General features: G+C 72.1%; 89 protein-coding genes and 2 pseudogenes. 52 read left to right on the forward strand and 39 right to left on the reverse strand.

What is annotated here, in order from left to right; genetic code table 11:
• Positions 1-338: 338 nt before the first annotated feature.
• From MKL01_RS12720 to MKL01_RS12735, 4 genes and pseudogenes are all read right to left on the reverse strand, one after another.
• Positions 339-1,601 carry a PotD/PotF family extracellular solute-binding protein gene (locus tag MKL01_RS12720; protein WP_243905586.1) on the reverse strand — a complete coding sequence of 421 codons (1,263 nt, stop codon included), beginning with the start codon at positions 1,599-1,601 and terminating at the stop codon, positions 339-341.
• 16 nt (positions 1,602-1,617) lie between these two features.
• Positions 1,618-2,613 (reverse strand): ABC transporter ATP-binding protein, encoded by a 996-nt coding sequence (locus tag MKL01_RS12725; protein WP_243905587.1) that lies wholly within the window; start codon positions 2,611-2,613, stop codon positions 1,618-1,620.
• 383 nt (positions 2,614-2,996) lie between these two features.
• Positions 2,997-4,424: a dihydropyrimidinase gene (gene hydA, locus MKL01_RS12730; protein WP_243905588.1), complete on the reverse strand. Its 1,428-nt coding sequence runs from the start codon at positions 4,422-4,424 to the stop codon at positions 2,997-2,999.
• A gap of 399 nt (positions 4,425-4,823) precedes the next feature.
• Positions 4,824-4,976: pseudogene (locus tag MKL01_RS12735) on the reverse strand (cysteine hydrolase); the annotation flags it as partial.
• A gap of 122 nt (positions 4,977-5,098) precedes the next feature.
• Here MKL01_RS12735 and MKL01_RS12740 point away from each other — a divergent pair.
• Together MKL01_RS12740 and MKL01_RS12745 are read left to right on the forward strand one after the other, a co-directional pair.
• The gene (locus tag MKL01_RS12740) at positions 5,099-5,809 is read left to right on the forward strand and encodes a Sir2 family NAD-dependent protein deacetylase (protein ID WP_243905589.1); all 711 of its coding nucleotides are present in this window, start codon (positions 5,099-5,101) and stop codon (positions 5,807-5,809) included.
• Positions 5,810-6,044: 235 nt separating this feature from the next.
• The gene (locus MKL01_RS12745; RefSeq protein ID WP_243905590.1) at positions 6,045-6,269 is read left to right on the forward strand and encodes a hypothetical protein; all 225 of its coding nucleotides are present in this window, start codon (positions 6,045-6,047) and stop codon (positions 6,267-6,269) included.
• A 68-nt stretch (positions 6,270-6,337) separates the two neighbouring features.
• On the opposite strand, the gene MKL01_RS12750 is transcribed toward MKL01_RS12745, so the two are convergent.
• The 7 genes from MKL01_RS12750 to ispG all read right to left on the reverse strand — a co-directional run bounded on the left by MKL01_RS12750 (position 6,338) and on the right by ispG (position 14,497).
• Positions 6,338-6,718, reverse strand: a complete 381-nt coding sequence (locus tag MKL01_RS12750; protein WP_243905591.1) for a hypothetical protein — start codon at positions 6,716-6,718, stop codon at positions 6,338-6,340.
• Between the two features lie 73 nt (positions 6,719-6,791).
• Positions 6,792-9,122: a xanthine dehydrogenase family protein molybdopterin-binding subunit gene (locus MKL01_RS12755; RefSeq protein WP_243905592.1), complete on the reverse strand. Its 2,331-nt coding sequence runs from the start codon at positions 9,120-9,122 to the stop codon at positions 6,792-6,794.
• A complete protein-coding gene (locus MKL01_RS12760) occupies positions 9,119-9,598 on the reverse strand; it encodes a (2Fe-2S)-binding protein (RefSeq protein WP_243905593.1) in 480 nt (159 codons plus the stop codon). The genes MKL01_RS12755 and MKL01_RS12760 overlap by 4 nt, the downstream gene beginning before the upstream one ends.
• A 422-nt stretch (positions 9,599-10,020) precedes the next feature.
• On the reverse strand, positions 10,021-10,425 hold the full coding sequence (locus MKL01_RS12765) for a type II toxin-antitoxin system VapC family toxin (protein ID WP_243905594.1): 405 nt from the start codon (positions 10,423-10,425) through the stop codon (positions 10,021-10,023).
• A complete protein-coding gene (locus MKL01_RS12770) occupies positions 10,425-10,670 on the reverse strand; it encodes a type II toxin-antitoxin system VapB family antitoxin (protein ID WP_243905595.1) in 246 nt (81 codons plus the stop codon). The genes MKL01_RS12765 and MKL01_RS12770 overlap by 1 nt, the downstream gene beginning before the upstream one ends.
• Positions 10,671-10,734: 64 nt before the next feature.
• The gene (locus MKL01_RS12775; RefSeq protein ID WP_243905596.1) at positions 10,735-12,753 is read right to left on the reverse strand and encodes a potassium transporter Kup; all 2,019 of its coding nucleotides are present in this window, start codon (positions 12,751-12,753) and stop codon (positions 10,735-10,737) included.
• Between the two features lie 409 nt (positions 12,754-13,162).
• Positions 13,163-14,497 carry a flavodoxin-dependent (E)-4-hydroxy-3-methylbut-2-enyl-diphosphate synthase gene (ispG, locus tag MKL01_RS12780; RefSeq protein ID WP_409566247.1) on the reverse strand — a complete coding sequence of 445 codons (1,335 nt, stop codon included), beginning with the start codon at positions 14,495-14,497 and terminating at the stop codon, positions 13,163-13,165.
• A 353-nt stretch (positions 14,498-14,850) separates the two neighbouring features.
• On the opposite strand from ispG, the gene MKL01_RS12785 reads away from it, so the two are divergent.
• The 9 genes from MKL01_RS12785 (at position 14,851) to deoA (ending at position 23,525) form a co-directional block, all read left to right on the forward strand.
• Positions 14,851-15,978, forward strand: coding sequence for a patatin-like phospholipase family protein (locus MKL01_RS12785; protein ID WP_243905598.1), 1,128 nt, complete (start codon positions 14,851-14,853; stop codon positions 15,976-15,978).
• 237 nt (positions 15,979-16,215) lie between these two features.
• Complete coding sequence (locus MKL01_RS12790; RefSeq protein WP_243905599.1) at positions 16,216-17,907, forward strand: methyl-accepting chemotaxis protein; 1,692 nt, start codon at positions 16,216-16,218, stop codon at positions 17,905-17,907.
• 150 nt (positions 17,908-18,057) lie between these two features.
• Positions 18,058-18,612: a glutathione peroxidase gene (locus tag MKL01_RS12795; RefSeq protein WP_243905600.1), complete on the forward strand. Its 555-nt coding sequence runs from the start codon at positions 18,058-18,060 to the stop codon at positions 18,610-18,612.
• Positions 18,613-18,667: 55 nt separating this feature from the next.
• On the forward strand, positions 18,668-19,306 hold the full coding sequence (locus tag MKL01_RS12800) for a sigma-70 family RNA polymerase sigma factor (RefSeq protein ID WP_243905601.1): 639 nt from the start codon (positions 18,668-18,670) through the stop codon (positions 19,304-19,306).
• 90 nt (positions 19,307-19,396) lie between these two features.
• Positions 19,397-20,158, forward strand: a complete 762-nt coding sequence (locus MKL01_RS12805) for an anti-sigma factor (RefSeq protein ID WP_243905602.1) — start codon at positions 19,397-19,399, stop codon at positions 20,156-20,158.
• A 96-nt stretch (positions 20,159-20,254) separates the two neighbouring features.
• Positions 20,255-20,683 (forward strand): cytidine deaminase, encoded by a 429-nt coding sequence (cdd, locus tag MKL01_RS12810; protein ID WP_243905603.1) that lies wholly within the window; start codon positions 20,255-20,257, stop codon positions 20,681-20,683.
• A complete protein-coding gene (locus tag MKL01_RS12815) occupies positions 20,676-21,500 on the forward strand; it encodes a purine-nucleoside phosphorylase (RefSeq protein WP_243905604.1) in 825 nt (274 codons plus the stop codon). The genes cdd and MKL01_RS12815 overlap by 8 nt, the downstream gene beginning before the upstream one ends.
• The gene (gene deoC, locus MKL01_RS12820; protein ID WP_243905605.1) at positions 21,493-22,224 is read left to right on the forward strand and encodes a deoxyribose-phosphate aldolase; all 732 of its coding nucleotides are present in this window, start codon (positions 21,493-21,495) and stop codon (positions 22,222-22,224) included. The genes MKL01_RS12815 and deoC overlap by 8 nt, the downstream gene beginning before the upstream one ends.
• 2 nt (positions 22,225-22,226) lie before the next feature.
• Positions 22,227-23,525 (forward strand): thymidine phosphorylase, encoded by a 1,299-nt coding sequence (gene deoA, locus MKL01_RS12825; protein WP_243905606.1) that lies wholly within the window; start codon positions 22,227-22,229, stop codon positions 23,523-23,525.
• Between the two features lie 26 nt (positions 23,526-23,551).
• On the opposite strand, the gene MKL01_RS12830 is transcribed toward deoA, so the two are convergent.
• The 4 genes from MKL01_RS12830 to dnaK all read right to left on the reverse strand — a co-directional run bounded on the left by MKL01_RS12830 (position 23,552) and on the right by dnaK (position 28,088).
• Positions 23,552-23,890, reverse strand: a complete 339-nt coding sequence (locus MKL01_RS12830) for a hypothetical protein (RefSeq protein ID WP_243905607.1) — start codon at positions 23,888-23,890, stop codon at positions 23,552-23,554.
• Between the two features lie 108 nt (positions 23,891-23,998).
• A complete protein-coding gene (locus tag MKL01_RS12835) occupies positions 23,999-24,637 on the reverse strand; it encodes a class I SAM-dependent methyltransferase (protein WP_243905608.1) in 639 nt (212 codons plus the stop codon).
• A gap of 138 nt (positions 24,638-24,775) precedes the next feature.
• The gene (dnaJ, locus tag MKL01_RS12840; protein ID WP_243905609.1) at positions 24,776-25,921 is read right to left on the reverse strand and encodes a molecular chaperone DnaJ; all 1,146 of its coding nucleotides are present in this window, start codon (positions 25,919-25,921) and stop codon (positions 24,776-24,778) included.
• A 253-nt stretch (positions 25,922-26,174) separates the two neighbouring features.
• Positions 26,175-28,088: a molecular chaperone DnaK gene (gene dnaK / locus MKL01_RS12845; RefSeq protein WP_243905610.1), complete on the reverse strand. Its 1,914-nt coding sequence runs from the start codon at positions 28,086-28,088 to the stop codon at positions 26,175-26,177.
• A gap of 391 nt (positions 28,089-28,479) precedes the next feature.
• Here dnaK and MKL01_RS12850 point away from each other — a divergent pair, with 391 nt between their 5' ends.
• Entirely contained in the window at positions 28,480-29,472 is a 993-nt protein-coding gene (locus tag MKL01_RS12850) for a hypothetical protein (protein WP_243905611.1), read from the forward strand.
• Between the two features lie 16 nt (positions 29,473-29,488).
• Here the strand turns inward: MKL01_RS12850 and MKL01_RS12855 are convergent, their stop codons facing one another.
• Positions 29,489-30,157: a YqgE/AlgH family protein gene (locus tag MKL01_RS12855; RefSeq protein WP_279604585.1), complete on the reverse strand. Its 669-nt coding sequence runs from the start codon at positions 30,155-30,157 to the stop codon at positions 29,489-29,491.
• A 312-nt stretch (positions 30,158-30,469) separates the two neighbouring features.
• Between MKL01_RS12855 and MKL01_RS12860 the strand changes: the two genes are divergently transcribed.
• Positions 30,470-30,949, forward strand: coding sequence for a peroxiredoxin (locus MKL01_RS12860; protein WP_243905612.1), 480 nt, complete (start codon positions 30,470-30,472; stop codon positions 30,947-30,949).
• A gap of 154 nt (positions 30,950-31,103) precedes the next feature.
• A complete protein-coding gene (locus MKL01_RS12865) occupies positions 31,104-31,745 on the forward strand; it encodes a DedA family protein (protein ID WP_243905613.1) in 642 nt (213 codons plus the stop codon).
• 6 nt (positions 31,746-31,751) lie between these two features.
• On the opposite strand, the gene MKL01_RS12870 is transcribed toward MKL01_RS12865, so the two are convergent.
• Both MKL01_RS12870 and MKL01_RS12875 read right to left on the reverse strand, forming a co-directional pair.
• The gene (locus MKL01_RS12870; protein ID WP_243905614.1) at positions 31,752-32,501 is read right to left on the reverse strand and encodes a restriction endonuclease; all 750 of its coding nucleotides are present in this window, start codon (positions 32,499-32,501) and stop codon (positions 31,752-31,754) included.
• A 105-nt stretch (positions 32,502-32,606) separates the two neighbouring features.
• Entirely contained in the window at positions 32,607-33,020 is a 414-nt protein-coding gene (locus tag MKL01_RS12875) for a MucR family transcriptional regulator (RefSeq protein WP_243905615.1), read from the reverse strand.
• Between the two features lie 412 nt (positions 33,021-33,432).
• On the opposite strand from MKL01_RS12875, the gene MKL01_RS12880 reads away from it, so the two are divergent.
• The gene (locus MKL01_RS12880; protein ID WP_243905616.1) at positions 33,433-36,129 is read left to right on the forward strand and encodes a bifunctional acetate--CoA ligase family protein/GNAT family N-acetyltransferase; all 2,697 of its coding nucleotides are present in this window, start codon (positions 33,433-33,435) and stop codon (positions 36,127-36,129) included.
• A gap of 102 nt (positions 36,130-36,231) precedes the next feature.
• On the opposite strand, the gene MKL01_RS12885 is transcribed toward MKL01_RS12880, so the two are convergent.
• A complete protein-coding gene (locus MKL01_RS12885; RefSeq protein WP_243905617.1) occupies positions 36,232-37,890 on the reverse strand; it encodes a murein L,D-transpeptidase in 1,659 nt (552 codons plus the stop codon).
• Positions 37,891-38,113: 223 nt separating this feature from the next.
• Between MKL01_RS12885 and MKL01_RS12890 the strand changes: the two genes are divergently transcribed.
• Complete coding sequence (locus tag MKL01_RS12890; protein ID WP_243905618.1) at positions 38,114-39,232, forward strand: acyltransferase family protein; 1,119 nt, start codon at positions 38,114-38,116, stop codon at positions 39,230-39,232.
• On the opposite strand, the gene MKL01_RS12895 is transcribed toward MKL01_RS12890, so the two are convergent.
• Entirely contained in the window at positions 39,219-40,397 is a 1,179-nt protein-coding gene (locus MKL01_RS12895) for an endo-1,4-beta-xylanase (protein ID WP_243905619.1), read from the reverse strand. The two genes, MKL01_RS12890 and MKL01_RS12895, sit on opposite strands and share 14 nt — an antisense overlap.
• Positions 40,398-40,550: 153 nt before the next feature.
• Here MKL01_RS12895 and MKL01_RS12900 point away from each other — a divergent pair, with 153 nt between their 5' ends.
• Together MKL01_RS12900 and MKL01_RS12905 are read left to right on the forward strand one after the other, a co-directional pair.
• Positions 40,551-41,393, forward strand: coding sequence for an SDR family NAD(P)-dependent oxidoreductase (locus tag MKL01_RS12900; protein ID WP_243905620.1), 843 nt, complete (start codon positions 40,551-40,553; stop codon positions 41,391-41,393).
• A gap of 67 nt (positions 41,394-41,460) precedes the next feature.
• Entirely contained in the window at positions 41,461-41,760 is a 300-nt protein-coding gene (locus MKL01_RS12905) for a hypothetical protein (protein ID WP_243905621.1), read from the forward strand.
• 85 nt (positions 41,761-41,845) lie between these two features.
• On the opposite strand, the gene radA is transcribed toward MKL01_RS12905, so the two are convergent.
• From radA to MKL01_RS12920, 3 genes are all read right to left on the reverse strand, one after another.
• Positions 41,846-43,282, reverse strand: a complete 1,437-nt coding sequence (gene radA, locus MKL01_RS12910; protein ID WP_243905622.1) for a DNA repair protein RadA — start codon at positions 43,280-43,282, stop codon at positions 41,846-41,848.
• Between the two features lie 92 nt (positions 43,283-43,374).
• On the reverse strand, positions 43,375-44,499 hold the full coding sequence (alr, locus tag MKL01_RS12915) for an alanine racemase (protein ID WP_243905623.1): 1,125 nt from the start codon (positions 44,497-44,499) through the stop codon (positions 43,375-43,377).
• 89 nt (positions 44,500-44,588) lie between these two features.
• Positions 44,589-45,344 carry a helix-turn-helix transcriptional regulator gene (locus MKL01_RS12920; protein ID WP_243905624.1) on the reverse strand — a complete coding sequence of 252 codons (756 nt, stop codon included), beginning with the start codon at positions 45,342-45,344 and terminating at the stop codon, positions 44,589-44,591.
• A 267-nt stretch (positions 45,345-45,611) separates the two neighbouring features.
• Between MKL01_RS12920 and MKL01_RS12925 the strand changes: the two genes are divergently transcribed.
• The 9 genes from MKL01_RS12925 (at position 45,612) to MKL01_RS12965 (ending at position 53,443) form a co-directional block, all read left to right on the forward strand.
• Complete coding sequence (locus MKL01_RS12925; protein WP_243905625.1) at positions 45,612-46,547, forward strand: proline racemase family protein; 936 nt, start codon at positions 45,612-45,614, stop codon at positions 46,545-46,547.
• Positions 46,544-47,761 (forward strand): NAD(P)/FAD-dependent oxidoreductase, encoded by a 1,218-nt coding sequence (locus MKL01_RS12930; RefSeq protein ID WP_243905626.1) that lies wholly within the window; start codon positions 46,544-46,546, stop codon positions 47,759-47,761. Before MKL01_RS12925 ends, MKL01_RS12930 begins: the two co-directional genes overlap by 4 nt.
• Positions 47,762-47,956: 195 nt before the next feature.
• On the forward strand, positions 47,957-48,565 hold the full coding sequence (locus tag MKL01_RS12935) for a CvpA family protein (protein WP_243905627.1): 609 nt from the start codon (positions 47,957-47,959) through the stop codon (positions 48,563-48,565).
• 131 nt (positions 48,566-48,696) lie between these two features.
• Complete coding sequence (purF, locus tag MKL01_RS12940) at positions 48,697-50,166, forward strand: amidophosphoribosyltransferase (RefSeq protein WP_243905628.1); 1,470 nt, start codon at positions 48,697-48,699, stop codon at positions 50,164-50,166.
• Between the two features lie 160 nt (positions 50,167-50,326).
• Positions 50,327-51,076 (forward strand): SDR family NAD(P)-dependent oxidoreductase, encoded by a 750-nt coding sequence (locus tag MKL01_RS12945; RefSeq protein WP_243905629.1) that lies wholly within the window; start codon positions 50,327-50,329, stop codon positions 51,074-51,076.
• Positions 51,077-51,140: 64 nt separating this feature from the next.
• The gene (locus MKL01_RS12950) at positions 51,141-51,551 is read left to right on the forward strand and encodes a dihydrofolate reductase (RefSeq protein ID WP_243905630.1); all 411 of its coding nucleotides are present in this window, start codon (positions 51,141-51,143) and stop codon (positions 51,549-51,551) included.
• Between the two features lie 40 nt (positions 51,552-51,591).
• Positions 51,592-51,837, forward strand: a complete 246-nt coding sequence (locus MKL01_RS12955; protein WP_243905631.1) for a type II toxin-antitoxin system Phd/YefM family antitoxin — start codon at positions 51,592-51,594, stop codon at positions 51,835-51,837.
• A gap of 148 nt (positions 51,838-51,985) precedes the next feature.
• A complete protein-coding gene (locus MKL01_RS12960; RefSeq protein WP_243905632.1) occupies positions 51,986-52,255 on the forward strand; it encodes a hypothetical protein in 270 nt (89 codons plus the stop codon).
• Positions 52,256-52,324: 69 nt separating this feature from the next.
• Complete coding sequence (locus MKL01_RS12965; protein ID WP_243905633.1) at positions 52,325-53,443, forward strand: carboxylate-amine ligase; 1,119 nt, start codon at positions 52,325-52,327, stop codon at positions 53,441-53,443.
• 40 nt (positions 53,444-53,483) lie between these two features.
• On the opposite strand, the gene der is transcribed toward MKL01_RS12965, so the two are convergent.
• The 3 genes from der to MKL01_RS12980 form a co-directional block, all read right to left on the reverse strand.
• Positions 53,484-54,833 carry a ribosome biogenesis GTPase Der gene (der, locus tag MKL01_RS12970; protein ID WP_243905634.1) on the reverse strand — a complete coding sequence of 450 codons (1,350 nt, stop codon included), beginning with the start codon at positions 54,831-54,833 and terminating at the stop codon, positions 53,484-53,486.
• Positions 54,834-54,862: 29 nt separating this feature from the next.
• Positions 54,863-55,573 (reverse strand): tetratricopeptide repeat protein, encoded by a 711-nt coding sequence (locus MKL01_RS12975; protein WP_243905635.1) that lies wholly within the window; start codon positions 55,571-55,573, stop codon positions 54,863-54,865.
• 108 nt (positions 55,574-55,681) lie between these two features.
• Positions 55,682-56,290 carry an NnrU family protein gene (locus MKL01_RS12980; RefSeq protein WP_243905636.1) on the reverse strand — a complete coding sequence of 203 codons (609 nt, stop codon included), beginning with the start codon at positions 56,288-56,290 and terminating at the stop codon, positions 55,682-55,684.
• 202 nt (positions 56,291-56,492) lie between these two features.
• Here MKL01_RS12980 and MKL01_RS12985 point away from each other — a divergent pair, with 202 nt between their 5' ends.
• Both MKL01_RS12985 and MKL01_RS12990 read left to right on the forward strand, forming a co-directional pair.
• Positions 56,493-57,647 carry a hypothetical protein gene (locus tag MKL01_RS12985; protein ID WP_409566248.1) on the forward strand — a complete coding sequence of 385 codons (1,155 nt, stop codon included), beginning with the start codon at positions 56,493-56,495 and terminating at the stop codon, positions 57,645-57,647.
• A 58-nt stretch (positions 57,648-57,705) separates the two neighbouring features.
• Complete coding sequence (locus MKL01_RS12990; protein WP_243905638.1) at positions 57,706-58,338, forward strand: pyridoxamine 5'-phosphate oxidase family protein; 633 nt, start codon at positions 57,706-57,708, stop codon at positions 58,336-58,338.
• Here MKL01_RS12990 and MKL01_RS12995 read toward each other — a convergent pair.
• The gene (locus tag MKL01_RS12995; RefSeq protein ID WP_243905639.1) at positions 58,332-58,565 is read right to left on the reverse strand and encodes a hypothetical protein; all 234 of its coding nucleotides are present in this window, start codon (positions 58,563-58,565) and stop codon (positions 58,332-58,334) included. The genes MKL01_RS12990 and MKL01_RS12995 overlap by 7 nt on opposite strands.
• A 218-nt stretch (positions 58,566-58,783) precedes the next feature.
• On the opposite strand from MKL01_RS12995, the gene MKL01_RS13000 reads away from it, so the two are divergent.
• Positions 58,784-59,110, forward strand: a complete 327-nt coding sequence (locus MKL01_RS13000) for a hypothetical protein (protein ID WP_243905640.1) — start codon at positions 58,784-58,786, stop codon at positions 59,108-59,110.
• 74 nt (positions 59,111-59,184) lie between these two features.
• Positions 59,185-59,445: a hypothetical protein gene (locus MKL01_RS13005; RefSeq protein WP_243905641.1), complete on the forward strand. Its 261-nt coding sequence runs from the start codon at positions 59,185-59,187 to the stop codon at positions 59,443-59,445.
• A gap of 72 nt (positions 59,446-59,517) precedes the next feature.
• Here the strand turns inward: MKL01_RS13005 and MKL01_RS13010 are convergent, their stop codons facing one another.
• The 9 genes from MKL01_RS13010 to MKL01_RS13050 form a co-directional block, all read right to left on the reverse strand.
• Positions 59,518-60,186, reverse strand: a complete 669-nt coding sequence (locus tag MKL01_RS13010; protein WP_243905642.1) for an SOS response-associated peptidase — start codon at positions 60,184-60,186, stop codon at positions 59,518-59,520.
• Positions 60,187-60,463: 277 nt separating this feature from the next.
• A complete protein-coding gene (locus MKL01_RS13015; RefSeq protein WP_243905643.1) occupies positions 60,464-61,636 on the reverse strand; it encodes a zinc-dependent alcohol dehydrogenase in 1,173 nt (390 codons plus the stop codon).
• A gap of 306 nt (positions 61,637-61,942) precedes the next feature.
• Positions 61,943-63,202: a cytochrome P450 gene (locus tag MKL01_RS13020; RefSeq protein ID WP_243905644.1), complete on the reverse strand. Its 1,260-nt coding sequence runs from the start codon at positions 63,200-63,202 to the stop codon at positions 61,943-61,945.
• Positions 63,195-64,520: an NAD(P)/FAD-dependent oxidoreductase gene (locus MKL01_RS13025; RefSeq protein WP_243905645.1), complete on the reverse strand. Its 1,326-nt coding sequence runs from the start codon at positions 64,518-64,520 to the stop codon at positions 63,195-63,197. The genes MKL01_RS13020 and MKL01_RS13025 overlap by 8 nt, the downstream gene beginning before the upstream one ends.
• A complete protein-coding gene (locus MKL01_RS13030; RefSeq protein ID WP_243905673.1) occupies positions 64,517-64,729 on the reverse strand; it encodes a ferredoxin in 213 nt (70 codons plus the stop codon). The genes MKL01_RS13025 and MKL01_RS13030 overlap by 4 nt, the downstream gene beginning before the upstream one ends.
• A gap of 23 nt (positions 64,730-64,752) precedes the next feature.
• A complete protein-coding gene (locus tag MKL01_RS13035) occupies positions 64,753-66,078 on the reverse strand; it encodes a nucleotide disphospho-sugar-binding domain-containing protein (RefSeq protein ID WP_243905646.1) in 1,326 nt (441 codons plus the stop codon).
• 307 nt (positions 66,079-66,385) lie between these two features.
• Complete coding sequence (locus MKL01_RS13040) at positions 66,386-67,018, reverse strand: TPM domain-containing protein (protein WP_243905647.1); 633 nt, start codon at positions 67,016-67,018, stop codon at positions 66,386-66,388.
• Positions 67,008-67,811: a TPM domain-containing protein gene (locus MKL01_RS13045; RefSeq protein WP_243905648.1), complete on the reverse strand. Its 804-nt coding sequence runs from the start codon at positions 67,809-67,811 to the stop codon at positions 67,008-67,010. Before MKL01_RS13045 ends, MKL01_RS13040 begins: the two co-directional genes overlap by 11 nt.
• A 9-nt stretch (positions 67,812-67,820) precedes the next feature.
• On the reverse strand, positions 67,821-68,456 hold the full coding sequence (locus MKL01_RS13050; RefSeq protein WP_243905649.1) for a LemA family protein: 636 nt from the start codon (positions 68,454-68,456) through the stop codon (positions 67,821-67,823).
• Positions 68,457-68,672: 216 nt separating this feature from the next.
• On the opposite strand from MKL01_RS13050, the gene MKL01_RS13055 reads away from it, so the two are divergent.
• From MKL01_RS13055 to MKL01_RS13070, 4 genes are all read left to right on the forward strand, one after another.
• Entirely contained in the window at positions 68,673-69,047 is a 375-nt protein-coding gene (locus MKL01_RS13055; protein WP_243905650.1) for a hypothetical protein, read from the forward strand.
• A 168-nt stretch (positions 69,048-69,215) separates the two neighbouring features.
• Entirely contained in the window at positions 69,216-70,409 is a 1,194-nt protein-coding gene (locus MKL01_RS13060; protein ID WP_243905651.1) for a CaiB/BaiF CoA transferase family protein, read from the forward strand.
• Entirely contained in the window at positions 70,406-71,332 is a 927-nt protein-coding gene (locus MKL01_RS13065; RefSeq protein WP_243905652.1) for a hydroxymethylglutaryl-CoA lyase, read from the forward strand. Before MKL01_RS13060 ends, MKL01_RS13065 begins: the two co-directional genes overlap by 4 nt.
• 791 nt (positions 71,333-72,123) lie before the next feature.
• Entirely contained in the window at positions 72,124-72,531 is a 408-nt protein-coding gene (locus tag MKL01_RS13070; protein WP_243905653.1) for a MucR family transcriptional regulator, read from the forward strand.
• 256 nt (positions 72,532-72,787) lie between these two features.
• Here MKL01_RS13070 and MKL01_RS13075 read toward each other — a convergent pair.
• A pseudogene (locus MKL01_RS13075) lies at positions 72,788-73,312 on the reverse strand (inorganic phosphate transporter); the annotation flags it as partial.
• A 410-nt stretch (positions 73,313-73,722) separates the two neighbouring features.
• Here MKL01_RS13075 and MKL01_RS13080 point away from each other — a divergent pair.
• The 8 genes from MKL01_RS13080 (at position 73,723) to phnE (MKL01_RS13115) (ending at position 83,694) form a co-directional block, all read left to right on the forward strand.
• Positions 73,723-76,917: an autotransporter domain-containing protein gene (locus MKL01_RS13080; protein ID WP_243905654.1), complete on the forward strand. Its 3,195-nt coding sequence runs from the start codon at positions 73,723-73,725 to the stop codon at positions 76,915-76,917.
• A 192-nt stretch (positions 76,918-77,109) separates the two neighbouring features.
• Complete coding sequence (locus tag MKL01_RS13085) at positions 77,110-78,258, forward strand: ceramide glucosyltransferase (RefSeq protein ID WP_243905655.1); 1,149 nt, start codon at positions 77,110-77,112, stop codon at positions 78,256-78,258.
• Positions 78,259-78,289: 31 nt separating this feature from the next.
• Positions 78,290-78,976 (forward strand): DUF1045 domain-containing protein, encoded by a 687-nt coding sequence (locus MKL01_RS13090; protein WP_243905656.1) that lies wholly within the window; start codon positions 78,290-78,292, stop codon positions 78,974-78,976.
• Positions 78,969-79,628, forward strand: a complete 660-nt coding sequence (locus MKL01_RS13095) for a DapH/DapD/GlmU-related protein (RefSeq protein ID WP_243905657.1) — start codon at positions 78,969-78,971, stop codon at positions 79,626-79,628. The genes MKL01_RS13090 and MKL01_RS13095 overlap by 8 nt, the downstream gene beginning before the upstream one ends.
• Before the next feature lie 181 nt (positions 79,629-79,809).
• On the forward strand, positions 79,810-80,658 hold the full coding sequence (phnC, locus tag MKL01_RS13100) for a phosphonate ABC transporter ATP-binding protein (protein WP_243905658.1): 849 nt from the start codon (positions 79,810-79,812) through the stop codon (positions 80,656-80,658).
• Positions 80,659-80,960: 302 nt separating this feature from the next.
• Positions 80,961-81,887, forward strand: coding sequence for a phosphonate ABC transporter substrate-binding protein (gene phnD, locus MKL01_RS13105; RefSeq protein WP_243905659.1), 927 nt, complete (start codon positions 80,961-80,963; stop codon positions 81,885-81,887).
• Between the two features lie 35 nt (positions 81,888-81,922).
• The gene (phnE, locus tag MKL01_RS13110; RefSeq protein ID WP_243905660.1) at positions 81,923-82,828 is read left to right on the forward strand and encodes a phosphonate ABC transporter, permease protein PhnE; all 906 of its coding nucleotides are present in this window, start codon (positions 81,923-81,925) and stop codon (positions 82,826-82,828) included.
• A complete protein-coding gene (phnE, locus tag MKL01_RS13115; RefSeq protein WP_243905661.1) occupies positions 82,825-83,694 on the forward strand; it encodes a phosphonate ABC transporter, permease protein PhnE in 870 nt (289 codons plus the stop codon). Before phnE (MKL01_RS13110) ends, phnE (MKL01_RS13115) begins: the two co-directional genes overlap by 4 nt.
• Before the next feature lie 14 nt (positions 83,695-83,708).
• On the opposite strand, the gene phnF is transcribed toward phnE (MKL01_RS13115), so the two are convergent.
• Entirely contained in the window at positions 83,709-84,452 is a 744-nt protein-coding gene (phnF, locus tag MKL01_RS13120; RefSeq protein WP_243905662.1) for a phosphonate metabolism transcriptional regulator PhnF, read from the reverse strand.
• Positions 84,453-84,531: 79 nt separating this feature from the next.
• On the opposite strand from phnF, the gene phnG reads away from it, so the two are divergent.
• The 8 genes from phnG (at position 84,532) to phnN (ending at position 91,018) form a co-directional block, all read left to right on the forward strand.
• Positions 84,532-85,002, forward strand: a complete 471-nt coding sequence (gene phnG, locus MKL01_RS13125; RefSeq protein ID WP_279604587.1) for a phosphonate C-P lyase system protein PhnG — start codon at positions 84,532-84,534, stop codon at positions 85,000-85,002.
• A gap of 2 nt (positions 85,003-85,004) precedes the next feature.
• Positions 85,005-85,592 (forward strand): phosphonate C-P lyase system protein PhnH, encoded by a 588-nt coding sequence (gene phnH, locus MKL01_RS13130; protein ID WP_243905663.1) that lies wholly within the window; start codon positions 85,005-85,007, stop codon positions 85,590-85,592.
• 3 nt (positions 85,593-85,595) lie between these two features.
• Complete coding sequence (locus MKL01_RS13135; RefSeq protein ID WP_243905664.1) at positions 85,596-86,696, forward strand: carbon-phosphorus lyase complex subunit PhnI; 1,101 nt, start codon at positions 85,596-85,598, stop codon at positions 86,694-86,696.
• Between the two features lie 314 nt (positions 86,697-87,010).
• Positions 87,011-87,868, forward strand: coding sequence for an alpha-D-ribose 1-methylphosphonate 5-phosphate C-P-lyase PhnJ (locus tag MKL01_RS13140; RefSeq protein ID WP_279604594.1), 858 nt, complete (start codon positions 87,011-87,013; stop codon positions 87,866-87,868).
• Positions 87,865-88,638, forward strand: a complete 774-nt coding sequence (gene phnK, locus MKL01_RS13145; protein ID WP_243905666.1) for a phosphonate C-P lyase system protein PhnK — start codon at positions 87,865-87,867, stop codon at positions 88,636-88,638. Before MKL01_RS13140 ends, phnK begins: the two co-directional genes overlap by 4 nt.
• Positions 88,635-89,342 carry a phosphonate C-P lyase system protein PhnL gene (gene phnL / locus MKL01_RS13150; protein WP_243905667.1) on the forward strand — a complete coding sequence of 236 codons (708 nt, stop codon included), beginning with the start codon at positions 88,635-88,637 and terminating at the stop codon, positions 89,340-89,342. The genes phnK and phnL overlap by 4 nt, the downstream gene beginning before the upstream one ends.
• A 9-nt stretch (positions 89,343-89,351) precedes the next feature.
• Complete coding sequence (locus MKL01_RS13155) at positions 89,352-90,488, forward strand: alpha-D-ribose 1-methylphosphonate 5-triphosphate diphosphatase (RefSeq protein ID WP_243905668.1); 1,137 nt, start codon at positions 89,352-89,354, stop codon at positions 90,486-90,488.
• Positions 90,488-91,018 (forward strand): phosphonate metabolism protein/1,5-bisphosphokinase (PRPP-forming) PhnN, encoded by a 531-nt coding sequence (gene phnN, locus MKL01_RS13160; protein WP_243905669.1) that lies wholly within the window; start codon positions 90,488-90,490, stop codon positions 91,016-91,018. The genes MKL01_RS13155 and phnN overlap by 1 nt, the downstream gene beginning before the upstream one ends.
• A gap of 273 nt (positions 91,019-91,291) precedes the next feature.
• On the opposite strand, the gene MKL01_RS13165 is transcribed toward phnN, so the two are convergent.
• A complete protein-coding gene (locus MKL01_RS13165; RefSeq protein ID WP_243905670.1) occupies positions 91,292-92,140 on the reverse strand; it encodes an outer membrane protein in 849 nt (282 codons plus the stop codon).
• 306 nt (positions 92,141-92,446) lie between these two features.
• Between MKL01_RS13165 and MKL01_RS13170 the strand changes: the two genes are divergently transcribed.
• Positions 92,447-92,659: GTP-binding protein (locus MKL01_RS13170; RefSeq protein ID WP_243905671.1), on the forward strand; the 213-nt coding region annotated here is incomplete at its 3' end.

Here is a 92,659-nt window from a genome sequence, read left to right on the forward strand (position 1 = left end):
CGGCCTGGAGGTAGGCGAGGCTGCGGCGGCGTGGGGGAGCGGCCGCGACCGGCGATGCGACGGTCTCGGCGGGCCGGGGGAGGGCGAGGTCGTTCACCGGATCGCCCTCGACGGTGCCGCGGTCTGCCTCCCCCCTCTGCGAGGGAGGGTGGCCCGCGAAGCGGGTCGGGAGAGGGGAGCGCCGCTTCCGGAAAGGCTGCGCCGGGCGACACATGCACCACCGTCGCGCTGCCCCTCTCCCGACCCCTGCCGACGCAGGGGCCACCCTCCCCCGCAGAGGGGGGAGGGAGACCGATCTCGGGCTTGCCCGAGATCGGTCGGAGCGGCGCGCATCCCGCTCACGCCGCGATGAACTCGTTCCACTTGCGCACCATGTAGGTGTTCTCGTCCATCACGGCGTTCCAGCAGGCGACCGACCCCATGCGCTGGTCGAAGGAGCCGCCGTCCCGGGTGGCGCCCGCCTTCTCGATCAGGGTGCCGTCGGGGCCCAGGATGTCCTTCTCGGCGGGCTTGCCCTCCATCCAGAAGGCCCACTCGTAGGGCTGCATGTTCGCCTGCGCGGTCTCCAGCACCGCGGAGTAGTAGCCCTGGCGGTTGAGGTAGGCCCCGGCCCAGCCGGACAGGAACCAGTTGATGAAGTCGTAGGCGGCGTCGAGCTTCTTCCCGCTCAGGGTCTTGGGGATGCCGAAGCCCGAGGCCCAGGCCCGGTAGCCCTCCTTCAGGGGCTGGTAGGTGCAGGGCACCCCCTGCGCGCGCACCTTGGTGACGGCGGGCGACCACATCGACTGGATCACCGTCTCGCCGGACGCCATCAGGTTCACGGATTCGTTGAAGTCCTGCCAGAAGGCCCGGAACTGGCCGGCGCGCTTGGCCTCGATCAGCAGCTTGATGGTGCGGTCGATCTCGGGCTTCGTCATGTTGCCCTTGTCGCCGTAGGTGTAGTCGCCGGTGGCCTCCACCACCATGGCGGCATCCATGATGCCGATGGACGGGATGTTGAGGATCGCGGCGCGGCCCTTGAAGGCCGGGTTCAGGAGCTCCTTCCAGCTCGTCACCGGCACCTTCACGAGGTCCGGCCGGATCCCCAGCGTGTCGGCGTTGTAGACGGTGGGGATCAGCGAGATCCAGCCGGTCGGTTCGCCGGCAAACTTTTTGGAGTCCTGGGCTTCGAGGTAGAACACCTTCTTGGGCGCCGTGCCCTGATCGCCGATCGTCCTGCCGGCGACCTGGCCCTTGGTGAACACGGAGGAGATCTTGTCGGCGAGGGTGATCCGCTTGGCGTCCATGCCCTGCAGGTTGCCCGAGGGCAGGATCTTCTTGAGGCTGAAATACTCGGTGTCGACGAGGTCGAAGGAGTTCGGCTGGGTGACGACGCGCTTGGTCACCTCGTCGGTCACCACCGGGATGTACTCGATGACGAGGCCCAGATCCTCCTTCACCTTCCGGGCGATGTCGGCGGACTGGTTCACCGCCGTGCCGAGGTAGCGGAGCGTCACGGGCTCAGCCGCGTGCACCGCCGGGAAGCCGGTCACCGGCGTGGTCGCGAGGGCCGCGGCACCCTTCAGCAGCGTGCGCCGGCTCGGCTTCGAGAACAGGTCCATGATCGTCTCCGTGTCCTTACGCGTCGAGGCGGTGGGCGGCGGCGGCGTCCCAGCCGACCGGAACCGTGTCGCCCGGGCGCAGCGGCCGGGCGGCGAAGGCGGCGTCGCTGAGCACGGCGGTCAGCGCGGCCGGGCTGTCGGGCGCGCGCTCCAGCCCGTCGGCATCGAGGCCGACATGGACGCTGGTGCCCTGGTACTCGACGGCGACCACCCGGGCCGGCCTCGCCTCCGGGCCGGCCTCTTCGCCGAGCCGCATCCGGTCCGCCCGCACGGCGATGAGCCCCTGGGCCAAGCGGATGACGTTGTGGCCGCCGATGAACTGGGCCACGAAGGCGGTGGCCGGCCGCTCGAACACCGTGCGCGGGTCGGCGGCCTGCTCGATCCGGCCGGCATTCATCACCACGACGAGGTCGGAGAGCGCCATCGCCTCCTCCTGGCTGTGGGTGACGTGGATGAAGGTCAGCCCGAGTTCGGTTTGGATCCGCTTCAGCTCCACCCGCATCCGCACCCGCAGGAACGGGTCGAGGGCCGAGAGCGGCTCGTCGAGCAGCAGCACCTTCGGGCCGGTGACGAGGGCGCGCGCCAGGGCCACGCGCTGCTGCTGGCCGCCCGAGAGCTGGGCCGGCAGGCGCCCGGCGAGGTGACCCATCTGCACGAGGTCGAGCATCGCCATCGCCTTGGCCCGGCGCTCGGCCTTGCCGACGCCGCGCATCCTGAGGCTGAAGGCGACGTTGTCGCGCGCGTCGAGATGCGGGAACAGGGCGTAGCTCTGGAACATCATCGCGGTGCCGCGCGCGGCCGGCGCGGCGTCGCCCACCGCCCTCGGGCCGATCACCACGTCGCCCGCGGTGGCGCGCTCGTGGCCGCCGATCATCCGCAGCGTCGTGGTCTTGCCGCAGCCGGAGGGGCCGAGCAGGCAGCAATAGGCGCCCGAGGGCACCTTCAGGTCGATGGCATCGACCGCAATGGCCGCGCCGTAGCGCTTGGTCAGGCCGATCAGCTCGACATCCATGCGGTGCTCTCTCGATTCGGACTGAGCGCGATGCCCCTTCGAGGCCTCGTCATGTCCGGAGACCGGGACGCGCCGCCTTTCCCATGCGCCGCGACGCTCACACGTCTTCTTTCGGAGAGGCGATGAGCGTTTCCGCGCGTCTCCCTCCCCCCTCTGCGGGGGAGGGTGGCCCCCGAAGGGGGTCGGGAGAGGGGTGCGACGGTGCAGGATGGAAAACTGGCCTTCATGAAGCTGGCGCCCCTTCCTGAAGCCGGGTCCCCTCTCCCGACCCCTGCTGACGCAGGGGCCACCCTCCCCCGCAGAGGGGGGAGGGAGGGCGCGTGGGAGGCCCGGACTGCCAATCCGTGAAGCTCATTTCCGGTGAGGCAAGTGGCGGGCCAAGGCTAGGCCTGCCGCCGCTCGGCCGGATCGACCGCCCGGTCGAGCACCCGGCCGCGTCCCGGCTCGGACAGGACCTTCCCGTCCTCGGCGATCACCTGGCCGCCCGCGATGGTCATCACCGGCCAGCCCGTGACGTCGAACCCCTCCCAGGGGGTGTAGTCGGAGCCGTGATGGAGGATCTCCTGGCGGATCGTCTCGCGCCTGTTGGGGTCCCACAGGGTCAGGTCGGCGTCGAAACCCGGGGCGATCGAGCCTTTGCGCGGGTACAGCCCGTACATCCTGGCGTGGTTCGTGGCGGTGAGCGCGGCGAACTGGTTGAGGCTGATCCGCCCCTTCGAGACGCCCTCGGAGAAGAACACCGGCAGCCGGGTCTCGATCCCCGGGATGCCGTTCGGGATCCAGCGGAACGAGGTCTTCCCCCGCGGGTTCAGCTTGCCCTGCGGGTCGTCGTAGCGGAACGGCGAGTGGTCGGAGGACACCACGTCGAAGATCCCCCGCCGGATGCCGGACCAGACCGCCTCCTGGCTCTCGACGTCCCGGGGCGGCGGCGAGCAGACGTACTTCGCCCCGGCCATCGGATCCTCCAGCCCGAGCCCCTTCATGTGCTCGGCCGTGAGGGTGAGGTATTGCGGGCAGGTCTCTGCCCGGATCTTCAGGCCGCGCGCCTGCGCCCAGGCGATCTGCTCGGTGGCCTCGCGGCCCGAGACGTGAACGATGACGATGGGCAGGTCGATCAGCTCGGCGTGACTGATCGCCCGGTGGGCCGCCTCGCGCTCGACCACCTCGGGGCGCGACAGGGCGTGACCGTAGGGCTTGGTCTCGCCGGCCCGCTCCAGCCGGTCGCTGAGATAGCGGATCGCGTCGTAGCCCTCGGCGTGGACCATCACCCGGGCGCCCTCGCGCCGGGCGACGTGGAACACGTCGAGGAGCTGACGGTCGTTCAGCACCAAGTTGTCGTAGGTCATGAAGACCTTGAACGAGGTGTAGCCGTCGGCGACCAGGGCCGGCAGCTCCTGGCCGAGCACCGCCTCGCTCGGGTCCGAGATGATCATGTGGATCGCCACGTCCACGTGGCACTGGCCCTCGGCCTTGGCCCGGTAGGCGTCGACGGCGCTCCGCAGGGAGCTGCCCCGGGGCTGGACCGCGAAGGGCATCACGCAGGTGTTGCCGCCGGCCGCCGCCGCCCGGGTGGCGCTGGCGAAATCGTCCGCCATGACGATGCCGGGGCCGGGATCTTGGGCGATGTGGACGTGGCTGTCGATGCCGCCGGGCAGGACCAGCAGCCCGGAGGCGTCGATCACCCGGGCTGCATCCGCGATGCCCTCGGCCACCGCCACGATCCGCCCGCCGCGGACGCCGACATCCGCCCGCACCGTGTCGCTCGCGGTGATGACCGTGCCGCCGCGGATGGCGAGATCGAATTCGGGCATGCCGCTCACTCCTGCGCGCCCGCGGGCGCCTGTCGGGACGGGCCGATGCATCGTCCGCGCCGATTCGGACGGCGCGAGCAGGGCACAGCCGCCCGGCGGGGTCCAGGGCCGTCAGGGGGGTCCAAAGGGCTCCAGCCCTTTGGCAAGGTCCGGGGGCGGGAATTCGGACCGTGGCCCTAAAGAGTTGCCGGGCTTTGCCCTGCCCCCGCACAAGGTCCCGGACCTTCCGGATCCGTGATTTTGGTCCGGAGGCTCGACGGAGCCGTCGTGTGGAACCGCCCCCACACCCGCCGCATGTGCCGGGCCGAGCCGAAGCCCGCGCGCGCGGCGACCTGCTCCAGGCCGAGATCGGTCCGGGTGACGAGGTCCCGGGCGAGCGCGATCCGGGCGCGGTTGACCGAACACCTGCAGGACCGGAATCCCGCGCGCCGTGGCGCCGTCGATGAGGGCCTGCAGGCGCTCGGTGAAGAGCGGGACGTCGGCCTCGCTCCAGAACGGACGGTGCCGGAAGGAATCCTGGACATCGATGACCAGCAGCGCAACGTCGGACATTTCGTGTCTCCCGCTCGGTGAAGCGAACGGCAGGATCGCTTCCGTAAGAAATGCGCGAAAGAAATCGCGCCGCCAACCAGCGGACATCTTCGGCCATTCGAACGGCAGCGCGAGATTACGGCATGGGCGATCCCGAAAGACTCTTCGTGCTGACCGGGGCCGGTGTCTCGGCCGAGAGCGGGCTCGGCACGTTCCGGGACCGCGGCGGGATCTGGGCCCGGTTCGATCCGATGAAGCTCGCCACCCCGGAGGCCTACGCGGCCGATCCCGACGAGGTGCTCGACTTCTACGATCACCGCCGCCGGGGCGTGGTGGCGGCCGCGCCCAACGCCGCGCACGTCGCGCTGGCCCGGGCTGAGGCCCGGCTCGCCGACCGGGGCGGCCGGCTCTTCCTGTGCACGCAGAACGTCGACGACCTGCACGAGCGGGCCGGGTCGCGGGCCGTCGTCCACATGCACGGCGAACTGCTCAAGGCGCGCTGCACAGCCTGCGATGCGGTCACGCCGTGGCGGAACGACCTGAACCGGGCGTCGTCCTGCCCGGCCTGTGGGGCAGCCGGCCGGATGCGGCCGGACGTGGTCTGGTTCGGCGAGATGCCGATGCACCGCGACGCGATCGAGGCGGCTCTGGCGGAGGCCGACCTGTTCGTGGCCGTGGGCACGTCGGGGGCGGTCTACCCGGCAGCCGGCTACGTGCGGCAGGCCCGACGCCGCGGCATCCCGACCTGCGAGATCAACCTGGAGCCGTCGGACAACGCCGACGCCTTCGATGACGCCCGCTACGGCCCCGCGAGCGCGGCGCTGCCGCGCTACCTCGCGGATCTCGGGTTGTAGCGGCCCCGCGGGAGGGCCCGGACAAAAGGGCGGCAAGGATCTGGCGGCGCTCGGTTTTCCGGCTCGCGCCCGGCCATCCTGCAGCAGGACCGGAATCTCAATTGCAGCGAATCACGTCCGCGCGAGCTGTCAAGAACTGGTCGGGCAGTTGCCCACCGGTTACAACGGCCAAGCTCGGGTTCGGCGTCGCGGCCCGCCCGGGCGTTCGTTGAAGCCACAGGGGAAGCAACCACCCATGCAGCACTTCACCGTAACCGACCGCGAGCGCGATACTGTCTTGGCGGCGTTGCGCTACTACCAGTTCTACCGGATGCAGGGACATCCCTACGACCCGCGCCAGGACCACCTGATCGACACGATCGCCGGCCACACCGGCGAGGCCCTGGACCTCACGGAGATCGACGATCTCTGCGCCGGCCTGAACGGCCATCGCCACGCCCTGGCGGCTGCCGCGGCCTGAGGCAACAGAGCGGAGCGGCCCGGGCCGCTCCGCAGGTCCCGGCGGGTTCGGTCCGGCCGCGAGGCGCCTTAAGGCGCCTTCTTCAGCTGCTGCTCTGCGCGGGACAGGGCGGCTTCGCAGCCCGTGGCGTCGCCCTTCGAATCGGCCGTGCGGGCCTCCTCGACGGCGACCTTGGCCTGCTGGGCGGCATCCGCCCCCTGGCCGGCCTGGGCCGACTTCTCCGGGGGCGCCTGCGGCGACTCGTTCGCCCTCTGGCCCTCCGTGCCGGTCATGCCCTCGCCGCCGCGCTTGGCGGCATTGCCCTGGCCGCTGGTCGACGCGGAGATCGACTGCGTCAGCTCGGACTGGACCCGCTTGGAGACGCCCTCGATCCGGTCGCCGCAGGGCGAGGCCAGGGCGGGGACCGTCAGGATCAGGGTCAGGCAGGCGGTCAGGGCGGGACGCATCATCGGGTCGGGTACTTTCCAAAAAACGGGGCCGCGGGTTTCCCCACGGCCCCAACGCGTCGCGGCTGGTGCCGGTTCAGGCGCTCAGCTGATCGCGGATCGGCAATTGCCGGACCCGCCGGCCCGTGGCCGCGAAGATCGCGTTGGCGATCGCCGGCGCCACCGGCGGCACGCCGGGTTCGCCGACGCCGCCGAGGGGCCCGTCAAAGCTGCCGGTCGGCACGAGGTGCACGCGGATCACCTTCGGGGCGGCGTCGATCCGGATGATCTCGTAGCCGTCGAAGTTGTTCTGCACCGCCCGGCCCTGCTTGAAGGTGATCTCGGAGGTGAGGGCGAGCCCCATCCCCATGACCACGGCGCCCTCCATCTGCGAGCGGATGCGCTCCGGGTTGACCTGCGGCCCGCAATCGACCGCGATGTCGATGGCGTGCACCTTCACCTGACCCTTGTCGTCGACCTCAACCTCGGCCGCCACCGCCGTGTAGGTGACGAAGCTGTAGTGGCCGGCAATGCCGAGGCCGCGGCCCTTCGGCATCTCCCGGCCCCAGCCCGCGCCCTTGGCGGCCGCCTCGATCACGCCGCGCAGGCGGCCGGTCTCGATCGGGTAGCGCTTCGGATCCTCGCCGTAGTTCCAGACGTCGCCGATCTCGGTGGGGTCGATCTTCCGGTCGGGGCCGATCAGCTCCAGCAGGTATTCCTTCGGCTCGCGGCCGGCGGCGTGCGCCAGCTCCGACACGAAGGACTGGATCGCGAAGGCGTGCGGGATGTTCGACACCGAACGGAACCAGCCGACCCGGACATGGGCGGCGGCCTCGGGATTCTCCAGGCGCATGTTCGGGATGTTGAGGGGCGTGTTGACCAGCCCCATCCCGAGCTCGAACGGCAGCTCGTGCTTCGGATCGGGCGCGAAGATCGAGCCGATCGTCGGCGCCACCGAGCGGTGCAGCCACGCCACCGGCAGGCCCTTCTCGTCGAGGCCCGCCTCCAGATGCTCCACCGAGATCGTGTGGTAGAAGCCGTGGTGGATGTCGTCCTCGCGGGTCCAGGCGAGCTTCACCGGCGCGCCGCCGACGGCCTGCGAGCAGAGCGCCGCCTCGACCACGTAGTCGGGCTTGGACTTGCGGCCGAAGCCGCCGCCGAGCAGCGTGACGTTCACCTTGACCTTGTCGTCGGGCAGCTTGAGCGCCTTCATCAGGCGGTCGTTGGCCGCCTGCGGACCCTGCACGCAGGCCCAGGCCTCGCAGAATCCGTCCTTGACCCGGGCCACGGCGGCCGGAGGCTCCATCGGCGCCTGGGCGAGGTGGGGCACGAAGTACTCGGCCTGGACCTTGGTCTTGGCCTTGGCCATGGCACCGTCGACGTCGCCCTGGGTCCGCACGACCTTGCCGGGCTTGCGGGCGGCGGCCTCCAGCTCCTTGCGGAACACGTCGGTGTCGTAGCCGGCGTTCGGGCCGTCGTCCCAGGTGATCTTGAGGGCGTCGCGCGCCTTCAGGGCCGCCCAGGTGTTCTTGGCGACCACGGCGACGCCGCCGAGCGGCATGAACTCAGAGGGGATCTCGCCGCCGTCGATCTTGAAGATATTCACGACGCCCGCGACCTTCTTGGCCTCGCTGTCGTCGAAGGACTTCACCTTGCCGCCGTAGACCGCCGGGCGGGCGACGACCGCGTAGAGCATCCCGTCGAGCTTGGTGTCGAGGCCGTAGACGGCCTTGCCGGTGGTGATGTCGACATTGTCGATCAGCCCGACCTTGCCGGTGCCGATGTAGCGGAAGTCCTTCGGGTCCTTCAGCTTGACGTCGGCGGGCACCGGCAGCTCGGCGGCGGCCTGGGCCACCGCGCCGTAGCCGAGGGTGCGGCCCGACCTGGCGTGGGTCAACGTGTGGTTGACCGCCGTCACCTCGGAGGCCGGCACGCCCCATTGCTTGGCGGCGGCCTGGATCAGCATCATCCGCGCGGCGGCGCCCGCGTGGCGGAAATGCTGGAAGAAGTGGCGGGTCGAGCGCGAGCCGTCCGTATCCTGGTTGCCGAAGCGGGTCTCGTCGCCCCAGGCCTGGACCACCTTCACCTTCGACCAGTCGGCCTCCAGCTCGTCGGCGACCGTGAAGGCCACCGAGGTGCGGATGCCCTGGCCCATGTCGGAGCGGTGGTTGGTCACCGTGACGGTGCCGTCCGGCGCGATGGCGACGAACACCTTCGGATCGTCGCGCCAGCCATGCGGCATGCCGTCGGCGCCGAATTTCTGCTGCTTCTGCTCCTCGGTCTGGGTCTCGTCGGCCCGGGCCGGGCGCAGCGAGAGGGCCAGCACGAGGGCGCCGGCGCCGCCGAGGATGCCGCGGCGGCTGACGTTGTCGAGGGTCGGCTTGGGGCCGGCCGCGAGCTCTGCGCTCAGCTTGGCGTCGTGGATCACAGGCGCTCTCCCTTGCTGGCGGGGGCCGTCTGGCCGGCGGCCTGGTGGATCGCGGCGCGGATGCGCGGATAGGTGCCGCAGCGGCAGATGTTGCCGCTCATCGTGTCGTCGATGTCCTGGTCGGAGGGCTTGGGCGTGTCCTTCAGGAGGGCTGCGGCCTGCATGATCTGGCCGCACTGGCAGAAGCCGCACTGGGCGACGTTCAGGTCGCGCCACGCCGCCTGCACCGGGTGGTTGCCGTCCGGCGACAGCCCCTCGATGGTCACGACCTCCTGATCGGCCGCCGCCGAGACCGGGGTGATGCAGGCGCGGGTCGCCGCGCCGCCGAGATGGATCGTGCAGGCCCCGCAGAGCGAGACGCCGCAGCCGAACTTGGTGCCGGTGAGCCCGAGTTCGTCGCGCAGGTACCACAGCAGCGGCATGTCGGGGTCGCCGTCGAAGCTGCGCGCAGCCCCGTTCACGGTGAGTTTGATCATCGATGCGTCCTGTCTGGCAGCGCCTGAGCGGCGTTCAGTCGGGTGCGGGCCGAGCCGGGCGCCGACCGATTCTCTGGTCCACGCGTCGGTCTGTACGGGCTAACCCGACGAACAGGCCTCTGGGTTCAGAATAGGAAGGATTCTAATCCACCCCGGGAGACTTGCGCAACGCAATGGGGATACGGCTGACCGCCGAAGGCCCGCGCCGGCGACATACCGCGTGCGACGGCGCACATGCGCATCCTTCGGCTGCATCCCTTGTTCGGGGTGGGCGGTCGATAGGCCGGGCCGTCGAGCCGTGGCTCTGACGATCAAGCCGTCGCCGCTGGACTGCGCCTGCGAGGACGGGGCATCACCCGCGTTTCCACCTCGAACACCCGACCAGTGAGGCGCCAAAGGTGGATCGATGCGTCGGCGAACCGTCAGGGAATGGTTTGAAGATCCGTTCTGCGAAACTCGTCGGCCGTGGCGAGGATCGGCACTTGGAAGTAGCGCGCCGCCGCATAGTGGAGACAATCACCGAGGTTGAGGCCGTGACGGCCGGCCCGGTCTCGATGCGCGGCCGACAGGGCCAGTGCCGTCGTCGCGTCGGCGGGCGGGAGATCGCGGATCTCGATGCCTCGGGCTTCGAGGAACTCGAGGACGATCGGCCCGACGGCCTCGACCGTCACGCCGAACTTGTCGGGCCGCGCGAGGGCCAGTACCGTTTCCAGAACCGCGACGGGCGAGGTTATGCACGGGCTTGCCGAAGCGAGCGCGGCAGAAATCCGGTCAGCCTCCGGCTCATCCGCCAGCAGAGCGACGATCGCGGACGCATCCACGAACATCAACGGCTTTCCCACATCGCGTCATAGACGTCCCGCGAGAGGGGCGTCCGAACGGCTTCGCTGAGCCGGATGCCATGTCGCTCGCGCAACCGGGCCGCAGTCTCCTGCGGCGTCTCCCTCTGGTTCCGGCGCTCGATCGCCTCTCGCATGGCGATGACGATCGCCTCGGTGATGCCGACGCCCGCCATGGCGGCGAACCGGCGCGTCAGCGCGTCGGCTTCGGGATTGTTGACGTTGATCGGCATGCGAATTCACCCCCGACGCACGATGTAGATAGACGCTCACGCAGATCTACACCAGCGCGCCCCGTCACACCGTCACCTGCGTCCCGACCTCCACCACCCGCCCCGTCGGGATCTGGAAGAAGTCCGTGGCGTCGTTGGCGTTCTTGGCCAGCGTGATGAAGATCCGGTCCTGCCAGAGCGGCATGCCGGAATGGGTCGCCGGCCGGATCGAGCGGCGGGACAGGAAGAACGACGTTGCCATGATGTCGAACTTGAAGCCCTGGCGGCGCAGCAGCACCAGGGTCTTGGGGATGTTGGGCGTCTCCATGTAGCCGAACTTCATCACCACCCGGAAGAAGTGCGGCCCCACCGGCTCGATCCGGACCTTGTCGGCCTCGTTCGAGCGCGGGGTGTCCACGGTCTCGACGGTGAGGATCACGTTCTTCTCGTGCAGCACCTTGTTGTGCTTGAGGTTGTGCAGCAGCGCCGCCGGGGCGATCTCGGGGTCGCTCGTGAGGAACACCGCGGTGCCGCGCACGTGGTGGGGCGGGCTCTTCTCCAGCATGCCGACGAGCTCGCCGAGGGGCACGTCGGTCTTGCGGGTCTTGTTGAACAGGATCGTGACCCCCCGCACCCAGGTCCACATCAGGATGACGAGGCCCCCCGCCAGGATCAGCGGCACGTAGCCGCCTTCCACCACCTTGATCAGGTTGGAGAGCAGGAACAGGAACTCGACCACGATGAACGGCAGCATCACCAGGGCGGCGGCCACCGGAGACCAGCCCCACATCCGCCAGATCACCAGGAAGGTCATCGAGGCGGTGAGCAGCATCGTGCCGGTCACCGCGATGCCGTAGGCGGAGGCCAGCGACGACGAGGTCTTGAACAGCACCGCCAGCAGGACGACGCCGATCATCAGGAGCCCGTTGATCTGCGGCAGGTAGATCTGGCCGGCATGCGATTCGGAGGTGTGGCGGATCTCCAGCCGCGGCAGCAGGCCGAGCTGGATCGCCTGCCGGGACAGGGAGAACGCCCCGGTGATCACCGCCTGGCTCGCCACCACGGTGGCGAGCGTGGCCAGCACCACCATCGGCAACAGGCCCCAGGCCGGGACGAGCTGGAAGAACGGGTCGGCGGTGTCGGGCTTCTCCAGCACCAGGGCCGCCTGGCCGAGATAGTTGAGCGCCAGCGCCGGGAAGACGAGGCCGATCCACGCCACCTGGATCGGCTTGCGGCCGAAATGCCCGAGATCGGCGAACAGCGCCTCGGCGCCGGTCACCGCCAGGAATACCGCGCCGAGCGCCACCAGCGCCCCGGTGCCGTGGCCCAGCAGGTAATGGACCGCGTGCCAGGGGTTGACCGCGCGGAACACCTCCGGGTGCAGGCCGATATGCGGCAGCGCCGCCAGCGCCATCGCGACGAACCACACGATGGTCATCGGCCCGAAGAAGGCCGCCACCTTGGCGGTGCCGCGGTTCTGCACCAGGAACAGCGCGACGATGATCGCCACCGTGATCGGCAGCACGTAATCGTCGAGCGCCGGGGTGACGAGCTTGAGCCCCTCCACGGCCGACAGCACCGAGATCGCCGGGGTGATCACCGCGTCGCCGTAGAACAGCGAGGCGCCGAGCAGGCCGAGCATGAACACGATGCGCGAGCCGCCGAGTGCCTTCCGGGCCAGCGCCATCAGCGAGAGGATGCCGCCCTCGCCGTTGTTGTCCATGCGCAGCAGGATCGACACGTATTTCACGGTCACGATCAGGAACAGCGCCCAGAGGATCAGCGAGACGGTGCCGATCACCTCCTCGGGCAGCAGGATGCCGTCGGTGCGGGCCGGGACCAGCGCCTCGCGGAAGGCGTAGAGCGGGCTCGTGCCGATGTCGCCGTAGACGACGCCGACGGAGCCCACCAGCAGCGTCCAGAAGCCGGCATGGCCGTGCCGGGTCTCGGCCTTCTCGGGCGCGTCGAGGGTGCCGGAGGTGGCCGGCCCGTGCGCGGGGCCCTGGCCACCGCTCACGTCCGGCGCCGACGCGGAATCGCGCGCGGCATCGGGTTCTGCGGGCGCGGGCTGGGTTGCTACGCCGGGTGCGAAGGTGTGGCTCATGCGGATGTCGGAAGCTCGGGCGTGGCCGGCGCTTTGCGGTTCGGCTCAGGGGCCAGTCGGGGCCGGGCAGAAAACGCGAAGACTCCGCCGAACCGCGCGGGCCGGCCACCGGGCCGACCGCCCACGGGATCGTGCGGCCTTGCTATCACGGGCACGGGCGGGCGGGAACCGTGTTGCAGTGCGAAGGGCGCGGAGCTGGGTCCCAGCTTGGCGAGGTCGATCGACGCGGGATGCGGGGCGGACGGAATCGAAGGTCCGGACCGTGCGGTAGGGTCTGCGGCCGCCGTCACGGGGAGGGGACCGATCGCGACGGGTTTCAAATCCTGAACCGTCGCGCTGCCCCTCTCCCGACCCCTGCGTCAGCAGGGGGCATCCTCCCCCCGCAGAGGCGGGAGGGGATGCGCGGGCGTCACTCCGCCGCGCTGCGCGTGCCGCCGCCCTGCTGGCCGAATCGGCGCTCGATGTAATTGATCACCACCGTCTCGAAATCCTTGGCCAGCGTCGGGCCGCGGAGCGTCATCGCCTTCTTGCCGTCGATGAAGACCGGCGCGGTCGGCGTCTCGCCGGTGCCGGGCAGCGAGATGCCGATATCGGCGTGCTTCGATTCGCCCGGGCCGTTGACGATGCAGCCCATCACGGCGACGTTCAGCCCCTCGACGCCCGGATAGGTCTTCTTCCACTCCGGCATGGAGGTGACGATCCAGTTCTGGATGTCGCGGGCCAGCTCCTGGAAGGTGGTCGAGGTCGTGCGGCCGCAGCCCGGGCAGGCCGCCACCATCGGCACGAAGGTGCGGAACCCCATCGTCTGCAGGAGTTCCTGGCTGGCCTTGACCTCGACGCTGCGGTCGCCGCCCGGCTCGGGGGTGAGCGAGTAGCGGATCGTGTCGCCGATGCCCTCCTGCAGGAGCACGCCGATGGCGGCCGAGGCGGCCACCAGGCCCTTGGAGCCCATGCCGGCCTCGGTGAGGCCGAGATGGATCGCGTAGTCCGAACGGCGCGCGACCTCGCGGTAGACGGCGATCAGGTCCTGCACCGCCGAGACCTTGGCCGACAGGATGATCCGGTTCTGCGGCAGGCCGAGTTCCACCGCCCGGTCGGCCGAGCCGATCGCCGAGCGCACCATCGCCTCGCGCATCACCGCGCGGGCATCGATCGGACGCGGCAGCTTGGCGTTCTCGTCCATCAGGTGGGTGAGCAGCTCGCCGTCGAGCGAGCCCCAGTTGGCGCCGATTCGCACGGTCTTGCCGTGCTTGATCGCCTGCTCGATGATCGACGAGAACTGGGTGTCCTTCTTGTCCTTGAAGCCGACGTTGCCGGGGTTGATCCGGTACTTGGCGAGCGCCTCGGCGCAGGCCGGATGGTCGGCGAGCAGCTTGTGGCCGATATAGTGGAAGTCGCCCACCAGCGGCACGTGGACGCCGATGCGGTCGAGGCGCTCGCGGATCTTCGGCACCGCGGCGGCGGCCTCGTCCCGGTCGACGGTGATGCGCACCAGCTCCGAGCCGACCCGGGCGAGCTGGGCGACCTGGGCCACCGTGGCGTCGATGTCGGCCGTGTCGGTGTTGGTCATCGACTGGACGACGATCGGCGCGCCGCCGCCGACCGTGACCGCGCCTTCGCCCTCGCCGACCGTGACGCCGACCGTGCGGTGGCGCGGGGCGGGGCCGGCGATCTCCGGGCCGCCATAGGCCAGCGGCGCCTCGGCGGCGGGGATCTCGGAACGGGTGGCTTCCATGACTTCCATCGTGGACCTTCGCGTGCGCGCCTCGCGGGGTGCCGGAGCCGAGACGGCTGCCGGGCCGGTTCCGGGGACACGCCTCGCCGGAACTTCGGGGCTGCCGCGGGTTAGCTGCGGACGACCCGGCGCCGCGTCAAGCCGGCGCCGCGCAGGACAGCGTCGCGCAAGGCAGCATCGCGGCTGTCATGTCGTATCCCGGTCCAGATGTCGAGTTCGCCGCCCGCACGGCCGGGGATTCGTCCGCGTCTGTTGCCGATTCGCTCGGTTCCGCGCGGAGGAGCCCCGCGCCGCGCAACCCTGGCAACAGGTTGATGCTGCATTGCAGCATCCCATTTTACGGGCCGAGTCAGGAGGCCGACATGAACGAGCAATCCGGCGGCGCCGCGCCGCACAATCCCGCCACGGCCGTGCCCGAGCTGCCCGTTTCGGACGCGATCGAGGCGCGGTCCGCGCGGTCGGCGGGGCACCTGCTGGCCGGCCCCCGCGCCGACAAGCCGGTGGCCCTGGCGCTCCAGGGCGGCGGCGCGCATGGCGCCTTCACCTGGGGCGTGCTCGACGCGCTGATCGAGGATGGGCGTCTCGGGTTTGAGGCGGTCACGGGGGCGAGCGCCGGGGCGATGAACGCCGTCGTGATGGTCGACGGCTGGCTCAAGGGCGGGCCGGACGGTGCCCGCGAGGGCCTGGAGCGGTTCTGGCGGGAGGTTAGCCTCGACGGCGATCTCGGGCCGGCCCAGCGCAACATGGTCAGCGGCCTGTTCAGCCTGTGGAAGGGCAATCCGGTCGCCGAGTTCTGGGCCAAGATGATCTCGCCGAGCCCCTACGTGTCGAACCCGCTCAACATCAACCCGCTGCGCAAGGCGCTCGCCGAGCAGGTCGATTTCGACCGCCTGCGGGCGGCCGACACCGCGGGCCTGTTCGTCTCGGCCACCAATGTCTGGACCGGCAAGCTCGCGGTGTTCGAGCGCGAGCGCCTGACCGTCGACCACCTGATGGCCTCGGCCTGCCTGCCCACCGTGTTCCAGGCCGTGGAGATCGACGGCGTGCCCTACTGGGACGGCGGCTACCTCGGCAATCCGCCGCTCTACCCGCTGCACCGCGCCGCCCAGACCCGAGACATTGTGCTCGTGCAGATCAATCCCGTGGAGCGGCGCGAGACCCCGCGCACGGAGAGCGAGATCCGCGACCGGCTCAACGAGATCACCTTCAACGCCAACCTGATGCGGGAATTGCGGGCGATCGACTTCCTCGACGGGCTGATCGAGGAGGGCACCCTCGGCCAGGGCGAATACCGCCGGGTCCTGGTCCACCGGATCGACGGCACCGACGCGCTGGAGGATTACAACGCGGCCTCCAAGCTGGACGCCCGCTGGACCGTGTTCAAGCGCCTGCGCGACAAGGGCCGCGCCGCCGCGCAGGCTTGGCTCGCCGAGACCTACGAGTCGATCGGGCGGGACTGCACCATCGACCTGCGGCAGGCCTATCAGTGATCGGCCCGGCGAGATGCCTCATCAAACAGATCGCCTCCGTGTAAGATGACGATGATCGGGCCAAAACATCAATAATTATGTGCCTGATATGGCGATGACGGGCTTATACATACTTCGAATATCGAAAGTAATTGATCGATAATCAATAAATAAGTCCTTCACGTGCTGGATCTATGCGTCGTCGTCTGATGCGGAAGTCGGAATGATCCGCTTCGATTCGCCTTGGAGGGACGTGACATGCCGTTTCGTTTGCTGAAGATGAGCATCAGTCTCAAGATCGCGCTGGTGGTGAGCGCGATGCTGGCCGTGATGCTCGTGGTGTCCGCCATCTCGCTGACGAAGATCGAACGCATCCGAGAAGCTGAGGACTGGAACGAGCACACGCAGACGCTGCTGATCGAGGTCGGGCGCATGAGGGCCGCGATGATCGATCGTGAGACCGGTCTGCGCGGCTACCTGATCTCCGCGGATCCGCGCTTCCTTGAACCCGAGAAGGCCGGTCGAGAGACCTTCGCGAACGCCTGGGCGGCGGTGCGGCGGCTGACCGCCGACAATCCCCGGCAGCAGGCGCGGCTCGCGGAGCTGAAGGACCTGGCCGAAGCCTGGAGCCGTGACGTGGCCGATCGCGAGATCGCGCTCGCGGGCGATGCCGCGACCCGCGAGGAGGCCCGGCGGATCGCCAGCGCCGGCACCGGCAAGGCGATGATGGACGGCATCCGCGCGAAGGCGGCGGAGATCGAGCAGACCGAGCGGTCCTTGATGCAGGAACGGGCCGCCGCCTCGGCGGCGGCTGTGGCCGCCTCGCGCTTGGCCAATCTGGTCGGTCTCGGCCTGATGGCGGCGATCGCCTTGATCGGGCTGGTTCTCCTCCAGCTCGGCATCGCCAAACCGATCCGCGCCATAACGACGACGATGGCCCGGCTCGCCGCGGACGACCTGTTGGCCGAGGTGCCCGGTGTGGGCCGGGGCGACGAGGTCGGCGCCATGGCGGATGCCGTGCAGGTCTTCCGGGATGGCTTGATGCGCACCAAGGCCCTGGAGGGCGAGGCCGCCCAGGCGCGCGCCGCGATGGAGGCGCAGCGCAGGGCCGCGATGTGCGAGATGGCCGACAGCTTCGAGGTGGCGGTCGGGGGCGTGGTGCGCGCCGTCACCGCGGCGGCGGCGGAGCTGCAAGCCACCGCCGCGATCATGAGCAAGGCCGCAGCTGAGACGGCGAGCCAATCGACCACAGTGGCCTCGGCTGCCCAGCAGGCGGCCGCGAATGTCAGCACGGTGGCGGCGGCCGCCGAGGAATTCGGCGCGACGGTCGCGGAGATCGGCCGTCAGGTGCAGGCGTCGAACGGCGTCGCCAGCGCGGCCGTCGCGGAGGCCGGCAGATCCGCGGACCTGATGGACAGCCTGCGGGGGAGCGCGGCGCGGATCGGCGACGTCGTCGGCCTCATCTCGGGCATCGCCGCCCAAACCAACCTGCTGGCGCTCAACGCCACCATCGAGGCGGCCCGGGCCGGCGAGGCCGGCCGCGGCTTCGCCGTGGTGGCGACCGAGGTCAAGGAACTGGCGGGCCAGACCGCCAAGGCCACCGAGGAGGTTGCCCGGCAGATCGCGGAGATCCGGTCCTGGACCGGGGACGCCTCCGAGGCCATCACCGTGGTCGTCGCGCGCATCAACGAGATCAGCGGAGCGGCCGGCGGGATCGCCGTCGCGATCGAGCAGCAGGGATCGGCCACCCAGGAGATCGTCCGGAACGTCGGACAGGCGGCGATCGGCACCGGCGCGGTGACCCAAACCATCGCGGACGTCGCCCACGCTGCCAAGGGGGCGGGGGAGGCCGCCGCGCAGGTACTCGGCTCGGCCTCCGACCTCTCGGAGCAGGCGCAGCGGCTCGACGCGGAGGTGCACCGCTTCCTCGGCACGGTCCGGGCGGCCTGAACGGTCTTCCGGAGCGCCGGGCGGCCCCCGCGCCTGCGACGAAACCGCCGTCCCGGCGGGCGAAACGCGGGACGGCATCGCGCGTTGTGGGGTCGGCGCCCCGCCGCGACAGTGGGCGCGACGGACACCGGCACGAGGGAGGCTGCCGCCATGACGATTCTGCGCCGCGAGGCCCTGATCCTGATCGGCGCCGGCCTCGCCGGCGGTGCCCGCGCCGCCGAGACCCCGCGCGCCACCGATTTCGCCTTCGAGACGCCGGAGGGCGCGCCGATGCCGCTCGCCGCCCACGCGGGCAAGCCCATCCTGGTGGTCAACACCGCCACCGCCTGCGGCTATGCCGGGCAGCTCGCCGGGCTCCAGACGCTCTGGACCCGGTTCGGCGACCGGGGCCTCGCGGTGATCGGCGTGCCCTCGCCCGATTTCGGCAACCAGGAGCCGCTGGACGGGCCGGCCATCGCGGAGGCCGCCCGGAAGAACCACGGCGTCACCTTCCCGCTCACCGCCAAGACCCGGGTGAAGATGCCGGGCGCCCACCCGTTCTACCGCTGGGCCGCGGCGGAGCGTCCCGGCGAGACGCCGCGCTGGAATTTCCACAAGTATCTGATCGCCCGCGACGGGACCCTGGCGGCGGCCTTCGCCACGCAGGTCGAGCCCACGGATCCGCGGATGATCTCGGGCATCGCCGCCGCCCTCGAGGCGGTCTGAACGACGCCGGGCCCCGACGCGGGATTAAACGACGGCGCGCCCGCGTTGACACCCTATGACCTCGGACAAGCAGAAGCGCGCCGACATCGTCGACCTCCTGGTGCCCCTGCGGCGCTACGCGCGGTCGCTCACCCGTGACGCGCTGCGGGCGGACGACCTCGTGCACGACACCCTGGTGCGGGCGCTCGAGATGCAGCACACGCTGCGCCCGAACACCAACCTGCGCACCTGGATGATGACGGTGCTGCACAACGCCTTCATCGACGAGCAGCGCCGCCGTCAGGTCGAGGCGCGCCACGCCGACACGCTGGTGCGGATGGCCGACGACACGGCGCCGCCCGCCCAGGAGGGCCAGGTGCGCCTCGCCCAGATCCGGCAAGCCTTCCTCACCCTGCCCGAGGAGCAGCGGGCCGCGCTCCACCTCGTCACCCTCGAAGGCATGGCCTACGCGGACGCCGCCGCCGTACTCGGCATCCCGATCGGCACGCTGATGTCCCGCCTCGGCCGCGGCCGGGCGGCGCTGCGGGCGTTCGAGGAGGGCGGGCGGGCGGACCGGCCGACGGGGCACGCCGAGCCCGGCGGCAGGCCACCCGAGACCCGGCGCGGGCCGCCCACCGCGTTGAGGCTCGTCGTGTCCGATGCGCCGCCGAGCCGGCGCGGCTGGCCGCTCCGCCGCGCTGCCGGCGAGGCCTGAGGACGGACCGGCGCCGGACGGCGCCGGCAGGGCATGACGAGGGGAGCCGGCGGATCGCCTCCACGGCGCGCTGGATTCGAGGAATTCACCATGATGGATCCGATCACGGACGCCGATCTCATCGCCTTCGTCGACGGGCAGATCGAGCCGATGCGCCGCCTCGACGTCGAGGCCCATCTGGCGAACAACCCCGAGGCTGCGGCCCGGGTGATGGCCGAGATGCACGACCGCGATGCCCTGCGGGCCTGCTTCGACCGGGTCCCGGGTCCCGGGCCCGACCGCAACGTCGTGCTGGCGCGCCGCTTCGACCGGAACCTGCGCTGGCGCCGGGTCGCCTCGCGGCTCAAACGGGCCGCCGCCATCGCGGTGCTCGTGGGGGCGGGCTGGCTCGCCCACGACGAGATCGGCCGCTTCGGCGTTCCCGACACCCTGGCGGCGACACCCGATCCGGCCCTCATCGCCGACGCCCGCCAGGCCCGCGCCGTGGCGCAGCTGCGCAAGTCCATCGTGGCCCAGGGCGACCCCGTCTACGACCGGGCCCGGCTCCAGGCCGTGACCGGCATCGACCTGCCGGCGCTCCCGGAGGGCTGGCGGGTGCGGGACATCCAGATCTTCCCCGCCCGGCACGGCACCGGCATCGAGATCGCCCTGGACGCCGGACGGTTCGGCGAGGCGTCGCTGTTCGCGACCCGCGGCATCCGCGGCGGCCCGGCGACGCTGAGCGGGTCGGAGGACGGCGACGTCCTGTCCTGGAACGCGGGCGACACCGCCTACGCGCTGAGCGGTCCCGCCGACGACGACGCCCTGCGTCAGGCGGCGACGCTCCTCGGCGCCGGTTCCGCGCTGCGCTGACGGCCTTTCGCGCGCCGCCCGATAACCCCCGGCGCCGGGTCGTCGAACCCGCGACGGCCCTCGACAGGGTGGCCCGGCGGGTGCCAATGATCGGCCATGCAGGCCGCGGATTCGGGACAGGCAGATGACGGGCTCACCGCCCTGTTCGAGGCCGCCCGGGCGGTCCGCGAACGGGCGCACGCGCCGTATTCCCGCTTCCGGGTCGGCGCCGCCCTCCGCGACGAGCGCGGCGCGCTCCATGCCGGCTGCAACGTCGAGAACGCCGCCTACCCGGTAGGCACCTGCGCGGAGGCCGGGGCGATCGCCGCGATGATCGCGGCCGGCGGGCGGCGGATCACCGCGGTCCTGGTCTGCGGCGACGGCGCCGGCCTTGTGACGCCCTGCGGCGCCTGCCGCCAGCGCATCCGGGAATTCGCCGGGCCGGACACGCCGATCCACGCCGCCGGGCCGGACGGCCCCGCCAGGACGTTCACGCTGGCCGAGCTGCTGCCGGAATCCTTCGGCCCGGAGACGCTCGGTGAGTGAGGCGGCCGCCCTCGACGCGCTGCGCGCCGCCGGCTTCGCGGGCCCTTACGCCTGCGCCCTCGTCACCGGCACCGGCCTCGGGGGGATCGCCGCCGCCCTCGCCGATCCGGTCTCCCTCGACTACGCGGCGATCCCGGGATTCCCGGGTCCGGGCGTCAGCGGCCATGGCGGCCGGCTGCACCGGGGCCGCCTCGCCGGCCGGCCCGTCCTGGTCTTCGAGGGCCGGGCCCACGCCTACGAGCGGGGCGATCCCGCGGCGATGCGGGTGCCGCTCACCTGCGCCCGGGACCTCGGGGCGCGGCGCCTGCTGCTCACCAACGCCTCCGGCTCGCTGCGGCCCGAAGCGGGTCCCGGCAGCCTCGTGCTGCTGGCCGACCACATCAACCTGTCGGGCCTGAATCCGCTGATCGGCGAGGCCAGCGACGCGCGCTTCGTGCCGATGACCGGGGCCTACGATCCGGCCCTGCGGGCGCGGCTCCGGACCGCCGCCGGCGCCTGTGGCGTGCCGCTCGGGGAGGGCGTCTACGCGTGGTTCTCCGGCCCGAGCTTCGAGACGCCCGCGGAGGTCCGGATGGCCGGAATCCTGGGCGCCGACCTCGTGGGCATGTCCACCGTGCCCGAGGTCATCCTCGCCCGCTTCCTCGGCCTGCCGGTGGCGGCGCTCTCCGTGGTGACCAACCACGCGGCCGGGATCGCGGGCGGCGCGCCCCATCACGCGGAAACCAAGGCGGTGGCGGCCCGGGCCGCGGCGGATCTCGGCCGCTTGGTCGAGGCCTTCCTGGCCGGCCTGCCCGAGCAGGAGGGCCCCGATGACTGATCCCGAAGCCGGTGCCGTCGCCCGTCGGGCGCTCCCGCTCCTCGACCTCACCGATCTCGGCGAGACCTGCACCGAGACCAAGATCGACGCCCTCTGCCGGGATGCCAGGAGCGGCGGCGTCGCGGCGATCTGCGTCTGGCCGCGCTTCGTCACGCAGGGCGCGCGGGCGCTGCGGGGCACCGGCATCCGGATCGCCACGGTGATCAACTTCCCGGACGGTGGCGAGGATTGCGCCCGCGCCACCGACGATACCGCCGAGGCCCTGCGCGACGGGGCGGACGAGATCGACCTCGTCCTGCCCTATCGCGCCCTGCTGCGGGGCGACGCCGCCACCGCGCGCGACATGGTCGAGGCCGTGCGCGACACCTGCGGGGCCGCGATCCTCAAGGTGATCCTGGAGACGGGCGAACTCGCCGACCCCGCCAGGATCCGGGAGGCCGGCCGGCTCGCCCTGGAGGCGGGCGCCGACTTCCTCAAGACGTCCACGGGCAAGAGCCCGGTCTCGGCGACGCCGGAGGCCGCCGAGGCGATGCTGGCCGAGATCCGCGCCTGCCGACGCCCCGCCGGCCTCAAGATCTCCGGGGGGGTGCGCAGCGTCGCCGATGCCGGGACCTACCTGGACCTGGCCGACCGGATCATGGGGGCGGGCTGGGTGGGCCCGAAGACCTTCAGGCTCGGGGCCAGCAGCCTGTTCGGCGCCCTGATGCAGGCGCGGGAGTTCTGACGATGCGGCTGCCCCAGGAGACGATCCGGACCAAGCGCGACGGCCTGCCCCTCGCCCCGGAGGAGATCCGCGCCTTCGTGGCGGGGCTGACCGACGGCACCGTGGGGGAGGGGCACGCGGCGGCCTTCGCCATGGCGGTGTTCTTCCGCGGGCTCGCCCTGCCCGAGCGGGTGGCGCTGACCCGGGCGATGGCGGAATCCGGCCGCGTGCTGACCTGGGACCTCCCCGGCCCGGTGCTGGACAAGCACTCCACGGGGGGCATCGGCGACACGGTCAGCCTGGCGCTCGCCCCGATGGTGGCGGCCTGCGGCGGCTACGTGCCGATGATCTCGGGCCGCGGCCTCGGCCATACCGGCGGCACCCTGGACAAGCTCGGCAGCATCCCGGGCTACGACGCGATGCCGGGGCTCGATGCGTTCCGCAGGACCGTCCGGCACGTCGGCTGCGCCATCATCGGCCAGACCGCGGAGCTCGCCCCCGCCGACCGGCGCCTCTACGCGATCCGGGACGTGACCGGCACGGTGGAATCCCTCGACCTGATCACCGCCTCGATCCTGTCCAAGAAGCTCGCCGCCGGGCTCGACGGGCTGGTGATGGACGTCAAGCATGGCTCCGGCGCCTTCATGGCGACCCTGCCGGAGGCGCAGGCCCTCGCCGAGAGCATCGTCACGGTGGCGGAGGGGGCGGGCCTGCGCACCGCCGCGCTGATCACCGACATGGACGCACCGCTGGCCAGTGCCGCCGGCAACGCCGTCGAGGTCGCCTACGCGATCGACTATCTCAAGGGTGTGACTCGGGAGCCGCGCTTCCATGCGGTCACCCTGGCGCTGGGCGCCGAGATGCTGGTGGCCGGGGGCTTGGCGCGCCACGCCGCCGGCGCCGTGGAGCGGCTGGAGGCGGTCCTGGCCTCGGGACGCGCCGCGGAGGCCTTCGCCCAGATGGTCGCGACGCTCGGCGGACCCGCCGATCTCCTGGACGAACCCGAACGACACCTGCCCGCCGCCCCGGTGCGGCGGCCGGTCCGTCAGACCGGGACGGTCGCCGGCATCGCCACCCGGGAGATCGGGCTGGCGGTCATCGAACTCGGCGGCGGCCGCACCCGGCCCGAGGATGTCATCGACCCGCGGGTCGGCTTTACGCAGCTGGCCGGCCCGGGGGCATGCGACGGGCTGCTGGGGATCGTCCACGCGGCCGACGAGGCCGCCGCCGACCGGGCGGAGGCCGCCCTGCGCGCCGCCTATCGGATGGGCGCGGCGCCCGAGTCGCGGGCGCCGGTCCTGGAGCGGGTCGGAGCCGGATAGGGCCGGCTCCGGCCGCCCCCGTCGGCCTACCAGCGGCCGTGGCCGTGCCGGTGGCCCCAGCCGCCGTGATGGCCGAACCCGCGGTGGCCCCAGCCGTGATGATGGCCGCGCCCCCAGCCCTCATGGTGTCCGCGGCCCCAGCCATGGTGATGAGGGCGCGGGCCGAAGCCGTGGTGGCCCCAGCCGCCGTGGCGATGGCCGTAGCCGTACTGGACGGTGACCACGTCGCCGGTCTCCTGCCGCAGGCCGGCATCCAGGCCGAGGGGGGCCGCCATGGCGGGTGCCGCAAAGGCGAGACCTCCGAAGGCGAGGCCCGCGCAGGCCAGGGCGGCCATCGTGCGGGAGCGTGCGGTCTTGGTGAACATCGGCGTCCTCCTGGTCCGAGCCGGCCGCGGAGCCGCGTCCGGCAAGGTCCCAGGTTGACCGTTGTAAGTTGACGCAAACGTGACTTCGTCGCTCAGGACGTGTTCAGGTCAGGGCCGGCGATAGACCCAGACCCGGGCCGGCGGCAGATTCAGCCAGACCCGGTTCGAGCGGTCGGCGGTGTAGCTGCCGGCCTCGCACCGGGCCGGGATCGGCGGCACCACCGCGTAGGTGAACTGCACGAAGGGCGCGCCCGGCCGCATCAGGTCGTGGGCGGCGTTGAGCAGGTCCAGGCGCAGCTCCAGGGGCTTGGTGAACAGCGGCAGGCTGGAGATCGTCGCGGCGGCCGGCTGCGTCAGCACGCTGCGGAGGGTGCTGCGCATGTCGTAGGCGTCGCCGCGGATCACGGTCACGCCCGGGAAGCGATGGGTCAGGAGGCGGCAGAAATCGGGGTTGAACTCGACCAGGATCAGCCGCTCCGGCGCGATGCCGCGCCGGATCAGCGCCTCGGTCACCGGGCCGGTGCCGGGTCCGAGCTCGACCACCGGTCCCTCCAGCCGCGGGTCCACGTAGGACGCCATGGTGCGGGCGAGCATCTTGCCCGACGGCGTCACCGCCCCCGTGACCAGGGGCCGCTCGAACCAGGAGCGCAGGAAGCGGGCCTCGTCCTCCAGGGGGTCGCGCCGCGGCCCGAAAATCGCGCTCCTGACGGCAGGGGCCTTCGCGTTGGGACGGCGGAGCGGCGGCAAGTCCTGGATTCCTCGAGGCCGGATGAGAATGAAAGGCTAGAGAGGACGCTGTCTTACAGTCAAGCCGAGTCAGCGACTAGGGTACGCAAGCCACGCCGGCCGCATGCATAACGGGCCGCCGGGGTTTCGGATCCGGCCTCACGGACGGACGGCGCCCCCGAAGAAGTCCCGCACCTTCGAGAAGAAGCCCGCCGATTCCGGATGGTTCTCCGGGGAGGCCGACTGATCGAACTCCTGAAGCAGCTCGCGCTGGCGCTTGGTCAGGTTCTGCGGAGTCTCGACGAAGACCTGGATGTAGAGGTCGCCGACCTCCCGCGCGCGCAGCACCGGCATGCCCTTGCCCTTGATGCGGAACTGCTTGGCGGTCTGCGTCCCGGCGGGAATCCGCACCTGCGTCTGCGAGCCGTCGATCACCGGCACGGTGATCTCGCCCGACAGGGCGGCGGTGACCATCGAGATCGGCACCCGGCAGAACAGGTCGGCGCCGTCGCGCTGGAAGAACTCGTGCTGCTTGATCGACAGGAAGACGTAGAGGTCCCCCGCCGGGCCGCCGCGCAGCCCGCTCTCGCCCTCGCCGGCGAGCCGGATGCGCAGGCCGTCGTCGACGCCGGCCGGCACGTTGATCGAGAGGGTGCGCTCGCGGTTGACCCGGCCCGCGCCCTGGCAGGCCGTGCAGGGGTCGTCGACGATCTCGCCGCGGCCGTGACAGTTCGGGCAGGTGCGCTCGATGGCGAAGAAGCCCTGCGCCGCCCGGACCCGGCCGTAGCCCGCGCAGGTCTGGCAGGTGCGCGGCTTGGAACCGGGCTTGGCGCCGGAACCGTCGCAGGCCTCGCAGGTCACCGAGGTCGGGATCTTGATGGTCTCGGCCTTGCCGACGAAGGCCTCCTCCAGCGTGATCTCCAAGTTGTATCGTAGGTCGGATCCGCGCTCGCGCGCCGGCGCGCCGCCCCGTCCGCGCGCCGCGCCGCCGCCGCCGCGGCCGTCACCGAAGAAATTGTCGAAGATGTCCGACATGAAGTCGCCGAACTCGTTGCCGAATCCGGGGCCGCCCCCGCCCTGGCTGAAGGCCGCGTGGCCGAACCGGTCGTAGGCGGCGCGCTTCTGGCCGTCGGAGAGGCACTGATAGGCCTCGTTGATTTCCTTGAACTTGATCTCGGCGTCCTTGTCGCCGGGATTGCGGTCGGGATGATAGGTCATCGCGAGCTTGCGGAAGGCGACCTTCATCTCGCTTTCCGTGGCGGTCTTGGTGACCCCCAGGATCTCGTAATAGTCCCGCTTCGACATCCCCGCCCTCAGGTGCCTTCCCGTCGGCCCGCAATCCGGATCGCGACGCTTCTACCATCGAGTCGCCAGTCCGGGGCCGCGAAGCGGAGACCGGACTCCAGAACCGCCGACAGATCGAGGCGTGCGCCGTCGGAGTTTCTGGAGTCCGGCCTCGCCTGCGGCACCCCGGACTGACGGAGGCGCGCGCCAAGCCGCCCACGCAAAGGCAGGGCCGGATCGCTCCGGCCCTGCGCGGTCGTATCAGAAACGCGCCTCAGGCGCGCTTCTTCTGGTCCTTCTCGTCGACCTCCTGGAAGTCGGCGTCGATGACGTCGTCCTTCTTCTCGGCGGCCGCCTCGGCACCGGCCTCGGGGCCCGCCGCCTGGTTGGCGGCGTACATCGCCTCGCCGAGCTTCATCGAGGCCTGCATCAGGTCCGTGGTGCGGGCCTTGATGGCCTCGACGTCCTCGCCCTCCAGCGCGGTCTTGAGCGCGGTCATCGCGGTCTCGATCGCGCCCTTGTCGGCGGCCGGGACCTTGTCGCCGTACTCGGCCACGGACTTCTCGGTGGCGTGGATCAGGCTCTCACCCTGGTTCTTCACCTCGACGAGCTCGCGCCGCTTCTTGTCCGCCTCGGCGTTGGCCTCGGCGTCCTTGACCATGCGCTCGATATCCGCGTCCGAGAGGCCGCCCGAGGCCTGGATGCGGATCTGGTGCTCCTTGTTGGTCGCCTTGTCCTTGGCGGTCACGTTGACGATGCCGTTGGCGTCGATGTCGAAGGTCACCTCGATCTGCGGCATGCCGCGGGGCGCCGGCGGGATGCCGACGAGGTCGAACTGGCCGAGCAGCTTGTTGTCGGCCGCCATCTCGCGCTCGCCCTGGAAGACCCGGATCGTCACCGCGTTCTGGTTGTCCTCGGCGGTGGAGAAGGTCTGGGACTTCTTGGTCGGGATCGTGGTGTTGCGGTCGATGAGCCGGGTGAACACGCCGCCCAGGGTCTCGATGCCCAGCGACAGCGGGGTCACGTCGAGGAGCAGCACGTCCTTGACGTCGCCCTGGAGCACGCCGGCCTGCACCGCGGCGCCGATGGCCACGACCTCATCCGGGTTGACGCCCTTGTGGGGCTCCTTCCCGAAGAAGGACTTCACCACCTCCTGGATCTTCGGCATGCGGATCATGCCGCCGACCAGCACCACCTCGTCGATCTCGGAGGCCGAGACACCGGCATCCTTGAGCGCCTTGCGGCACGGCTCGATGGTCCGCTGCACCAGGTCGTCCACCAGCGACTCGAACTTCGCCCGGCTGAGCTTCAGCGCGAGGTGCTTCGGGCCGGTCTGGTCGGCGGTGATGTAGGGCAGGTTGATCTCGGTCTGGGTGGCCGAGGACAGCTCGATCTTGGCCTTCTCGGCGGCCTCCTTGAGGCGCTGGAGGGCGAGCTTGTCCTTGGTCAGGTCGATGCCCTGCTCCTTCTTGAACTCGGCCGTCAGGTATTCGACGATCCGGTTGTCGAAGTCCTCGCCGCCCAGGAAGGTGTCGCCGTTCGTCGACTTCACCTCGAACACGCCGTCGCCGATCTCGAGGATCGAGACGTCGAAGGTGCCGCCGCCGAGGTCGTAGACCGCGATCGTGCCGGCCTTCTTCTTGTCGAGGCCGTAGGCCAGCGCCGCCGCCGTCGGCTCGTTGATGATACGCAGCACCTCGAGCCCGGCGATCTTGCCGGCGTCCTTGGTGGCCTGGCGCTGGGCGTCGTTGAAGTAGGCCGGGACCGTGATGACCGCCTGCGTGACCGGCTGGCCGAGATGCGACTCCGCGGTCTCCTTCATCTTCTGCAGCGTGAAGGCGGAGATCTGCGAGGGCGAATACTTCTTGCCGTCGGCCTCGACCCAGGCGTCGCCGTTGTCGCCGCGGACGATCTTGTAGGGGACGAGACCCTTGTCCTTCTGGGTCATCGGGTCGTCGTAGGTCCGGCCCACGAGACGCTTGATGGCGAAGAACGTGCGCTCGGGGTTCGTGACCGCCTGGCGCTTGGCCGGCTGGCCGACGAGCCGCTCGCCGTCGTCCGTGAAGGCGACGATGGACGGCGTGGTGCGGGCGCCTTCCGAATTCTCGATGACCTTGGGCTGCGTGCCTTCCATCACGGCCACGCAGGAATTGGTCGTGCCCAGGTCGATGCCGATAACTTTACCCATGGTGGGATCCCTCTTTTCGTCGCGTTCAAGCAGACCGCCGAGCCCCGAAGCAGCTCGGCCCATGGCGGTGTCGGGGGTGATGTGAGTATGGGACCCGGGCCGGATCAAGGGCCGTGAACGGCTGAAACCCAGCGCGCAATCCCGCGTCGAGGGCGATATAAGAAGCCCGTTCCGGGCCCGCAAGGCGAAGCCTGTCCGCCGGATCCGCGGGGCGCCGTCGCGCTATCCGCCTCTGGGTCCGGCATAATCCCGCCTCCGGGCCTCGCCGCGCCCGATGGCGTGGCTGCATTTTGTTGCTTCGCTGCCACGTCCGCGCCATCGACGGCGTGTTAACGGTTCGACAAGGGGTTGCGCGCGGCCCCGCCACTTCGTCTTCCCGTCGTAGAGCCTGATGCGCCCGACCCGCAGTCTCCTGCTCCCCGTTCTGGCGATCGCCGTCGCGGCTCCCGCGATGCTCGCGGCGCCTCCGGCCCGCGCGCAGAACTTCTTCGAGCGCCTGTTCGGCATCAAGCCCGAGCGGCCCCCGGTGCCGCCCCGCGGCGTGCCCGAAGCGGCGCCGCCGCCGACCGCCCCGGGGGCGCCCGGCGAACCGGGCCAGCCGGCGCCGCCCGAGGCGTCGCGCCCCGCGCCGCAGCCCGCCCGCCCGGTGGTGCTCAAGACCCCCTCGGAGGAGGGCGTCCTCGGGCAAGACCTCCAGTTGAACGGCCTGTCCGGCAGCCTGAAGCTGGAGCGGTCCGGCACCGCCGTCACGGCGCGGGTCAAGCTGCCCGGCACCAAGATCTCGCAGCCGGCCGAGTCCTGCACGGTGCCGCTCGCCGGGGGCAACCCGATCACCCTGAGCACCGAAGGCAAGCCCGAGGGCGTGCCGCGCTTCGAGGCGGCGGGGGCGGAATGCCCGCTGCGGTTCGATGTGGCCGAGGGCGGGGTCCTGGTCTCGACGCTCGGCTCCGGTCCGGTCTGCACGTTCTCCGCCGCGGATTGCGCCACCACCCCTGCGGGCCTCTGGGGACCGGCCGCCGCCACCCTGATCCCGCGGGCCGGCGAGTTCGACGCGGCCCGCGGCGTCGCCGACAAGGCGGTGCGGGACAATTACAAGCTCATGACCCAGCGCGCCCGGCGCGAGGACGTGCGGCCGATCGTGAGCGAGCAGGCGGCCTTCTCGGCGGACCGGGAGCAGCTCTGCCGGACCTATGCGCGCGAAGGCACGCACGGGTTCTGCCATCTCCGGGTCACCGAGAACCGGGCGCTCGCCCTGGCGACCCGTCTCGGCGCCAACACGACGGTGCCCACCGCCGCGGTCGCCCCGCGCCGGCCGCGGCCGAAACCCGCCGTCGAGGGCATGAACCCGGATGCGGCGGGCGGGGGCGACGCCCTTCCGGAGTGAGGCTGCGGCCGAACCCTCAGGCCCGGCCGGCGGTCATCGACAGCATGGCGGGGTCGATGCCGTTGGCGCGCAGGACCAGCTCGTACTTGGCGTCGAGGTCGGCGTTGAAGATCAGCGCCGGGTCGGCGGGACAGTTGAGCCAGCCGTTGGCCATGATCTCGCTCTCGAGCTGGCCCGCCTGCCAGCCGGCATAGCCCAGCGCCAGCACGGCGCTCGCCGGCCCTTCGCCGCTGGCGATGGCGCGGAGGATCTCCACGGTCGCGGTCAGGCAGATGCCGTCGTCGATGATCAGCGTCGATTGCTGGATGTGAAAATCGTCGGTGTGGAGCACGAAGCCCCGCCGCCCCTCGACGGGCCCGCCCATCAGGACCGGCATGTGGCCGACCCGCTCGCGCAGGCGAATCGCGTCCGCCTCGGGCGCCACGTCGAGCTGGACCAGGAGGTCCGGCATGCTGATGTCGGTGGCCGCCTTGTTCACGATGATGCCCATCGCGCCGTCGGCGGAGTGGGCGCAGACGTAGATCAGCGAGCGGGCGAAGCGCTCGTCGGCCATCCCGGGCATGGCCACGAGGAACTGCCCGTCGAGGTAGTCCGGTCCGGAGAGGGATGTCCGCTGCGGCGCAACCCCTTTTCCGGCGGGTGCCGGAGGGGAGGAATCCGGTTTGCGATGCGGAGGAAGCGCCATGGCACTATGCTACGCCCCGTCCTCCGGTTGTCCAGCGGGCAAAAGGGACGCGGCAAGCGCCGCTCAAGCTTGTGCGCGTCACGATTCAGGCGGCCGAGGACAGGACCGGCGCGGGCCCGGGAGACGAACCCAGAGCCGGTGATCGCCACGCGTGACGGGGCCCGGCCGAAGTCGGCTGTGGCGCGGGTCGTCGGCCGACCGTGACTGCGGGATCGTCGAACGGCCGGTTGCTCGACAGGCCCCATCCGCCACGCTAGGTCAGGCGCGCTTCTCCCGCGGGCGATCCCGGCACGCGGCAACGAGGGACACGCAATGATCCAGGTCGGCGACCACCTGCCCCAGGCCACCTTCCGGGTGATCGGCCCGGAGGGCCCGATCGCCCGCACCACCGACGACGTGTTCAAGGGGCGGCGCGTGGTGCTGATCGGCGTGCCCGGCGCCTTCACCCCGAGCTGCCACCGCAACCACCTTCCGGGCTTCGTCACCCACAAGGACGAGATCCTCGGGCGCGGCGTCGACGCCATCGCGGTGACCAGCGTCAACGACGTGTTCGTCCTCGACGCGTGGTCGAAGGCGAGCGGCGCCGAGGGGCTGGAGTTCCTGGCGGACGGCAACGCCGACTTCGCCAAGGCCGTCGGCCTGGAGATGGACGGCACCGGCTTCGGGCTCGGCATCCGGTCGAAGCGCTACTCGATGCTGGTCGAGGACGGGGTGGTGCGGATCCTCAACGTCGAGGAGACCCCCTCGAAGGCGGAGGCCTCGGGGGCCGAGGCCCTGCTGAAGGTCCTCTGATCCGGTCGCCAGCGCGCCCTAACGATGCTTGAGATCCGCCCCCGGTCGCACCGCGATCGGGCACGGATCCGCCGCCGCGGGTCGGCCCTCTAAAGGCCATGTTCCGCCGGCTTCTGTCGCCGCGTTTCGCCCGAAGACCGGCCCCGAGGACCGCATGGCCTTCCTGCACGACCTGCCCATCGCCGACCTGATCGCGAATTACGGCTACATCGCCATCTTCGTGATCATCACCCTGGAGAGCGCCGGGGTGCCGTGCCCGGGCGAGACGGTGCTGATCTCGGCCGCCGTCTATGCCGGCAGCACCGGCAACCTGAACATCGGCCTCGTGATCGCGGCGGCCGCCGCCGCCGCCATCCTGGGCGACAATGTCGGCTACTGGGCCGGGCGGCGCTGGGGCATGCACCTGCTCCTGCGCTACGGCCACATCATCGCCCTCGACCACGGGCGGCTCAAGCTCGGCCAGTACCTGTTCCGCCGGCATGGCGGGAAGATCGTGTTCTTCGGCCGGTTCACCGCGATGCTGCGCGCCTACGCGGCCCTGCTCGCCGGGGTCAACCGCCTGGACGTGCGCCGCTTCTTCGCCTTCAATGCGCTCGGCGGCATCATCTGGGCCGCCAGCATGGGCATCGGCTCGTATTACTGCGGCCGGTCGATCGAGCACATCGTCGGCCCGGTCGGGCTGACGCTGCTGGCGCTGGTGGTGTTCGGCGGCCTGGCCCTGTGGCTGTTCGTGCGCCGGCACGAGGCGCGCCTGCTCAGCGAGGCGGAACTCGCGATCCCGGGCCCCCTGGCCTGAACCCCCTCACGCCGCCGCGAGGTCGATCGCGTCCAGGGCGTCGTGATGGAGGAGGAGCACGCCGGTCGCCGCCGCGAGCCGGCGTGCGGCGGGCGTGAAGCCGGCATTCGACACCACCGCGGCCCGGTCGCCCGACCAGTAGCGCTGGGCGGCGGCCGCCTCCTGCACGGCGGCGTTGCCGACGGGCTTGCTCAACCGCTTGCACTGGACCACGAGGCGCAGGCCGTCGCGCACCGCCACGATGTCGGCGCCCTGATCGCCGCTGGCCGGCGTCCTGTGGGCCCGCCAGCCGGCCTGGACGAGGCGCGCGGCGCAGAAGCGCTCGTAGTCGAGGCCGTCCTCCGGCGCATCCTCCGCCTCGGGCAGCGGGACGGCTTCCGCCTCGGCCTCGACGATCGCCAGCATCCGCGCGCGCTCCGCCAGGGCGAGATCGGCATAGCGGGGGCCGATCTGGGGCAGGACCGTGCGGTCGAGGAAATAGTCCCGCTCGCGCAGCCAGCCGTCCTCGATCCAGTTGCCGTAGGCGTCGCGGAAGCTCTCCTGACGCCGACGCAGCGCCAGCGTCTCGCCATGCGCCCGCGCGATCCGGCGCACTCGCGCCCGGAAGCGGCGCGGGCGCCCGAGGTGGCGCAGGATCACCACGGCGAGGGCGAGCCCGGTCGCCGCCAGGGCGGGCGGACCGTACCAGAGGCCGAACGGGCTGCCGATCACGGCCGTCCAGAACAGGCGGGCGACGGGGTTGGGCTTGCCGGGCATGGGGCGCGGTGCGGTCTCGGGCGCGGACGGTTCCCCGACCCTCGCAAGCGCCGCTTGCCCGATGCCTAACCGTGGCCGGAAAGCTGTGGACGCAGGTGGGGGACCTCAGCCCTTCCGGCGCTGGTGGCCGAGCCCCATGCTCTTGGCGAGGCTGGACCGGGCGGCGGCGTAGTTGGGCGCGACCATCGGATAGTCGGGCGCGAGCCCCCATTTCTGCCGGTACTCGTCGGGGGTCATGTTGTAGTGCGTCCGCAGGTGGCGCTTCAGCGACTTGAACTTCTTTCCGTCCTCCAGGCAGACGATGAAGTCGGGCTGGACCGAGCGCCGGACCGAGACCGCGGGCCGCAGATCCTCCGTCGGCGCAGGCGCAGGCTGGCTGAGCCCGTGCAGGGTCGCGTGAACCGCCGCGATCAATCCCGGCAACTCCGGCGCGGGCACCGGATTGTTGCTCACGAAAGCCGACACGATGTCGACGGACAACGTGAGATAGTCCGGCTGCCCTTCAACCGTGGCGTCCATCCTCGATCCTCCTTGCGACCCCACCCTCGCCGCCGCCGACATGGCGAGGATCTGGAATCTGTTTCTGGTCAGCCCGTTACAGGGCAGTTAATGAGCAGTTACTATGGTCATGTGAATTTGATGGCAAGACCAAATTACATATGCCCACAAGGTCCGTTTTGCCGAGGATAAAGGGCCGCTGGATATTGACCATATTGGGTGCCGCCGGACCGGCGATGGACCCGGGGCCGCGTCGGCGCAGAACCTGGCCGAGCGGCCTTTGCACGCGCGGCGGCGCACGCCATCTGGTACGGCGGTGAGCGTCCGAGGGATCCCGCCGGGTCCCGTTGCGAGCGAGGGGCAGCACATGCGCGCCGGAACCGATGGCCCGCGGGAACCGACCCCGTGACGGCGGCTCCGTGAGCGGCCGGCCGTGAGCACCTACCGGTTCGACAAGCTGCTGGCCCCCCGCTCGATCGCGCTGGTCGGGGCGGTGGCGCGCGAGGGCTCGGCGGCCCGCAGCGTGCTGGACTCCCTGCGCGCGGCGGAGTTTCCCGGCGCGATCATGCCGGTCCAGCCCGACCATGCGTGGGTCGACGGGCTCGCCTGCGTGCCGCAGATCGCGGATCTGCCCGTCGTCCCCGACCTCGTGCTGATCGCGGTGCCGCCGCCCCGCGTCCCCGAGGTCGTCGCGCAGGCCGCCGCGGCCGGCGCCGGCGCGGCCGTCATCCTCACGGCCCGGCTCGGCTCAGGGCCGGACGACCCCGGGCCGACCGCCCATCGCATCGCCCGCGCGCACGGCCTGCGCCTCCTCGGTCCCGACAGCGCCGGCCTGGCGGTGCCGGGGGCGAAACTCAACGCCAGCCTGTTCGCCCACGCCCCCAAGGCGGGCGATCTCGCGCTGGTCTCGCAATCCGGCACGGTGGCGGCGGCGATCGTCGAGTGGGGCGCGCGGCACGGGACCGGCTTCTCCGCCGTCCTGTCGCTCGGCAGCGTGCTCGATATCGGCGTGGCCGATTGCCTGGATCATTTCGCCGCCGATTATCGCACCCGCGCGATCCTGCTCTGCCTCGACCGGGTCTCGGACGCCCGCCGGTTCATGTCGGCCGCCCGGGCGGCCGCCCGCGCCAAGCCCGTGGTGGTCCTGCGGGCCGGCCGCCACCGGCCGGACCTGCGGGCGGCCGCCACGCATACCGGCGCGCTGGCGCGGCCGGACGCGGTCTACGCCGCGGCCTTCCGGCGGGCCGGACTGCTGGCCGTGCAGGATCTCGACGAGATGTTCTCGGCGGTCGAGACCCTGGGTCGGCAGCGCCCGTTTCCGGGCGACCGGCTGGCGATCGTGTCGAACGGCCGCGGCATCGGCCTGCTCGCCGCCGACCGGCTGATCGAGCGGGCCGGCACCCTCGCCGGGAGCGCCGCGGCCGAAGGCCGGCCGGCGGGCAATCCCCTCGACCTCGGCATCGACGCGGCGGGGCCGGCCTTCGCGGCGGCACTGGCGCCCCTGCTGACGGACCGGATCAGCGACGCGGTGCTGGCGATCCACGTCCCCACCGCCCGCTCGGAGGCGGGGGCCGTGGCCGGGGCCATCGCCGAGACGGTCACGTCCGCCCGCGCCGGACAGACCCGCAAGAAGCCGGTCTTCGCGGTCTGCCTCGGCGATGCCGAGGCGGCGCGCGACGCCTTCGCGGGCGCCGGGATCCCGCATTTCACCACCGATTCCGAGGCGATCGAGGGGTTCCTGCACCTCGTGCGCTACCGCGAAGCGCAGGACGACCTGATGCGCACGCCGGATTCGCTGCCGCGGGACTTCTCCCCCGACATGGCGCGCGCCCGGTCGATCATCGCCGGCGCCCTGCGCCAGGGCGCGGCGTGGCTCGACCCGGTCGCGGTGAACGGCCTGCTGGAGGCCTACGGGATCCCGACCGTGCCGATCACCCTCGCCCCCGACAAGGAAGCCGCCGCCGCGGCCGCCTGGCCGATCATCGCGGCGGGCGGCGCGGTGGCGCTCAAGGTCGTCTCCCCCGACGTGGTGCACAAATCCGATATCGGCGGGGTGCACCTCGACCTGACCAGCGAGGCCGACGTCCGGGAGGCCGCGCGGAGCATCCTGGCCCGGGTCCGCCGGGAGCGGCCGGACGCCCGGGTGACCGGCTTCGCGGTGCAGCCCATGGTTCGCCGGGGCCGGCGCCGGGAGCTCATCGCCGGGCTGGCGGAGGATCAGGTCTTCGGCCCCGTGGTGGTGTTCGGCCGCGGCGGCACCGCCGTGGAGGTGATCGACGACCGGGCGCTCGGCCTGCCGCCGCTCGACCCGATCCTCGCCCGCGACCTCATCGGCCGCACCCGGGTCGCCCGGCGCCTCGAAGCCTACCGCGACGTGCCCGCCGCCGACGTCTCGGCGGTCGCGCTGACGCTGGTGAAGCTCGCCCAGCTCGCCGCGGACCTGCCGCAGGTGCGCGAACTCGACATCAACCCGCTGCTGGCCGACGAGACCGGCGTCCTGGCCCTCGACGCCCGGGTGCGGATCGGGCGCTCCGAGAGGGGCCGGCACGGGCGCGGCCATCCGCGCTTCGCCATCAGGCCCTACCCGGCGGAATGGGTGCGGATTCTCAACCTCAAGGACCGGACCATCCGCGTCCGGCCCGTGCGGCCGGAGGACGAGGGGCTGTTCCTGAGCTTCTTCCAGGGGCTCGACCCGGAGGATCTGCGCCTGCGGTTCTTCGGGCCGGTGCGCGCGTTCAGCCACGCCTTCCTGGCCCGCCTGACGCAGCTCGACTACGCCCGCGCCATCGCGTTCGTGGCCACCGAGGTCGAGCCGGAGGGCGGCGAGCGGATGCTCGGGGCGGTGCGGCTCCACGCCGATGCCAACCACGAGAGCGGCGAATACGCCATCGCGGTGGGCCGCGACGTCCGGGGAACCGGTCTGGCCTTCGCCCTCATGCGCCTGATGATCGACTGGGCGCGCTCCGAGGGGATCGGCCGGGTCGAGGGCACGGTGCTGGCCGAGAACCGGCCGATGCTGGCGGTCTGCCGGCGGCTCGGGTTCGCCCAGGAGCGCGACCCGGAGGATCCGGGGCTGGTGAAGGTGCGGCTGGACCTGGCGGCCGGACCGCATGGACCCGATCGGGTCTGATCCGGGCCGCGGGATCGAACGGCGGACGCACGACCGCGACAATGATCTCGCGCCCGGCCGGAAGACCGCTCCGCGCCGAGCGGTCGCCCCGAAGACCGGGCCTCAGCGGATCGTCTCAGCCGATCCCGCGGCGGGGTGCTCGGGCGCCGGCTTGGCCGCGGCGGTCCTGGCCATCGCCTTGGCGGCCGCCGGCCCGGCGGCCGGCTTGACCACGGCGGCCGCCGGCTTGGGGGTCGCCGGCTTGGGGGCCGGCGGGTCGGGCATGGACGCGGCGGGCGGGATCGCGCCCGTCGCGGCGGGCTCGGAGGCCGGGACGTCGAGCTTGTAGACGTCGTCGCGGAAATGCGCCTTCCCGTCCGGCGTCGCGTAGCCGGTGAGATACACGAAGGCCACCGGCACCGGCTTGACCAGCTTGATGTCGCGCCGCTCCCCGTCGGCGATGCCGGTCTCGATCTCGATCGGCCCCCAGGTCGTGCCCGGCCCGTTCGGCCCGTCCGTCCCCTGCAGCAGCCAGCCGACCAGCTCCTTGACCTGGCCGACCCGGACGCAGCCGTGGCTGTGGAAGCGCACGCTCGCGGCGAACAGGGACTTCGCTGGCGTGTCGTGCATGTAGACGGCAAAGCGGTTCGGCATGTCGATCCGCACCTGACCCAGCGAATTGTCGAAGCCGGAATCCTGGCGCAGCATGAAGTTGACCGCCTTGTCGCCGGCCCAGTCGACCCGCGTCGGGTCCACCTCGCCGGTCGGCCCCAGGATGCGGATGTGGTTCCGCGCGAGGTAGCCCGGGTTCCGGCGCATCTGCGGGATGATCTCGTTCTTCACCACCGAGGCCGGGACCGTCCAGGTCGGGTTGAAATTGATGTCGGTGATCCGGGTCTCCACGGTCGGCGTCGCCTTGTCGGGGGATCCGACCACCGCCACGTAGCGGCGCGCCACCGCGCCGTTCTCCACCGCCTCGACGGCGGCCGAGGGGATGTTGACCACGACGTAGCGGGTCCCGAACGGGAACTTCGAGCCCATCAGCCGCGCCGCGGAGGCGGCGAGCTGGCGCTGGCGGATCTCGGCCGGCACGTTGAGCGCGTTGATCGTGAGCCGGCCGAGGATGCCGCTGTCGGGCAGGCCGTGCCGGGCCTGGAAGGCAGAGACGGCCGCCACAAGGGGCGGGTCGAGCCGGTCGCTGGGGGGTGCGTCCGCCGGCAGGTCGCCCGTGAGGGTCAGGTGGTGGCGCAGGGCCGGGATGGCCGGGCTGCGCTCGCCGGGCTTCAGGCGCGCGAGGTCCTCGGGCAGCCGCTCCCAGCCGCCGGCCTCCGCGAAGGCCGCGTAGCGCTCGGCCGCCCGGAGGGTGTCCAGGAAGGTGTGCGGGGTCAGGGTCGGACTGGGATCGGCCGAGACCTTGGCATAGACGAGCGGCGCCGGCTCGCGGGGCTTCCTGGCGGCCTCCTGGGGTCCGCCCTGCGCCGGCTTGGCGTCGGGGGTCGCGCCGTCTGCGGATCTGGGTTCGGCCGGTCTCGCTTCGGGCCGCTTCGTCTCGGGCGCCTTGACCTCCTGGCCCGTCGCGACCGGGGCGTCCGGCACGACCGCGGGCGGTGCGGCAACGCTCGCCGCCACGGGCGCGGCCGGCGCGGGGTTCGGTCCGCCCGCGGGGACGGGGGCGCCCTCCGCCCGCGCGGCCATGGGGGCACCGAGCAGCGCCAGCAGCGACAGGCTCGCACCGAACGCGACGCGCGGGCGGGTGCGACGGCGGGGCTGGACCGGGACCATGCACGACACTCCCGACGGCGCCCGGAGGGGCGCGGTCGGGCGGCATGATGGGCCGGCGCGGTTACCAATCTCCTCCGGTCGCGCGGGCGGATGACGGCGCGGATTCACCATCCTGCGACAGGTTTCGACGCACGAGGATCCGTGCGGATGTCGGCGGGCGCGAAAATGGCGCTTACTGCTCCGCCACGATGGCCCAGGCCGCGACAGGAGGTCGGCTTCCCCCATGCCGGAACCCGGACACCCCGTGCCCCCGGTGATGCCCTACCTGCCGCAGCTCGACGGGGTGCGGGCGCTCGCCATCCTGATCGTGTTCGCGGCCCATTGCGGCTACAGCCACGTCGTCCCCGGGGGCTTCGGCGTCACGGTCTTCTTCTTCCTCAGCGGCTACCTGATCACCACGCTGCTGCGGATCGAGCGGGCGCGCACCGGCGCAATCTCGCTCCCCGCCTTCTACCTGCGGCGCAGCCTGCGCATCCTGCCGCCGATGTACCTGACGCTGCTGGCCGCCGGGGCGCTGTACGCCGTCGGACTGCTCGAGTGGATGCCGGTCGAGCCGGCGGCGGTCATCGGGCAGGCGACGTTCCTGACGAACTATCCCGGCCTGTTCGGCACCGAGGCGGTGCTGCCCGTGCCGCTGTGGAGCCTCGCCATCGAGGAGCATTTCTACCTGGTGTTCCCCCTGGCCTACGTCCTGTGGCTCGGGCGCCTGCGCCCGCGCCGGGCGGCGCTGGCCTGCCTGGCCCTCTGCGGGGCGGTCCTGGCGATCCGGTGCCTCAACGTCTGGCGGCTGCCGGACTACAGCCTGAACTACTCCTGGACCCACACACGGATCGACGCGATCCTGTTCGGATGCTGCCTCGGCCTCTGGAACAACCCCGTGATCCCGGCCGACCGGGCGTGGCGGCCGAAGGCGTGGCACGTGGCCGCGAGCCTCGCGGTGATCCTCGGCACGCTGGCGGTGCGCGAGCCCGCGTTCCGCGAGACCCTGCGCTACAGCCTGCAGAGCGCGGCCCTGTTCGTGCCCTTCGCCTACCTCCTGCACGGGGAGGGGCCGGGGGTGCGGCTGCTCGCCAGCCGGCCGATGCGCCAGCTCGGGCTCTGGTCCTACGGCTTCTACCTCGCCCACATGGCGGTGGTGGCCCTGGTGCTGCACCTGCGGCCCGGCCTGCACGGAATCGGGCTGATGGGCGCGGCCTTCCCGGTGACGCTGCTGTGGTGCTGGGGCCTCTACGGGCTCGTCGAGCGCCCCTGCGCGCGCCTGCGCCGCCGGCTCCTGGCGGACCGGCCGCCCGAGCCGGCCCTGGCGGAGGGGACCCGCCGCGCCGGGATCACCCCCGCCTGAGCCTCTCCCGGGCGGCCGTGTGATCCGGCGCCGCCTGGAAGGCCGCCTTCATCGCGTGCCACAGGGGCTTGCGCCGGTACTGCGCGTCCAGCGGCAGGGCCCGCTGGGCCAACCCGTCCGGCCGCTTGCGGTAGGGGTGGTCGTTCAGCCACGTGTCCGGATCGTAGATGTCCCAGGTGACGACATCCAGCAGGGCGGGCTCGTCCAGCGCGACGTCGAGGTAGCGCCGGGCGAAATCCGCCACCTTCCGGTCGCGGGTCGCCACGTCGGACGGGAAGGCCCGGTCGTCGATGTCGAGTTCGGTGATCGCGATGCCGAGCCCCATCTGGCCGATCTCCCGCAGGAAGCGCCGCAGCTGCCCCTGGTCGATCGGGATCGTGCTGGTAAGGTGCGATTGCAGCCCGAACCGCCGGATCGGCACGCCGCGGGCGCGCATCGCCTCCAGCCGGCGCAGCACCTTGGTGCGCTTCGCCTCCATCCAGGGCACCCCCTGTTCCACCGCGTCCTCGTTCCAGGTGCCGGCGGCGGCGGGGTCGGTCTCGTGCAGGATGCGGAAGGCGAGATCGACGTAGCCGGGGCCGATCGAGGCGAGCCAGGGCGAGTCGCGCAGGCCCCCGCCGCGATCGGGATCGGTCTCGTTGCCCAGGATCTCGTTGACCACGTCCCAGGCGACGATCTGCCCGCGGTAATGGCCGGCCACGGTCTCGATCCAGCGCCGCATGAAGTCCTCGGCCTGGACCGGGCTCGCCCGGCCGAGCAGCGGCGCGACCCAGGGCGGCAGCGCCGCGTGCCAGACGAGCGTATGGCCGCGCATCCGCTGGCCGTTGGCCCTGGCGAAGCGCAGGATCGCGTCGCCCCGGGAAAATTCGGACCGGCCGGGGGCGGGCAGGACCTCCTCCATCTTCATCTCGGTGCCGCAGACCAGGATCCCGCATTCCCGCGCCACCGCCTGCCGGTAGGCGACCGTGCCGTCGAACCGGTGGAACGGCACCTCGCAGCCGTACATCAGGCCCTTGGCCGAGGCGGCGGCCTGGAGGCTGTCGCTCGCCCAGGACGGACGGCCGAGGGGCCCGAATCCCGCCGGACCGGCCGCCCGCGCCGCCGGGGCGAGGCCGAGGGAGGCTGCGCCGGCGAGGATCGACCGGCGGCTCGGGGGAGGGGGCATCCGGGTCCTGGCGTCCTGAGGGCGTGGCTTTACCCTAGCAGACGCGGCCGCGGCGGCGATCCGCTGGTTCTGCCGGGTCGCGGCTCCGGGGCGAACTCGCCTTCCTTCGGGGTTGCCCCATCTGAAGGGCGCCATCCAGCCGAGGACCGCGTCATGAGTCAGCACCCCGCCATCAGCCCCGGCCGCAGCGCGGTCGTCACCGGGGGCGCGAGCGGCATCGGTCTCGCCGCCGCGCAGGCCTTCGCGCGGGCCGGCATGAACGTCTGGCTCGCCGACCGGCCCGGCCCCGCCCTGGAAGGGGCCCGCGCCGCGGTCGCCGAACTCGCCGCCGTCGAGGTCCGCGCGGTGCCCACCGACGTCTCGGACCGGGAGGCCGTTGAGGCTCTGGCAGCCCATGTCGCCAAGGCCGGCCCTCCGGCCGTGGTGATGCTGAATGCCGGGATCGAGGCCGGCGGCAAGCTCTTTTCCGACGCCGACACCTGGGCGCGGATCCTCGGCACCAACCTCGGCGGCGTGGTCAACGGCATCCACGCCTTCGCGCCCGGCATGATCGACGGGGGCAAGCCCGGCGCGATCATCGTGACGGGCTCGAAGCAGGGCATCACCACGCCGCCCGGCAACGCGCCCTACAACGTCTCGAAGGCGGGGGTGAAGGCGGTCACCGAGGCGCTCGCCCACGAGCTGCGCACCCGGGAGGGCTGCCGGACCACCGCCCACCTGCTGATCCCGGGCTTCGTCTATACCGGCCTCACCAAGGCCCGCGGCGTCGCCGAGAAGCCGGCCGGTGCCTGGACGCCGGAGGAGACCGTCGCCTTCATGCTGGAGCGGCTGGCGGCGGGCGACTTCTACATCCTCTGCCCCGACAACGAGACCACCCGGGCGCAGGACGAGAAGCGGATCGCCTGGGCGGCCGGGGACATCATCGAGAACCGCCCGGCCCTGTCGCGCTGGCATCCGGATTATGCCGAGGCGTTCAAGCGGTTCATGGAGGGGTGAGACGGCGCGCCGGGCCGGGCCGCAGGCGAGCCGCAGGCAGTCCGTCTGCGGGCCGCCGGCCGAGACCGTGCGGGCGGCGTTCCTCCGCTTTTGCAACGCACCGCATGAGGAAGCCTCTTTCGCGGACGTCAGCCTCGGGCCGGTCACGGGCCAGGTCGCGGACGACGACAGGGCGCTCCTCGATGCCGCGCTCGCGCGGCTGCCGAAGGCGGAGCATCGCCTCGTGGTCGCGTTCATCGCCGAACCGGCGGGCGGCACCCTGACCTGCTTCCTGCGCGTCCGCCTCATCGTGCGCGACCGGATCGATTCTCACGCGGGGCCGGCCGGCCCGCCGGGATGCCGCCGACCGGACCCCGTCGGGCGATGAGGCTTCACCGCCCTTGCGAGCGGGGCGGTGCAATCCCGGTGGGCCGCGTTCGACGCGGTCGCGCCGTCCGCGAAGTCGGGACAGCTCACACCTCCTCGTCGGCGTAGCGCGCCGGCGCCCGCCCGCGCGACCCGGAGCCCTTCCGCGGCGCCCCCGCGCTGATCCCCGCCACCAGGTCGGCGATGTGGCGCAGGGTCTCCACCGACAGCGCCTTGTCGCCCTCGCCGCGGCCCTGGGGGATCAGCGCCTTGGCGAAGCCGAGCTTCTGGGCCTCCTTGAGCCGGGATCCCGCCTGGGCCACCGGCCGGATCGCCCCCGACAGGCCGATCTCGCCGAAATACACCGTCTCGGGCGGCAGCACCGCCCCCGACAGGGACGACACCAGCGCCGCCGCCACCGCCAGATCCGCCGCCGGCTCGGTGATGCGCAGGCCCCCGGCCACGTTCAGATAGACGTCGTGGGTGCCGAGCCGGATCCCGCCATGGGCCTCCAGCACGGCCAGCACCATCGACAGCCGGTTCGGATCCCAGCCGACCACCGCCCGGCGCGGCATGCCCAGGGAGGACGGCGCCACCAGGGCCTGGATCTCCACCAGAAGGGGCCGCGTCCCCTCCATCCCGGCGAAGACCGCGGTGCCGGCGGCCTGGTGGTCGCGGCCGGCCAGGAACAGGGCCGAGGGGTTGGGCACCTCGGCCAAGCCGGCATCGGTCATCTCGAACACGCCGATCTCGTCGGTGGGGCCGAAGCGGTTCTTCACGGCACGCAGGATGCGGAAATGGTGGCCCTGGTCGCCCTCGAACGACGCGACCGCGTCGACCATGTGCTCCACCACCCGGGGGCCGGCGATCTGCCCGTCCTTGGTGACGTGGCCGACCAGGATCACCGCCGTGCCGGTGGTCTTGGCGAAGCGGATCAGCGCCTGCGCCGAGGAGCGCACCTGCGTGACCGTGCCGGGGGCCGATTCCACCGTCTCGGTCCACATCGTCTGGATCGAGTCGATGATCGCCAGCGCCGGCGGCCGGCCCTGGCTCAGGGTCTCGACGATGTCCTCGACGTTGGTCTCGGCCGCGAGGTCCACCGGGCGGTCGCTCAGGCCCAGCCGGTCGGCCCGCAGGCGCACCTGCCCCACCGCCTCCTCGCCGGAGATGTAGGCGACCCGCTCGCCCGTGCCCGCCATGGCGGCGGAGGCCTGCATCAGAAGGGTCGACTTGCCGATGCCGGGATCACCGCCGAGCAGGATCACCGAGCCGCGCACGAAGCCGCCGCCGGTGACCCGGTCGAGCTCGCCGATCCCCGAGGGGATGCGGGGCGCCTCCTTGGTCTCCCCGGTCAGTCCCTCCAGGGGAAAAACCCGGCCGCGGGCGCGGGACGGCCGGGTCGCCGCCGGACCGGACTGGCCGGGGGCGGAGGGCGCCTCCTCGACGATCGTGTTCCAGCCGTTGCACGCCTCGCAGCGGCCGCGCCAGCGGTTGTAGACCGCCCCGCAGGACTGGCAAACGAAGGTCTGTTGGATCTTGGCCATGGAACGGTCAGGTCCGGGTACGGGCGCCGCGTGCTTTAAGGACAGGCCGTCGCCCCGGACGGCCGGATCGTCCTCCGCGCGCGACAGACGGGTCAGCGGGACTCTACATAGGTTCGAACATAACGCGAACCCAGCCCGGTGAGGATCTCGTAGCCGATCGTGCCGGCGGCGCGGCCGACCGTGTCGATGTCGAGCCCGTCGCCGATCAGCACGGCGGTGGCGCCGCGCCGGGCCGCGGGCGCCGCGGTGACGTCGAGGATGATCAGGTCCATGGAGACGAGGCCCAGGATCGGGCAGGGGACGCCGTCGACGAGCGCCTGACCCCGCCCGCTGATCGCCCGCGGGAACCCGTCGGCGTAGCCGAGCGACAGCGTCGCCAGCCGGCTCGGGGCGGAGGCGGTCCAGCGGCCGTTATAGCCCGCGGTGGCGCCGGCCTCGACCGCGCGCACCTGGGCGATCAGCGCCTCCAGCCGCACCACCGGGCGCATCGGGTTGGCCGATCCCGGCTTCGGGTTGCCGCCGAACAGGGCGTAGCCCGGCCGGAGCAGATCGTGGCCGGCGCCGTCGAGGAACACGCCGGACGAGTTCGCCAGCGAGCCCCGCAGACCCGGATAGGCCGCCCGCACCCGGGCGAAGTCGGCGATCTGCCGGGCGTTGACCGGATCCTCCGGCTTCTCGGCGCTGACGAAGTGGCTGAGGATCAGGTCGATCCCGGCCGCCGCGATCCGCGGGTCGCCCGCGCGGTCCAGCGCCTCCGGCACCGGCAGGCCGAGCCGGTTCATGCCGGTATCGACGTGGAGCGCCGCGGGCAGGCGTCCGCCCGAGAACGCGGCCCAGTCCGCCAGTTCCTCGACGCTGCCGAGCACGGGGCGCAGCCCGTGCGCCGCGAAGGCCTCCCGGGTGCCCGGAAGCAGGCCGTTCAGGACATAGATCGCCGCCTCCGGCAGGGCGGCCCGGGCGGCGACGCCTTCCGACAGGTGGGCGACGAAGAAGGTCCGGCACCCGGCGTCCCACAAAGCCGGCCCGACCCGGCCGATTCCGCAGCCATAGGCGTCCGCCTTCACCACCGCGGCGCATTCGGCCCCCGCCCCGTGTGCGGCCAGCGACCGCCAGTTCGCCGCGATCGCCCCAAGGTCGACCGTCAGCCGGGCGCCGTGGGCGCCGGTCTCCGGCTCGGAACGCGTCGGCGATGGCGGTGCGGGTGCGACAGAGGGCATACGTGGTGGAGTCCGTGCGTGCGCGGCGCGGGGGCGCGCCACCGACCCGTTCTCGCGGGCCCAACTCATGGCCAACCGCTCCGGCGCGATCAAGGCCGCGTCTCCGGCGGGGGCCGGGCATGCAGCCTCCGGTATGCGCCCGGCGACAGGCCGACGCGCTTCCGGAACTGCCGCGCGAACGCCGTCTGATCGCCGTAGCCGCTGTCGAGGGCGATCTGGCTGATCGGTTCGTCGCCGTGCCGGAGACGCGCGCTGGCCCGGTCGATGCGCAGCCGCGTCAGGTACTGGCCGGCCGAGATCCCGAACATCGCGCGGAGGCGCTGGTCCAGGCGGAAGGGGGTCAGCCCGGCCAGCTTCGCCAGGGCGCCCACCGTGGGGCAGACGTCCGGGCGGCTCTGCACGGCTTGCAGGGCCCGCGACAGGCAGGCGGTCTCGTCCGGCGCCGCGTTGGCGGAGCGCAGGTCCCGCGACAGGCCGATCAGGCCCGCGACCTCCCCGTCGCGATCGAACAGCGGCTCCTTCCAGGTGAGGCACCAGCCTTCCCGGCCGTCGGCGTAGATGTGCAGCTCGAGCTCGCCCTTGAGCGCGCGGGCGCTCCCGAGAATCGCCCGGTCCTGCGCGGCGATGCGGCGGCCGAGCTCGCCCGGGAAGACCTCGTCCGCGGTGCGGCCGATCAGGGCCTCCTTGCGGCGCAATCCCGCGCGCTCGGCCAGGACCTGGTTGGCCGCCACGTAGCGGCCGCCGGCATCCTTGACGAAGAACACCGTGTCGGGGACCCCGTCGAACAGGTCTTCGCAGAGGAGCGGCCGATCCAGGCGCGCGAGGAAGTCCGCGAGCGGTCTCACCGCTCGGGCCTCCCCGGGCATGCCGAATGCGCGGTCCCGGGCGCGGGTTCGGCCAAGACGCGCCGCCCGCCCGGGCCGATCATGCCGGCGCGAATCGGCCGACCCGGGCCGGCCGCGACGAGCGGGACATCCATGGGCGCGAACCCCTTCGCCGGAACGGTGCCGGCACTGATGACTCCCCGTCGGCCCGGCGACAAGCCGGCCGGGTCGACGGCGCGGTCGCGGGGGGGCCGGACGCCGGCCCTGGGCCGGGCGGCCTGACCGGCGGTGCGTGTCATCGATTCCCACACCGAGGGCGAGCCGACCCGGCTCATCGTGTCGGGCGGCCCCGACCTCGGATCCGGACCGCTCGACGCGCGGCGGCGCCTCTTCGCCGCGCGACACGACGGCGTCCGCACCTTCGTGCTGAACGAGCCGCGCGGCTACGACGCCATGGTCGGCGCCCTGCTGTGCGAGCCGACGGCGCCCGATTGTGCGGCGGGGCTGATCTTCTTCAACAATGCCGGCTTCCTCGGCATGTGCGGACACGGCACGATCGGGGCCGCCGTGACCCTCGCCCATCTGGGCCGCCTCGCGCCGGGGACGCATCGATTCGAGACGCCGGTCGGAATCGTCGGCGTGGATCTGCGCGACCGCAACACGGCGACGGTCGGCAACGTGCCGAGCTACCGGCACCGTGCGGCTGTGCGCGTGGCCGTCGAGGGCCTCGGCCCGGTGACCGGCGACGTCGCCTGGGGCGGCAACTGGTTCTTCCTGACGGAGTCCGCGCCCTGCGCGATCACGGCCGCCAACATCCCCCGCCTCACGGAGGCGGCGCAGCGGATCCGGGCGGCGCTGGCGCGCGACGGCGTGACCGGCCGCGACGGCGGCGAGATCGACCACGTCGAGATCTGCGGTCCGGCCCCGCCCGGCGCGGACGCGCGCGGCTTCGTGCTCTGCCCCGGAGGCGCCTACGACCGCTCGCCCTGCGGCACCGGCACGAGCGCCAAGCTCGCCTGCCTGGCCGCGGAGGGCGCCCTCGCGCCGGGCGCGCCCTGGGTGCAGGAGAGCGTGATCGGCACGCGCTTCACGGCCCGCTACGCCGCCGGCCCCGACGGGACCATCCTCCCCAGCGTCACCGGCCGCGCCTGGGTGACCGCGGAGGCGCGGCTGCTGCGCGATCCCGCCGACCCGTTCCCGAACGGCATCGGCGGCGCGGCGTGACCGCGCCCGCCCCGCGCAGCGCCGCGGTGATCGGCGGCGGCATCGTCGGCCTGAGCGTCGCCCTGGCGCTGCAGGCCCGCGGCCTGGGGGTGGCCGTATACGATGCGCCGGAGGCGCGGGCGCCGGCCTCGGCCGGCAATGCCGGGCACATCGCCGTGGAGCAGCACGCGCCGCTCGCCTCCCTGGCGAATCTCCGCACCCTCCCGGGCCGGTTGATGCGCCTGGGCGGCCCGGTGAGCTTCCCGCCCGCGGCCATCGGCCACTGGCTGCCGTTCGGTCTGCGCCTGCTGCGCGCCGCCGCCCCGGCCCGGTTCGCCCGCGGGCGGCAGGCGCTCGGGGCGCTGCTGGCCGAGGCGCTCCCGGCCTGGCGCCGTCTCCTCGACGCGGTCGGGGCGCCCGATCTCCTGCGTCCGCAGGGCAACATCGTCGCGTGGGAGAGCCCGGCGGGGGCCCGGCGCGGCCGCGCGGCCCTGCGCGAGGACGCGAGCCCGCTGGCGCAGTGGCGCGACCTCACCGCCGCCGAGGCCGAACTGCTCGACGGGGTCGTCCGCCTGCGCCCGGTCGACGCCGTCTGCATTGCGGGATCGGCCAGCGTCGCCGATCCCGGCGCCGTGCTGGAGGCCCTGCGCGCGGCGCTCCGCGCCGGCGGCGGGACGCTCGACCGCCGCGCCTGCACGGTGGCGCAGGCGCGGCGTTCCGGGGCCGACGTGATCGTGGTGGCGGCCGGGGTCCGCTCGGCGCCGCTCCTGCGCGAACTCGGCCATCGCGCGCCGCTCATCGCGGAGCGCGGCTACCACATCCAGTCGGCCCGCAGCCGCTGGCCCCCGAGCCTGCCCTCGGTCGTCTTCGCGGAGCGCGCCGTGGTGGCGACGCGGTTCCTCTCGGGCCTGCGGGCGACGAGCATCCTCGAATTCACCCATCCCGACGCGCCGCCCGACCCCAGGGCCTGGGCGCGGCTCGCGGCCCATGCCGCGGCCCTCGGCCTGCCGTTCGATGGGCCGCTCGAGACCTGGGTCGGGTCCCGGCCGACCTTGCCCGACTACCTGCCGGCCATCGGCCGCAGCGCCGCCGACCCGCGGGTCCTCTACGCCTTCGGCCATCAGCATCTCGGCCTCACCCTCGGTCCGGTGACCGGAGAGATCGTGGCCGCGCTCGCCTGCCGCGAGGCACCGGCGCCGGACCTCGCCCCGTTCTCGGTGGCCCGCTTCGGCTAAAGCGGTCCCGGATGCTGCGCCGACAGGCCCGTCCGGCCCGGTCTCCACCCGGGGCTGATGCATGGACGGCACAGGCCTGGGTGCAGGCGCGTACGCCAGGGTGACGGCCGAGGTCCGGCTTGGTATAAATCCACCGCGGTCCGGAGGAGCCGCACCGCCATCGCGGGATCCTCTCGGGTATTCAAAAGCTCAACGATGCCGTTTACCGTCCTGGATCTCGTCGTGCTCGGCATCGTCGCGGTCTCCGCGCTGCTCGCGGCCGTGCGTGGCGTCACCCGCGAGGTGCTGGCGATCGTCGCCTGGGTGGCGGCCGCCGCCGTCGCCTGGACGCTCTACCCGATGCTGCTTCCCACGGTGAAGCAGCACGTGAGCAGCGACACGGTGGCGCTCGTCGCCTCCATCGCGGCGATCTTCCTGGGTACCTTGATCGTGGTGTCGATCATCACGGTGAAGATCTCGGACGTCGTCCTCGACTCGCGTATCGGCGCGGTCGACCGTTCGCTCGGCTTCCTGTTCGGGGCGGCCCGCGGCTTCCTGATCTGCGTCATCGGCTGGGTGTTCCTGTCCTGGCTGGTGCAGGGCAAGGTGCCGGACTGGGCCGCGCAGGCGCGCTCGCGCCCGATGCTGGAGAAGTCCGGCGATGCCCTGGTGGCCCAGCTCCCCGAGAACCCGGAAGGCTTCCTGAAGCAGTTCAAGAAGCCCAAGGCCGTCTCGCCGCCCAACGAGGCCGCGGACGCCCCCGCCGAGACCGACCCGGCACCTCAGCGCCGGACCGAGACCGCACCGGCCCCGACGCGACGCTGATCTGCGGTATTCGCCGTAGGCCGGTTCGAGCGGAACGCCTAGATAGCGGTTCCGGTGACGAACGGATTGCATCCGCGACGACCGGCGCGCCGGCCCGTCGCCGCCGGGACCCGTGAGGGATCGACCGCAGTATGTCACACGTCGCCAACCCGCAGGCCGATTTCGATCTCGACGGCGACACGCTCCGGGAGGAATGCGGCGTCTTCGGCATCTTCGGCCATCCGGAGGCCGCCGCCATCGTGGCGCTCGGCCTGCACGCCCTGCAGCACCGGGGCCAGGAGGCGGCCGGAATCGTCTCCTTCGACGGGTCGGTGTTCCATTCCGAGCGTCGCCCCGGCCTCGTCGGCGATTCCTTCTCGGACGGCGAGACCATCGCCCGCCTCAAGGGCCGCGCCGCCATCGGCCACGTGCGCTACTCGACCACGGGCGGGACGATCCTGCGCAACGTCCAGCCCCTCTTCGCCGAGCTCGCCAGCGGCGGCCTGGCGGTCGCCCATAACGGCAACCTGACCAACGCCCTGTCGATCCGCCGCGACCTCGTGCGCGACGGCGCCATCACCCAGTCGACCTCCGACACCGAGGTGATCCTCCACCTCGCGGCCCGCTCCCGGAAGCCGCGGATCATCGAGCGCTTCATCGACGCCCTGCAGGCGATCCAGGGCGCCTACGCGATCGTGGCGCTGACCAACAAGAAGCTGATCGGCGCCCGCGACCCGCTGGGCATCCGCCCGCTCGTGCTCGGCGAACTCGACGGCCGCTACATGCTGGCCTCCGAGACCTGCGCCCTCGACATCATCGGCGCCCGCTTCGTGCGCGACATCGAGAACGGCGAGATCGTGGTGATCTCCGAGGAGGGGATCGAATCGATCCGCTTCGCCGACGCCGTGCCGATGCGGCCCTGCATCTTCGAGTACATCTATTTCGCCCGGCCGGATTCGGTGGTGAACGGCAAGAGCGTCTACGCGGTGCGCAAGGCCATCGGCCGGGAACTCGCCCGGGAGGCCGCCGCCCCCGCCGACATCGTCGTGCCGGTGCCCGACTCCGGCGTCCCCGCGGCCCTCGGCTTCGCCCAGGAGACCGGCATCCCGTTCGAGATGGGGATCATCCGCAACCACTATGTCGGCCGGACCTTCATCCAGCCGACCCAGTCGGTGCGGGAACTCGGCGTGCGGATGAAGCACTCCGCCAACCGCGCGGCGATCGAGGGCAAGAGCATCGTGCTCGTGGACGACAGCCTCGTGCGCGGCACGACCTCGGTGAAGATCGTCCGGATGATGCGCGAGGCCGGCGCCGCCGAGGTGCATTTCCGCATTGCCTCGCCGCCGATCACCTACCCGGACTTCTACGGCATCGACACGCCCGAGCGGGAGAAGCTGCTCGCCGCGACCCATGACCTCGAAGGCATGCGCAAGTATATCGGCGCGGATTCGCTGGCCTTCCTGTCGATCCCCGGCCTGTACCGGGCGATGGGCGAGGAGGCCCGGGACGCCGCCTGTCCGCAATACACCGACCATTGCTTCACGGGCGACTACCCGACCGGCCTGACCGATCTCTCGATCGCCGGCCCGAAGCGCTTCGCCATGCTGGCCGAGGCGGACTGACGCGGCCTGGGTTTCCAAAGGGCTTGTGCCCTTTGGCCGGGTCTTGGGGCGGAGCCCTTCGGTCCGCGCAGGGTTCCACCCTGCACCCGCAAAAGGTCACGGACCTTTTGAAACCGGGATTTCTCGACCCTTCGCGTGAAAATGCGCTAGGTCCCCGTCCATGGCTGAGTCTCAGAGACCCCTGGAAGGCCGCGTCGCGGTCGTCACCGGCGCATCCCGCGGCATCGGGCGCGCCGCCGCCCTGGCGCTCGCCGGGGCCGGCGCCCACGTGATCGCGGTGGCCCGCACGGTCGGGGCCCTGGAGGAGCTGGACGACGCCGTCCGGGCGGCCGGCTCCAGCGCCACCCTGGTGCCCTTCGATCTCGCGGATTACGACGCGATCGACCGGCTCGGCGCCGCGATCAACGCGCGCTGGAAACGCCTCGACATCCTGGTCGGCAATGCCGGCATCCTCGGCGCGCTCATGCCGATCGGCCACATCACCCCGAAGGTCTGGGGGCAGGTGATGGACGTGAACGTCACCGCCAACTGGCGGCTGATCCGCTCGCTGGATCCCCTTCTGCGCATGTCCGATGCCGGCCGGGCGATCTTCGTCTCCTCGGGGGCGGCCTCGAAATGCCGGGCCTATTGGGGACCCTACGCGGTCTCGAAGGCGGCCCTCGAAGCGCTGGTGCGCACCTACGCGGCCGAGAACGAGACCACCGCCATCCGGGCGATGCTGCTCAACCCCGGCCCGCTGCGGACCGGCATGCGCCGCTCGGCCATGCCGGGCGAGGACCCCGAGACCCTCAGGACGCCCGAGGATCTCGCCCCCCACTTCGTGCGGCTCGCCGCCCCGGACTGGACCGAGACCGGCAAGCTCTACGATTTCCCCACCGACCGGGTGCTGAGCTTCCGCACGCCTGAGTGAAGGGGTCCGGGGCCTGCGGCCCCGGCGGGTCGCGGGCGGAGCCCGCAGGGTTTTAGGGTTCACGATGATCGACGTCCGCTGCATCTGCGCGATCGGCCTGCGCGGCCAGCTCGGCCTGAACGGCCATCTGCCCTGGGAGGGCAACACCGACCCGCTGTTCGTCGAGGACGTGACGCGGTTCTTCGCGCTGACCATGGGCCACGTGCTGATCGCCGGGCCGAAGACCGTGGCCTCGGTCCCCGAATTCGCCTTCAAGGACCGCACCATCGACGTGATCCGCAGCCACGAGGATCCGGAAGCGGTGCTCAAGCGCTACCCGGGCCGGCGGATCTTCGTGGGCGGCGGCATCGCGGTGTGGAACGTCTACGCCCGGTACATCCAGAACTGGGACATCACCCGCCTGCCCTACGACGGCGAGGCCGACCGCTGGTTCGACCCGGCGTGGCTGGTGGGCGGGGCGCTGCGGGCGGGCTGAGCGGCTGGACAGAGCGCCGGTGCGCTTCCTATCATCCGGTATGAGCGAGCACAGCGTCCAGGACGCGGAGCGAAACCTCACCGGCCTGATCGACCGCGCGCTCGCGGGCGAGGGTGTCGTGATCACGCGCGACGGGCAACCGGTAGCGACGCTGAACCCGATCCGCAGGTCCGGACGCCCGGTCACGGCCGCGGATCTGGACTGGCTCGCCCTGTGGCGCGTGCCGGTGCGGGCGCCAGCGCAGCATGCCGGGCAACTGGTCAGCACCCTTCGCGACGAGTGGTGAGGACCTACCGCGACGCCAGCGTCCTGGTCGCCCTGTTGACGGACGACCCGTTGACGGCGCGCGCCGACGCGCTCTTCCGGGCTCGGCGCCGATCCCGATCGTCAGCGACTTCGCCCGGGCGGAATTCGCCTCGGCCCTCGGGCGGCGGGTGCGGACCAAGGAGATCGCTGCCGAACGCGCGAAGCAAGCCTTCAGCGATCGCGACCGCCGGACCGAAGCGGTCGCCGAGCGTGTCGATCTCGGATCGTCGGATGTCGCCGACTCTGCCGGCTTCCTGCGTCGGCTCGACATCGCGCTCCGAACGCCCGACGCCATCAATATTGCCCTCTGCCGGCGGGTTTCGGCGACAGTGGCACCCTTCGACGACAAGATGGCGGCTGTCGCGCGCACTCTCGGTGTTCCGGTCCTATCCGGGTAGGTCGAAGCGCCGCCGTCGAAACAGCTCGCGCCACGTCTATCTCTAGGTCTTGCCCCGTCGGAGACGCAGATGAGCGCCCATAGCTACCGCTTCGGCATCGAGGAGGAGTACTTCCTCGCCGATGCCGAGACCCGCGGCACGCCCCGGGGCGACTTGGCCGGCTTCCACGCCCGGGTGAAGGCGGAACTGCCCGAGACCGGGCGCGAGCTGGTGGCCGCGCAGGTCGAAGTCTGCACGCCCCCGCTCGCCGACGCGCAGGCCGCCCGGGACAATCTCGGCGGCCAGAGGGCGAAACTCGCCGGCATCGCGGCCGAGAACGGCCTGAGCCTGCTCGCCTGCGGCACCCACCCGCTCGCCCGCTGGTCGCGCCAGACCGCCACCGACGGCGCGCGCTATCAGGGCATCCTGTCCGATGTCGGCATCGCGGCCCGGCGGGCGCTGATCTGCGGCATGCACGTCCATGTCGAGGTGCCGGAGCCCGACGCGCGGGTCGACCTGATGAACCGGCTGCTGCCGTTCCAGCCGCTGCTGCTGGCGCTCTCCGCCTCCTCGCCGTTCTGGCAGGGCGAGGCGACGGGCTTGCGGGCCTACCGGCTCAGCGTCTTTGGGGAATTGCCCCGGACCGGCCTGCCGGAGCTCTTCGCCGATGCCGCCGCGCACGCGCGGTTCGTCGACATCATGACCCGCTCGGGCGCCATCGCGGATGCGAGCTTCCTGTGGTGGTCCCTGCGCCCGTCGATCAAGTTCCCGACCCTGGAGCTGCGCATCGCCGATGCCTGCACCCGGCTCGACGACACCCTCTGCATCGCCGCCCTGTACCGCTGCCTCGTGCGCCTGTGCGTGCGCCGGCCGGATCTCCATGCCGGGCTCACCAGCGTGTCGCGGGCGCTGGCCTCCGAGAATCTGTGGCGGGCCCAGCACGGCGGCGTGCGCGCGACCCTGATCGACGAGGCCAGGGCCGAGGCGGTTCCGCTGCCCGAGGTGCTGGAGGCGGTGCTCGCCCTGGTGGAGGAGGACGCGGCGGCGCTCGGCTGCACCGTCGAGGTCGCCCGCGCCCGGGCGATCGTCGCGGACGGCACCAGCGCGGACGGGCAGGTCGGGGCCTACGAGGCGGCGCTCACCGAAGGAAAGGACGAGCGCGCCGCCCTGGCGGCGGCCGTGGACTGGATCGCCGCGGCGGCCCGCTGACGGAGAGAGGCCGCCGCGCGGCCTGCGCCGGTGAGCCGCCTCAGCCCTTGTCGAACGGGTTCTGCGAGGTCCGGAGCGACAGGCGGATCGGCGTGCCCGGCAGCTCGAACGCCTCGCGCAGGCCGTTCACGAGGTAGCGGGTGTAGGATTTCGGCAGGGCGTTGAGCTGGTTGCCGAACAGCGCGAAATGCGGCGGCCGGCTCTTCACCTGCGTGGCGTAGCGGATCTTGATCCGCCGGCCCGACACCGCCGGGGGCGGGTTGCGCGAGGTCGCCTCGTTCAGCCAGTCGTTGATGCGCGAGGTCGAGATCCGCGTGTCCCAGACCTCCGCCGCCTGCACCACCGCCTGCATCAGCTTGTCGACGCCGTCGCCGGCCAGTCCCGAGAGCGGCACCACCGCGACGCCGCGCACCTGCGGCAGCAGCCGGGTGCAATCCTCGCGCAGCTGCTTGAGCAGGCCGGGCTGGTCGGCGACCAAGTCCCATTTGTTGAGGCCGATCACCAGGGAACGGCCCTCGCTCTCCACGAGGTCGACGATGGTGAGGTCCTGCTTCTCGAACGGGATCGTCGCATCGAGGAGCACCACCACCACCTCGGCGAAGCGCACGGCGCGCAGGCCGTCCGAGACCGCGAGCTTCTCGAGCTTGTCGTCGATCCGGGCGCGCCGGCGCATCCCGGCGGTGTCGTGCAGCTTGATCCGCCGCCCGCGCCATTCCCAGTCCAGGGAGATCGAATCGCGGGTGATGCCGGCCTCGGGGCCGACGAGCAGCCGATCCTCGCCGAGCATGCGGTTGATCAGGGTCGACTTGCCGGCATTCGGGCGACCCACGATGGCGACCTTCAGGGGGCGGGTGCCGGGGGCGTCCTCGTCCTCCTCCGCGTCGTCGTCGCGCGGGGGCAGGGCGCCCTTGAGCGCCTCGTGCAGCTCGCCCAGGCCCTCGCCGTGCTCGGCCGAGAACGGGATCGGGTCGCCGAGCCCGAGGGTGAAGGCCTCGTAGGCGCCCGCGAGGCCCGTGCCGCCCTCGGCCTTGTTGGCAATCAGGATCACCGGGCAGCCGGACCGGCGCACCAGTTCGGCGAAGGGCTGGTCGGCCGGCAGCACGCCGGCCCGGGCGTCGATCACGAACAGCACCACGTCGGCGGCGAGGATCGCCGCCTCGGTCTGCATCCGCATCCGGCCGGTGAGGGTCGCGGCGTCCGCCTCTTCGAGGCCGGCGGTGTCGATCACCCGGAACTGGAGGCCGCCGAACGCGACGTCGCCCTCGCGCCGGTCGCGGGTGACGCCCGGGCGATCGTCCACGAGCGCGAGCTTCTTGCCCACGAGGCGGTTGAACAGGGTCGACTTGCCGACGTTCGGCCGTCCGACGATCGCGACGGTCGGCATGTCCATGGTCGTTCTCTAAACGGTTCGTACAGGGATCAACGCGTGATCGGCGGAGGTGGAGCCGCGGGCTCCGGCTTGGCCTCGGTCACCGTGACGGGGCCCCCCGCGACGATCGCCGCGTAGACCTCGATGCGCTCGCGCAGGTTCCGCGGGGTGTCGGGATCGGCCACGATCTGGTCGAACCAGCGCCCGGCCTCCTCGTAATCGCCCTTCTTCAGGGCGGCGAGCCCCAGCATCTCGCGGGCGGTGTGACGGAACGGCGTGCCGGCGGCCAGGCCCTGCAGGTTGGCGAGCGCCGGGTCCGGGTTCGGTCCGTCGAGGCGCAGCAGCGCGGCGCGCAGGCGCGCGAGGTCGCGCAGGCCGTCGCCGAGGCTGGTGTCGCCGGCGAGCGTGTCGAACGCCGCCGCACCCGCGGCCGGGTCGCGCTTGCTGGCCTCGGCGGCCGCGCGGAACCGCGCGAGCAGACGGTAGCCCGCCGGGCCCTGGGCCTCCAGGGCATCGAAGGCCTTGTCGGCCTCCGCGACCTTGCCGTCGCGGGCGAGCCGGTTGGCGTCGTCGAACTGCACCGAGGCTGTCTCGGCGGCCACGCGCTGCTGGTTCTGCCAGTAGCGCCAGCCCGCGACGCCCGCCACGAGGAGCACGGCGAGCGCGATGATCATGCCGCTGTAGCGCTTCCAGATCTGGAGGATCCGGTCGCGGCGGTAATCCTCGTCGACCTCGCGGAGGAACTCGTTGTTCTCGGCCATCGTCCCCAGGTCCGCCACTGCCGGCGGACCGCCTCGTACCCCAATCGAGCCCCGCGCCTAACACACGGGCGCGGGGTTGGCGACAGGAGTCGCATCAGCGCATGCCGGTCAGCTCATGCCAGGCCAGACCGGCACGCCGATCACCGGGTAGTGCAGGTAGCGGGCGAACACGAACCAGGCCGCCGTGCCGATCGCCACAGCCAGGATGTCGTTGCGCCAGCCCTGCGGGGCCGCCGCCGGGCCGCCGTGCTGGGCGACCACCGCGCCGGGGGGCAGCGCCCGGCGCTTGGCGCTGATCCGGGCCGCCACCGCCCAGGCGAGGAAGCCGCCGAACAGCAGCATCGAGCCGAGATCGCCGTTGGCCAGGAGATGGGCCGTCGCCCAGATCTTCACGGCAAGCAGCATCGGGTGCTTGGCCTTGGCCCGGATATGGCCCGGCAGATAGGCGGCGGCCAGGCAGATGAAGGCGAGCCAGACCAGGGTCAGGGCGAGGTGGCGCGTCCAGACCGGCGGATCCCAGACCGGGATGTAGCCGGCGAGCCGGTAATCGTGGAAGCCGACCCCGATCAGCACCAGTCCCAGCAGCGACAGGGCGGTGTAGCCGAGCTTGAACCGGCCCTCGCCGATCCGGCCCACGATCGCGGCGCGCCGGGCGCGGGCCATCGAGAAGGCGTGCGTGCCGAGGAACAGCACCAGCCCGAGGATCAGGAGCAGCATGGGGGACTCTTGGAGGGGCTCGCGGGACGCAAGCACTCTGTAACGGTTCTCAAGCGAATCTCGCCCTGTTTGTCCAGGCGCGGCCGGGACGCAGCCGGATGACCACCATGGGTTTGGCGGATCGGGTCGTCGAGGAATGGCGCCACGCTTTCCCTCCCCCGCAAAAGGGGGAGGGAGGGCGTCGCGCTTCACTGCCGCGGTAGTGCTTCCGGTCTTAACCCTGACACCCCTCCCGGCCCGGGCCGCCGCCGAGCCGCCCCTGTCTGCCCTGACCCTGGTCGGGCCGCCCACGCTGGTCTTCAAGGCGGGCCGCGACGCCTGCGACGGCGCCGACGTTCCGGACGCGCCGGCCCGCGCCTTCCGCGACGCGTCGGGCGCGGTGGCGGTGTTCGGCATGCATTACCGCAACCGGGCGCTGCGCGGGCCGGATCTCGACCACCTCAAGCTCGACTGCACCGTGGTGCTCGACTCGGGCGAGAAGTCGGATCCGGCGGCCTATGACGACCGCTCCTGGATCACCGCCACCTGGACCGAGGACGGCAGCCGCGTCGCCGCCCTCCTGCACCACGAGTATCAGGCGAACGAGCATCCCGGCCGCTGCCCGGCGGGCGACTACATGGCCTGCTGGTACAACACCATCACGGCCGCCGCCTCGACGGATGGCGGGCGCAGCTTCAGGCGGCAGACTCCGCCTGTGGTGGTGGCCGGCGCCCCGTTCCGGCAGGAGGTCGACCAGGGCCGGCACCGGGGCTTCTTCAACCCGTCGAACATCGTGGCGGACGGGCGCTGGCGCTACTTTCTCGCCTCGACCACGGGCTGGACCCGGCCCGGCAGCGATCAGGAGGCGGGGGTCTGCCTGTTCCGCAGCGACGATCCCGCCGATCCGACCCGCTGGCGCGCCTGGACCGGCACCGGCTTCACCGCTGCCTTCCCGGATCCCTACCGGGCGGCGCGCCCGAGTCCCGCGACCTGCCGTCCGGTGGGCCCCTTCCCGGGGCCGGTCGGAGCCGTGGTCCGGCACCGCGGCTCGGGCGCCTGGATCGCGGTGTTCATGGCCAAGGCGGGCGAAGGTTTCGCCCGATCGGGCTTCTACTGGACGACCTCCCGCGACCTCATCACCTGGGACAGCCCGCGCCTGCTGGTCGACGGCGCGACCCTCTACGACGATCCCTGCGGGGCGACCGCCCCGCTCATCGCCTACCCGTCGCTGCTCGACCCGGACGCCAGGGGGCGCAATTTCGACGATGTCGGCGACACGGCGCTGCTGACCTACGCGAGCCTGCGCGTCGAGGGTTGCGCCATCACCTCCGACCGGGATCTGATCCGCCGCCCGGTGGCGATCCGCGTCTGGCCCTGATCTGGCTTGAGGCGGGTGGCCGCGCCCGCCAGTCGGGCCGGGCTGCCAGGAGGTTCGCATGAACGGCCAGTCCCCCGAGCCATCGACGATCCGCGACGCGGCGGAGCTTCGGGCGCAGTTCGGCACCGTGGGGCCGCTGGCCGCCCACAAGGTGCTCGACCACATCGACGATTACGGCCGCCGGTTCATCGCGCTGTCGCCGTTCCTGGTGCTGGCGAGCGCGGACGCGTCGGGCAACGTCGATGCGAGCCCGCGGGGCGACGCCCCGGGCTTCGTCGCCGTGCCCGACGCCCGAACCCTGGTGATCCCGGATCGCCGCGGCAACAACCGCATCGACACCTTCCTCAACCTGCTGGAGAGTCCAGGAGTCGGGCTGATCTTCATGGTGCCGGGGATCAACGAGACCCTGCGGGTGAACGGCACCGCTGCGATGACCCAGGACGCCGACCTGCTCGACAGCATGAGCGCACAGGGCAAGGTGCCGGCCGCCGGTCTCGTCGTGCGGGTGCGGGAGGCGTTCTTCCATTGCGGCAAGGCGATGATCCGCTCGGGACTCTGGGATCCGGAACGGCACGTCGGGCGCAGCGCCTTTCCGAGCCTCGGCCGCATCCTCGCCGACCAGACCGCGGCCGCGACCGTCCCGGACGCGGAGGCCATGATCGCCGACGCCTACCGGACGCGGCTCTACTGAGCGGCCCGGCGACCGGCCTCGATGACCGGAGGTCCGTACGGGGCCCCGGCCTCGGCCGTGCCGGTGGGCAGGCCGATCCGCTGGCAGAGCACGGTGCCGAGGGTCAGGCTCAGCATCAGCGCGGTGGCCGAGAGCAGCACCGTGGTCGCCCGGGCATAGGCGCGGCCGGCCTGGATCAGCAGGCAGCCGAAGGCGAAGATCGTGAAGGCCGGGAGCAGGTGCTGCACGCGCTGCGTCCTTTCGAAACGGGATTCGCGGAAGGGGCCGCCGGGCTTGCGGCAAGAACCCGCGATCGCGGCGGACGGGGGGGGCGGCTTGCCCCGCCGGTCGGCGCGTCGCGGACGGTCGCTTCGGACCGGCCGGTATCGTCCCCGGACGGCGTGAAAACGCGGTTAACGTCGGGTATAGGGTGCGTCCCGAAGGTCGGATCGCGAGGGGATCCCGCATGAGCGTGTCGAGGATTTCGGGATCGGCGGCCGATCGCGCGCGGCCGGGTCCGCCTGCGTCGCGCGATACGGCGGCGCTCGGGGCCGGGGCCGTCGGCGCCGGCGCCGTGGGTGCCTCGGCGGTGGGTGCGCTCGCGATCGGGGTCGCGGCCCTCGGCGCGGTGGCGCTGGGCGCCTTCGCCATCGGCCGGCTCTCGGTGGGCCGTGCCCGGGTCGGATCCCTGCAGGTTGGCGCGCTTCAGGTCGATTCCCTGGCGGTCGGATCGCTGGACATCGACACGCTCACGGTGCGCGCGCGGCGGGATGGTCCGGGGGCCGCGCCCTGATGCCGGCTCGGGCCGACCCCTTTCGGCGAAGCCGCCCCCTGAGGCGTCGGGGAGACGTAGGAGGACATGTGGCGATGACCGATCCGAAACCGCCGTTCCGCCCCGCGGAGGCCGTGGATGTCCTCGGCGAGATCGAGGGGGACTTCGTCCTGCCGCTCTGCCTGCCTCAGCCCAACCTGCTGGTCGGCGAGGATCTGGCGGTCGTCGTCCTGGACACGATCCACGGCCAGCGCGTCGGCCTGCCCCTCAGTCCGCATGGTGTCGCGGACCTGCATGCCGTGCTCGGGGAAGCCCTGCGGCTGCTGCAGGCCCGGGACGGCGGCCCGGTCCAGTGACGGTGATCGGGGCACGAACCCGCGGGCCCTCGGATTCCGTGAGCGACTGACCGCGCGGGAGCCCGGCTCGGCTCAACCCGCGGCGTCCGATTCCGGGTCGTCCGACCGGGCCCCCCGGGCCACCTCCCGCATCTCCGAGTCCGGCAGCGGCCGCTGCAGCCGGAGGGCCTCGGCCGTGGGCGCTTCGAGCCACGTCGCCCATTCCTCCGGCTTCGTGAGCAGGACCGGCATCGCCTTGGGATGGACCGGGCCGACGACGCCGTTCGCCTCCGTGGTCAGGAAAGAGAACAGCCGGTGCTCCTCCGCGACCCGGTCGGGGTTCTCGCGCTTCGTCCCCCGCACGCCCGTCCAGGGCCGCCAGATCCCCGCGAAGGCGAAGAGCGGCCGGTCTGCGTCCAGGGCGAACCAGACCGGGATCTTGCGGGGCTTGGCATCGGCGTATTCGCTGAAGGCGGTGACCGGCACGAGGCAGCGATGGGTGACCCCGAGCCAGGGCCGCCAGTGCGGGCTCGCGACGTTGCGCACGTTGGTGATGGGATGCTCGCCGAACGCCTTCGGCCCCGGCATGCCCCAGCGCATCATGGCGAGATCGCGGCCGGACGCCCCGTTCAGCACCACCGGCGCCAGCTGGTCGGGGAAGATCGCCGGCAACGGCGGCAGGTTGCCGGTCCGGTCCTGCGCGATCCCGAAGGCCCGGCGCAGGTCCGCGGGGCCGGTGCGCAGGCTGTAGAGGTTGCACATGGCGGCTCCGGCCCGTTCCAGCGTCTCCCGTGCCGACGGGTCGCCCGGGGCACCGTGCGCCTCCCGATGGGCGACGCGCAGCGGGAAGACGCGGCGCGCGGGGAGCCGTTCCCCCGCGCGCCGCCGTCGAGATCGCGCTCGCCACTGCGTCCGGCCGCACGGTCCTGGCCTGGATCGAGCCGATCGCCTCCACGGTCTCCCAAGCGGCCTCCGGGGTCCAGGCGATCCGGGACCCGACCTGCCGAGGCGGGTGACGCAGATCCCTGGTCCAGGCGGTTCACAGGTGGAACACCACCTTCACGCAGCCGTCCTTCTTGTCCCGGAAGGCCTTGTAGAGGTCCGGCCCATCCGCGAGGTCGTGCGAGCGGTGGGTGATCAGGGAGGTCATGTCGATCTTGCCCTCCTGGATCAGCTTGGTCAGCGTCTCGAGGTAGCGCTTCACGTGGGTCTGGCCGCTCTTGAGGGTGAGGCCCTTCTGGACGATCGAGCCCATGTTGACCGGCAGCGGCCCGCCATAGACGCCGGGCACCGAGACGATGCCGCAGGGGCGCACCGCCTTGATCGCCTCGGCCAGCGCGTAGGGCCGCTCGGTGGCGGTCAGCTTCTCCTGGACGGTGGAGAGCATGCCGGTGAGGCCGCCGTGGCCGGCGCTCGCCTCCATGCCGACGCAGTCGATCACCGCGTCGGCGCCCTGGCCCTTGGTGATCTCCTTGATCCGCTCGAACACGTCCTCGTTCACGAAGTCGATGATGTCCGTGGCGCCGGCCTTCTCGGCCAGCGCGATGCGCTCCGGCACGGTCTCGATCGCGATGATGCGCTCGGCGCCCATGATCTTGGCCGACTGGATGGTGAAGATGCCGACCGGCCCGGCACCCCAGATCGCGACGGTCTCGCCGCCCTGGATCTCGCAATGCTCGGCCGCCTGCCAGCCCGTGGGCAGGATGTCGGTGAGGAACAGGACCGACTCGTCGTCCATGCCGTCCGGCACCTTCATGGGCGCCACGTCGGCCATCGGCACCCGCACGTACTCGGCCTGGCCCCCCGCGTAGCCGCCGGTGAGGTGCGAGTAGCCGAACAGGCCGGCCGTCGTGTAGCCGAACTGCGCGGCCGCCATCTCGGCGTTGCGGTTCGAGCGCTCGCACACCGAATAGTTCCCGAGCTTGCACTGCCGGCAGGCGCCGCAATTGATGTTGAACGGAACGATGATCCGGTCGCCCTTCCGGAACTTGGTGAAGCCCTGGCCGACCTCGACGACCTCGCCCATGAACTCGTGGCCGAGGACGTCGCCCGATTCCATGGTGGGCATCAGCCCGTCCATCAGGTGCAGGTCCGAGCCGCAGATCGCGCAGCTCGTCACCTTGATGATCACGTCGCGGGCATCCTCGATGACCGGGTCCGGGACCGTGTCGCAGCGGATGTCGTTTCGTCCGTGCCAGCACAATGCCTTCATGGCGATGATCTCCAGATCGTGTCGGGGAAAGGCCGGGAACCAGCCGTCTCCGGGATAAGCCCGCGCCGGTACGGCCAAGTTCCGTCCAGGATCTGCCTCCCGCCGTCGCGGCTGCCGCGCGCGGGGCGGTGGGGTCGTGGCCGCGCGGTCCCGTCGCCGCACGCCCGGTCCGGAGTGGAGCGACGGGCGCGGCCGCATGGGAGCAGCCGATGCGCCAGGTTTACAAATGTTTCACGTGAAACGTCGGCATTCAGGTCTTGTTTACCGGCGGATCCCGGCAGTCCCCGCGCCCAAACGCGTATCCGTTCAGGCGACGGCGTCCACACCGATATGGAGCTGCTCCGGACCCCGGAGCGATGCGCCCGGCCGATAGGGCGGCGGATCGCGCAGCAGCCGTGGGGCGACGAGGCGACGGCTCAGTGCCACCAGCGCGACCTCGGCCTCGATCCGGGCCAGCGGTGCGCCCACGCAATAGTGCAGGCCGCCGCCGAACCCGAAATGCTCGATATCCGCGCGGTCGGGATCGAAGCGGTCGGGTCCTTCGAACCGGTCGCGGTCGCGGTTCGCGGCGGCGAAGAGCAGGATGACGGGCGCACCCTTCGGGATGGTCTCGCCGCGCAGCGCAATCGTGCCGAGCGCCTTCCGGGTCCGGAAGTGCACCGGCGGCTCGTAGCGCAGGACCTCCTCGATCAGTCGCGGCGCGCGGGCGGGATCGGCGCGCAGGCGCTCCAGTTCCTCCGGATGGCGCAGGAGCGTCAGCATCGCATTGGTGATGAGGTTCACCGTGGTCTCGTGACCCGCGACCAGGAGCAGGATCGCCGTCGAGATCAGGTCGAAATCGCTCATCCGCTTCTTGCCGTCCGGTCCGGGCGCGGCCAGGCCGCTGAGCATGTCGTCCGCCGGGCGACGGCGTTTCTCGCGGATGAGATCGCGCATGTAGTCGGAAATCGCGTCGAAGGCCGACACGGTGTGCCGACGGGTCTCGATATCGTGGCGCGCGTCGGGCTCGAGGGCGGTGGCGAGCTGCGTCGCCCAGGCCTGGAACCGCGGCTCGTCGGATGCCGGCACACCGAGCAGCTGGCAGATCACCGAGACGGGCAGCGGATAGGACAGGTCGTCGACGAGGCAGATCTCGCGGCGCCCGCGGCACGCGTCGAGGAGGGCGTCGACCTCCCGGGCCACGCGATCGCGCAGGCCCAAGACGCGCGGGATGGTGAATTCGCGCATCACGGCGCTGCGCAGTGTGTCGTGGTCGGGCGGGTCGCGGAAGATCAGCGGCCTGTGGGCCGTGGCGATGCGGCTGCGGATCGGGTTGACGATCCAGTCGCGGATCGGATTGCCGGTGGCCGGCCGCTTGAACGGCGGCAGGTCCTCCGAGCTGAGCCGCGGATCGAAGATCAGGGCCCGGATCGCCGCATGGGTGCTCACCACGTAGCTGCCGTCGCGCTGGCGCGAGACCGGCCGCTCCCGCAGCCGGGCATAGAGCGGATACGGATCGGTCCGGTTGGCCGGATCCATCACGGCGGCGAAGAGCGAGTCGTGCGGGGAGGGCGTGCCGTCAGACATGCGCGACCTCTGGGCGGCGGGCTGCCGGGGCGCCCGCGCGCGGCGGCGGGAAGCCCGGGGACGCCGTCTCGATGCGGGGCTGGTCGGTGGCGTCGGTGATCGGCGGGAAGGCGCCGCCGCTGAGGATCGCCTCCGTGTAGGCCGGCAGCCACCGCGCCTCGTCGAAGGACAGCGCCGCGATGCTGCGCCCGGCGCGTCCGTAGACGGCGAGGAAGCGCCGCGATGCCCGCGAGCCCTGCACCACCGCGACCGACTCCGCACCCGCCGTCAGGCCGACCAGTTTGATGTTGATGCCGAACTGGTTCGACCAGAAGGCCGGCAGGTGCTCGTAGGCGCGCTGATCGTCCGGCCCGGCCAGCATGTTGCGGGCGGCGTGGGCGGCCTGCTCGACGGCATTGCCCCAATGTTCCACCGAGACCAGCCGTCCGCCGTAGAGCCGGATCGGCCAGCGGGCGACGTCGCCGGCCACGTAGATGTCCGGGCAAGCCGTGCCATCCGCCGCGCGGGCCCGGCAGGCCGCGTCGCAGGTCACCCCGCCGGCATCCGCCATCAGGCCGGCCCCCGCGAGCCAGCCGGTGGCACGGGTCGCGCCGAGCGCCGCGATGACGAGGTCGGTCTCGATGGCGCTGCCGTCCGCCAGCCGGGCGCGGACCACGCGGCCCGCATCATCGCCCTCGAAGGTCTGCACCGACGTGCCGGGGCGGAATGCGGCGCCGGACTCGCGCAGGCAGGCGGCGATCACCGCGCCGACATGGGTTCCGAGGCTCTTGGCGAGGGGTGTCGGGTTCGGGTCGACCAGGGTCACGGAGAGGCCGAGGTCGCGCAGGCATGACGCGGCCTCGCACCCGATGAGCCCGCCGCCGACGATCAGCACCCGGCGCGGGCCGGCGACCAGGGCGGACCGCAGGGAAGCCGCGTCGTCGCGGCCGCGCAGGGTGTGGATCCCGGACAGGCCGCCGCCGGTCTCGGCCGGCCAGGGCCGGGCCTCGGCGCCGGTGGTGACGAGCAGCTTGTCGTAGGCCAGCGTCGTCCCGTCGGCGAGGCGGATCGCCCGGGCTACCCGGTCGAGGGCGATCGCCGCATGGCCCAGCCGCCAGACGGCACCCAGGGCCGCCAGTTCCGGCAGGCGGGTTGCGCCTGCCTCCAGAGCCCCGGCCAGCACGTGCTTCGAGAGCGGTGGCCGGTCGTAGGGCCGGTGCGGCTCGGCGCCGACGAGGGTCAGCGGACCCGCGTAGCCGCCCCGCCGCAGGGCTTCCGCGCCGCGCAGGCCCGCCAGCGACGCGCCGACCACGACGATGCCGGCGGGTTCCGGGCTCACGGGGCGTCTCCGTCGTCCGCGCCGGCCTGCAGCCTGATGGCGCGGACCGGACAGGCCTGAACCGCCCGCTCGATCGCTCCGCGCTGCCCGGCCGGCGGCGTGGGATCGTAGAACAGGATCTCGTGGCCGCGGAGCACGAAGGCGTCGGGGGCCGCGTAGCAGCACTGCGCGTAGCCCTGGCACCGGTTGAGGTCGACGACGACGCGCAGCGCGCCCGGCCCGCCGATGGGTTTCACGCCGACCTCGCCGACGGGACCGCCATGCCGGGGCCGGCGCCGCGCACCGGCCCGGCGTTGGCGCGGTCGTCCAGAGCCGTCAGGATGCCGGTCATGGCGTCCCGGGCCTCGAACGCCGCCCGCATCGCCTCGGCGCGCCGTCGAAAGGCGGGTTCGTCGAGGACGCGGGTCACCGCCGCACCGAGCGCCTCGACGCTGGGCGTGTTGGTGGCGAGGTTGAGGCCGACGCCGGACCAGCCGATGCGCGCGTTGACCTCCGCCTTGTCCTCGGTGAGCCCGGCCGAGACGATCGGCACGCCGGAAGCGAGCGCCTGGGAGACGCTGCCGTAGCCGCCGTTGGTCACGAGCACGCTCACCCGGGGCAGCAATTCGCGGAACGGCAGGAAGCACGAGACCCGCGTGTTGGCCGGGATCGCCTGCAGCGCCGAGACGGGCCGCCCCCCGGTGGTGGCCAGGACGAGGAGGTCGTCCCGGTCGGCCAGGGCGGCGAGCGTCGGCTCGACGAGTTCGCCGAAATCGTCATTGGCCAGGGTCCCCTGCGTCACCAGCACCACGGGCTTGCCCGCCGCGTTGGCCGCCTCCAGCTCAGGCCACCAGTCGGGCAGCGGAGCCGGCGGGGCCGGCGGCTGGAGCAGCCCGATGAAGCGCAATCCGGGTGGCAGCGCGCCGTAATCGTACTCGAAGCCCGGTACGGTCGGCTGGAGGAACAGGTCCGGCAGCACGACGATGGAGTGCGGCAGCGAGGCCGGCAGCGGCGGCAGGCCGAGCGCGGCGAGCTTGCCGTCGGCGTAGGCGCGCACCGGATTGGCGAAGGCCGCGTCCATGCCGGCCTTCAGAGCCGCGTAGCGGACCCGCTCGGCCTGATCCCGCGCGGGCGGAAGGCCGAGGCCGACCGGGGCGTGGTCCGGCCGCTCCAGGAACAGGAAGCTGACGTTGACCGTGACGATCGGCGGCCGCGGCGCGGTGTCGAGGAGCAGGGGCAGGACGCCGAGGAACATGCTGCCGGCCACGATCACGTCCGGCCCCTCCTCGGCGATCAGGCGCCGGAGCGTGGCGGCCTGCACCGGCATCGGATCGATGAAGCGCCGCTCGAACTCGCGCCGGTAGCGCTCCGGCCCGGCGGGCAGCGCGGTCTCCCGGTATTCGGCCGCGTGATCGTCCGGATAGGCCGTAAAGCGCAGGCCCGCCGCCTCGACCCGTGGGCGGAACGCCGCGTCGGTCAGCACGAGGACCTCGTCGCCGCGCGCGGCGGCGGCGCGGCCGATGGCGAGCAGCGGGTTCACGTGGCCGGTGAGCGGCGTCGCGGCGATCAGGATCTTCATCACGGCCTCCTTGCGCGAGACCGGCGGCGCCGGCATCGCCCCCTGCCGGGGCTCGGCACCGTCGACCCGGGGGCCTCCGGGGCCCTCGGTACGTCGGTTCCGTCAGGTAAAATCGTCGCGTGACCAGCCGCGTTACCCGCCAGGAGAGCTCCTCGTGCGGCAGCGCACAAAATCCGCGCCCGGAGACTGGTTGATGTCATCAGATTTCAGGGGTGAAAACAAGCAACGTGCCGACCCATCGCCGTCGAGGTCGCGGCGGACCGTCCGCGTCATCACGGCGGGCGGGTCCGGTTCCCGGCCGCGCCGCTCAATCGACCACGATCACCCGGTTCGGCAGTTCGTCCGGATCGTCGGCCCCGGCCGGGAGATGCTCGGCCAAGCGGGCGCCGACCCGCTCCACCGCCGCCGTCAAGCCGGCCTCGATCGCGCCGCGTCCCAGGCTCCGGACGAGATCGGCGAGGATCTCGTCCCAGGCCTCCGGCGGGATGCGTCCCAGCACGCCGAGGTCGGTGACGATCTCCGCGTGCCGCTCGGCGAGCGACAGGTAAAGCAGCACGCCGGTGCGGGATCGGGTCAGGCTCAGGCCCCGGGACCAGAAGGCCCGCTGGGCCGCCTCCCGGGCTCGGGCCCGGCGCAGGCCGCGCGGCACCAGGGCGGTGCGCAGCCGCGCCTGCTGGCTCGCCAACAGGAGCGCGGCCACGAGGCCGGCCTGCGCGAGCAGGATCGCGGTCGCGCTCCAGGCGGTCCACGCGAGCAACGGCCAGGGGAGGATCAGCGCGGCCACGAGCGTCGCCAGCAGCATCGTTGACCGGTAGGCCCCGGCCTGCGCGCTCACCATCACGACGATCTCGCCCGACGTGCCGGCCTCGGCGCGCGCGACGGCCCGGGCGAGACGCATCCGCGCCTCGGGGGTCAGCACATCCGTGACTCTACCAGTCACCCGAGGCTCCCCCGCCGCCCGACGATCCGCCCCCGCCGGAGAAGCCGCCCCCGAACCCCCCCGACGATCCCCCATCCGAGAAGCCGCCACCCCAGCCGCCCGATCCGGGACCGGGCAGGATCACGATGCCGCCCCGGCGCCCCGCGCCACCGCGGCCGCCTGCTCGGTTCATGCGCCAGGCGACGAACAGCACGATCAGGAACAGGCCGATGAACACCGCGACCTGCGCGGGATCGACCTCGTCGGCGCGGACCTGCGGCTTGCGCTGCCACTCCTGCGCGTCGCCGGCCAGGATCGACAGGATGCCGTCGACGCCTGCGTCGAGGCCGCCGGCATAGTCGCCGGCCTTGAAGCGCGGCGTGATGGCGCTCGCGATGATCACCCGGGAGAGCGCGTCAGTGAGCGCGCCCTCAAGCCCGTAGCCGACCTCGATCCGGACCTTGCGCTCCCGGGGCGCCACCAAGAGGAGGACGCCGTTGTTGGTCTTGGCCTGCCCGAGCTTCCAGGTGCGGAACAGGCGGTTGGCGAAATCCTCGATCGTCGTGCCCTGGAGGTCCGGGACGGTGGCCACCACCACCTGATCCGAGGTCTTGTCCTCGTGCGCCTTCAGCTTGGCGTCGATCCCGGCGCGCTGGTCGGGCGTGAGGATGCCGGCCGCGTCGACCACGCGGCCGGTGAGCGGCGGGAAAGTCAGCGCGTCCGCCAGCGCCCCGACCGCGTAGATGGCCAGGCAGGTGGCGATGACCGCGAGGGCCAGGGCGAGCCTCACCCGTACCGGGATGCTCTGACCCATGGCCGGTCCCTAGAACTTCACGTTCGGCGGCCGGTCGGCATTCGGCGTCGCCGTGAAGGTCTCCATGGGCTTGGCGTCGGGATAGAGGAACGCGGCGATCCAACGGCCCGGAATCGTGCGCACCTCGGTGTTGTAGGCCTGGACCGCCCCGATGTAGTCGCGGCGTGCCACCGCGATCCGGTTCTCGGTACCCTCGAGCTGGGATTGCAGCACGAGGAAGTTCTGATTCGACTTGAGGTCGGGGTACTTCTCCACCGTCACCAGCAGCCGTCCCAGCGCCCCGGAGAGCTGGTTCTGCGCGTCCTGGTATTCCTTGAACTTCTGCGGGTCGCTCACCGTGGAGGCGTCGACCTTCACGCTCGAGGCCTTGGCGCGCGCCTCGGTGACGCCGATCAGCACGTCCTTCTCCTGCTGGGCGTAGCCCTTCACGGTCTCCACGAGGTTGGGGATCAGGTCGGCGCGGCGCTGGTACTGGTTCTGCACCTCGCTCCAGGCGGATTTCGCCTGCTCCTGCAGAGTCGGCACGCGATTGATCGCTCCGCAGCCCGACAGGCCCGTGGCCGCCAGGATCAGCGTGAGCACGCCCAGGAGGCGCGCCGCCGCGGATGTCTGGCGCAGGGCGCCGGCCTTCAGCGTCGTTCCCATTCCGTCCCCCGTTCGCCGGATCGTGCCCGGCCGGTTGATCACAGAACCGAGAGATAAGGGCGCGAACCGCCAAGGTCAGCCCCCGCCCCGTCCCGTCTCCGAGGTTTGTGATGCGCGCCGGTGAGGCCGGCGGCAACGGACAGCGCCGCAGGACGTTCGGGATATCGGGCAGGATGGCAGGCCAGGACGGCGGGCAGAGCCGCGCGGAGACCGGGGATGGATGCAGAACTCGCCGACCACGTCAGGGCCGCCGCCGCGACGGCCCGGCGCTGCGCCCTGGCCTTTCGGGCGCCCACCGGCAAGGACGCGCTGCCCTGGTCGGTCATCGAGGCGTACGACGCCTGGATCCGCGGCCATGTCGAGCGCGACCCGCGGATCGAGGAAGAGCGCGATCGGGTGCTGATCGCCGCGGTGAAGCTCGCCGAGACCCCGGTCGAGGAGGGCGAGGACACCGTCGCGGCGGCGCGCACCCATCTCGTCGCCGCGATCGACGGCCTGGAGCGGGCGGTGATGCGCTTCGGCCTCGTCAACCGTCAGGGCGCGAAGCTCGGCCACGGCACCCACGGCCAGCCGGTGGGCTCGCGGGACTGAGCCTTGGCGATTCCCGGCCGCGGCGGGGGCGGATGCCTTCGGAACGACCGGCCGCTGCGACCCCGGGGGTCCCGGTTCTCCGTCGGCGGACCCGGGCGGGTGCAGGGCGTTTGGGCTTGCCCTGCGGAACGGCGGTCACCAAACAGAGGATCAAACAGGGAGATGAGAATGTCCGGCCCGCTCAGCGGTATCCGTGTTCTTGAACTTGGCCAGCTGATTGCCGCGCCGTTCGCGACGCGGCTGATGGCCGAGTTCGGTGCCGAGGTGATCAAGGTCGAGGCCCCCGGCGAGGGCGACCCGCTGCGCAAGTGGCGCAAGATGCACGAGGGCACCTCCCTCTGGTGGTATCTGCAATCGCGCAACAAGAAGTCGATCGCCATCAATCTGAAGTCGCCGGACGGTCTCGCGGTGGTGAAGGACCTTGCCCGGAGCGCCGACGTGGTGGTGGAGAACTTCCGCCCCGGGGGACTGGAGAAGCTCGGCCTCGGCTGGGACGTGCTCTCGGCCCTCAACCCGAACCTGGTGATGGTGCGGATCTCGGGCTACGGCCAGACCGGCCCCTACCGCGACCGGCCGGGCTTCGGCGCCATCGGCGAGTCGATGGGCGGCATCCGCTTCACCACCGGCAGTCCCGACAGCCCGCCCGCCCGCGTCGGCGTCAGCATCGGCGACACGCTGGCCTCGCTCCACGGTGTGATCGGCGCGCTGATGGCCCTGCTGCGGGTCAAGACCGGGCAGGGCCCCGGGCAGGTGGTCGACGTCTCCCTGGTGGAGAGCGTGTTCAACGTGATGGAGAGTCTCGTCCCGGAATACGACCTTCTGGGCGAGGTCCGCACCCGCACCGGCGGGGCGCTGCCGGGGATCACCCCGTCGAACACGTATCCGACCCGCGACGGCGGCTACGTGGTCATCGCCGGCAACAGCGACCCGATCTTCCGCCGGCTGATGACGGCGATCGGCCGGCCCGATCTCGCGGAGGATCCGGCCCTGCGCAACAACGACGGCCGTTCCAGGCAATCCGCCATGCTGGACGCCACCATCGCGGCTTGGTCGCAGACCAAGACCGTCGAGGAGGCGCTCTCGATCCTCGACGCCGCGGACGTGCCGGCCGGCCGGATCTACTCGGTGGCCGACATCGTGGCCGACCCGCATTACCAGGCCCGCGCCATGATCCTGCAGGCGGAACTGCCCGGCGGGACCCGGGTCAAGATGCCCGGCATCGTGCCGAAGCTCTCCGACACGCCGGGCGAAGTGCGCTGGCAGGGCCCGGCGCTCGGCGCCCACACCGACTCGGTGCTGTCCGAACTGGGTCTCGACCCCGCGCGCATTGCGGCCCTGCGCGCGAAGGGAGCGGTGGCATGAGCGAACGCCTGATCGTCCAGGAGGTCGCCACCCGCGACGGTTTCCAGATCGAGCCCGTCTTCGTGCCGACGGCCGACAAGGTCCGCCTGATCGACGCCCTCGCGGCGGCGGGCTTCAGCCGGATCGAGGTCTCGTCGTTCGTCTCGCCGAAGGCCGTGCCGGCGCTCGCCGACGCGGCCGAGGTCTTCGCCGGGATCCGGCGGCGGCCCGGGACGGTCTACGTCGCCCTGGTGCCGAACCCGAAGGGCGCCGAGCGGGCGCTGGCCGCCAAGGTCGACGAGATCAACCTCGTCGCCTCTGTGAGCGAGACGCACAACCGGGCCAACATGGGCATGAGCCCGGCCGATTCGATCGCGGGCTTCGCGCGGATCATGGATGCCGTGCAGGGCGCGCCCGTCAGCACCAACGCCACGGTGGCGACCGCCTTCGGCTGCCCCTTCGAGGGCGACCAGCCGGCCGACACGGTGCTGGCGCAGGTGGAGCGTTACCTGTCGCTCGGCGTCGACGGGGTGACGCTCGCCGACACCACCGGCATGGCCAACCCCCGGCAGGTGGCCCGGCTCGTGGCGCGGGTCCTGCCCCTGGTCGGCCCGGGGCGCCTGACGCTCCACTTCCACAACACGCGCGGCCTCGGCCTCGCCAACGTTCTGGCGGCTTTCGACGCGGGCGCCCGCCGCTTCGATGCGGCGCTCGGCGGCCTCGGCGGCTGCCCGTTCGCCCCCGGTGCCACCGGCAACATCTGCACCGAGGACCTGGTCAGCATGGCCCACGAGATGAGCGTGCCGACGGGGCTCGACCTCCCGGCCCTGATCGGCCTGTCGCGGGACCTGCCGCGCCTCGTCGGCCACGACGTGCCGGGCCAGGTCGCCAAGGCCGGACGGCCCTGCGACCTCCATCCGGCCCCCGCCATCCAGGCCGTCTGACCGCGCCGTCGGCGGGCCGTCCATCCGAGGCCGGGCGCAAGACACGCCCGCGACGACCCGGACGGCGGCCTTCCGCGTCCGCGACGCCAACCTGTACGACAGAGCCGCCGTGCCGCCGACCTACGCTCCGGCACGGCCGGGCGTCGGTGTCGCCGCGTCGTCCGCAGGTTCCGGGCCCTGCCGGCTCGCCGTGTCGCCGACCCCGTCGCAGCGTCCTCGCGCCGATCGACGACACGCCCGACCGGTCCGGCGGCCGCGGCGGCGCGGCTCTTGGTGGCCTCCGGTTCATGGCCACCGTGCCGGGCCGGTCGTGCCCGTTGATGTGCCGGGTCGTTTCGGGCGTCGCCGCGGCGTGCATCGCCCAATGGAGGGCCGGACGCGGGGGCGCTCGGGGAAACGAGCGGCCGCGACTTCGATAATGAACATCCGCGCGTCGCGGCGGCTGAGCATGGTCCATACCATGCGCCCGTAAGGCAGTTCTCACCTAAACTGGAAACTGGTCTGCGGCGGGATGCGGGTGCCGAAAACCGCGGATCAATTAGTAAATTTTTGCTTTCGCGGTCGCATTCGCGCCGGAGGGCAAAAAACCCCGCGCCGCGGGACAAATGCCGATCCACGCATATTGTATAAGATCTGCATTCTCAAGAACGGCCGGAACGGCGCCTTGAGACGAGACGTGCGTCGCGGTCCCGTCGGGCTCCGCGACCGCCCGAAACCAGGCCGGCGCTCGGGCGGACAGATCGGTAACAGCCGGCGTTCCGATTGTGCAACATCAGACAGCGAATGCGACGATGAACAACTTCAGCGAAACTCCCACATCTTCGACGTTGGAACAGGTCGGCGCGATCGTGGCGGCTTACGTCTCCCGCAACGCGGTGGGTGTCGCCGACTTGCCGGTCCTGATCGATCAGGTGCACGCCGCCATCTCGGTCCTGCAGGGACGCACCTGCGGTTCGCAGGACGTCGATCTGGCCACACCGGAGGTGAAGGCCTCGATCCAGCAGGACGGTCTGATCAGCTTCATCGACGGCCGGTCGTACAAGACCCTGAAGCGCCACCTCACGGCGCACGGCCTCACCCCCGAGCGCTACCGGGCCAAGTACGGCCTGCCGGCCGACTACCCGATGGTCGCCCCCGGCTATGCCGCCAAGCGCTCGCAGATCGCCAAGGCGATCCAGCTCGGCCACAAGGCCGGCTGAGCGTGGCGCCCGGTCGGTCGAGCGCGCCGGCTCCAAGATCGGAACCGTGCCCGGAACCGTGCCCGGAGCCGGCGCGCCTGGAGGTCCTGGAACGCCTCGCCACGTCGCTCGGCGTTCCGGTCGCGGCCTTTTTCCCTGACGCGAGCCTACCCGATTCGGCCCTCGTCCAGGCGGCCGAGCTCGTCACCGCCTTCGCGGCGATCGCGAGCCCGGCGGCGCGGCGCACCTGCCTGGCCTTCGTGCGGGCAATGGCGAGTTACTGAGGCGTCGGGGGGCGCCTCAGGAGGTCGGGCCGGCGGCCGCGCGTTCCACTCAAGCGGGGGGGGGCGCGGCATCCGGCCCGGCCGCATGAGAACACGCGGCGGAAGATGAAGAACAGCGTGACGGCGATCCGGATGGCGGCCGGGCGCGTCATGATCCGGGCCAGCGCCATGTTGCGCCCGGCGGACGCCTGGAGGCCGGAGCCGTTGGCCGCCAGGGTCCCGGCGACGCCCGCGGTGCCGTCGCCGCTGCTCATCGGCTGCTTGGCGAGGCCGACGCCGAGCACCGCGCCGATCAGCGCGTGCGATGACGAGTTCGGCAGGCCGAAGGCCCTGGTCCCGAGGTTCCCGACGATCGCCGCCAGCATCAGCGCGAAGATCATCGCGTATCCGGCCCCCCAGCCGACCTGACGGATCCGTTCGACGGGCCGCAGCGTCACGATGGCGTAGGCAACCGCCCCCGACGAGAGCATCACGCCGAGGACGTTGAAGGCGCCCGGCCGGATCGCCGCCACGAGCGGCAGCCATTGACGGTATTTGAAAACAGCATTCATGCGCGGGATAAATTGTTTTGCGCTGAATATATGATCATTGAAGTTTTAAATCCACTGCAAACGCGACTTATCATACATGAGAAGACGGCATCCGGATCGGGAAACAGTTCAGACGCCGGGTCACGCCTTTCGACCGTGGCAGCTCGCGCAGGCGGCCGAAGGCCGGCAAGTCAAAGCCGCGACTCGGGAAAGTGGTTGACGAATCTTTTCCGTCCAGGGAAAGTCATGATTTGTGTCGGCTAAATGATATCGGTGTTGATTGCAGGAAACATCCGCCGGTTTTGTAGATTATGACTGGATTATGACGATGTTCGTCTGTAAATAATCGCTAAGCCTCCCGCCGCAGGCCGAATGGCCGCGGGCTTTGGGGGCCAAGCATGACGTTACGATACGGAGTCTCGATCGCGGCCTTGACGGTCGCGGCCCTTGGATCGGGCGCGCAGGCGCAGTCCGTCAACACGACGCCCTCCGACGTCAACGTCCTCAACCTGCTAGGACCGTACCTGACGCTCAACACGAGCGCGGCCGGCCAGCAGACGCTCCAGCTCAACCTGTCGCAGTCGGCGGCGATCAACAACGGCGCCGGGCTGGCGCAGCAGCAGCGCGCGATCAGCGACAAGATCATCCTCGGCTCGGCCAGGAACGATCTGTCCTCGTCGGGGCTCGGCAATTACGGCGTCGCCGCCAACCTCGCGGGCGGCCTGCCGGGGCAGACGACGGTCAACGGCATCGTCCCGCAGCAGCTCGTCGGCGGCCTGGGTTCCCAGCTCGGCCCGATCTACCAGCGCGGCGTCGCGCAGGGGGCCGGAGGCCCGCTCGGCAACGTGGTCAACCTGCTGGTCGGCGCCTACAATTACACCGGCAATAACCTCGGCGTCGCCAAGAACTTCTTCGCCAACGGCGCGGCCAGCAACCCGAGCGTGACGCCGGCCGGCTACGTGGCCGCGCCGGCCGTCGCGCCGCCCGGCTACGGCCTGCCCAGCTATAATGGCCTGCCCAACACCACCAACAGCGTCTACGACCTCGCCTACGGGGTCTCCAACAACCAGCCGGGACAGGACGTCTACGGCTCGTCGCGGCCGATCCAGGTGGCACCGGGCCGGTTCAACGCCTTCGATCCGACCGCGCTCACCGGCATCGCCACCAACCCGTCGTTCCCGAGCGGCCACACCACCTACGCGTTCACCGACGGCATCCTGCTCGCCATGCTGGTGCCGCAGCAGTACCAGAGCATGATGGCGCGGGCGGCCGACTACGCCAACAACCGCATCGTGCTGGGCGTGCACTACCCGCTCGACATCATCGGCAGCCGGGCGCTGGCGACCTACGACCTCGCCCAGGCCTTCACCAACCCGGCCTACATCAACAACGCCGCCGTGACCGGCACGGCGATCAACCTGCCGGCCCAGTTCGTCAGAGCCCAGGCCGAACTGCAGGGCTACCTCGCGGCGGAATGCGGCAACACGGTCGCGGCCTGCGCGGGCAGCGCCGCCAACGCGGCCAACAACCCCTACGTGCCGTCGACGGCCAACCAGACCGCCTATCAACAGCGCCTCACCTACGGTTTGCCGACCCTGACCTTCGCGCAGGCCCCCCGCGAGCAGGCCCCGGCGGGCGGGCCCGACGCCTCCATCCTGCTCGCGCCCCTCTACGGCGGCTCGACCGGTGCCGCCCGCACCCTGGCGCCGAACGGCGGCCTCTACGGCCAGCTCTCCACCGGGACCATCAACCAGATCCTGGTCAACACCGAGACCAACGCGCTGGCGGCGTTCTACGGGACCCCGCTGAGCTACTGGAGCCGCATCGACCTGTACTCGGCCGCCGGCTATTTCGGGGCCGTCACCGGCACCCTGCGGATGGACGCCACCGACCGCCTCGGCATCGATGTCGGCATCGCCCAGGGTGGCGCGCTCTACGCCAACGGCACCATTGCGGGGACCGTGATCGTCGGATCCGGCGGCCTGCTCGGCGGCACCGGCACGGTCGGTGGGATCGGCGCGCTCTCCGGGGGCACGGTGGCGCCGGGCAACTCGATCGGCACGCTCTCCGTCACGGGTCCCGTCGCCTTCGCGCCCGGCTCCATCTACCAGGTCGAGGCCAACGCCGCCGGCCAGGCCGACCGGATCGCCGCCGGTGGCAGCGCCACGCTCTCCGGCGGCACCGTCCAGGTGCTCGCCGCATCGGGCGCCTACAACCCGCGCACCACCTACGCGATCCTCACGGCCGGCGGCGGCGTCTCCGGCCAGTTCGCCGGGGTGACCGCCAACCTCGCCTTCCTCAGCCCGGGCCTGCGCTACCTGCCCAACGAAGTCGACCTGACGCTCACCCGCAACGACGTGCCCTTCGCCGCCAGCGCCACGGGCCGCAACGGCGCGGCCGCCGCCAACGCCCTCCAGGGGGCCGGACCGGGACGGCTCTACGACGCCGCGGTGGCGTTCACGACGGCCGAGGCCGGCAGCGGCTTCCGGGCGCTTGCCGGCGACATCCACGCCGGCACCGTATCGGCGGCCTACGAGACCGCGTTCTTCGTGCGCGAGGCCGTGCTCGACCGGCTGCGCTGGGGCGGCCCCGGCACCGGGCTCGATTACGGCAGCCTGCCCTCCGCCTACGCGGCCGACCTGCCGGGCCGGGCTCCGGTGGTGGCGAGCGTGCCGGTGCGGACGCTGGACCCGCAGGCGTTCGGGCTCTGGAGCCAGGGCTTCGGATCCTTCGGCACGGCCGACGGCGGCGGCAACGCCTTCGACCTCGACCGGCAGATCGCGGGCTTCGCCGCGGGGGCGGACGTGCGGCTGGGCGGCCTGCGCCTCGGCGTGGTCGGCGGCTACACCGAGGCGTCCCTCGACAGCGCCGGCCGGATCGGCGGCGCGAGCCGGGCGGAGAGCGCCACGCTCAAGAGCGGCTTCGGCGGCGTCTACGGCGGCTACGAGTTGGGGCCGCTGTCGCTGCGGCTGGGCGTGACCTACGCCGACACCGACACGCGCACCCGCCGGGCGGTGCTGTACGGGCTGTCGGACACGCTGAGCGGGCATGGCGGCGGCCACACCCTCCAGGGTTTCGGCGAGATCGGTTGGAAGATCGCACTGGGCACGCCCGCGGTTGCGGCGCTGGTGTCGAAGGACGGGGCGGCTTTGGCGGTTCAGCCGGCGGCCATTTACGTCGAGCCGTTCGTGGGCGGGGCCTATGTCGGGATCCGGCGGGACGGGTTCGGCGAGACCGGGGGCGCGGCGGCTCTGACGAGCTTCGCCCGGGACTACGATCTCGGCGCGGCGACGGTGGGGCTGCGGGCGCAGACGAGCCTGGATCTGGGGCTGGGGCTTCCGGTGACGCTGCGGGGTTCTGTCGGCTACCGGCGGGCGTTCGGGGACGTGGTGCCGGCGGCGCTGCTGCGCTTCGGCACCGGGCCGGCCTTCCTGAGCGCGGGCGTTCCGATCGACCGGGACGCGCTGGTGGCGCAGGTCGGACTGGACCTGGCGGTGGCGCCGAACGCAAGCCTGGGCGTCGCCTATACCGGTCAGACCGGCGCGCGGGCGCAGGATCAGGCCGTCAAGGGCAGCGTCACGCTCCGGTTCTGAGGGCGCCCCGAGGGCGTCCCCGTTGTCACACGACTGACGCGGTCCGGCCGCTAGAGCGCTCCTTCGCCGAACCGGATGCCGGTTCGGCGAAAGACAGCGTGCCAATACAGAGCGTTAGGGCCGTCTCCGTGCGCGACGCGATCGGGGGCGGCTCTCGCGGCCGGACCGAGACGGGTCGAACGAGGAATCCGGATGATTGACGCCACGGTGCTGGCCCTGACCCTCGGTGCGGCTCTGGCCCTGGTTCAGATCGGCAGCATCGCCGTCGCGGCCCGGCGCCTCGGCCGGACGCACGGCCGGTCGCGCTTCCCGGCCGGCGCCGCGATCTCGTTGATCCGTCCGCTCCGCGGCGTCGAGGCGTTCAGCGAGGAGATGCTGGCCCGGAGCTTCACGCTCGACTACCCGGCCTACGAACTGATCTTCTGCGTGGCCGATTCGGCCGATCCGATCGTCCCGCTGGTGAAGCGCCTGATCGCCGGGCATCCGGGCGTGCCCGCCCGCCTGATCCTCGGCGACGAGCGCATCAGCGGCAACCCCAAGCTGAACAACTGCCTGCGCGGCTGGCGCGCCGCCGCCCACGACTGGGTCGTGCTGGCCGATTCCAACGTGGCGATGCCGCCGGACTACCTCCAGCGGCTTCAGGCGCCGTGGCGGGAGGACACCGGCCTCGTCTGCTCGACCCCGGCCGGCGCCCGCCCCGGCAGCTTCATGGCCGAGGTGGAGTGCGCCTTCCTCAACACCCTGCAGGCGCGCTGGCAATACGCCGCCGAGGCCTTCGGGCTGGGCTTCGCCCAGGGGAAGAGCATGCTCTGGCACAAGCCCTTCCTGGATGCCCAGGGCGGCCTTCAGGCTCTGGCGGCCGAGATCGCCGAGGACGCGGCCGCCACCAAGCTCGTGCGGGCGGCCGGCAGGCGCGTCCACCTGGTGGCGGCTCCCTTCGAGCAGCCCCTCGGGCCGCGCGGGTTCCGCGAGGTCTGGGCGCGCCAGCTCCGCTGGGCCCGGCTGCGCCGCGTGACCTTCCCGCTGTTCTTCGTCCCCGAGATCGGGAGCGGCGTGCTGTTGCCGGCGCTGCTGGTCGCCCTCTGGGCCGGCAGCCTCGCCGGTCTCATCGGGGCCGCTTGCCTCGCCGCCCTGTGCTATGGCGCGGAGCACAGGCTCGCGGCCGGGGCCGGCTGGCACTGCGGGCCCCGCATGCTGATGGCCTTCCTGGTGCGCGATGCCATGATCCCGGCGATCTGGTTCGGGGCCTGGGTGCAGAGCGCGATCGTATGGCGCGGCAACGCCATGGATGTGCGCCCGCGCCGGGCCACGGTCGACCGCACCTACGCGCCGACGGCCTGATCGGGCGCCTGCCAGCCGGGGAGATCGAGACGTGATTCGCCGCTACGCCCTGTATTGGCTGCCCGCCCCGGGCTCGGGCCTCGAGGCCTTCGGCAGGTCGGTCCTCGGCTACGACAACGTCTCCGGACATCCGGTCCCGTACCCGGACACCCTCCAGGACCTCGCCGCCGTGACGGCGGGCGCCCGGGTCTACGGCTTCCACGCGACGCTCAAGGCGCCGCTGCGGCTGGCGCCGGACGCCGCCGAGGCCGACCTCGTCGCGGCCGCCCGCGACCTCGCGGCCGCGCATCCGCCGGTGCCGGTCGGTGGCCTCGCGGTGGCGGCGCTGGGACCCTTCCTCGCCCTCGTGCCGGTGGCCCCGCCGCCGGAGCTGGGCCTGCTGGCCGCCGAGTGCGTCGCCGCCCTCGACCCGTTCCGGGCCCCGCCGACGGCGGCCGAGCGCGCCAAGCGCCGGCCCGACCGGCTCGACCCGCGGGGCCGCGCACTCCTCGACCGCTGGGGCTACCCGTACGTGTTCGAGGCCTTCCGTTTCCACCTGACCCTGACCGACGCCCTGCCGGAGGCCGACCGCGCGGCCTGGCACGCCCGCCTCGCGGAGGCCTACGCCGCCACCGGCCCGGAGGGACTCACGATCGAGTCCGTGTCCCTCCTGACCCAGGACGGGTCCGGACCGTTCCGGCTCCTGGCGCGCCTGCCCTTCGGAGACGCCCATGGCTGAACAGCCTCTCGGCCTCGAACCCGCCCTGGATCCCAGTGCCCGGGTCGTCGACTGCCGCCTCGGCCGCTACACCGAGATCGGCGCCCGGACCCGCCTGACCGAGACCATCCTGGGCGACTATTCCTACATCGCCCAGGACGGCGAGGTGATCTACACCGCGGTCGGCAAGTTCTGCTCGATCGCCGCCGGCGTGCGCATCAACCCGGGCAACCATCCGATGGAGCGGGCCGCGCAGGCGCACTTCACCTATCGGGCGCGCGCCTACTGGCCCGAGGAGGCGGACGAGCCGGCCTTCTTCGACCGGCGCCGCGCCAGTCCGATCGCGATCGGCCACGATGTCTGGATCGGCCACGGCGCGGTCATCCTGCCCGGCCGCACGATCGGGACCGGCGCGGTGGTCGGGGCCGGGGCCATCGTCACCCGGGACGTGCCGCCCTACACGATCGTGGTGGGCAACCCAGCCCGTCCGGTGCGCCGCCGCTTCCCCGAACCGGTCGCCGAGCGGCTGGAGCGCCTCGCCTGGTGGGATTGGGACCACGAACGCCTGCGCCGGGCCCTGCCGGATTTCCGCGCGCTGCCGGTGGAGGCCTTCCTCGACCGCCACGAAGAGCCCGGCGTCGTTCCCCAGGACGGTCGCCGGCCTTCGGATTGAGACGGCGGCCGCGGACAACCGAGCGTCTCGGTCCGGATCCCCTCCGGGACGACGCGGCCGGTGTGATTAGCCGTCTATGTAGAAGGTGGAGTTGCGCCGGCACATCTTGTCGATCCGTACGCGTCATTCAATCGTCGTGTAACCGGCGTCTAGGTGCGAGCATTCCCCGGCGGATGGACTCATGCTCGTCATCGAGGATCTTACGTGCCAGTACGGCGACCGGCGGGCCGTGGACGGCGTGTCGCTGGAGATCGAGCCCGGCAGCTTCGTCGGGGTGATCGGCCGGTCCGGTGCCGGCAAGTCGACGCTGCTGCGCTTGATCAACCGGCTGGCCGACCCGAGTTCCGGGCGCATCCTCCACGACGGCCGTGACGTGACGACCCTGAAGGGCCGGCACCTGCGGGAGTGGCGCACGCGCTGCGCGATGATCTTCCAGCAGTTCAACCTCGTCGGCCGCCTCGACGTGATGACGAACGTCCTGATGGGGCGCCTCAGCCACGTGCCGAGCCACCGGTCCCTGTTGCGCCTGTGGTCCGAGGAGGACCGCGCCATGGCGCTGGCCGCCCTGGAGAGCTTCGACATGGGCGAGTTCGCCGGCCAGCGGGCCGACGGCCTGTCGGGCGGGCAGCAGCAGCGCGTGGCCATCGCCCGCGCCCTCGTCCAGGAACCCGAAATCCTGCTCGCCGACGAGCCGGTGGCCTCCCTCGACCCGCGCAACACCCGCCTGGTGATGGACGCGCTGGCCGAGGTGAACCGGCGCTACGGCATCACGGTCCTGTGCAACCTGCACTCCCTCGATCTCGCCCGCGCCTATTGCGACCGCCTCGTGGGCCTCGCGGCCGGTCGGGTGGTGTTCGAGGGCGGCCCCTTCGACCTCACCGAGGACGTGGCGCGCCGGCTCTACGGCCTGGAGGCCGGCGAGGTGCTCGACGATGCCCCGCAGCGGGAGGCGGAGCAGCGGGCGGCGATGCCGGGCCTGCCCGGCGCCGCGCCGGCGCGCCCGGTCCGCGAGGCCGCCCTCGGCGCCTGAGGCGGACGTCGCGATCCATCCACGGCGCGCCGGGGACACCCGGCTGGCCGAGCATCCAACCGAGGCGCTCCCAGGAGGCTCCGTTGCTGACCCGACGCATCTTCGCCGCCGCGGCACTTCTGGCCCCCGGCGTGCCGGCCGCCGCGCAGGCGTGGAGGGCCGGATATCCCGAGCCCAGACACGCAGGCCCGAGCCCCCGACGAGCCTGACGACAGAGCGGCCTCGCGCCGTGCCCGCCCCGGCGACCACGCGGGCGGCGCCGGCCGATCTCAACGCCCCCCACGCTGACGAAGGATGAAACCATGCTCACCCGCCGCACCCTCGCCGCCGCCGCAGCGCTCGCGTTCCTGGCCCTGCCGGCCGCCGCCCAGGACTGGAAGGCCCAGTATCCCGAGCTGACCCTGGCGGTGATCCCGATGGAGAATGCCAGCGGCACCACCGACCGGTATGCGCCCCTGGCGGCCTACCTGACCAAGACGGTCGGCGTGCCGGTGAAGCTGCGGGTGGCGAGCGACTACGCCGCGGTGATCGAGGGCCAGCGGGCCGGCAACATCCAGATCGCCTTCTACGGGCCGGCCTCGTTCGCCCGCGCGGTGATGACCGGCGTGAAGGTCGAGCCGATCGTGAACCCGAAGCACGAGACCGGCGTCGCGGGCTACTACTCGGTGATCTACGTGCTGGCCTCCAGCCCGTACAAGTCGGTGGCGGACCTCAAGGGCAAGACCCTCGCGCTGGTCGACCCCAACTCCACCTCCGGCAACCAGGCGCCGCGGTTCTTCCTGAAGCGCGCCGGCTACGACGTCGACAAGTTCTTCGGCAAGGCCGTCTACGCCGGCAGCCACGAGAACGCCGTGCTGGCACTCACCCAGGGCACCGCCGACGCGGCGGCGAATTTCTGGAACTCCGAGACCGACAGCAACCTCACGCGCATGCTCACCAAGGGCATCGTCAAGTCGGCCGACGGCAGGCCGATGAAGCAGTCGGATTTCCGGGTCGTGTTCAAGTCCGACTTCCTGCCCGAGGGGCCCTGGGCCGCGCTGGCGAGCCTGCCCGCCGACCTGAAGGCCAAGATCCGACAGGCGTTCATCGACCTGCCCAAGGCCGACAAGGCGGCGTTCGACCGCCTGTCCGACGGCAAGGATCTCGACCTCACCCCGGTGACGCTCAAGGACTACCAGCCGATCATCGACATGCTGAAGGCCAACGACGAGGAGCGCAAGAAGTCCTGATCCGAGCGCGGGGTTCGGGCCAGGAACTCGGGCAAATGGCGCGACCGACCGATCCGGCCCTGCGCGGGCCAACCCCCCTGCCGCCGGAGCGGGCCGCCGCGCTCTCGGGCCTCTACGCGGCGGCGACCGGGCGCGCGCGCCGCCGCACGCTGGCGGGCTTCGCCGCCCTGGCGGCGCTGGCGCTGCTGGCGGCGTTCGCCGCCGAGGTGCGGCCGCTGGTCTTCCTCGAGAACATCGGCAAGTTCACCGCCTATCTCGAGCAGATCTGGCCTCCGGTCGGCCTTGAGCACCCGCTGGCGGATCTCCGCGCCTGGTACTGGGGCCTGCCGGGCTGGCTCGGCCTGCTCGGCGAGACGATCCTGATGGCCTATCTCGGCACCCTGCTCGGGGCCGTCGCGGGCTTCGCCTTCAGCTTCGTGGCGGCCGCCAACCTGGTGCGCTCGCCCGCCCTGCGGTTCCTCGCCAAGCGCTTCCTGGAGGTGTGCCGCACCATCCCGGACGTGGTGTTCGCGCTGCTCTTCGTGATCGCCTTCGGCCTCGGCCCGATGGTGGGCGTGCTGGCCATCGCGATCCACACCACCGGGGCGCTCGGCAAGCTGTTCGCCGAGGTGGTGGAGAACATCGACATGCGCCCGGTGGACGGCCTCTCGGCTTCGGGCGCCTCCTGGGTCGAGACCGTGCGCTTCGCCGTGCTGCCGCAGGTGCTGGCGAACTTCGCCTCCTACGCGCTGCTGCGCTTCGAGATCAACGTCCGCGGCGCGGCGGTGCTGGGCTTCGTCGGCGCCGGCGGGATCGGCCAGGAATTCCTGGCCGCGATCCGCAGCTTCTACTACGGCGACGTCGGCGCGATCCTGGTGATGATCATCCTCACGGTGATCGGCATCGATCTCGCCACCGAGCAGGTCCGCCACCGGCTCGCCGGCCCGGAGCATGACCGATGAGAGCCGCCCGTCCCGAAGCCCTGGGGGCCGCGGCCCGGGCGGACCTCGCGCGGCTGCGCGCGCGCTACCCGGCGCAGTTCCGGACGGACTGGGCCGGCCGCCTGCGGAGGCTGGCGACCCTCGCCCTCCTGGCCGGGCTCGCCGGCTTCGGGATCTGGCAGTTCGACGTGTCGCCGGCGCGGATCCTCCACGGGCTCGGGCGGCTCGGCTCCTTCGCGGTGCTGATGCTGCCGCCGTCGCCGGAGGGGCATCTCTGGATCTTCCTCCACGCCCTCGCCGAGACGCTGGGCATCGCCTTCCTGGGCACGCTGACGGCGGCGGTCCTGGCCTTCCCGGTGGCGTTCCTGGCGGCCCGGAACGTGGTGCCCAACCCCTTCGCGCATTTCGCCGTCCGGCGGGGGCTCGACGTGATGCGCTCGGTGGACGTGCTGATCTGGGCGCTGATCTGGATCAACGTCGTCGGCCTCGGCCCCTTCGCGGGGGCGCTGGCCATCGCGTGCTCGGATCTCGGCGCCTTCGGCAAGCTGTTCTCCGAGGCGATCGAGACCTGCGACCGGCGGCCGGGCGAGGGCGTCGTCGCGTCCGGCGGCTCGGCGCTGCACCGCATCCGCTTCGGGCTGATCCCCGGGGTGCTGCCGGTTCTGGCGAGCCAGGTGCTGTACTTCTTCGAGTCGAACACCCGCTCGGCCACGATCATCGGGATCGTCGGCGCGGGCGGCATCGGCCAGTACCTCACGGAGCTGATCCGGGTGCTGGAGCTGAAGCAGGTCGCCTTCCTGGTGCTGATGATCCTCGTGACGGTGGCGGCGATCGACTGGATCTCGACCCGCCTGCGCCGGGCGATCATCGGGCCGGCGGCGCGCTGAGGCGGATCCTCGCCCTACCCGCCGATCACCAGCTCCACCCGGTCGGCGGCGAACAGGGTGCGGTTCGCCTGGATCGGCACCCCCGCGGGATCGACGTTGATGCTCGACACCACCAGGACCACGCGTCCGGGCGCCATGTCGAGGCGGCCGGCCTCCTCGGCGTCGGCCGGCCGGGCGCGGACCCGCGTCGACAGCCGGGTATAGTCGTGGATCCCGCAGGCCGCGAGCGCCCGGGTGATCGAGCCCCGTTCGGCATAGGCCTCGGCGAAGCCGGAGAAGCGCGGCAGCGGCAGCCAAGTCTGCGCCGTCGAGAGCGGGGCGCCGTCCGCCCGGTGGACCGTCAGCAGTTCCAGCACCGGCGCGCCGGGGGCGAGCGCCAGCGCCGCCGCCTGCTCGGGGCCGGCCGGGATGGCGGCCGAGGCGACCAGGTCCCCCCAGGCCTCGCGGCCTGCCCCGGTGACGATCTCGGAGAAGCGGGTGCGCGGCCCGATCGGGTAGGCGAGCGGTGCCTCTTCGACGAAGGTGCCGCGGCCCTGGCTGGCGCGGACCAGGCCGCCCTCCGCCAGGGCGGCCAGCGCCCGCCGGACCGTGTGCCGGTTCACCGCGAAGCGGGCCGCGAGCGCCGCCTCGGTGGGCAATTGCTGGCCGGGCGTGAAAAGCCCCGCGGCGATCTCGGCCGTCAGCGCGTCGGCGATCTGCCGCCACGCCGTCAGCCCTTCGCCCCGGACGAGACCGGGTGCCTGCGCCTGCGCATCCATCCTGTCATCCAAACTTCATTTGTCCCCGGTACGCCAGTTGTCTATACACCTATACAACGACGCGACGGAGGGATTCGCGATGGTTCCGAACCCGATGCGGCCGGCGCCCGGTCCGGGGATCGCGGCCCGACAGGCCGTAATGGCGCTCTGCGCCGACGCCAGCCGGCCCGAACTGGAGGCCGCCGTGTCGGCCCTCGATGCGCCGGTCGCGGAAGACCTGCGGCTCCCGGAGACCGGGCTGGTGATGGCCACCGGCCGGATCGGCGGGGACGGCCGGCCGTTCCATGTCGGCGAGGTCAGCGTGACCCGGGCGGCGATCCGCCTGGCGGACGGCGCCACCGGCTTCGCCTACCACCTCGGCCGCGATCGCCCGAAGGCGCGGCTCGCCGCGATCCTGGACGCGCTCTGGCAGGATCCGGCCCGGCGCCCGCGGGTCGAGGCGGCGCTGGCGTGCGCCGCCCGGCGGGCCGACGAGGCCCGGCGGCAGGCGGCGCGGCGCACCGCCGCCACCCGCGTCGAGTTCCTGACCGTCGCCCGCGGGGAGGATTGAGCATGCTGGCCCCCGGCTTCGCCGACCCGGTCCACGACGCGCAGGGCACCTTCCGCGCCGTCATGGACGCGCTCGCCCGGCCCGGGCAGCCCCGGCCCCTCGCCCCCGGCCTGACCCCGCCCGCGCCGCTGACGCCCGAACTCGCCGCGGTCGCGCTGGCACTGACCGACGCCGACACGCCGGTCTGGCTCGATGCCGCGCTGGCGGCCGCGCCCGACGTCGCCGCCTACCTGCGCTTCCACACCGGGGCGCCGCTCACCGACGATCCGGCCCAGGCCGCCTTCGCGCTGATCCGCGACCCCGGGCGCTGCCCACCGCTCGGCCGCTTCGCCCCGGGCACGCCGGCCTATCCCGACACGTCGACCACCCTGGTGCTGGCCTGCGAGGCGATCACCGAAGGGGAGGGGCTGCACCTCGCCGGGCCGGGCATCGCCGGTACCGTCCGGCTCGCTGCGGCGCCGCTGCCGGAGGGCTTCGTCACCCAGCTCGCGGCGAACCGCGCGGACTTCCCCCTCGGCGTCGACCTGATCCTCACCGCCCCCGGTCGCGTCGCCGGTCTCCCGCGCTCCACCGCCGTGTCCGAGGGCTGATCCATGTACGTGGCCGTGAAGGGTGGCGAAGCCGCCATCGACAACGCGCACCGCCTGCTGGCCGAGGCCCGCCGCGGCGACCCCGCCGTGCCGGAACTCTCGGTCGCCCAGATCCGCGAGCAGATGGCGCTGCTGGTCGACCGGGTGATGACCGAGGGGTCGCTCTACGATCCCGACCTCGCGGCGCTGGCGCTCAAGCAGGCCCGCGGCGACGTGGTCGAGGCCGTGTTCCTGGTCCGCGCCTACCGGACGACACTGCCGCGCTTCGGCGGCTCGGTGCCGGTCGAGACCGGCGCCATGGCGGTGGACCGCCGGGTCTCGGCGACCTTCAAGGACCTGCCCGGCGGCCAGGTGCTCGGGCCGACCTTCGACTATACCCACCGGCTGATCGATTTCGCGTTGGCTGCGGAAGGCGAGATCGCACCCGCCGCCGAGGCCGAGCCCCGCGCCGATGCCGCGACCTGCCCGCGGGTCACCGACCTGCTCGCCCGGGACGGCCTGATCGAGCCCTCGCCCCCGGACGACGGCGCCCCCGTGGGCGACCTCACCCGGGAGCCGGTGGATTACCCGGCCGACCGGGCCCTGCGCCTCCAGGCGCTGGCCCGGGGCGACGAGGGCTTCGTGCTCGGGCTCGCCTACTCGACCCAGCGTGGCTACGGCCGGACCCATCCGTTCGTGGGCGAGATCCGGGTCGGAGACGTGGCGGTCGAGTTCGTGCCCGAGGAGCTGGGCTTCGCGGTGCCGCTCGGCCGCGTGACGCTCACCGAGTGCCAGATGGTCAACCAGTTCAAGGGCTCGGGGGCGGTGCCGCCGCAATTCACCCGGGGCTACGGGCTCGCCTTCGGGCAGAGCGAGCGCAAGGCCATGGCGATGGCGCTGGTTGACCGGGCGCTCCGCGCGGAAGAACTCGGCGAGGCGGTGGCGAGCCCGGCCCAGGACCAGGAATTCGTGCTGGCCCATTGCGACAGCCTTCAGGCGACCGGCTTCGTCGAGCACCTGAAGCTGCCCCACTACGTCGACTTCCAGGCGGAGCTGGAGCTGGTCCGGCGCCTGCGGGCCGAGTTTTCTCGGGACTTGGACAGCGTGCAGGAGGCGGCCGAATGAGCGCGACGGGGATGCCACCGCTCCAAGGGAGGTCCGGGATCGGTTCTCCTCCAGAGCGGTTCGACGGCACTAGCGCTTCGGATATGGCACGCACCCTTCCTCCCCCCTCTGCGGGGGAGGGTGGCCCCTGCGTCAGCAGGGGTCGGGAGAGGGGAGCGACGATTCAGGATGGAGCGGAGCGGGGGGGCGGGCCGGAGCGTGGTTCTTCACCTTCGCGCTGCCCCTCTCCCGACCCCCTTCGGGGGCCTGCCTCCCCCGCAGAGGGGGGAGGGAGCTGCGCGGCGCCGGCCTCGTTTCCCGAATGGGAGAAGGGACTGGTCGCGTCGGAGGCTTCCGACTCCGGCTACAACTTCGCCTATCTCGACGAGGGTACGAAGCGGATGATCCGCCGGGCGATCCTCAAGGCGATCGCGGTGCCGGGCTACCAAGTGCCGTTCGCGTCGCGGGAGATGCCGATGCCCTACGGCTGGGGCACCGGCGGCGTGCAGGTCACCGCGGCGATCCTCGGGCGGTCGGACGTGCTCAAGGTCATCGACCAGGGCGCCGACGACACCACCAACGCGGTCTCGATCCGCCGCTTCTTCGCCCGCACCTCCGGGGTCGCCACGACCACGCGCACCCGGGAGGCGACGATCATCCAGACCCGCCACCGCATCCCCGAGACGCCGCTCGCGGAGGGCCAGACCCTGGTCTACCAAGTGCCGATCCCCGAGCCCCTGCGCTTCCTCGAACCGCGCGAGACCGAGACCCGCCAGCTCCACGCGCTGGCCGAGTACGGCGCCATGCACGTGAAGCTCTACGAGGACATCAGCCGCCACGGGCACATCGCCACCACCTACGCCTACCCGGTGGAGGTCGCCGGCCGCTACGTGATGGACCCGTCGCCGACGCCGAAGTTCGACAACCCCAAGATGGACGACTGTCCGGCCCTCCAGCTGTTCGGGGCGGGGCGCGAGCGGCGGATCTACGCGGTGCCGCCCTACACCCGGGTCCGCAGCCTCGACTTCGAGGACCACCCGTTCCGCGTGCAGGAATTCACGCAACCCTGCGCGCTCTGCGGCGCGAGCGGCCACTACCTCGACGAGGTGGTGACCGACGATGCCGGGGGCCGGATGTACGTCTGCTCGGACACCGACATCTGCGAGACCCGGGTCGAGGAGGCCGGCCGATGACCACGCCGCTCCTCTCCGCCCACGGCCTGACCAAGGCCTACGGCAACCGCCCCGCCTGCGCGGGCATCGACCTCGACGTCACCGAGGGCGAGGTTCTGGCCATCGTGGGCGAATCGGGCTCGGGCAAGTCCACGCTCCTGTCGCTGCTGGCCGGCGAGCTGGCGCCCGATTCGGGCGCGGTCCGCTACCGGATGCGCGACGGGCAGACCCGCGACCTCGCCGAACTCGGCCCCGCGGCGCTGCGCCGCCTGATGCGCACCGACTGGGGCTTCGTCCGGCAGGACGCCCGGCAGGGCCTGCGCATGGCGGTCTCGGCCGGCGGCAACGTCGGCGAGCGGCTGATGGGGATGGGCGAGCGCCATTACGGCCGGATCCGCGGCCAGGCCCTCGACTGGCTCGGCCGCGTCGAGATCGATTCGGGCCGGGTGGACGACCCGCCGAGCCAGTTCTCCGGCGGCATGCGCCAGCGCCTCCAGATCGCCCGCAACCTCGTCACCGGGCCGCGCCTCGTGCTGATGGACGAGCCGACCTCGGGGCTCGACGTCTCGGTCCAGGCCCGGCTCCTCGACCTGATCCGCCGGCTCTCGGCCGAGCTCGGGCTCGCCGTGATCATCGTCACCCACGACCTCGCGGTGGCGCGGCTGCTCTCCCACCGCATCGCCGTGATGCGCGCCGGCCGCGTCATCGAGACCGGCCTGACCGACCGGGTGCTCGACGATCCCGAGCACGCCTACACCCAGCTCCTCGTCGCCTCGGTGCTCGCCGCATGACCGCGCTTCTGACCTTCCAGGACGTCGCCAAGAGCTTCACCCTGCACCTGCGCGGCGGGATCGTGCTGCCGGTGGTGGGCGATGTCAGCCTCGCGGTGGAGCCCGGCGAGTGCGTGGTGCTGGGCGGCCCGTCCGGCGCGGGAAAATCCTCGCTCCTCAAGATGGCCTACGGCAATTACCGCTGCGACGGCGGCGCCATCCTGGTCCGCGATGGCGACAGCGTGGTCGATGTCGTCCGGGCCGATCCGCGGGTGGTCCTGGCCCTGCGGGCCCGGGTGATCGCCTACGTGTCGCAGTTCCTGCGGGTGATCCCCCGGGTCTCGGCCCTCGACGTGGTCGAGGCCGCCGGCCGCGCGGGCGGCCTCGAGGCCGAGACGGCACGCGGGCGCGCACGGGATCTGCTCGCCCGGCTCAACCTGCCCGAGCGGCTCTGGAGCCTGCCGCCCGCGACCTTCTCGGGCGGCGAGCAGCAGCGGGTCAACATCGCCCGGGGCCTGATCGCCGACCGGCCGCTGCTGCTCCTCGACGAGCCCACCGCCTCCCTCGACGCGCAGAACCGCGCCGTGGTGGCCGAGCTGGTGCGCGAGAAGCTCGCGGCCGGGGCCGGCGTGCTCGGCATCTTCCACGACAGCGAGATGCGCGATGCTGTGGCGAGCCGGGTGGTCGATGTCACCCGCTTCGCGCCGCAAGCCCGCGCAGCCTGAGGATACACGATGGACGACTTCATCATCGAGAACGCCACCCTGGTCCTGCCGGACCGGGTGCAGCGCGGCTGGCTCGCGGTGTCGGACGGGGCCATCGCGGAGATCGGCGAGGGCCGCCCCCCCGCCCGCGGACTCGACTTCGGCGGCGACCACCTGATCCCCGGCCTGATCGAACTGCACACCGACCACCTGGAAAGCCATTACGCGCCGCGGCCGAAGGTGCGCTGGCATCCCCTGGGCGCCGTGCTGGCCTACGACGCGCAGATCACCGCCTCGGGCATCACCACGGTGTTCGATTCGCTCCGCGCCGGCAGCGATCCGGACGGCAGCGGTCTCGGCTCCGAGCTCGAGCAGCTCGCCGGGGCGATCGCCGCCGCCCGCGCCCAGGACCTGTTCCGGGCCGAGCACTTCACGCATCTGCGCTGCGAGTTGCCCTCTACGGACGTGCTCGACACGGTGGCGGCGTTCACGGCCCGCTTTCCCGTCGGCCTGATCTCGCTGATGGACCACACGCCGGGCCAGCGGCAGTTCCGCGACATGGAGAAGTACTACACCTACGCCACCCGCGGCGGCCGGCCCATGGACGAGATCCGCGCCAACACCGAGCGCAAGATCCGCGACGGCCGGGCGCTCAACGCCGAGAATCGCCCGGCCCTCGTCCAGTTCGCCCGCGAGATGGGCATCCCGCTCGCGAGCCACGACGACACCACCCTGGCGGATGTCGATCTCGCTGTCGGCGAGGGCGTGCGGCTCGCCGAGTTCCCCACCACCCTGGAGGCGGCCGAGGCCGCGCACGGTCGGGGGCTCACCGTGATGATGGGCGCGCCGAACCTGATCCGGGGCGGCTCGCATTCGGGCAACGTCGCCGCGCTGGCCCTGGCCGAGGCCGGCCATCTCGACATCCTGTCGTCCGATTACGTGCCGGCGAGCCTGCTGATGGCGGCCTTCCTGCTGCCCGAGCGGGCGCCGGCGATCGGGCTGCCGGAGGCGCTGGCCACCGTCACGGCCAACCCCGCCCGGGCCACCGGCCTGACGGATCGCGGCGCCCTGGCACCCGGCCTGCGGGCCGACCTCGTGCGGGTGCAGCTCGCCGAGGGCGTCCCGGTGGTCCGCGAGGTCTGGCGCGTCGGCCGGCGGGTCGCCTGATGGCGGGCTGCCTCGTCCTCGTGGTCGGACCCAGCGGGGCCGGCAAGGACACGCTGATCCGGCTGGCCCGGTCGGCTCTGGACCGGGATCCGCGCTACGTCTTTCCCCGCCGCCTCGTCACCCGGCCGCCCTCGGCGGACGAGGACAACGAGCCGATCGACGAGGCCGACTTCGCGCAGGGCCATGCGGCGGGTCGCTTCACCCTGAGCTGGCGCGCCCACGGCCTCGGCTACGCCCTCCCGGCGGAGGCCGGCCGGCTGGCGGAGGCAGGCCATGTGGTGGTCTGCAACGTCTCGCGCCGGGTCGTCGCGGAGGCCCGGGGCGCCTGCCCGCGGGTGAGCGTCGTCGAAGTCACGGCACCGCCCGAAATGCTGATGCAGCGCCTCGCCGCCCGAGGGCGGGCCGAGGATGGCGACCTCGCCGCGCGGCTCGCCCGTGCGGTGCCCGTCGAGGCGGATCTGAGGATCCTCAACACCGGCGCGCCGGAGGCCGGCGCCGCGCGCCTGGTGGCGCATCTGCGCGCCTGCTGAGCCGAGCGCCCGCTCGATCCGCCGGTGCGGTCTCGCGACACGCGCGTCCTGTCCCGGACAGGTGGAGCGCCGGCGGAACCCGTCCGGGATCCGGCACAGGTTGATCCAGGCGGACGCGTGGCTTCCGGGTCGCATTCCGCTGGCGCCGCATGCGCCCGGGAAATGGCCGGTGCAGGACCGGCGCGACGTTGGGCCACGAAAAAGGGCGCGGGCCGGGTCCGGCACGCGCCCATCGCTGGTCCGGGACAGGCGTCCCGGACGATGCTGCCGAGACTAGAAGCCGCCGAACTTGTAGTTGAAGCCGGCGCGGACGATGTTGCCCTCGCTCCGGAAGCGCGAGATGTAGCCGTTGCCGAGGCCGACGCCGGGGATGGCGCCGACGAGGACGTTCCGGCTGCCGAGATCGTAGTGGACGTACTCGGCCTTCACCGTCAGGGCGTCGTACTTGATGCCCAGGTACCGGCCGACCGCGAAGGTGTTCAGGAAGCTGTCGGTCGGCAGGGCGAACTCGATGCCGCCGCCGTAGGCGAAGCCGGTGTCGAAGTCGTCGTAGCGGCCCGCGAAGGCGAGGTTTCCGGCCGGCGAGAGGAAGTTCGCCGTGTAGGACACGTTGCCGTAGGCGAGACCGCCGAGGCCGTACACCATGACGCGGTCGAAGGCGTAGCCGACGCGGCCGACCAGGGTGCCGATCCAGTCGGTGCTCTGGCGGAAGCCGCTCAGCGCGTTGGTGCTGCCGAGGTAGTAGCGGTTCTTGGCGAGGTCGGTCCAGTCGATGCTGTTGGCGATACCGACGACGATGCCGGAGCCCGGGGTGAACTGATAGTTGTAGCCGGCGGTGCCGCCGATGTTGGCGAAGCCGTCGTCGGAGATCCGGGTCGACGCCGGGCGGGCGCCGGACGCGACGTTGGCGGCGTTGATCGGCGAGATGCCGACGGTGGTGATCCGCTGCTTGTCGGTGAAGGTGTAGGACGTCTCGAGACCGCCGTAGAAGCCCGTCCAAGTGAAGACCGGCACCGGCGTGAAGATCGGCGGCGGGGCGGCGCGGCGCGGCAGGTCGGCGGCGGAGGCGGCCGTCGTGACCAGGGCGGTGGCCGCGCTGGCGAGGAGGAGCGTCTTCATCATGGGGGCGGGTCCGGGGTTGGGCATTGTTGAGCACAGTTAAGCTCGACCGCCGTCCCCTCGCTATGCCCTCTGTGCCACACTGTGACTTGAAAGCGCCCGGATATTGGCGGGTACTGTCATCTCGGCAGTTCAAGACCGGGCGGTGTGGCTTGACAGCGACGCCGCGCGGCGAGCCCCGCCACGCTCGGAGCTTGATCCCCGGCGGCCGAGCCTCTAAGCGGACCGCGTTTTTCGCCCCGTTCCGACTTCGGGGCGGCCGAGCAAATCCGGGGCACCGATCCGGTCCCCGCCGCAGGAACGGGAATCATGGGCAAGGAAAAGTTCTCCCGCACCAAGCCGCACTGCAACATCGGCACGATCGGGCACGTCGACCACGGCAAGACGTCGCTGACGGCGGCGATCACGAAGGTGCTGGCGGAGACGGGGGGCGCGACGTTCACGGCCTACGACCAGATCGACAAGGCACCGGAGGAGAAGGCGCGCGGGATCACGATCTCGACGGCGCACGTGGAGTACGAG

The organism is Methylobacterium sp. J-070 (genome assembly GCF_022829385.1).
In the GTDB taxonomy this organism is placed as follows: Bacteria; Pseudomonadota; Alphaproteobacteria; order Rhizobiales; family Beijerinckiaceae; genus Methylobacterium.

Coding starts and splice junctions, on each gene's coding strand:
- MKL01_RS12720 (WP_243905586.1), bottom strand. CDS start 1,601: ATGGACCTGTTCTCGAAGCCGAGCCGGCGCACGCTGCTGAAGGGTGCC.
- MKL01_RS12725 (WP_243905587.1), bottom strand. CDS start 2,613: ATGGATGTCGAGCTGATCGGCCTGACCAAGCGCTACGGCGCGGCCATT.
- hydA (WP_243905588.1), bottom strand. CDS start 4,424: ATGCCCGAATTCGATCTCGCCATCCGCGGCGGCACGGTCATCACCGCG.
- MKL01_RS12740 (WP_243905589.1), top strand. CDS start 5,099: ATGGGCGATCCCGAAAGACTCTTCGTGCTGACCGGGGCCGGTGTCTCG.
- MKL01_RS12745 (WP_243905590.1), top strand. CDS start 6,045: ATGCAGCACTTCACCGTAACCGACCGCGAGCGCGATACTGTCTTGGCG.
- MKL01_RS12750 (WP_243905591.1), bottom strand. CDS start 6,718: ATGATGCGTCCCGCCCTGACCGCCTGCCTGACCCTGATCCTGACGGTC.
- MKL01_RS12760 (WP_243905593.1), bottom strand. CDS start 9,598: ATGATCAAACTCACCGTGAACGGGGCTGCGCGCAGCTTCGACGGCGAC.
- MKL01_RS12765 (WP_243905594.1), bottom strand. CDS start 10,425: ATGTTCGTGGATGCGTCCGCGATCGTCGCTCTGCTGGCGGATGAGCCG.
- MKL01_RS12770 (WP_243905595.1), bottom strand. CDS start 10,670: ATGCCGATCAACGTCAACAATCCCGAAGCCGACGCGCTGACGCGCCGG.
- MKL01_RS12775 (WP_243905596.1), bottom strand. CDS start 12,753: ATGAGCCACACCTTCGCACCCGGCGTAGCAACCCAGCCCGCGCCCGCA.
- ispG (WP_409566247.1), bottom strand. CDS start 14,497: ATGGAAGTCATGGAAGCCACCCGTTCCGAGATCCCCGCCGCCGAGGCG.
- MKL01_RS12785 (WP_243905598.1), top strand. CDS start 14,851: ATGAACGAGCAATCCGGCGGCGCCGCGCCGCACAATCCCGCCACGGCC.
- MKL01_RS12790 (WP_243905599.1), top strand. CDS start 16,216: ATGCCGTTTCGTTTGCTGAAGATGAGCATCAGTCTCAAGATCGCGCTG.
- MKL01_RS12795 (WP_243905600.1), top strand. CDS start 18,058: ATGACGATTCTGCGCCGCGAGGCCCTGATCCTGATCGGCGCCGGCCTC.
- MKL01_RS12800 (WP_243905601.1), top strand. CDS start 18,668: ATGACCTCGGACAAGCAGAAGCGCGCCGACATCGTCGACCTCCTGGTG.
- MKL01_RS12805 (WP_243905602.1), top strand. CDS start 19,397: ATGATGGATCCGATCACGGACGCCGATCTCATCGCCTTCGTCGACGGG.
- cdd (WP_243905603.1), top strand. CDS start 20,255: ATGCAGGCCGCGGATTCGGGACAGGCAGATGACGGGCTCACCGCCCTG.
- deoC (WP_243905605.1), top strand. CDS start 21,493: ATGACTGATCCCGAAGCCGGTGCCGTCGCCCGTCGGGCGCTCCCGCTC.
- deoA (WP_243905606.1), top strand. CDS start 22,227: ATGCGGCTGCCCCAGGAGACGATCCGGACCAAGCGCGACGGCCTGCCC.
- MKL01_RS12830 (WP_243905607.1), bottom strand. CDS start 23,890: ATGTTCACCAAGACCGCACGCTCCCGCACGATGGCCGCCCTGGCCTGC.
- dnaJ (WP_243905609.1), bottom strand. CDS start 25,921: ATGTCGAAGCGGGACTATTACGAGATCCTGGGGGTCACCAAGACCGCC.
- dnaK (WP_243905610.1), bottom strand. CDS start 28,088: ATGGGTAAAGTTATCGGCATCGACCTGGGCACGACCAATTCCTGCGTG.
- MKL01_RS12850 (WP_243905611.1), top strand. CDS start 28,480: ATGCGCCCGACCCGCAGTCTCCTGCTCCCCGTTCTGGCGATCGCCGTC.
- MKL01_RS12855 (WP_279604585.1), bottom strand. CDS start 30,157: ATGGCGCTTCCTCCGCATCGCAAACCGGATTCCTCCCCTCCGGCACCC.
- MKL01_RS12860 (WP_243905612.1), top strand. CDS start 30,470: ATGATCCAGGTCGGCGACCACCTGCCCCAGGCCACCTTCCGGGTGATC.
- MKL01_RS12865 (WP_243905613.1), top strand. CDS start 31,104: ATGGCCTTCCTGCACGACCTGCCCATCGCCGACCTGATCGCGAATTAC.
- MKL01_RS12870 (WP_243905614.1), bottom strand. CDS start 32,501: ATGCCCGGCAAGCCCAACCCCGTCGCCCGCCTGTTCTGGACGGCCGTG.
- MKL01_RS12875 (WP_243905615.1), bottom strand. CDS start 33,020: ATGGACGCCACGGTTGAAGGGCAGCCGGACTATCTCACGTTGTCCGTC.
- MKL01_RS12885 (WP_243905617.1), bottom strand. CDS start 37,890: ATGGTCCCGGTCCAGCCCCGCCGTCGCACCCGCCCGCGCGTCGCGTTC.
- MKL01_RS12890 (WP_243905618.1), top strand. CDS start 38,114: ATGCCGGAACCCGGACACCCCGTGCCCCCGGTGATGCCCTACCTGCCG.
- MKL01_RS12895 (WP_243905619.1), bottom strand. CDS start 40,397: ATGCCCCCTCCCCCGAGCCGCCGGTCGATCCTCGCCGGCGCAGCCTCC.
- MKL01_RS12900 (WP_243905620.1), top strand. CDS start 40,551: ATGAGTCAGCACCCCGCCATCAGCCCCGGCCGCAGCGCGGTCGTCACC.
- radA (WP_243905622.1), bottom strand. CDS start 43,282: ATGGCCAAGATCCAACAGACCTTCGTTTGCCAGTCCTGCGGGGCGGTC.
- alr (WP_243905623.1), bottom strand. CDS start 44,499: ATGCCCTCTGTCGCACCCGCACCGCCATCGCCGACGCGTTCCGAGCCG.
- MKL01_RS12935 (WP_243905627.1), top strand. CDS start 47,957: ATGCCGTTTACCGTCCTGGATCTCGTCGTGCTCGGCATCGTCGCGGTC.
- purF (WP_243905628.1), top strand. CDS start 48,697: ATGTCACACGTCGCCAACCCGCAGGCCGATTTCGATCTCGACGGCGAC.
- MKL01_RS12945 (WP_243905629.1), top strand. CDS start 50,327: ATGGCTGAGTCTCAGAGACCCCTGGAAGGCCGCGTCGCGGTCGTCACC.
- MKL01_RS12950 (WP_243905630.1), top strand. CDS start 51,141: ATGATCGACGTCCGCTGCATCTGCGCGATCGGCCTGCGCGGCCAGCTC.
- MKL01_RS12955 (WP_243905631.1), top strand. CDS start 51,592: ATGAGCGAGCACAGCGTCCAGGACGCGGAGCGAAACCTCACCGGCCTG.
- MKL01_RS12965 (WP_243905633.1), top strand. CDS start 52,325: ATGAGCGCCCATAGCTACCGCTTCGGCATCGAGGAGGAGTACTTCCTC.
- der (WP_243905634.1), bottom strand. CDS start 54,833: ATGGACATGCCGACCGTCGCGATCGTCGGACGGCCGAACGTCGGCAAG.
- MKL01_RS12975 (WP_243905635.1), bottom strand. CDS start 55,573: ATGGCCGAGAACAACGAGTTCCTCCGCGAGGTCGACGAGGATTACCGC.
- MKL01_RS12980 (WP_243905636.1), bottom strand. CDS start 56,290: ATGCTGCTCCTGATCCTCGGGCTGGTGCTGTTCCTCGGCACGCACGCC.
- MKL01_RS12990 (WP_243905638.1), top strand. CDS start 57,706: ATGAACGGCCAGTCCCCCGAGCCATCGACGATCCGCGACGCGGCGGAG.
- MKL01_RS13000 (WP_243905640.1), top strand. CDS start 58,784: ATGAGCGTGTCGAGGATTTCGGGATCGGCGGCCGATCGCGCGCGGCCG.
- MKL01_RS13005 (WP_243905641.1), top strand. CDS start 59,185: ATGACCGATCCGAAACCGCCGTTCCGCCCCGCGGAGGCCGTGGATGTC.
- MKL01_RS13010 (WP_243905642.1), bottom strand. CDS start 60,186: ATGTGCAACCTCTACAGCCTGCGCACCGGCCCCGCGGACCTGCGCCGG.
- MKL01_RS13015 (WP_243905643.1), bottom strand. CDS start 61,636: ATGAAGGCATTGTGCTGGCACGGACGAAACGACATCCGCTGCGACACG.
- MKL01_RS13020 (WP_243905644.1), bottom strand. CDS start 63,202: ATGTCTGACGGCACGCCCTCCCCGCACGACTCGCTCTTCGCCGCCGTG.
- MKL01_RS13035 (WP_243905646.1), bottom strand. CDS start 66,078: ATGAAGATCCTGATCGCCGCGACGCCGCTCACCGGCCACGTGAACCCG.
- MKL01_RS13045 (WP_243905648.1), bottom strand. CDS start 67,811: ATGGGTCAGAGCATCCCGGTACGGGTGAGGCTCGCCCTGGCCCTCGCG.
- MKL01_RS13050 (WP_243905649.1), bottom strand. CDS start 68,456: ATGGGAACGACGCTGAAGGCCGGCGCCCTGCGCCAGACATCCGCGGCG.
- MKL01_RS13055 (WP_243905650.1), top strand. CDS start 68,673: ATGGATGCAGAACTCGCCGACCACGTCAGGGCCGCCGCCGCGACGGCC.
- MKL01_RS13060 (WP_243905651.1), top strand. CDS start 69,216: ATGTCCGGCCCGCTCAGCGGTATCCGTGTTCTTGAACTTGGCCAGCTG.
- MKL01_RS13065 (WP_243905652.1), top strand. CDS start 70,406: ATGAGCGAACGCCTGATCGTCCAGGAGGTCGCCACCCGCGACGGTTTC.
- MKL01_RS13070 (WP_243905653.1), top strand. CDS start 72,124: ATGAACAACTTCAGCGAAACTCCCACATCTTCGACGTTGGAACAGGTC.
- MKL01_RS13080 (WP_243905654.1), top strand. CDS start 73,723: ATGACGTTACGATACGGAGTCTCGATCGCGGCCTTGACGGTCGCGGCC.
- MKL01_RS13085 (WP_243905655.1), top strand. CDS start 77,110: ATGATTGACGCCACGGTGCTGGCCCTGACCCTCGGTGCGGCTCTGGCC.
- MKL01_RS13095 (WP_243905657.1), top strand. CDS start 78,969: ATGGCTGAACAGCCTCTCGGCCTCGAACCCGCCCTGGATCCCAGTGCC.
- phnC (WP_243905658.1), top strand. CDS start 79,810: ATGCTCGTCATCGAGGATCTTACGTGCCAGTACGGCGACCGGCGGGCC.
- phnD (WP_243905659.1), top strand. CDS start 80,961: ATGCTCACCCGCCGCACCCTCGCCGCCGCCGCAGCGCTCGCGTTCCTG.
- phnE (WP_243905660.1), top strand. CDS start 81,923: ATGGCGCGACCGACCGATCCGGCCCTGCGCGGGCCAACCCCCCTGCCG.
- phnE (WP_243905661.1), top strand. CDS start 82,825: ATGAGAGCCGCCCGTCCCGAAGCCCTGGGGGCCGCGGCCCGGGCGGAC.
- phnF (WP_243905662.1), bottom strand. CDS start 84,452: ATGGATGCGCAGGCGCAGGCACCCGGTCTCGTCCGGGGCGAAGGGCTG.
- phnG (WP_279604587.1), top strand. CDS start 84,532: ATGGTTCCGAACCCGATGCGGCCGGCGCCCGGTCCGGGGATCGCGGCC.
- phnH (WP_243905663.1), top strand. CDS start 85,005: ATGCTGGCCCCCGGCTTCGCCGACCCGGTCCACGACGCGCAGGGCACC.
- MKL01_RS13135 (WP_243905664.1), top strand. CDS start 85,596: ATGTACGTGGCCGTGAAGGGTGGCGAAGCCGCCATCGACAACGCGCAC.
- phnK (WP_243905666.1), top strand. CDS start 87,865: ATGACCACGCCGCTCCTCTCCGCCCACGGCCTGACCAAGGCCTACGGC.
- phnL (WP_243905667.1), top strand. CDS start 88,635: ATGACCGCGCTTCTGACCTTCCAGGACGTCGCCAAGAGCTTCACCCTG.
- MKL01_RS13155 (WP_243905668.1), top strand. CDS start 89,352: ATGGACGACTTCATCATCGAGAACGCCACCCTGGTCCTGCCGGACCGG.
- phnN (WP_243905669.1), top strand. CDS start 90,488: ATGGCGGGCTGCCTCGTCCTCGTGGTCGGACCCAGCGGGGCCGGCAAG.
- MKL01_RS13165 (WP_243905670.1), bottom strand. CDS start 92,140: ATGATGAAGACGCTCCTCCTCGCCAGCGCGGCCACCGCCCTGGTCACG.